Here is a 115,343-nt window from a genome sequence, read left to right on the forward strand (position 1 = left end):
CGATCCTCGCCGCGCTGGTGTGCGCCTCCTTCAGCACCGCGGCGCTGGCCAAAGACGTGACCGTGATGATCTCCGGCGGCTTCAAGGCCGCGCTGGAGAAACTGGCCCCGGAATATGAAGCCCAAAGCGGCGACAAAATCATTCTGGTGTCCGGCCCTTCCATGGGGAAAACGCCGCAGGCGATCCCCGCGCGGCTGGCGCGCGGAGAGCAAGCCGATGTGGTGATCATGGTGGGCGACGCGCTGACCCAACTGGACAAAGGCGGCTGGATCCAGCCGGGTTCGCGCGTAGAGCTGGCCGATTCGCCGATCGGCATGGTGGTGAAACAGGGCGCGCCCAAGCCGGCGATAAAAACGGATGCCGAGCTGCGTAATGCCTTGCTGCAAGCCGACTCTTTCGCCTATTCCGACAGCGCCAGCGGCCGCTACGTCAGCGGCCAACTGTTCAAAAAGCTGGGCATCGAGGAACAGGTGAAAGGAAAAGCGCATAGGATTGAGCGCATTCCGGTGGCCTCTGAAGTGGCGCAGGGGAAATACGCGTTGGGCTTCCAGCAGGTCAGCGAATTGCTGCCCGTGGCGGGCGTCACCTTTATCGGCGAACTGCCGGAAAACGTGCAGTACATCACCCGCTTCGCCGGCGCGGTAACCGCCAAGGCGGAACATCGCCGCGAAGGCAAAGCGCTGCTGGAGTTCCTCGCCTCCTCTCAGGCACAGCCGACCATTCGCGCGACCGGCATGCGAAGCGTGCCGGCGCAGCAGCCGGTCAGGCAGAGTGATACCGTTCAGTAATCAGCTTTTCCAACTCGGCGGCGACGAAAGACTGCATGCGGCCGCCGCGCCGGATCAGGCCCACGGAGCGTTTCACCACCGGCTCGACCAGCGGCACCGACGTCAACACCGAATGCTCTGAAGCGGGCATCGACATGGCGGGCACGGCGGCAATGCCGATGCCCGCCTCAACCATGCCCAGCATGGTCGTCACATGGCGAGTTTCGCACACGCTGGGGCGCTCCGGCACGAGGTGTTCCAGGCGCTGATCGAGCAGATTGCGATTGCCGGAGGTTTTATCCAGCGACACGTAATCCTGCTGATAAAATTCCCGCCAGGTGAGGCTCTTTTTAGCGGCGAGCGGATGATCGCGCCGGCAGGCGGCCACGTAAACGTCCCCCACCAACGGCACAAATTCAAGGTTAGGCTGCAGCCGCCCGGCAAAGCAGATGCCGAAGTCAGCCTGGCCGCCGGTGACCGCCTCAATCACATTGCCCGCGCTGCCGTCGATCAGCTTGACGCGCACGCGCGGATAGCGAAGCCGGAAACGGCGTATCACGTCGGGCATGAAATAGTAGGCCGCCGACGGCACCGTGGCGACGGTGACCAGCCCGGTACGTTCCTGGCTAACCTTATCGATATCGGCCAACACCGCTTCGACATTCATCAGCAGCTGATCCGAACGCTCGGCAAACGCCTGCCCGTACAGCGTCAGCGTCACGCGCCGGGTAGTACGATCGAACAGTTTGCTGCCCAGCGCGTTTTCCAGCTTCTCAATCCTGCGGCTCAGGGCCGACTGCGACAGGCAGATGGATTCTGCTGCCAGCCGAAAATTGCCGTACTCCACCAGCGCGCGGAAGGCATAAAGATCGTTGAGATCAAAATTCACGGGCATAGCGGCCGACTCTCCTTGCTGAACGCAAAACATCGATGATAACCGCTTAGAGCGCCACGGCAACCGGTCTGGCAATTGAGCCACCCAAGCCCTTATCGCCCCAGCAGCACCATTCCCCAAATAATGATAGTCATCACCACCGCCACCAGCTGCGCAGCGCCGCCCAGATCTTTAGCGCGTTTGGATAACGGATGTAATTCCAGCGAAATGCGATCGACCACGGTTTCAATCGCCGTATTAAGCAGCTCAACCACCAATAGCAGAAAACTGCAGGCGATTAATAACAGCCGTTCTATATTTGTAATATCTAAACCAAATGTAACAACCAGTAAAATGGCGTTAATAACCAATAATTGGCGAAACGCATCTTCGGTAAGCACGGCGTCAATAAATCCGGCCCAGGAATTCCTTATGCTGTAGGTTAATCGGCTTATTCCTTTTTTCTTTTCCACAGGCATGCAATCAGCTCTCGTCAATACTGCCACAATCACTCGCGAATAAATCACGCGGCGTGAATTTATCTCGAGTTTATTAATTAAAGGCCTTAACCGTTCTCTTCCCGGAGGCGATGCATGCACTCACGCGCCGTCACCCTGCCCCTGAAACGGCACCGCCCGAAAATGCCCCGGCGCGGTTATTATTCTGAGAACGTGAAAAGGCGATGCGTTATCAGCCGGTTAAAGCGTTTTCTCGTATAAGCGGTAGCGCTTATAGGGAACCGCGCCGATGCGTTCTAAAATCGTCCGCATGCCGGTATTGGTTTCCAGGATCCACGACATTTCCAGCGCGTCGATATTGCGCTTGGCGAAAGGCTCGCGCAGCGCCTCAATCAGCAGCAGCGCAATAATCGGCCCGATGCGGCTGAATTGATATTCCTGGCGCACGCCCATCAACGGCACGCGCGCGGTGCGCACGCCGCTGACTTTCAGCCGCCACAAGAGCTTCGCCCAGCCAAGCGGCAATAACCGCCCCTGCAGATCGGCAATCGCTTCGTTGATGTTCGGCAGACCGACGATAAAGGCGCAGGGGGCGCCATCCACCTCGGCGATATGGATCATATCGTCGGGTACCAGAAACTTCAGCTGATCCCCCATGGTGGCGAACTCGTGCTCGGTGAACGGAACAAACCCCCAGTTATGCTGCCATCCGGAGTTGAACACCTCGCGCAGCACCTGCATCTCCTCGCGAAAGCGCTTGCGGTTGAGGCGGCGAACGGTCACCTTTTTGCGCACCTGATCCATCATCCGGGTTAACGACGGCGAAAAATGCAGGTCGGTTCTTTTCATCCAATAGGCAAGCAAATCAATCCCTTCGCTGTAGCCCTGCTGCGCTATTTGCGCCGCATAGTAGGGCTTCGCGTGTGTCATCAGGGCGGAAGGCGGCGTATCGAACCCCTCGACCAACAGGCCGCTTTCCTGATTGATATTGAGGCTGAATGGCCCGGTGATTTTGCGCGCGCCTTTCGACCTCAGCCACTCCTCCGCCACCGTGAATAAAGTGCTGAAAACAGCGGGATCGTCAACGGCGTCAATCATGCCGAAATGGCCGGTATCCTCGCCATGCAACTCCCGGTGCAGAGCATCGATTTGCGCCGTGATGCGCCCAACGACTTTGCCCTGTTTTTTGGCCACCCATGCCTGCCATTCAATATGGTCGGTGCCGGGATTCTTCTTTGACAGGTGCTCTTCGCGCTCTACATGCAGCGGCTCAATCCAGTTCGGATCATCGCGAAACAGTTGCGAGGGGAAAGCAATAAATTCTTTAAGTTCGCGTTTACTCAGAACTTTCTCAACACGGATCATAAATAGCCTTACGTTTTAATAAAATAATTAAATAAGCGCGCGACAACGCCTTTAGCATTTTTTATGCTGTTCTCATTTATTGGATTGTGTATTGCCTCCGGTTCAATGATAAGAAAAACCGAATATTACCCCCTGTGAATCAGCGCATTATTGCGCCCGACATTCACCCTGTGATGTCCGTAATTGATAAAAAAGGAAACAGAAAGCGGCGCAGCCAGGCTACGCTAATGGTGCTATTTTATTATTTCGTGCTGTTACGGCAAAAGAAACTCGCCGCTTTTAGTGTACCGACTTTAATCAGGAGGTGTGCCGCCATCTTTACCACTTAATGCTCTTTTTAAGATTAGCCTTAAATGAATCGTTCACTTTTGGATTTCTTGCGGCATACTGTTTAGGAAGTGTTTAAGTTCCAAGATAGCCATGCATGAGGTCATAATCTATGAGCCGACAGTTATTTCCTGCCCGAAAGAGACAGGCTAAAGAACGGCGCTGCCCGGATATTACAATAGTCTCACGTATATCGCCAGGGTGCCGCTCAAGGCTGATAACACGGGCTACTCACGCTCTGACCGGTTAATAACCGGCGTGCCCTCAAGCACGGCAATATACGCTGTTCGCGGAATGAAGATGGTTGAATAACAAACTTATTCAAAACCTATTCATAGTAAAACATCAATTACCTCGCCAAGAGTGATTTTCTCTTTTGGTGATTTTTAATCTATGGCTAAGTTTGTCTATGTCTGAAACAAGTTCCGTTCATTCTCTTCCCATGCGCTATGCGGACTTCCCCACCTTAGTGGACGCGTTGGATTACGCGGCGCTGGGCAATACGGGAATGAATTTTTACGACCGTCGCAATCAACTCGTGACCGTTCTCGAATATCGCACGCTGCAGCAAAAAGCGATCTCGGGCGCGCGGCGTTTATTGTCCCTGAAACTCAAGAAAGGCGATCGCGTGGCGCTGATCGCCGAAACCAGCGCGGGATTCGTCGAAGCCTTTTTCGCTTGCCAATACGCCGGCCTGGTGGCGGTGCCGCTGGCGATCCCGATGGGCGTGGGCCAGCGCGACTCCTACACCGCCAAGCTGAAAGGGCTGATCGCCAGCTGCAACCCCGCGGCGATCGTCAGCAGCGAAGAGTGGACGCCGCTGATCGCGTCGGCCACGGAAAACACCTCGGCGCTGCACATCCTCAGCGACGCGGACTTTAACGCCTTGCCGGAGCCGGAGATCGCCTTGCCGGCGCCTTCGCCCGACGATATCGCCTATCTCCAATACACCTCGGGCAGCACCCGCTTTCCGCGCGGCGTGATCATTACCCAGCGGGCGGCGATGGCGAACCTGAACGCGATCAGTCGCGACGGGATCAAGCTGCGCGCGGGCGACCGCTGCGTTTCGTGGCTGCCCTTCTATCACGATATGGGCCTGGTCGGTTTCCTGCTGACGCCGGTGGCGACCCAGCTGTCCGTCGATTATCTGCGCACGCAAGATTTCGCCATGCGCCCGATGCAGTGGCTGAAACTGATTGCCAAGAATCGCGGTACGGTGTCCGTCGCCCCGCCGTTCGGCTACGATCTGTGCCTGCGCCGCAGCAACGCCAAAGAGCTGGCCGATCTGGATCTTTCCAGCTGGCGGGTTGCGGGCGTGGGCGCCGAGCCGATCCCGGCCGAGCTGCTCGGCCAGTTCGGCGAACACTTCAGCAGCATCAACTTCGACAGCAAAGCCTTCATGCCGTGCTACGGCCTGGCCGAGAACACCCTGGCGGTGAGTTTTTCCGATCCCTGCTCCGGCCCGCAAACCAACGCGGTCGACCGCGATATTTTGGAGTACGAGGGTAAAGCGGTCGCGCCCGGCAAGAAAACCCGCGCCGTCTCGACCTTCGTCAACTGCGGCCGAGCGCTGCCCGGCCACCGCATCGAGATCCGCAGCGAAACCGGGCAACCGCTGCCGGAACGCCAGGTCGGCCATATCACGATCTCCGGCCCCAGCCTGATGAACGGTTATTTCTGCGACGACGAGTCCCAGCAGCAAATTCAGGTGACCGGCTGGATGGATACCGGCGATCTGGGCTACCTGCTGGACGGCTATCTGTACGTCACCGGCCGCAAGAAGGATTTGATCATCATTCGCGGCCGCAATATCTGGCCGCAGGATATCGAGTACGTCGCGGAATCCGAACCGGAAATCCGTTCCGGCGATGCGATCGCCTTCGTAACCGAAGAGCACGACGAAGCGGCCAGGATCATTTTGCAAATCCAGTGCCGAGTCATCTCGGAAGAACGCCGGGAACAAATCGTGCGTTCGCTGAGCGCGCGCATTCAAAGCGAGTTCGGCATCGCGGTGGACATCGAGCTGCTGCCGCCGCACAGCATTCCCCGCACGTCGTCGGGCAAACCCGCGCGCGCGGAGGCCAAAAAACGCTGGCTGAGCGCCTCGCTCTACCCGCACATGCCGCAGCTGGCCGGTTTCGCGCAATGAGCGGCACGGTGGCAGTGACGGGCGCGACCGGTTTTATCGGCCGGCACATCGTCCAGGAACTGCTGGCGCAAGGGTTTAACGTGCGCGCCCTGACGCGGCGCGCGGGAAAAACCGCCGCCGACAACCTGCAGTGGATCCCCGGCGCGCTGGAGGATCGGCCCTCGCTCACCGAGCTGGTGCGCGGCGCGGAGTGCGTCGTGCACTGTGCGGGCCAGGTGCGCGGGCACGCGGAAGCGGTGTTCACCCGCTGCAACGTCACCGGCAGCCTGAACCTGATGCAGGCGGCCAAACAGAACGGCCGCTGCCGTCGCTTCTTGTTCATGTCGTCGCTGGCGGCCCGCCATCCGGCGCTGTCCTGGTACGCCCATTCAAAACAGGCCGCCGAGCAGCAACTCATCGCCGCCAGCGGCGAGATCGCGCTGGGGATTTTCCGCCCGACGGCGGTTTACGGGCCCGGCGATAAAGAGCTGAAACCGCTGTTCAACGGCCTGCTGCGCGGCGTGCTGCCCCGGCTGGGCGCGCCTGACGCCAGGCTCTCTTTTCTGCACGTGAGCGATTTGGCCAAGGCGGTCAGCCAATGGGTGCAGGCCGAACCTGCGCAGCCGAATATTTACGAACTGTGCGACGGCGTGGCCGAAGGCTATAACTGGCTGCGCCTGCGGGACATCGGCGCCGCCGTGCGGCACGGGCCGGTGCGCCTGGTGGGCATTCCGCTGCCGCTGCTGAAAGCCCTGGCGGATATCAGCGTGGTGTGGAACCGCCTGGTAAAACAGGAGCCGATGCTGACGCGCAGCAAAATACGCGAATTAACCCATCACGACTGGTCCGCCAGTAATCACGCGCTGTCGCAACAGATTAATTGGTTTCCACAGGTAAGTTTGGAGCGCGCGCTGCGCGAAGGGCTGTTTTAATTATTCCAAATAGAGGTGTGTCAACGTTCTTATGCTAAATCGCGATGCTGTAATGGATTATATCCTGACGTGTTTGCAAGGTATCGTCGAAGGCGGAGTGGAAATAAAACCTGATAGCGATCTCGTCAATGATCTTGGCCTGGAATCCATCAGAGTCCTGGATCTGCTGATGATGCTGGAAGATGAATTAGATATCTCCATTCCTATCAATATATTGCTTGATGTCAGAACGCCTGAGCAACTGCTTGACGCGCTGCGCCCTTATCTGGAGAAAAACCATGGGACTGTATGATAAGTTTGCGCGCCTCGCCAATGACCGCGAACAATTTCAAACGTCCGGTCTGAATCCGTTCGGCACCTGTATCGACGAAGTCTATTCCGCCACCCAGGGCCGCATCGGCGATCAAAAGATTGTCCTCGCCGGCACCAATAATTACCTTGGCCTGACGTTCGATGCGCAGGCGATCGCCGCCGGCCAGGCGGCCCTGGCCGCGCTCGGCACCGGCACCACCGGCTCGCGCATGGCGAACGGCAGCTACGGATCGCACCTGACGCTGGAACGGGAGCTGGCGGAATTCTTCGATCGCCCGAGCGCCATCGTATTCTCCACCGGCTACACCGCCAACCTGGGCGTCATCAGCACGCTGGCGGGGCCGGGCGCCGTGGTATTGATCGACGCGGACAGCCACGCAAGCATTTACGACGCCTGCGCCCTCGGCGGCGCGGAGATTATTCGCTTCCGCCACAATGACGCCGCCGATCTGGAGCGCCGCATGGTGCGCCTGGGCGAGCGTGCGCGCGAGGCGATCATTATCGTGGAAGGCATCTACAGCATGCTGGGCGACGTCGCCCCGCTGGTGGAAATCGTCGACATCAAGCGGCGGCTCGGCGGGTATCTGCTGGTCGACGAAGCGCACTCCTTCGGCGTGATGGGCGAGCACGGCCGCGGCCTGGCCGAAGCGCTGGGCGTCGAGCAAGACGTGGATATCATCCTGGGCACCTTCAGCAAAAGCCTGGCTTCGATCGGCGGTTTCGCCGTTGGCGGCAAGGGGATGGACGTGCTGCGCTACAGCAGCCGGCCGTATATCTTTACCGCGTCGCCGTCGCCGTCGAGCATCGCGTCAGTGCGCATGGCGCTGCAAAAAATCGCGCGCCATCCCGAACTGCGGGAAAAGCTGTGGAGCAACGCGCACCGCCTGTACCACGGCCTCGCCGAACTGGGGTATACCCTGGGGCCGCGCATCAGCCCGGTGGTGCCGGTGATGATCGGTTCGAAGGAAGAAGGGCTGCGTTTCTGGCGCGAGCTGATCGCCCACGGCGTGTATGTAAACCTGGTGCTGCCACCGGCCGCGCCGGCGGGCGTTACCCTGCTGCGCTGCAGCGTCAATGCCGCGCACAGCGATGAAGAGATTGACACCATCGTGCGCGCCTTTGCGGCGCTGAAAAAATAAAGCCTTCCCTCTCGGCCGCGGCGGCGGTGCCGAAAATGGCATCGCCGCCCTGCCGAACCGATGCGCGCCTCAGTGCGCAGCCGTTGATACTTCATCAGCGGAATAGCGATAACCCTGCGCCGCCATAAATTCCGCGATGGCTTTTTCCGCCGCCGAAAGCACCTCCTCGATCGGCCGATCGGCATCGAGATCCACGATGTCGGCGCCTTCGAACGTCAATAACGGCGTGACGGCGATCTTCTTCTCCAGCGCCGCTTTGCGGTGATCGGGTTTGCGCGCGCAGGCCACCGCCAGACTGACATTCAGCTTGAGCACCAGATCCGGTTTTTGCCCCGCCATCCATTGGAACGCCGCCCGCTCGCGCGCCGCCAGCCAACGGACGAAACGGCTCCCTTCAACGTCGACGGGAAAAACCGTGCCGTCGTAAGCGCCGGGGATCTGCGCCTGCGGAAAACGGTCGGTCAACACGATGAACCCTTGCCGCCGATACGCCAGCATGCGGCGAAACCGCAGCAGCCGCCGCCCCACGAAAGCGATGATCACCGCCGACGGCAGCAGGCCAATGCGGGATTTTTTCGTTTTGACTTTTTTGGTATTGCTCTCGATAGCCTTACCCACCGAGCGCCCGAGCAGCGGCAACTTCGCCGCCGCGCGGCCGACGTTGCCCGCCTGTTTGCCCAGATGCACCTGCACCGCCGGGCCATAATGTTTCATATACGCGATCAAATGTTCACAAACGGTGGACTTACCCGATCCGTCGCTGCCGATAACCGCAATCAGCGGCGGAAATTTTGCACTCATAATAAGACTCTCTTTCAATACACCAGAAACGGCGTGCCATATTTGAAGCGAACTACCGCTTATCATTGCCGTGGCGGCCGCGTGGAAAAAATTTTCCGTAACGCGACGCCAAAAAGCACAAAACATTAAGCGAAAATTGAAAAGCCCTGCTCTTTTTTCGCCGTTAGCCCGGCCGGAAATTAACATAAAAAGCGAAACCGGCCCACGCACCAACAATTAGCACAAAATAACAAGAACGAACGCCATAAATATCAATTCAAATAACGAACAGGAATAGCAATCCCATTATTTTATCGCGGCAAAGCACAATAAATATCTTGAACCCAAGGCGTATTGGAATACAATAGTTTTTTTCGCATTGGATCAATTATTGTGAGTCAGCAGATAAGACCTTCATCTGATCGCTCGCCCGTGCGCGTAATAGCGATAACCGGCTGTGACGGCTCGGGAAAATCCACGTTAGCCGCCAGCCTGGTCAACGCCTTAGCGCCACAAGAACCTGCCGAACTGCTTTATCTCGGCCAGTCTTCCGGGCGCATCGGCGAATGGATCAGTACGCTGCCGATTATTGGCGCGCCCTTCGGGCGTTATTTATTGAAGAAGTCGGAGCGCGTGCATGAGCGCCCTTCCACGCCGCCGGATAATGCCACGGCGCTGGTGATTTTTTTACTTTCCTATTGGCGCGTTTATAAATTCCGTCGCATGCTGAAGAAAAGCCGCAGCGGCGCATTGCTGATCACCGATCGTTATCCGCAGGCCGAAGTGGCGGGGTTTCGTTTCGATGGCCCGCAGCTGGCGAAAACCGCCGGCGGCAATCGCTGGATCCGCTGGCTGAGAAAGCGCGAACAAAACCTCTACCAATGGATGGCGTCTTATCAGCCCTTATTATTAATTCGGCTGGATATTGACGAACAAACGGCCTATTCACGCAAACCCGATCACTCGCTGGCGGCGTTGCGCGAAAAGATCGCCGTCATCCCGCACCTGACGTTTAACGGCGCTAACATATTGGATTTAGACGGTCGCGAGCCGGCCAATCATATTTTCGACGAGTCTCTGCGCGCCGTTAAAATATCGCTGAGGGCCGCCAATGCCTAGCCGCCAAATAACCTTTTCGTACCGAAACAGATGAAAAAAAATAAACTCACCGCCGAACAGAATACCTCTTCCGCCTGCATCACCGGGCTGATTGCCGTGGTGGGCAGCGACGGCACCGGCAAGTCCACGCTGACCGCCGATCTGGTCAAGAACCTGCAGCAACATCGCCCCACTGAGCGGCGCTATTTGGGGCTGATCTCCGGCGAAGACGGCGACAAAATCAAGAAATTGCCGTTCATCGGCGTGTGGCTGGAACGGCGCCTGGCGGCCAAATCCGATAAAACCCAGCGCATGAGCAACAGGCCGCCGGCGCTGTGGGCGGCGCTGATCATGTACGGCTTTTCGCTGTGGCGCGCATCCAACCTGCGCAAGGTGCGGCGGCTGGCGCAGAGCGGCGTGCTGGTGATCAGCGATCGCTACCCGCAGGCGGAAATTTCAGGTTTTTACTACGACGGGCCCGGCATCGGCGTGGAACGCGCAAAAGGCTGGCTATTGAGCCGCCTGGCGGCGCGCGAACGCCGTTTATATCAACGCATGGCCGTCTATCGGCCGGCGCTGATCATTCGCCTCGATATCGACGTCGATACGGCGTTTTCCCGCAAGCCCGATCACAGCTATGAAGAGCTGAAAGACAAGATTTCCGCCATGGTGCGCCTGCAGTACAACGGCGCGCGCATCATCGAGCTGGACGCCAGAGCCCCTTACGACGAGGTGCTGAGCAACGCGCTCAACGCCATTTCCGCCGTGGTGAACCCCGCGAAGCGCCCACAGAGCGACATCGGGCAACCCGGCGAAAACGCCGGCGAAGAAACTCAGGTTTATTAAACGCATACAGGGCAAGCGCATGACAGCGGAACACAAGATGCAGCAAAACAACGATAACGGCTGGTTTGGGTTATGAAACGGTGGTTTTCCGATGGCGCATTTCGCTCCATTTTACGTAATGCCGCCTACTTAGGCTCCGGCAGCGTGGCCAGCGCGCTGCTCGGCCTGCTGGCGCTCTCCTGCGCCGGTAAAGGCATGTCGCCTGAAATGTTCGGCGTGCTGGTGGTGATCCAGGCCTATACCAAAGCGGTCAGCGATTTCATCAAATTCCAGACCTGGCAGTTTGTGGTGCAATTCGGTACCCCGGCGCTGGAGCATCAAAACACCGGGCGCTTCCGCGACGTCGTCGCCTTCTCCTTCGGGCTGGATATCGCCAGCGGCGTCATCGCCGTGCTGGGCGGCATGATCATGCTGCCTTTCTTGTCTCACGCCCTGGGGCTGGACAGCGAAAGCTTCTGGCTCGCCATGCTGTACTGCACCCTGATCCCGTCGATGACCTCGTCCACGCCGACCGGCGTGCTGCGCGCCTTCAACCGCTTCGATCTCATCGCCATTCAGCAGGCGATCAAGCCGTTCCTGCAGGCGGTGGGCAGCGTCATCTCCTATTATTTCGATCTGGGATTCCCCGGCTTTATCGTCACCTGGTACGCCTCTAACCTGATCGGCGGCACGCTGTTCTGGTGGTTCACCGCACGCGAGCTGCGCCGCCGCGATATCCACGGCGCGCTGAGGCCGCGCCTGTTCAACGTCGCGCGCCGCATCGAGGGCGCCTGGAACTTCGTCTGGACCACCAACATCGCCCACACCATCTGGGCCGCGCGCAACTCCTGCACCACCGTGCTGGTGGGCGTGGTGCTCGGGCCGGCCGCCGCCGGGCTGTTCAAGATCGCCATGACCTTCTTCGATGCGACGGGCACCCCGGCCAAGCTGCTGGAGAAAAGCTTCTATCCGGAGATCATGCGCCTGGATCCGCGCACCAAGACCCCGTGGCTGCTGGGCCTGCGTTCCTCGCTGCTGGCCGGCGGCATCGGCCTGGCCGTCGCGGTGTTGATGCTGCTGGTGGGTAAACCGCTCATTTCCGCGGTGTTCGGGCAGCAATACCTGGAAGCCTATGACCTGATTCAAATCATGCTGGGCGCGATCATCGTCTCCATGATGGGCTTCCCGCAGGAATCCTTACTGTTTATGGCAGGCAAGCAGCGCGCTTTCCTGATCGCGCAGGCGACGGCCTCGGCGGCCTACATTGCGCTGCTGGTGTCGATGGCGTATGCCTTCGGCGTGCAGGGCGCCGCCTTCGCTTATTTACTGGGGCAATGTTTAGACGTTCTGTTATCCCTGATACCGACGATCGGCGCCTACCGCAATCGCTTTATGTTGGGGCTGAATGCGCCCAAAGAGAGTAATCAATGACCGCTACCGATAATTGGAAGAAGTTCTCCGCCGAAACCACCCAGGCGCTGTTTGTCGCGGTGGAAGAAGACGACCTGGTTGAGGCGAATATCAGCCTGCCACAGCAGATTGATTTGCAGTGTTCCCCCGAGAGCATCCGGGACAACTACGCGCTGTGCCTGCAGTTTTGGGAAGACGGCTTTTCCCGCCGCGAGCTGCTGCAACTGGTGAACGGTTTCCTGAAAGATCCGCAGTTGGCAGCGCCCACCCGCATGCGCTACAAATATATCCGCGCCCGCTACAAGCACCTGCGCTTCGCCCAGCAGCTGTACGGCGCGCCCCACCGCGCCAACCGCCTGTTCCACACCACCACCGTGGTGCTCGGCCATTTTCAGGACGCGTTTCGCAACGGCAACCAGAAGAACCTGACGCTGTACGGCAACCTGCTGCGGCTGCTGCTCAGCAAGCCGGTATGGTCATATGTGCGCTATGCGCTGCGCCACACCCGGCTGGAAAGCGCACAGGGCTTTATCACCTACCGCCAGGAGCAAATGCGCCAGCTGCAGACGCTGATCGCCAGCCCGGCGCTGACCGGGCACCAGTTCCACAACGTGCGCAAAATCGTCAGCCGCCAGGTGTCGTTTTACGACACGCTGAGATCGATCGATCCCGACAATCGCGAAGCCCGGCAGATCTCGCGCTTCCTGGCGGCGATTAACGGCCTGATGGGCGACCGGCACGACGTGATGGTGGCGGACAAACTGGCCGGCGGCGATATCTACGATCGGCCGGCGATCCTGGATATCGACATTCGCCAGCGCCTGGAGCTGCTGCTGGCGCGCTTTCCGCTGTCGTTTTCCCCGCCGGCCGTCGCGGCGGGCAGATAAGCGCGTTGCAAGGAGCCATGATGACGTTGCGTCGCTTGCTGATCTTCACGCTGCTGCTGTCGCCGCTGGCGGCATCCGCGCATAACTTCGTGCAGGGCCGGCCGGTGGCGCCGATCGCCATCGCCGATCGCGGCGAACTGCTGCTGCGCAACGGCGATTTCAGCTACCGGCCGTGGAACAGCGCAAAACTGGCGGGCAAGGTGCGGGTGATCCAATACATCGCCGGGCGCACCTCCGCCAAGAAGAAGAACTCGCTGCTGATCAACGCCGTCAAGGACGCGAACCTGCCGGGCGATCGCTTCCAGCCCACCACCATCGTCAACACCGACGATGCGATACCGGGCTCCGGCTTTTTCGTGCGCGGCAAAATTGAGAAAAACAAGCGGAATTACCCCTGGGCGCAGTTCATCGTCGACAGCGACGGGCTGGGGCGCATGGCCTGGCGGCTGCCGGAGGAGAGCTCCACCATCGTGGTGCTGGACCAGGCCGGGCGCGTGCAGTGGGCGAAGGACGGCGCACTCACCCCGCAGGAAGTTAATCAGGTGATCGCCCTGCTGCGCACCCTGATCGACCGGGAGACGCCATGAAGCGCACACCGCCGGGAGCCGATGACGCATGTCTTTAATTGAACGCTATATCACGGTTGAGATCCGCCGCCTGGTGATGATGATCGCCGGGTTTCTGATCTTCATGTTCGCCAGCTACTCGGCCCAGCGCTACCTGACCGACGCCGCCAACGGCACGCTGGCGCTGTGGGTAGTGGCCGACGTGGTGTTCTATAAATCGCTGATCGCGCTGGAGATGATATTGCCCGTCGCGCTGTATGTCTCGGTGGCGGTGGCGCTGAGCCAGCTGTACAGCGATGCGGAGATCACCGCCATGCTGGCCGCCGGCGCCAGCCCGCTGCGGCTGTACAAGGCGGTGCTGATACTGGCCGTGCCGCTGGCGATAGCGGTCACGCTGCTGTCGCTGTATGGCAGGCCCTGGGCGTACGCCAATATTTATCAGCTGCAGCAAGAGTCGCAGTCGGTGCTGGACGTGAGCCACCTGCAGGCCGACAAATTCAACGTCAGCGGCAACGGCCGCATGATCCTCGCCAACCACGTCGACAAAACGGCCAACCACCTGACGGACGCCCTGATTTATGTGCGCGGCGGCCATCACACCAACCTGTACCGCGCGCACTCGGTGGAAGTGCTCGACGCCTCCCCCGCCAGCCCCGCCGTGCGGCTGAAAACCGGCACCGCCTATGTGCTGGATCGCCAGGGCACCGACGACAACGGGCAGAACTACGACAACTTCGACATCGCGCTCAAACCGTTCGTACCCAGCGCCGAGAGCCGGCACAAATCGGCCTCGCCGGCGGAGCTGGCGCGCTCCGCCGATCCGGGCGACGCCGCCGAACTGCAATGGCGCGAAAGCCGCGGGCTGACCACCGTGCTGATGGTGCTGCTGGCGATCCCCTTTAGCCGCATCAAGCCGCGACAGGGGCGCTACGCCGCGCTGCTGCCCCTGACGGTGCTGTTTACCGTGATTTTCTATGGCGGCAACATTTGCCGCACGCTGGTGGCCAACGGCTCTGTGCCGACGATCCCCGGCGTTTGGCTGGTGCCGCTGGCGATGGCTGCCGGCATCGCCCTGCTGCTGACGCGCGACTTATCCCTGCTGCGGAAACCCTCCCGATGACTATTTTTAGCCGTTACCTGATCCGCAACGTGTTCATCGGCTTCGCCGCCGCGGCCGGGCTGCTCATCCCGCTGTTCACCACCTTTACGCTGATCAACGAGCTGGAGGACGTGACCCCGGGCGGCTACCGCTGGCAGCAGGCGCTGCTGGTGACCGTGCTGACCCTGCCGCGCAGCCTGGTCGATCTGGGGCCGTTTATCGCGCTGCTCGGCGGCATCGTCGGGCTGGGGCAGCTATCTAAAACCCTGGAGCTGACCGCGATCCGCTCCGCCGGGATGTCGATATTCCGCATCGCGCTGGTGATGCTCGCCGCCGGGCTGCTGATGAACCTGTCGCTCGGCGCCCTCGATGAATGGGCGGCCTCGCCGCTGCAGCAACGCGCGCTGCAGATGAAGAACAACGCCCTGGCGCAGTCGAACGATAACGACGTGACCGTGAACCCGCTGTGGGCGCGGCGCGGCAACGAGTTTGTGACGGTCAAAACCGTCGATGAGAACGACCAGCCCCACGGCATTGAGATCTTCCGTTATCAGGCCAACCGCGCGCTGGAATCTTATATCTACGCCGACAGCGCCAGCACCGCCGCCGACGGCAGCTGGCTGCTGCACAACGTGATACAGAAAAGCTGGCAAGGCGGAAAGGAGACGATAGCGCGACAAAGCAGCCTACCGTGGCGCTCGCTGTTCGCCGTGCCGAGCCTGAAAGAGCTGACCCTGCCGGCAGGCAGCTTCTCGCTGCAACAGCTGGAGCGCTATATCGATTACCTGCAGGGCTCGGGGCAGCCCAGCACCGAATACCGCCTGGCGCTGTGGAAAAAACTCGGCCAGCCCCTGCTGGTGCTGGCGATGATTTTGCTGGCCATCCCGTTTACCTTCACCGCTCCACGCGCCCCCGGCATGGGCAGCCGGTTAGCGCTTGGCGTCATCATCGGGTTGCTGACCTACATCGCTTACCAGATCGTTCTCAATCTGGGGTTGCTGTTCGCCCTCAACGCGCCCTTCACCGCCCTCGCCCCGCCGCTTTTACTTCTGGCGCTGGCGTTAGTGCTGGTTTATCGGTTTGATCGGCGGGGTTAAAAACCCGCAGCAGCCTTTGGAAAACAAGAACTTTCCGGTTAACCTTTGGCCGGCTTTACAAATTGGCCTGAGCCGTTATCATCCCTTATCTGGTGTCCTATGCGCCGTTAGCTATCGCTGACTGCCGTTCGATAACATGCCCCTCAGGGCTCCATCGAGTGCAAGGAGTGCGAGCGCCCGCCTGAACAGGCCAAGACGCAGCAAGCAAAGGAAGAGACACACTATGTTTTCCCGTTTGAAACTGCTGTATATCGCCGATGATATTATTTCACCTGATGAATTCCCCCGTATAGTCAGCCCTTCCAGCGCCTGTCACGGCCTTTCATACATGCCGGACAATGACATTCTGTCGCTTTTTTCTGGTTTTCGCGGTGGCGAACGGATCCGCCGTGAAGTCGGCGTTACGCAAAACGGAATAAGCTCTAACCTGCGCGCAAGAGTGCAGAGCGACCTGATGAGCGGCGTTGTCGTAGCGGTTGAAACCCGGCCCGGCGTGTTGGCGACGATGGGGCCATTTTACGCCGACATCGACGGCTACCTGATACCGCAGGGGAGACAAGAGCCCAACTACCCGGTGGACAAGATAGTGAAGCGGTACGAAGAGGCCGTGAAGTCTTATGGCGGCCGCCGGGCGCGCCCGTCCGTCTTCCCCGCACAAGTCACGCGGGCCAAACCGGCCCTTGGCCCGGATATCCCGGCGCAAGGTGGAAGAGCCTCACAGTCGGTCGTGTCTGGCCCCTTGACCAAAGCGCAACGCTGGCAGGAGCGAAAATACCTCATTGGCCGCGGGCAACGGAGTATCTACCCAGACGCCCGAATCGCCTCGGAACGCCTGGCGGCAAACAATGTCGCCGTCGAGAAGGCAAAGCTGGCGGAGAATATCTACAAGACCACGAATCCGCTAAAGGATACACCCGGCGTTCCCGAGGGCTGGAAAGATATCAGTAACGATAATGCGGCCCTGAGTAAAATTGGGCTAAACAGAAATATGCTCTCCGACAGAGATGAATCGCCGGATTTTTTGGCAAGGGTATATCAACCTGACAACAGTATTTTTGGTAAAGAGATGAATCCGACAGTCGTGTTCAGAGGATCAAGAGCGCCAGAGTTCCCGGAGGGAATCGGCAGCGCCGCCAAAAAGGCCCTTAGGGGCGATTTGTCAGGAATTAAAAATGTGAATGACTGGATAAATAATGGTGCTCAGGGGATGGGGACGAGCTCAGACTATTATAAACAGGCGGTTAAAATAGGATTACAAGTAAAGAACTCCTCCGGTGTCGATATTTCTGGTCATTCATTGGGCGGGGGAATGGCCTCAGCTGCATCAATGACCAGTGGAAAACCCGCCTGGACGTTTAATGCAGCCGGGCTGCATCATGGAACTGTAGGGAAATACGGAGCTGAAATGATTGGTTCAGCCAAGAACATACAGGCCTATCGAGTTGAAGGAGAACTATTAACCACGTTACAGGAGGTTAATAACGAAAGTGACTATGAGCTTATAAAAAATGCCCTACCCGATTCTTTACAAAAACCCTGGGGCGTAGCATTGCCTTTCACCTTGAAAGAGTGGTCATCACTGGCGGTGCCTGATGCCGCTGGCATACCGCACACTCTTACCGGAGGGACAGGAACCCTGCTCGATAAACACGGTATAGACCAGACAATAAAGTTGATTGAAGATCAGAAAGACGAGGATGTCGCCACTATCAGGGGGAGAATATGAGCAAGTGGATAATGGCAATGGCGTTACTGTTTACTGTTCTCATGATGCAAGGATGCAAAAAAAACATGGAATATGAACCACAGGATTTTTTTGAAGGCCGTCAATTGGAAGTCGCACAGCTGATTTATGATGGCGATGAAGTGAAACTGAATGAGAAGCTTCCTTCAATAAGCAAGGAAGAACTGAATCGACCAGTGAAAGCAGATATGACCCTGCTGTTTTGGTCGGTGTTGAACTCAATCTATGATAAAAACACGCCGGAAAGGCTGAAAATAATAACCGACCTGGTTAAAGCTGGCGCAGACCCGTTGCAGCCCAGACCAGAGGGAGGAAGCAGCCCGGCGGAATTCGTCATGAAAGCCGACAAGGGGATTTGGGTCAAAGCCATGCTCGACGGCGGTTTACCGCCAAACGCAAAAGATAAGGTATTCAATGAGCCCATTGTATTCCAAACAATCAAAGCCAAAAACCCTGAAACATTAAAGGTGATGCTGGATTATGGCGCGGATATAAACATCAGAGACTCCTTGCAACAAACCTTATTAATGGATGCTTTTTTTAGCTCAGCCTTTGAGCATATGACCTTACTGCTCAATCGGGGTGCGAATCCTAACCCGGTAAATATAAACAATCTTTCGCTGTTAACAGCAGTGAATCGGCAAATAAAAGACAGCCAAGATGGCTCAGAATACAATGAACAGTGTAGGAAAATACTCGAGCTCATGCTTTTGAAAGGAGCAAAGGAAACACAGTAATTTCATCAACGCAGATCTGACAGCTGCCGATTTTTTATACCTGGGCTGTCAGATTGCATCTGGTTTTCGATAAACACGCTATAGACCACACAATAAAACTGATTGAAGAGACGAGGATGTCACCATTCTCAGGGGAAAACATGAGCAAATCGATAATGACAATAGCGCTGCTGTTTACTGTCCTCATGGTGCAAGGATGCAACAAAAGCATGGAATATGAGCCACAGGATTTTTTTGAAGGCCTGCAGCTGGACATCGCACAGCTGATTTATGATGGCGATGAGGTGAAACTGAAAGAGAAGCTTCCTTCTATAAGCAAGGAAGAACTAAATCGACCGGTTAAGGCGGACATGACCCTGCTGTTTTGGTCGGTGCTAAACGCAATCTACGATAAAAATACGCCGAAAAGACTGAGGATTATTACTGACTTGGTTAAAGCAGGTGCAGACCCATTGCAACCCAGACCGGAAGGGGGAAGCAGTCCAGCTGAGTTTGTCCTGCAGGGCGATAAAGACGTCTGGATAAAAGCAATGTTGGATGGCGGGTTACCACCGAATTCTAGAGATAAAGTTCATAACGAGCCAATTATATTCGAAGCATTAGACGCGAAAAACCCTGAAACATTAAAGGTGATGCTGGATTATGGCGCAGACATAAATACAAGAGACTCATTGGGAAACACCTTGTTAATAAGCTCATTGGATTCTCATTCGTTTGATCATACGATTCTTTTGTTAGAGAGAGGTGCGAATAGTAAAATCAAAGGGAAGTTTGGTTGGACTATGGGCAATCAGCTTCAGCGCTTTATAGATAGAGGCGTAGGAGATGCCGAGGATAAAGAGAAAATTGACAAGATAAAAGAGTTATTAATTAAAAAGGGTGGTGACTGGCCTCCACTACCTGTAGAGAATTGAGACTCCCCTAAGGTCGACGTCGAAAACATGTAATATACCGTTCAGGGGCTGAATGGCAACCGCCATCCAGCCCCTGCTTGCCCAGCCGACGTTAACGCAATTCCTTCGCTATGGCACTAAACATCAGCGATGCCTCCAGTGGTTGCGCGCTGAAAGAAGGCTCCGCCTGCGGCCAGGTGGACCACTGGACGATCACCAGATTCTCCGCCTGATTGACCATAATCATCTGGCCGAAGATCCCCAGCGCCCACAGGGAATGTTTGAGGGAAGCCTGCGGGGCGGGTTCTACGTTGGCCGCATTGGCCGGCACTTCGTTGTTCCACCATTGGAATCCGTAAATGCCGTCAGGATGGGCCGCCGACACCGAGCCTGCCGCCCGCGTCCAGTTGGACGACTGGGCTACCCAATCAGCCGGCAAGATCTGTTTGCCGTTCGGCAACGTCCCGTTATGCAGGATAAACTCGCCGAAGCGCCCCCAGTCTTCCAGCGTGGCGTTGAAGCCGTGCGCGCCCACGTCATGCTGGCCTTTCGCGTAGGCATGCCACACGCCGTCGCTCGCCATGCCGTAGGGCTGCCAGATGCTTTGCTGCAGATAGGCCGCCAGCGGCATGCCGGTGGCGCGCTCCAGCACGTCGCCCAGCAGCCACGCGCCGCCGGAGGAGTAAGACCAGTTCTGCCCGGCCGGATGCGCACGCTGCAAACCGGCTACCAGCTTGCGTACGCAGGCGTAGGTGCCGGGCTTGGCTTCACACTCGGTCAGCTGCGCGAAGTCCGATTTCGGGTTGGTGTAATCCTCATTCCACGCCACGCCGGAGGTATGGGTGATCAGCTGCCTGAGGGTCACGCCGTCCCACGCGGTGCCTTTCAGATCGGGTTCGTATTGCGTGATGAGATCGTCGAGCGAGCGGATCTTGCCCTGTTTAATCGCCACGCCCACCAGCGTGGCGACCACGGATTTGCCCACCGAGCGCGACGTCCACAGGGTAGAGTCGGTATTACCCTGCCCCAGATATTTCCAGGCGATTTTGCCGTCTTTCAATACCAGCATGCCGCTGACGTTCTGGCGCTGCAGGTAATCCTGCAGGTTGTAGGTTTTGCCATTCACCCGATAGCTGGCGTCCGTTAGCGGTTTAGCGGCAGCCAGCAGCGGCTCGGCGTTGCCGTGGTGGAACACATCTCCCGCATAATTGCGGTAGTCGTTACGAAAACCGATCACCCGGTCGCTCTGGCTCCAGGTGAGCATCTTGTGCGTGTCCGGCAATTGCGCATCGAAAGGCGCGGGACAGGCGCTGAGTTCGGTGCCCGCACAGGCGGCCAGCGCGGCGGGCGCCAGCAGGCCGCTGCAGAGACTGATGACAACGCCCGCCAGCAGGCTGCGGTTAAACACTTTGCTTTTCATATTTTCTCTCGCTTAGCTCAGGAAGGCGTTCAGCTTAAAAAAACGCGGCCTATAATAAAAAACGCCTGATGGGGGAAAATCCCCCGCAAAATCGACGGGAGAACCGCATGCCGAGCCTGATTTATTCCTTTGCCCAACTGGAAGCCTTCACCGCCGTAGCCGAGCACGGCAGCCTGGCGAAAGCCGCGCTCAAGCTGGGCAAAGACCGCACGACGCTGCGCGATTTGATTGATTTTCTAGAGGATGGCTTGGGCTATGCGCTGTTCCTGCGCGAGGGGCGCAGCCTGCACCTGACGCCGGAGGGTGAACAGCTGCAACGCCAGGCGCACCTGCTGATGCGCCAGGTGAAAGCGTTTGAGGCGTTTGCCAAAGACGTGCCGAAGAGCGCAGTGCAGGAAATCTCACTGGTCTACGATCCCTTCACGCCCCGCGCGCTGCTGCAGGCGCTGATTGCCGCCATGGCACAGCGTAACACGCGTCTGAGCCTGATTAACGCCTCGCGCGACGAAGCGGAAAGGCTGCTGGCAAGCGGCCAGGCCGATCTGGGCATCTGCCAGGCACGCCACCGCAGCGTGGGCGACGCCATGGAGTGGCGCGCCTTAGGGGCGATAGAGATGGATTTTTACGCCGCCAAAACGCTTTTCCCCGGCGCGGAACAGCCGCTTTCGCTGCTGGAGCTCTCGCTCACGCCGCAGGTGATCATGCACCCGGATTCTGACGAACCGGTGGCGCGCCGCCTGCAAATTTCAGGGCATACCATTTTCACCAACGAACTGGAGATGCTGCGCGCCCTGCTCGAACAGGGCTGCGGCTGGGGATTCCTGCCGACGCATATGCATGCGGAACGGTGGAAAAACGTCAACACGCTGCGCACCGAAGTGGGCAGCCAGGGGATCAGCCAAACCATGGTGACCATCTGGAAGCCGGGCAATGACCGACGGGCGCTGATTGATGAGACGCTGGCGCTGTTGCCAGGGTTGTGGCGGGGGGTTAGCTTTGCCAGAATACTGTTCTAATTGACTAAATTTATTGGGTCGGTGAGAAAAAATGGGAATAAATTTGAAGTGCTATAGCTAGTAGTCTATCTTAGTGTTGCTTATTAAATCGCTATCAGGTTAGAAGTTGCCGCATTTTCCCCGATGGACACTTCACCGTCCAGTCCTTTCCTCACTGCTCTTTACGTGACGGTATTGGTGGCTGGGCGACCATGGGCGAGAAGCGGATGTTAGTAGTTGTTCTTATAAATGATAAAAATGTGACTTACATACCGCTGTCTTAATCAGTCAAGCTCCGATCAACGGACTTAAGGTAATAATAAAAAAATCTTCTTTGCAAAATGCAAATTTTCCTTTTGCATCAGAATAGATAGTTAATTAACTGACTTATAATCAAGGAATTGAATTATTTCCTTCCTACACCCCACATATAACCGAGGATTTTATGTCTTTAAATTATCTTGATTTAGATGATTCAACCAAAAAATTCATGCTCAAAGAAATTAAATTCGATCAAGAGAATAATAGTTTCTATTTAAGCAACTTTCTTACTATTCAAGGTAAAACTGTGTGGCCATCTTTGTTAGAAGAAGCATCTCAATATGATGATGCATGGCTTGAACAAGAAATTCTAAAGAGGGGTTTACTGGCCACCCATTACCCTCGGAGAAAGCCTAACAGCACTGAGATGATTCAGGCTAAAGTCCCTCACACTGCTGCTCAAACTTTAGCGGAGGGAGAATTCAATCGTTTATACGCCCGAGGCTTGAGCTCGCGAGCAAAAGCAGAAGGAATTGAATTTGTTGAAGCTTACAGAGCAAGACACTCAGAAAACCCTCGCCCAGAATCTCAAGCTATAATAGGGAAAAAGTTCCGACCTGAAGAAATCCTTGAGGATTTACGTAATAACCCAGGCGTTGATACTGCATTAGGAGTCCCTCCTGGCCCTAATTCCGGAATAACAATTAAACTTGTTAAGTAAAAAAATAATTAAAGGTACTTTCGAAATTTAAATCCCTAAGTGCTTTTATGATGTTCATATTCAAATCTCCTGCAATATGGGAGATTTGAGTATGGTTGTCCCTCTAGAGCGATCTGCGGACATTACTAACAGCATTCTGTATGAATAACGGGGGAGCAGATCATTCCTGCCCTCACGTCGACGCCTATCTATCATGCAGTCGTTCTTTGGATCAAGACGCGTTCTGAAATGATTTTTTTATGTATATGCTGAATTCTGGGGCATAGAGTAAAACTTTCAAATTGCCAGAAAAAGAAATGAGCGATTAAGTTGTCGCGTAATACCGGATATTTCAGCGATTCATCAGGAAATCATCGACCAGGCTGCTGCACATTCTCATCGGACGATTTTACTATTCCTCAGGATCGCAGTTACTGCAATGACCTTCCATCCGGAATGCACCACATTCGCAAGGTTCCATAGGAACAAAACCATCCATCTTGCTGTATTCACATTTATACCAGAGACAGACACCGGCCCTTTTTTCCGGTAAATAAATTACGGATGGGGCACTACATTCCGGACATTCCTGAAAATCCCAAATTTGCAGATTATTCAGGCTGAAACCACAACAGATACAGTGAGTCCGTGTCGGAAAGCTTTCACCTTGGTAAAGGATAAAATGTGAAAAACTCTCACAAACGGGACAAAGCGCAAGGGTGTATTCCTGGTTAACAGTTATATCAAGAAATTGTTGCTCAAGAGCGATGATGTCTTGACGTAAATCAGAGTTCCATGAATTTTCGGTCTCATCTGACTGAATGATGACGAATGCGGGACGAAAAATTTGTTGGTACAGTTCACTCAGTTGCATTGCCAGTTCTTGCGGACGAACCTCAAGGGCAAAATGCTGAAGGTTATTACGCAACTGCCCCACCGTTTTCATCATTTGTAACGCAGATTCAGAAAATTCGGCTGGGTAATATGTCTTTAACAGCTTACAAAGCTGGCTGACGTTGACAGATTTACACTGGTGTAATTCTGACTCGGTTGGATGCGCCGGATCCACACATTTTTCCTGAAGCGATGCTGGATTAAAAATCGCTCCAGACCCATTGCGCGAAACTACGGCCTTCAACAACAGCTCAGCGGCCTGAAAGAGGTTAAGCAGGCACTGTTTGTAGTCACGTCGATCATGCCCTTCTAGCGCTTTGTTAAAGTAGTCCAGCCCGGTTTCCACTGAATCCAACGCATTTTCTAGTAAGTTAAAACGGACCATAGCCCCCCCCCCCCCCGAATAGGCATCGTCGTCATGCCAGCACTTCCGCCAGTTACACAGATAGTGATTGTACCCACGAATATTGGAAGCCTATTTTAGCACGTTTAACTTTAGTAGTACTGACACAACACTCATGGAGCGAACTAATTGACTTTTGGGCGCGTGTTTTTACAAACTCACTCCAATGCTGTATAGTTCGTAAAGAGTGAATTTAGCTAGTGCATCCAATGGCTCAATTCCTATGCCTACAATTCTCATCACAGCTCTCCCAATAGTCGCATTTATCCGTTACCTCAACGTGTTACTTAACGATTACGTTAGTAAGGAGAAGCCTATGAGTAAATTATTCCGCCATGTAGTACTATATGTATCTTGTTTCATTGAAACTTTTTGGGCTGGGGTGATAAGTGTAGTAGCGGGTCTGATGTCGGGCGGTGTCCAACTTATTTTGGCACTAGCTAAACCTTCTCAATTTTTGTTTTTTTTACTTAAAGCACTCACACCCATAAATATTATTTAAATCAATAAACTAAGTCACTCCACGCATATTTTCCTTATCATAGTCTTTCTTGTTTTTTGTACTCAACATGATCGTTTCCCCTTTCTTTAATACACAGTGTGATTAGCGACGTCTTCTGCTGGAACGAAGTGGACGGGTTAATTGAGCTGAATGCCAGCTATGCGCTAGGAACGGATATTGAAGCCGCTAATATGTGCGGCTTCGTTCTAACGACAAAACAGTAATAAAAAGAGCTGCTATCGCAAATACGGTTGCTACGTTTTAGTCAAATTGAACATACTCAGATTGATTTATACTAAGGCCTTGATCTACAGCCTCCGTATCATTTTCAAATATGTCAATCTTTACAACAAATTTAGGAAGGCCAAAACTTTTCAGAAAACCAGTCGCAATATTTCTTGAAGTTTCATCAAACTCTAAATCTAATCCTTGGAAATATCGACTTGATAACATCATAGATAGAGGTAACCCATGGCGATAGAGAAGCGTGTCTTTATTACCAGTTGCCACAGCTAAGTTAAGAGGAACACAGACTGCTTTTGTCACTCCAGTAAAAGGAATGCAATAACCTCTTAGGTAACGGTAGTGTTCAATATCCTCTGAATATAATGAACTATTAAGAAAGTTTGTTATTTCTTCATAATCATAAAGTAGATATTGTGAGTGTGGTGCATTTTTAAGTATTTTCTTCGCTTGAGAAGTTTTTATTGCACTGAAAGTTGTTTTTCTCCAGTCTCTTTTTTTTGCTTCTAAGAAAGCGGCCCCATGAATTGATGTTCCATCTTTATAGCTAATATTGACTACTAATGCTACGTCTCCGAAATTATTTTCATAAGTACCTTTAAGCTTGTATGCTTGCCAGTTAATATTTCTTTTTTGGTCTTTACCTACTAGATTGATACCACGTAACTCATTTCTAAGATCGGCAAGCAATTTTCGTGTAATGAAATCCTCGTCCCATTCGTGGCCAGAATGATTGCTAACAGACGTTCTTATTATTTCTTCAATTCTACCAGTGAATTCAGTCAATTTATATTCCATCCGAGAACTCCTTTGTAAAATATATTGAATAAATAAAATTTATTGAATTCCAAAGTTAACACTTTTGGTTACATCTATCATATGGTTTAATCACACAATTTGCATAAACAACATGATAACGATAATATTTTATCAAAAATTTGCCTATAAATTTAGCCAGTGATTTCCTAAGGGCTCCTTTGACCCAAACAGAAAAAGAAGGGTCGTCTAGATATCTGCCAGTCTCTGTTCCTGGCACTAAGTCGTCAGGTTAAAAGAACATGACGTCTGCTAAGAGCGAAGAACGGATGCTAAAGAAATCCGTTCATGTCCGTAATAAGAAGATCGCGGTCAGTCTTACTATAGGGCGGTTCCATCTACAAACTTAGAAAACCTTCAATTAGTACCTAGAAACTTGCATACGCTTTTAAGACACTTTGACCGAGAATTCTAGCGGTTGCCAAATATAAAAATTGTTTAGGCTGAGTGTTTAAGAACTCACTCATAAGCCACTGCTCTTTGTCAGAGAATATTTCGTCAAACATGTATGGATGATAACGCGTTATCGAACCCAGGTAGAACATTACCATATATATTATGGACTCTTGGCTGTAACGGCCAATTGATGAATTTGATAAGTACATTGTATATCCGCTATTGCCAATAAAGTACCAAATGCCTTTTCTCTGTATTTCCTTGCTTAATTCAGCATAGTCTTTTCTTGTTGGCGTATAAGTGGGCATTATTATTTTGCAAGTGTAATAAAACACCCCCTCTTCATCTTCTACTATCGAGTACCCTTTTGCTGAGAGACTTGTCATGTCGGTATCAGAACATTGGAGTTCTGCCTTAAAGATTAGCTCTTTTCCTTTTTTGTATAATTTGTAGTTCGCTATCTTGTAAAAGACCTCGGTCTGATTATAGATTTCAGAATAGGCTCTATGGACTCCCACGCAATGATTTAGAAGTTCTTTAACATTTATGGATATATCAGTGGTAGCTATATTAGGATCAAATATCGATACGATTTCATGCGCAACTTGTACGATATTAATTTTTTGTTTTTGCTTTGTGATTGTTGACTGCGAAAATTTATTATTATGATCCTCCTTCATTCCGTGCATGTACATTTTCCTGGGCCCATGCGTACCCGAAAGATTTATTATGATTTTAGATAAATTTAGAAATGAATAGTAGTAAAGGAGAGGCTGGCTTTTCACTGGACTAGCTTCTGCTGTTATATAAAAGTGTTTTGCTTGTTCGAGAAGAGACCTTAAAAAATCCTCTCCTTTACGTTCATTGCTCGCCTTCTTTATAACATAGTCCCAGAATGCCCAGATATCTGATATTACGATCTTCTCATTTTTCCCCAGGGTTACCAATGAGGAAGGTTTTGAGAAAAGCGGAAAGCCATATTTTATTTCTACTTCAGTCAATTTCATTCTCCAGGTAAAGGTATATAATTTTTATTCGAGAGTGAAACCTGTGGTTCAGGCCAATGCAGTAAACTATCTGTACATTACACTCCTTTCGCTAATTTTCAATCAACTATGTGCTAGCAAGCCACTTAATTTAGTAGTGCCTTTTATCCAGCGACCTGTAACATGCATCTATAGATTAACACTCTGCAATGCTTGTTACTTCCGCTTTTGGCACAAAGCAGCCTTTCGTACCAGCCATCTCCTGTAGAATACTTATTAATAAACCTTCCGGTAAGAGAATATAGTCATGCAAATAATTGAATAAAACATTAATCAACAAAATTTATTATTGAATGTATTTACACTTTGTTATCTCCCTCATCCCCCAACTCCCCCCTAGCACCGCCCCCGCCCTTTCCCTACAATAAGGGATCTGTTGAGGCATAACGCAAGGAAAGACGGTGTCGAAAGCCAATCCCAATGCCACTATCGTGGATATCGCCCGCCGCGCCAGGGTGACCAATATCACCGTTTCCCGCGCCTTCAATAAGCCCGAGCTGGTCAAGCCGGAAACCCGCGAGCGCATTCACGCCATCGCCAAAGAGCTGAACTATGTGCCCAACGCCTTCGCGCAGGGGCTGAAAAGCAGCAGCAGCCAGATTATCGGCATCGTCACCAGCAGCATGTACAACCCGTTCTATTCCGGCCTGATCAAGACCGTGTCGCGCATTGCGCGTCAGCAGGGCTACCAGATCATGCTGTTCGACACCGACGGCAGCGAAGAGGCGGAAATGCGCGCCATTCAGGCGCTGTTCGGCTACAAGGCGCGCGGCATCCTGCTCTCGGCGGTGCGCGACGACAAGCGCTACCGCCCCGCCTATCTCGAGCTGGCGGAGGTGTACGGCGTGCCGCTGATCCTGATTGACCGCGATCTCTACGATCAGCAGCTGAGCGGCGTGTTCCTCGATAACCGCGAGATCGGCGTGCTGGCCGGCCGTTATCTGGCGGAGCAGCCGGAGCAGAAGCTGCTGATCATTGGCGGCCCGTCGGATTCGGAGATCACCTTAACGCGCACCGCCGGCATCGTCGCGGCGCTGCAGGGCAGCGGGCGTGAGATTCATATCATCAACGGCGACTACGATTTCACCTCGCAGGAAAGCGAGGTGCGCGCCTATCTGGCGCAGCCGGAGAACCGCCCAGATTACATCATCGGCCTGAACGGCATCATCACGCTGGGCGCCATCGCCATCTGCCACGAGATGGGGCTTTATGAGCAGGTGAAGTTCTTCTCGATAGACGAACCGCCGCGCGCCGGCGCTTACGGCCTGCATATTCCGGGGGTGTATCACGATACGCAGAAACTGGGGGAGATCGCCGCGGAGCTGCTGTTCAGCGCCATTCACAGCCCGCGCGGCGAGCTGCCGGTGCGCAGAGAGTTCTTCACCGGCTCGCTGTTGAATCGCTGACGGGCGCTATTGCCCGTAGTAGGCGTGTTTGCCGTGCTTGCGCAGGAAATGTTTGTCCAATAGTTCCGGCTGCATCGGGGCGATGGCCGGCGCCAGCTGGCGCGTCGCCATCGCCATGATCGCCACCTCTTCCAGCACCACCGCATTGTGCACCGCATCCGCCGCGTCCTTGCCCCAGGCGAACGGGCCGTGGGAGTAGACCAGCACCCCCGGCACCTGCTGCGGATCGCGCCCCGCCTGATTGAAGGTCTCGATAATCACCTTGCCGGTTTCCCCCTCGTAATCCCCGGCGATCTCCGCCTCGCTCATCGGCCGGGTACAGGGAATGTCGCCGTAAAAGTAGTCGGCGTGGGTGGTGCCCAGCGCCGGGATCGGCTGCCCGGCCTGCGCCCAGATGGTGGCGTTGCGGCTGTGGGTGTGCACCACGCCGCCGATATCGGCGAAGGCGCGGTACAGCGCCAGGTGAGTGGCGGTGTCGGATGAGGGTTTGCGGTGCCCTTCGCGCACCTTGCCCTCCAGATCCACCACCACCAAATCCTCCAGCGTCATCGCCTCGTAGGCGATGCCCGAAGGCTTGATCACCACCAGCCCGCTCTGGCGGTCGATCGCCGAGACGTTGCCCCAGGTAAAGGTCACCAGCCCGTATGCCGGCAGGCTGAGGTTGGCGGCCAGCACCTGCCGCTTGAGTTCGTTCAGCATGCGATGCCTCCATCATTCATCTGTTGTTCGATCCAGGCCTTGGCCTGGGCAATGCGTTGCTTGTCCTGCCCGTCTTCGCGCGCCCACATCTCCAGCAGGTAGGGGCCGCGATAGCCGAGCGCGTTGAGCACGGCAAAGGCGTGGGCGAAATCCACGCAGCCCTCGCCGAACGGCACGTCGCGAAACTGCCCGGCGCTGCTCGGCCCCACCGCGACGGTGTCTTTGAGGTGCACGGCGGTGATGCTGCCGATGCCCAGCGCCAGCTCGGCGGCGACGTCGTTGCCCCAGGCGCTGAGGTTGCCGAGATCGGGATACACCGTGAACCACGGGCTGTTGACGTGGCGGGCGATGTCGCGCCATTTGCTGATGCTGTTGATGAACGGCGTGTCCATCACCTCCACCGACAGCATCACCTGCGCCCTGGCGGCCTGCGCCGCCGCCCACTGCATGCCTTCGATAAAGCGTTCGCGGCTGTGGCGATCGGCGGGTTCGTAATAGACGTCGTAGCCCGCCAGCTGGATGTTGCGGATGCCGAGATCCGTCGCCAGTTCCAGCGCCTTGCTCATCAGCATCCGTGCCCGCTCACGGGTGGCGGCGTCATGGCTGCCGAACGGGTCACGCCGGTGCGCCGACAGGCAGAGGCTCGGCACCGTCACCCCGCTGTCGAGCCGCGCCTGGATAAACGCCAGCCGCTGGCGGCGATCCCAGTCCAGCCGCTGCTGGCGCGCCGGCTGTTCGTCGATCGACATCTCCACAAATTCAAAGCCCAGCTCGGCGGCGGTGGCCAGCCGCTGCGGCCAACTCAGATCGGCGGGCAGCGCCTTTTCATACAGCCCCAGACAGGCGGCGTTAGTCGTTTGCATCAGTCACCTCACTCAAAGCCTGAGCGACCGCCAGATAGCGCGCCTGCTGGGCGCGCAGGCGCCGATGGGCGGCGGTCGCGGGATAATAACGGCGCAATTTGGGCGGCGCGGCGGCGATCGCTTCGGCGAACCCGGCGTACTCCCCGGCGCCGACGGCGGCGCACAGGGCGGCGGCGCGGCAACCACTCTGGCGCGTTTCCACCACCTCAAGCGGCAGGTTGCCGGCGTCGGCGTACATCTGCATCCACACCTCGGACTGCGTCGGCCCGCCGGTCATGCGCACCCGCTCGATGCGCGGGTTCAGCTGCACCATGCGCTCCTGATGGATCAGGTGCGAGAACACGATGCCCTGGTAGATCGCCTGCACCACGTCTGCCATCTCGTGGTGGGCGCTCAGGCCAATCAGCCCGCCCGGCGTGTTGCCACCGAGGTTGGAACCGTACAGATAAGGCAGGAACAGCAGCCCGCTCGGCTGCTCGCGGCGTTCGGCCACCCAGGCATTGAACTGGGCGTAGCGCTGCCGGTCGTCGGCGCAGAACTGGCGCAGGAACCAGGCCAGGTTGCCGGCCGAGGTCGGGCTGCCTTCGTGCGCGAAATAGCGGCCGTCGATGCAGTAGCGCCCCCAGGCGTAGGGATAATCGGCGGGAATGATGCGCTCGGTCACGCAGGTGGCGATCGACCAGGTGCCCGCCACCGCGCTGAGCGTGCGGTCGTCCGCCACGCCGGAGCTGAGCGCCGCGCCCACCACGTCGAACAGGCCGCCGTACACCGCGGTGCCCGTTCGCAGGCCGCACTGCGCCGCCGCCGCGGCCGTCACCCGCCCGGCCAGCTGCGCCGAGCCGATCACCGGTGCGGTTTTCTCCTGTGCCTCTTCGATGCCGAAGGCCGCCATCAGCGCCGGATCGTAAGCGCCGCTGTGCTGATTGAACAGGTTGCTGCCGGAGATGTTGGTCACCTCGGCCGCCGCCTCGCCGGTGAGGCGAAAGCGCAGGTAGTCGTGCGCCATCAGGATGCGATCGACGGCGGCGTACTGCGCCGGTTGCTGCTGCTTCAGCCAGCGCAGCAGCAGCGCCGGGTGGCTGGGCCACAGCGGCTGCAGGCTGCGCGGGTAGGTCTGCGCGTCCACGCCGGCGCGGCGCAGCTCAGCCACCGTGGCCGCCGCGCGGTTGTCCGAAGAGAGGATGCCGTTGCCGACCGGTTTGCCGTGGCGGTCGATGGCGTACAGCCCTTTGCCGTGCGCCGAGAAGCTGACGCCGCGCACCTGCCCGGCATCCAGCCCCGCCGCGTGCAGCGTCTGGCGGATCGCCGCGCACACGTCATCCCACAGCGCGTCCATATTGCGTTCGCTGAAGCCCGGCTGGGCGGCAATCGCCGCGCCGTCGCGCTCGGCGACTGCCAGCTCTTCACCGCTTGCCCGATACAGCCCGGCCTTGATCACCGTGCCGCCGACGTCTATGCCAAGAAAGACTGACATCGCGCCTCCTATTTGCGCCGCACGGAGCTGAGGTAGATGGCGGCCAGGATGATCCCCCCCTTCACCACGTTCTGGATATATGGCGACACGTTCATCAGATTGAGGCCGTTGTTGAGCACCCCGAGCATCATCGCCCCCACCAGCGTGCCGACGATGGCTCCGCGCCCGCCGGAGATCGCCGCCCCGCCCAGCACCACCGCGGCGATGGCGTCCAGCTCGAAGCCTTCGCCGGCGTTGGGCTGCCCGCTCATCAGGCGCGAGGTCAACACCAGCCCGGCCAGCGCGGCGGTCAGGCCGCTGATCACGTACACCAGCATCTTGTAGCGCGGCACGCGGATGCCGCTCAGCCGCGCCGCCTCTTCGTTGCCGCCCATCGCATAGACGTAGCGGCCGAACGGCAGCTGGTTGAGCATCAGCCAGGCCAGCACGTACACGCCGAGCATGATCAGGATCGGCACCTGGATGCCCAGCACCGTGCCGCGGCCGAAGAAGGAGAAGACGTCGGGCAGGCCGGAGATCGGGTAGCCGCCGGTATAGAGCAGCGCCAGGCCGCGGGCGATGCCCATCGACGCCAGGGTGACGATGATCGGCGGCATGCGCAGATAGGCGATGCAGGCGCCGTTGGCCAGGCCGAACAGCGCGCCGACCGCCAGCGCCGCCACCATCGCCAGCGGGATCGGCACCGCCGCCAGCATCAGCCCGGCGGCGACCGAACCGGCCAGCGCCATCACCGGCCCCACCGAGAGATCGATGCCGCCGGTCAGGATGGCGCAGGTCATGCCCACCGCGATGATGGCGTTGATCGACACCTGGCGCGCCACGTTGGTCAGGTTGTTGACGCTGAGGAAGCTGTCGTTCAGCAGGCTCATCAATACGAACAGGACAGCGAAGCCGATAAACGGCAAGACCGCCGGGTGATGCAGCAGTTTTTCCCAGCGCTTACCGAGGCTGGGGCCGGCGGCGCGGCGCGCCACGGCGGGTTGTTCAATTCCGATCATAAGGCACTCCCGGTCGCGTGAAGCATGATGTGGTTGGATTCGATGTCGTCGCCGGTCAGCTCGGCGACGATGTGGCCGCCGCGAAACACCAGCACGCGGTCACACACGCCGATGATCTCCGGCAGTTCGGAGGAAATCATGATGATGGAGATGCCCTGCTGGGTCAGTTGCTGCATCAGTTGGTAGATCTCGGCCTTGGCGCCCACGTCGATGCCGCGCGTCGGTTCGTCGAAGATCAGGATGTTGCAGTCGTTGTTGAGCCAGCGGGCGATCACCACCTTCTGCTGGTTGCCGCCGCTCAGGGTGCTGACGGCGGTCTCGGCGTCCGGGGTTTTCACGCCCACGGCGCGGATCAGCCGCTGCACCACGTCGCGATCCTGGCGGGCGCTGACGAAGATCTTGCCGCGCCGGTGGTGCCGATTGAGGGTGATGTTCTGCGCCACCGAGAACGGCAGCACCAGGCCCTCGGTTTTGCGGCTCTCCGGCAGCAGACCGATGCCCTGCGCCAGCGCCTGCGCCGGGGAGCGCAGCGCCGCCGGTTGGCCGCCGAGGCTGACGCGTTTGCGGTGGCAGCGGCTGGCGCCGATCAGCGCCGAGACGGTCTCGGTGCGCCCGGATCCCACCAGCCCGGCGAAGCCGAGGATCTCGCCCTTGTGCAGGTGGAAGCGGTCGGTCGCGCCGTGCTTCTCGCGCTGGATCTCCGCCTCCAGCAGCACCGTCGCGGTATCGACCGGGTGCTGTTTCACCGGGAAGGCGTTCTCGATTTTGCGCCCGACCATCAGCCGCACCAGCTCTTCCACGTTGGTGTCGCCGGTAGCCAGCGTTTCGATGTAAGCACCGTCGCGCAGCACGGTGATGCGATCGCAGATGGTGAAGATCTCGTCCAGGTGGTGCGAGATAAACACCATGCCGACGCCCAGCAGCCGCAGATCGTTCATCACGCTGAACAGGTGCTCGGCCTCGCCCGGCGTCAACGTGGCGGTCGGTTCGTCCAGCACCAGCACCCGTGCCTCCAGCGACAGCGCCTTGGCGATCTCAACGAACTGCTGCTGCGCCACGCTCAGCTGCTCCACCGGGCAATCGAGATCGATAGCCACCGTCAGCCGCTTGAAGATCGCCTCGGCCTTGCGCCGCATCGCCCACCGATCCAGCAGGCCCCAGCGGTTCCTGATCTCCCGGTTGAGGAAGATGTTGTCGATGGCGCTCATGTAGGGAATCAACGAGAATTCCTGAAAAATAATGCCGACGCCGGCCTCGATCGCCTGGCGATAGTTGTTAAAGCGGCGCTGCTCGCCGTCGATAAAAATATCGCCCTCGTCCGGCTGATAGATGCCGCACATGATTTTCACCAGCGTCGATTTGCCGGCGCCGTTTTCGCCCAGCAGGGCGTGCACTTCGCCGCGTTGAATGGCCAGATCGATGCCGTCCAGCGCCTTCACGCCGGGAAAACTCTTCTTTATTCGCTTCAGTTCCAGTAAAGGTGTCACCGCATTGCCCTCCGCGCCGAACGCCCCGCCGCAGCGGGGCGAACCTGGCCGCTGTTACCAGCTAAAGCCGGCCGCATTGCTGCGGTCGATCAGCTTCACTTTGACCGGCACGGTTTTCGGCACCGTGGCGCCCCAGTAGCGGGCCAACGCAATGCCGAGCGCGATGCGCAGCTGGTCGCGCGGGAACTGCGCCGAGGTGGCGATGAACGGCGAGTTCGGCTTGAGGATCTCTTTGATGGCTTCCGGCTGGCCGTCGACGCTCACCAGCTTGACCTTGGCGCCGTTGCTTTCGATCGCCGCCAGGGCGCCGAGCGCGCCGACGTCGTTGACGCTGAAGATGCCCGCCAGATCCGGCGCCGACTGCAGCATGTTTTCGGTCACGGTCAGCGCGGTGTCGCGCTCCTGCTTGCCGTTTTGCTTGGTGACAATCTTGATGTCGGGGTATTTCTTCATCGCCGCTTCAAAGCCGCGCACGCGCTCCAGGATCGGCACCACCGGGATGCCGTCGAGGATCGCCACCTTGCCTTTGCCGCCCAGCGCTTTCGCCAGGTACTCGCCCGCCTGGAAGCCGGCGTCGTAGTTTTCCGAGCCGACGAACGAATCCAGCGGCCCTTCCGCCTGAGCGTCGATCGCCACCACCACCGCGCCGGCCTTATGGGCGGAGATCACCGCCGACTGCACCCCCACCGAATCGGTCGGGTTGATCAGCAGGATATCCACCTTCTTCTGCAACATGTCCTCCACGTCGCCGATCTGTTTGGCGACGTCATGGCGCGCATCGGCCACGTATACCTTGGCGCCGATATCCGCCGCCGCCTGATCCAGCGCCTGCTTCATAGTGACGAAGTAGTCGTTGTTCATCTCCTGGAACGACATACCGATAGTGATTTGCTTGGCCAGCGCCCCATGGCTGGCCGCCAACATTCCACCGGCGACGATAAAAGGCAGGGTCTTTTTGAATAATGAAAACATAGCCAATTCTCCTGTAGGGAAGCTTCTTGTTGTGGTTATCAGAGCAACAGCATGTCTTTACGTTTGGCCGACCGGCCGGCCCCCCATTGCGAGCGGGCCAGCGGTCGGGACTGCAACCGCGGTACAGCGGGAGGGTCAGGGAACCAGGATCACCTTGATGGAGTCGGTCGAGTCCGCCAGGGCGAAGGCTTCGTCCCAGTCGTTCAATGCATAGCTGTGGGTAACCACGCCATTGGAGGTCACCAGCCCGCGCTCGAACAGATCGATGGCGATTTCATAGCTGTAGGGCGCCAAGTGCGCGCCGCGAATGTCCAGCTCTTTGCGATCGCCGATGATGGACCAATCGACGGTGGTTTCCTTGCCGAACACGCTGAACTCCACGAAGCGGCCCAGCTTGCGGATCATCTGCAGCCCCTGGGTGACGCCGATCGGCGCGCCGGTGGCCTCGATGTAGACGTCGCAGCCGTAGCCGCCGGTCAGCGATTTGACGATCTGGTCGGCGTCTTCCTTCAGCGGGTTGATCACCACGTCGGCGCCGAACTCCTTCGCCAGCGCCAGCCGCTCGTCGATGGCGTCGATCACGATCAGTTTCTTCGGCGTCTTCAGGCGCGCTACCTGCACCATGCACAACCCCAGCGGCCCGGCACCGGCCAGCACCACCACGTCGTCCAACTGGATGTCGCCGCGCGCCACGGTGTGGATGGCGCAGGCCATCGGCTCGATCAATACCGCGTCTTCATGGCTCAGGCTTTCCGGGATCTTGTGCACGATGGCGTTCTCGGAAAAGCGCATGTACTCCGCCATGCCGCCCTCCGCCACGTCTTTTTGGAAACCGTAAATGTTATGCGTCTCACACATCCAGTAGCTGCCGGATTTGCAGTAGCGGCACTCCCAGCACGGCACGATCTGCTCGGCGATCACCCGCTCGCCGAGCCGGTATTTGCCTTCCGCGCCCTCGCCCAGCGCGGCGATGCGGCCGTAGAACTCGTGCCCCGGCACCACCGGCGGTTTGACCCACGGGTTCTCCCCCCAAAACATCTGCGCGCCGTTCTTGCACTTGCAGTCGCCGGCGCAGATGCCGCAGCCTTCCACCTTGATCACCAGCTCGCGCGCCTTCGGCAACGGCGTGGGCACCTGTTCGAAACGATAGTCCTGCGGGCCGTGGCAAACGACCGCGCGCATTTTTTCCGGCAACTGGCTCATCTCTTCCTCCAATACACTTGTTAAACGCTTGAATTTTCTTAATGTTGACGTTGTCATTTTTATCAAACAAAAAACAACAAACGCTATAAAGTGATAAATTTCAATAGATTAATCATAAAACACTCAGAAAACCAAAAATGACAACGTGAACATAGAGCAACATATAACCAAAGCTGCAAAAATAATTATTTGATCAAAATCACATATCGTTAACATTGCGGCTAAAAATGCTACAAATGCGGATCGCGATCCCATTTACGGGATCGGCGATCCGGGGGGATCCGCTAAATCAGCAGGCGCACGCGATCGTAGATCTGGCGATCTTCCGGCCGCGACGATCGCGCCTGCTGGCGCAGGGTGCGCACCAGCGTGTCGATAAACGCATGGGCGGCGGCGCTCAGAATGCTGTTGCGCCGGGTGACGATATTCAGCTGCACCGGCCGGCAGCTCTCCCGCAGCGCCAGCGGTTGCAGGCGAGAGGCGAACTGCGGCAGCGCGGCAATCGGCTGCGGACAGCAGGTACACATTTCGGCGAACTCCACCAGAGCCTGCAGCATGCCGAACGAATGCGCCTGGATAATGCGCTGGCGCGGCAGGCGCACGCCGTGGCGAAGAAACACCTCGTCGAACAGCGCATCGAAACTTTCCGGGGTATAGCTCATCACCCAATCCTGTTCCAGCAGCTGATGCAGCGAGGTACTGTGCGCCAGCGGGTGGCCGCGCCGCACCATGTACGCCGTTTCATACTCCAGCAGCGGCTCGCAGTGGAACTCCTGCGGCGCCGACGACGCCGGCAGCGGCGTGATGGCAAAGTCCATCGTGCCCTCGCGCAGCTGCGACTGGGCGTTGGCCATCAGGCTTTCCGACAGTTCCAGCCGCACCGCCGGCATCTTGCTGCGAAACGCCATCACCGCCGACGGCAGCACCGTCAGCATCAGCCAGGGGGTGATCGCCGCCTTGACCAGATCCGCCGCCCGCCCGCGCAGCGCCGCCATTTCCCCCTGCGCCTGCTCCAGCTGGTTCAGCACCAGCCGGGCGTGCGCCAGCAGGGTTTTGCCGTAGGGGGTAAAGCCCAGCCCGGTCGGCGTGCGGATCAGCAGCGGCAGCGCCTGTTCCTGCTCCAGTTCGCGCAGCGCACGGGTCACCGCCGCCTGCGACAGCCCCAGATGCCGCGCCGCCGCGCGAATGCTGCCGCTGTCGGCGCTGGCCACCAGCGCCTGCAGTTGGTGCAGTTTCATGTTCACCTCCTGACAATCATAGGTTGTCAGCATAACTGAACGGCGGCTACCCGGCAAAAACGGAGTTTGCTAGTCTCGATGCCTACCCCTCTGCCCCATTCCCCGCCCGTTGGCCGGGACCCTTTGCCGGAGACCGTGATGAGCCCTTCACTCGTACTGCCTGAGATCGCCGCCGTTCATGATGAGATGGTCGCGCTTCGCCGCCACATTCACGCCCACCCGGAGTTGGGCTTCCAGGAGTTCGCGACGTCAGATCTGGTGGCGCAGCGGCTGGAGGAGTGGGGTTACCGCGTCACGCGCGGCGTAGGACAAACCGGCGTTGTCGCTACACTGCAGCGCGGGCCGGGAAAATCGCTCGGCATCCGCGCCGACATGGACGCCCTGCCGATCGCCGAAACAACCGGCTTGCCGCACGCCAGCACCCATGCCGGGGTGATGCACGCCTGCGGCCACGACGGGCACACCGCCATGCTGCTGGCGGCGGCGCGCTGTCTGGCGCGGCAGCCGAACTTCAGCGGCACGCTGCACCTGATCTTTCAGCCGGCGGAAGAAGGCGGCGGCGGCGCCAGAGTGATGATTGAAGACGGCCTGTTTGAGCGCTTCCCCTGCGACGCGGTGTTCGCCATGCACAACGTGCCCGGCTTCCCCACCGGCCACCTGGGCTTCGCCAGCGGCCCCTTGATGTGCTCGGCCGATACGGTGCACATCACCCTGCACGGCCACGGCGGCCACGGCGCGGTGCCGCAGAGCACCGTCGATCCGGTGGTGGCCTGCGCGGCCATCGTCATGAGCCTGCAAACCATCGTGGCGCGCAATATCGATCCGCAGGAAACGGCGATCGTCACCGTGGGGGCGATGCAGGCCGGCCAGGCCGCCAACGTGATCCCGGCGACCGCCACCCTGACGCTCAGCGTGCGCGCGCTGACGGCGGCGGTGCGCGCACGGCTGGAACAGCGCATCACCGAGCTGGTCACGGCGCAGGCCGCCAGCTTCGGCGCCCGCGCGGAGATCGACTACCGGCACGGCTACCCGGTGCTGGTGAACCACCCGGCAGAAACCGAACTGGCGCGCGCGGTGGCGCTGGACTGGGCCGGAGAGAGCCAGGTTATCCCCACGCTGCGGCCGTTTACCGCCAGCGAAGATTTCGCCTTTATGCTGGAGAAGTGCCCAGGCAGCTACATCTCGATCGGCAACGGCCCCGCAACGCCGGGCAATTCCCTGCACAACCCCGGCTATGACTTCAATGACGACAACCTGTCGGTAGGCGCCACCTACTGGGTCAAATTGGTCGAGCGCTTTTTGGCTCGCCCCACTGTTTAATCGCCAACGCTGAGGAAATGACATGAAAACCATCAAAGGGCTGTTGTTGCTGCTGCCGCTGGCCGCGAGTTTTCCCGCGCTGAGCGGCGAATTCAGCGGCAAGGTGATCAAGCTGGGCATCGATCCCACCTTTCCGCCGCTGGAATATAAAAACCCGCAGGGCAAGCTGACCGGTTTCGGCGTCGACATCGCCCAGGCGCTGTGCGACCAGATGCAGGCCAAATGCGTGTGGGTGGAAAGCAGCTGGGACGGCATGATCCCCGGCCTGCAGGCGAAGAAATTTGATGCCATCGCCTCGTCGATGACCATCACGCCGCAGCGCCAGCAGCAGATCGCCTTCTCCAGCAAAGTCTCCAACGCCCCGGCGCGGCTGGTGGCGCATAAGGGCAGCAACCTGCAGCCTACCGCCGCCTCGCTGAAGGGCAAATCGGTCGGCGTGCAGCAAGGCTCCAGCCAGGAGGCCTATGCCAACGCGCTGTGGCGCCCGGCCGGCGTTAACGTGGTCGCCTACCAAAGCCAGCAGGAGGTGAACGAAGATCTGGCCAACGGTCGTCTGGATGCGTCGCTGCTGGCCAGCGTCAGCGCCAGCGAGTTCTTCAAAACGCCCGGCGGCAAAGATTTCGCCTTTATCGGCGCCGAACTGAACGACAGCAAATACTTCGGCGTCGGCGACGGCATCGGGGTGCGCAAAGAGGATACCGCGCTGCTGAACGCCTTCAACACCGCGCTGCAGGCGATCCGCGCCAACGGCACTTACAAGAAAATCAACGACAAGTATTTCGACTTCGACATGTACGGTGCGGAGCAGTAACAAGCGTTCCCCGGCGGTCACCTGCAGATCCTGCAGGATGGGGAGGCGCCTTCGGCCGCCGGGGAACGCCCCAACGGAAACGGCAGCGTCGGCAAGAACGGAAAATCAGGCGGGATAAGGATGCGGGCCAGGCAGGACGCCCGGCCCGCTAAAGCGGGTTACTTCACTTCGCCCATCGCTTTCAGCTTTTTGGACAGCTCGCGGCGTTCTTTGGACAGATCGGCATTTTTGATGATGTAGTCATCAACGCGATCTTCGTAGTCGCTGCGCATGTTGGCGATGATGCCCTGAATGTCTTCAATGCTCATGCCGGGCTTGATGTACTCACTCAGGTTGTCGAGCAGCAGCACGCGCTTCTGGTTATCACGAATTTTCTTTTCGTTGTCGACGATCTCGCGTTGCAGTTTGTTTTTGCGGCGGAACATACGCACAAACTCCAGCACGTCCTGGAAACTCGGCTTATTTGCATTATCCATCTTTATACCCTTGCTTTAGTAATACACAGATTCATTTGCTTACGGCCACATGGCACCAAGATACAGGTTTGTGGCGGTCCGGCACAACAGTGATTGCCTTATCTTACCCACTTTGCCCCGGCGGCCAAAACCCAAAGCGCCGCCTTCATGATCTGACCCCTTATTCGCGCCCGGCGGCGGTGCAGACCAGGAGCAGATCCCCCAGCTCTTCCAACTGCTGCGCCAGCTCCATGCTGAGCCAGACATAGCCGTAAATCGGCGCTTCGCCGTGCTGGCCGAGGCTGACCTCCTGCATCAGCGTTTTCAGCTCGCCGGCGATCTCCGCCAACTGCCCCGCCGCCGCCTGCCGCTGCGCCTGGGGCCCTTCGCGCATCAGCACCGCCAGCGATTCCAGCGAGCTCAGCGTCAGCAGCTGGGTGCTGCGCAGCGTGCGGGCGTTCAACATGATGAAGTGCGTTTCACGCGAGGCCCAGTAGGCGTCGGCCATCAGCTCCAGCGTGCATACCAGATTGCGGCTGAGGGTTTGCACCGCCTCGAACACCGCTTTGGGAATGCGGGTTTCCTTACTGGCGGGCACGATCAGGCTGCGCAGCTTCACCACCTGATTCAACAGATCCTTGAGCTGCGGATCCAACCGCGGCCGCTCGATAACGTTCGGCGAAAAATACGCGCCGTAGATGCGGGCGGCGGTTTGCAGGCAGTCCGCCATTTGCATGCGCCACAGAATATAGGCGCGCTGTGGGTAGATGCTGGTGAACAGCAGCGCCAGCAGCGAGCCGAAGATCACGTCGCCGCTGCGCCACAGCGCGGTGTGCATGTCGCCGGCGCCCGCGCCGCACACCACCGCCAGCGTGATCCCCACCAGCAGCGCCATATACGGCCGCTTGCCGAGCGTCAGGTAACCGCAGACGAACATCACCACGCCGCACCAGGCCAGCATCAGCGGCAGCGAATAGAGTTCCAGATACAGGGCGATCAGGCCGGAAGCGGCGCCGAACACCGTGCCGGCAATGCGTTGCAGCGCCCGCTGCAGCACGTTGCCCCAAAATGAGATCGGCCCCATCACCACCACCAGGGTGATCAGCGGCCAGGTGCCTTCAGGCACCGCCAGCAAGCGGATCAGCAGAAAGGTCAGGATAAACGCCAACCCAATGCGCACGCCGTGAACGATGCGATAGTGCCGATAGGTCAACAATTCAAGGGAAGAGATTTTTCGATCGAGGCGCACGATGCCTCCGATAAAGACCAGCCAGGCCGCTATTTTAGCGGAGGAAGCCCGGCAAGGAAAAGGCGAATGAGGCGTCCCCCATTCGCGGTCAGGCTCAGGCGGCGTACTTGTCGACCAACGCGCGCAGAGCGGCGGCGGTTTCGACATCCATCACGCCGTCATACTTCTGCTGGCGGAAGTGCAGCTGGAACGCGCGCACCAGCTGACGATAGCCTTCTGCGGTATTGGCCGCCGAGGTATCGTAGCCGTATTGGGCGAACAGTTTCAGCAGCTCGGCCTGCGCCGGCAGGCCCTGGCGGCAGTATTCCTGCTGGCGCTGCTGCTTGGTCGCCTCGTCATACCAGGCGCCGACGCCGGCCTGATACAGCTGCTGCCACGGGAACTGCGGGCCCGGATCGCTCTTGCGGCCCGGCGCAATGTCGGAGTGCGCCACCACGTTCACCGGCGAGATGTCCGGATAACGCTGCAGGATATTCTGCGCCAGCTGGGTGACCGCCTCGATCTGCTGCGGGTTGAACGGCGGGAAGGTGATGTTTCCACCGTCGCCGCTCGCCAGGTTGACGATCTCGATGCCGATCGAGGTGTCGTTGATATTGCTGCGGGTGCCCCACTGGCTGGCGCCGGCATGCCAGGCGCGCTCGTTTTCGTCCACCAGGTTGAAAATGCGCACGCCGCTGAAGCCGGCGGCCTGATAGGTGGCTTCGGTCGGATCCGGCACCAGATAGTGTGCGCTGACCGATTTTCCGGTCAACGACTTCACCGAGTCGGCGAAGTTTTGCGCCGTGTAGTGCAGCACCAGAAAACGCACGCGGTGGCCGAAGCTGGCGACCGATCGGTAGCTATTGTAATCAATCTTGTACATCGTAAAGTCCCTCTCTCGCTTGATTTCACTGAGCGGCCCCTCATCATGACAGGCCGCCCCGCACAGGTGAACCTTTGGCTCACCCTTTTTGTTTTAGCTAATTGCTAAAATATGCGCAAGCGTTTTTTAGCAAAACCGTTATTTACCTTTTTGCTAAAGAGTGCGATCATGGCACGATGGAAACTAAAGAAATCAGGCGCAACAATCTGCGCGAATTGATGGCCCGCTACGCCCGGCAAGGCGTCAACCAGAATGAGTTCGCCACGCTGGTTGAGTCTTCCGCGCCGACGCTGAGCCAAATCATCGGGGAAAAATCCTCCCGCAATCTTGGCGACAATCTGGCCAGGCGGATCGAGGCCCGGCTGAATTTGCCCAAGGGCTGGTTCGACGTGTTTCACGAAAAGCAGCTGGTGCGCCCGTTTGACAACGTGGCAGCGGAGTCGGACTTCCAGCCCGCCCGTTTGAAACCGGTGGTATGGGAAGATACCGAACAAGACAAGGAAGAGTTTGTGGAGATCCCGCTGCTGGATATCGATTTTTCCGCCGGCGACGGCTGCTACGAAATCGTCGATCGCGAGGAGTTTTCGCTGATCTTCCGCCGTTACTATCTGCACAAGATGGGGGTGGCGGTCAACGCCGCGCGCATTATCCGCATCTCCGGCTCCAGCATGGAGCCCCGTCTGCAGGACGGCGACGTGGTCGGCATCAACACCGACGATACGCGCATCCGCGAAGGCAAGACCTACGCCATTCGCCACGGCAATTTGCTGCGGGTGAAGGTGCTGATCGAGCAGCCGGACGGCGGCGTCGTCATCCGCTCCCTCAACCGGGAAGAGTACCAGGACGAGCATCTCAGCTATCAGCAGCGCAAGGAGCAACTGGTGGTGCTCGGCCGCGTCTTCTGGTCCTCTTCGTCCTGGTAGCGGAGCAACCTCGGGCGCCCAGTGCGCCCGGCGGTTATTTGAAGTCCACCACCATCTGCTGCTGGATAGACAGCCCGCGGGTCGACTGCACGCAGCCGGCGATATAGTCGGTAAAGCGCGGCGGCTTCGGCATGCCCAGCTTGAGGATCTTTTCGTTGCTGAAACGCACGTTGAGCATGGCGAACGATCCGTACAGGCGCATCGCCTTGAGCATCAGCCGCTCGTTGCACGGGCCGAAAATGTCTTTCAGCTGGCGGCGCATTTTCACCAGCGCGTCATAGGTCACCTGCGCATACTCATCGCCCACCGGCGCCTTTTCCAGCGCCGCCGCCATGGCGCGGTCGATTTCGGCAAAGCTGACGCTGCTCTCCTCACCGGCGGAGATGTGATAAACGTCGTTCTCCAGCGTTTCGCTGTTCATCAGCATCACCAGCGCATCCGCGCAGTAGTCCGCCGGGATCACATCGATATTGTCCTGCAGCGAGCACATGAATTTGCGCAGCATCAGCGCCATGCCGAACACCCAGAAAATGCTGCTGGAAGGCTGGCAGCCCAGGCGGGTGTGCCCCACCACGATCGACGGACGAGCGATGGTCAGCGGCAGTTGCGGGCAGCGCTGGCGCATCAGCTGTTCGATGGTGGATTTGGAACGGGTGTATTCCACCAAATGCTCGGCGTCTTCCTCAAACTCGCCGCTCTCCGCCACCAGCGAACCCGGCTCCGGCGAACAGGACATGGCGGTACCAACGTGCAGGAAACGTTTTAATCCCGGCACCTGCGCCATTCTTTCGGCAAAGGCCAGAGTGCCTTCTACGTTTACCTTCCAAATGAGCGGGTTATTACCAAATGAAGCAACGGCCGCGCAGTTAATAACGTGCGTGACTTTGTTAATACGTGCGTCAGTTAAAAAGTCGGCCGGCTCGGAAAGGTCGCCCAACAATATATTTTCTATCGTAATTTTAGACAGCAGGCTCGCGTCGATATTAAATTTTTCCATATTCGCGCGAATACGGGCCAGCCCTTGTTGTGCATCGTCGGCGCGCACCAGCAAAAGATAATTAACAGACTGATTTTCAATCAATAACTTCTCGAGAACCGCACCACCCAAAAAGCCGGTAGCGCCGGTCAACAGTAGCGTTTTCATAATTGTCATCCACATTGGTATTGAATGTGGGAGATTGTATCTGCGGGTATTTAAACAAATATTAAATAGAATTACGGCGCCAGAAATCACTTCTCTTAATATTATCTTAAGGAATCTTTTGATACATCCAATGTGGATTTAGTAACAAAAGAATCTCATCTATTTTATGATTAATCTCTGCCGTTTAAATACCATTGATGTAGCGCCTGATTTAATTTAGCGGTCAATGTCATTTCTCTTATCGTCCGTGGAGGACTTATGACCTATAACCAAAAAATCTGGTTGGGGGTTTTGCTGCTGTGCGCCCTGTTTTGGGGGGCGGTGATAAGCGGCGCCTGTTCGCTGTATAACCGGGCGGATCGCTTCCAGGCTCACCACACGGAGAGCGAGCTCGCCGCTCGCCACAGCCAGCCCCCTTGCACGCAACCCAGCTCACAGGCATCAAGCGCCCCCCGGAATGGGTAGGGACAAGACCCGCTAACGATCCTATTATGCCCTAAGGTTAACAGGGAGATAACGATGGCTCGAAAGCTGGATAGCTTACCGCAGGCGCAACGCGAAAAAATAGAAACCGATTTGCTGGCCATCAGCGTGATCTACAATGAGCGCTACGGCATCGCCTCGACCCAGGCGGAAACGGAACGACAGATCCCCGACCACCTGCTCCCCTACTTTCATCAACGGCTGGATTACTATCGCCGTGCGTAATTGCGCGCATTTCGCTAACCGTCGCTTGGCATCGCTCCCTACGCCGTTACAATAGGAGCATATTGTATCCGCCACTGAAGAGACGCGATTTTGAGCAGCAAGGCAACGGCCACATTTTATATTCACGATTACGAAACCTTCGGCAAAAGCCCGTCGCTGGACCGCCCGGCGCAGTTTGCCGGCGTGCGCACCGATATGGATTTCAACATTATCGAAGAGCCGCTGGTCATCTACTGCGCCCCGGCCGACGACTACCTGCCGGAACCCGAGGCGGTGATGATCACCGGCATCACGCCGCAGGTGACGCGCGCCAAAGGCGTTAACGAAGCCGAATTCACCCGCCAAATCCACCAGGCCTTCAGCGTGGCCGGCACCTGCATTCTCGGTTACAACAACATCCGTTTCGATGACGAAGTGAGCCGCAATATCTTCTATCGCAACTTCTACGATCCCTATGCCTACAGCTGGCAAAACGGCAACTCGCGCTGGGATCTGCTGGATGTGATGCGCGCCTGCTACGCCCTGCGCCCGGACGGCATCGTCTGGCCGGAAAACGAAGACGGCTTCCCCAGCTTCCGCCTGGAGCATCTCACGCGCGCCAACGGCGTCGAGCACACGCAGGCTCACGACGCAATGTCGGACGTTTACGCCACCATCGCCATGGCCAAGCTGGTCAAGCAGGCGCAGCCGCGGCTGTTCGATTTCCTGTTGCAGCACCGCAACAAGCACAAGCTGAACGCCCTGATCGACGTCGCCGAAATGACGCCGCTGGTGCACGTCTCCGGCATGTTCGGCGCGGCGCGCGGCAACACCAGCTGGGTGTCGCCGTTGGCCTGGCACCCGGACAACAAAAACGCGGTGATCATGTGCGATCTCGCCGGCGATATGACGCCGCTGCTGACGCTGAGCGCCGAGCAGCTGCGTGAACGGCTGTACACCCGCCGCGACGACCTGGCGCCGGATCAGGCGCCGGTGCCGATCAAGCTGGTGCACATCAACAAATGCCCGGTGCTGGCGCCGGCCAAAACCCTGCTGCCGGAGAACGCCGAGCGGCTGGGCATCGATCGCCAGGCCTGCCTGCAAAACCTGCAGCTGCTGAAACAGCACCCGGAAGTGCGCGAGAAAGTGGTGGCGCTGTTCGCCGAAGCCGAGCCGTTCAAAGGCTCCGACGACGTCGACGCCCGGCTGTATGACGGCTTCTTCAGCGACGCCGACAAGGCGGCGATGAGGATTATCCAGCAGACCAAGCCGCAGAACCTGCCGGCGCTGGATCTGGCCTTCAGCGACGGCCGCATGAAAGAGCTGCTGTTCCGCTTCCGCGCGCGCAACTACCCGAATACGCTGGACGATGCCGAACAGCGCCGCTGGCTGCAGCACCGCCAGGAAGCGCTGAGCGCGGAGCGCGTGCAGAGTTACCTGCTGCAGCTCGAATCGCTGTATAACCTGCACGAAGGCGACAAAGAGAAAACCGCCCTGCTGAAAGCGCTGTTCGATTACGGCAAAGAGTTGGTGGGGTAAACCCGCAGCAAGCAGAAAAGGAAAAGGCCGCGAATGCGGCCTTTTTTGTGGCTGAGGAGACGGCTCGCGCTTAGGCGGCGTCTTCGCTCGCTTGCGGCACCGGGAGACGGAAGCTGCGGGTGACGAAGGCCAGGTAGATCAGACCGATGGCCGCCCAGACCAGGCCCAGCGTCATCGAGCTGGCTTCCAGGTTGATCCACAGCGCGCCGACGGTCAATGCGCCCAGCACCGGCAGGATCAGGTAGTTGAACGTGTCTTTCACGGTGCGGTTCATCTTGTCGCGAATATAGAACTGCGAGATCACCGACAGGTTGACGAAGGTGAAGGCCACCAGCGCACCGAAGTTGATCAGCGCGGTCGCGGTCACCAGGTCAAACGACACGGCGGACAGCGCGATGGCGCCAACCAGCAGCACGTTCAGCGCCGGGGTACGCCACTTCGGATGTACATAGCCGAAGAAACGAGTCGGGAACACGCCGTCGCGGCCCATCACGTACATCAGACGCGAAACGCCCGCGTGCGCCGCCATGCCTGACGCCAATACCGTCACGCAGGAGAACACCAGGATCACCGACTGGAAGAATTTGCCCGCCACGTACAGCATGATTTCAGGCTGCGACGCATCAGGATCCTTGAAGCGCGAGATGTCCGGGAAGTACAGCTGCACGAAGTAAGACACCACGATAAAGATGATGCCGCCGATCAGCGCCGTCAGGAAGATGGCTTTCGGGATCACTTTTTCCGCGTCTTTGGTCTCTTCAGACAGCGAGCTGATGCCGTCGAAGCCCAGGAACGAGAAGCACAGGATGGTCGCGCCGGTAATCATCGGCACCACGTGCGCGTTATCGGACCAGAATGGGCGGCTGCTGACCAGCGTACCGGCGCCTTCGCCGTGGTAAACGCCGTTGATCACCAGGCCGAGGAACACGATCATGATCGCCACCTGCACCACCACGATGATGGAGTTCAGGTTAGCCACCAGCTTGATGCCGCGCAGGTTGAAAATCGTCATCAAGCCGACCAGCACCGCCACGAAAATCCAGGACGGGACGCCCGGGAAGATCGCTTCCAGGTAAATCTTGGCCAGCAAAATGTTGATCATCGGCATGAACAGGTAGTCCAGCAGCGATGACCAGCCCACCATAAAGCCGACGTGCGGGCTGATGGCTTTCTGGGCGTAAGTGTAGGCGGAACCGGCGGAAGGAAACTTCTTCACCAGTTTGCCGTAGCTCAGGGCGGTAAACAGGATCGCCAGCAGAGCGAAGGCGTACGCGGTCGCGACGTGACCATCGGTCAGGCCGGATACGATGCCGAAGGTATCGAAGATGGTCATTGGCTGCAGATAAGCCAGGCCCATCATCACTACCGGAACCAAAGTCAGGGTTTTACGCAGCTGAGTGCGCTGAGCCGGAGCGGCGTTGAGGGTGTTATCGGACATTGTTCAGCCCCCCCTTACCTTGAGCCTTGCGGATGGCGGACACGCCAAGACTTAAGGTTGCGGGGAAACTTCGCAACGAGCGACTTAATTCTAAAAGAAGGGGATTGTAAGCTGGATAACGGGTCGAGGTAACCTCGGCTGCTCCATAGTCGCTGCGGCCACAGCGGAAACCGGCGGGCACCGGTGCTAAAGTGAAAAATTGCCCCATCTTTCTAATCCTCATGAGTCACGACCATAAAGTTTTGTTTGATCGTGCACGAAACTATTTATCTATCCGGATCGGTGTCCGGCCTCGCTTGGTGTATGAAACGCTACGTTGGTAAAACTTAATGCAAAAAAAATAACCGACGCGTTAAAACGTCGGCTATCTGCATTTGAGATATTTTGCACCAGAATGCCTCCGGATGACAAGATCCGGAAGCCCTCAAATACAAATTCTTTTTGTCGATCGAACGGAAAACCGGCCCGGCAGGCGAATTAATCCACTACCGGCAGGCCGGTCGGCCGCACATACCTCTTACTTTATACGCCCATTCAGGCATTTTTCAACATCCAGTCAATCTCGGTTTCCGTCACCCGCCGCTCGAACTGCAGCAGTTCGTCGGTCTTGCAGGCGTGATAAACCTGGGTGAAACGCTCGCCCAGATAGTGGGTCAGCGCGTGCTGATGCTCAAACTCGTACAGCGCGTCGCTCTGGCGGATCGGCAGCGGCAGCCCCTCCTGCTCCAGCCCGTTGCCGGTCACCGGCTCAGGCAGCGGCAGCGCGTTGTCCAGCCCGTACAGCATGCCGGCCAAGATCGCCGCCATCACCAGATACGGATTGGCGTCGGCGCCGGCCACGCGATACTCCACCCGATGGTTCTCCGGTTCGCCGCAGGGAATGCGCAGCGCCACGGTGCGGTTGTTGTGGCCCCAGGCGGCCTGGATCGGCACATACATCCCAGGCTGGAAACGCCGGTAGGCGTTGACGTTCGGCGCCAGCAGCGCCATCGACGCCGGCATCAGGGTGATCATCCCGGCCAGCGCCTGTTTCAGCAGTGGCGAATCCTCACCTTCGTCGTCGGCGAACAGGTTGTTGCCCGCGCCGTCCTGCATGCTGACATGCACGTGCATGCCGCTGCCGGCATGATCCTCGTAGGGCTTGGCCATAAAGGTGGCGTGCATGTCGTGGTTCTCGGCCACCAGCCGCACCAGCCGTTTCAGCGCCAGCGCGTGGTCGCAGGCCAGCAAGATATCGTCGGTATGACGCAGGTTGACCTCGAACTGCCCCGGCGACGCCTCCGCCACCGCGCCGTCCGCCGGCAGCCCCTGCAGCTTCGCCAGCGCGTCGATGTCGTTCAGCACCTCGGCGAAATGGTTCAGGTTATCGACGGAGTACACCTGGCTTTGGGTGTTGCGCTCCTGGGTGCCGGGCGCGCACGGCGGCTGCAAATCGCCCTCCGCGTCGCGCTGCCGATCGATGAGATAAAACTCCAGCTCTACCGCTGCCACCGGGAACAAGCCGCGCTGTCGCAGCGCCTGCCACACGCGGTTCAACACATTGCGGGGTTCAACGTCAAAGGGAGTGCCATCTTCATCCAGCATGGTCAGCAGCACCTGGCCGATATGCTGCGGATCGGCGGCCGACGGCGTCAGCGAGCCGGGCACCGGCAGGCAAATGCGGTCCGGCTCGCCGAGCTCTTGCCCAAGGCCGGTCTCCTCCACCACGTTGCCGAGGATGTCCATGGCGAACACCGACGCGGGGAAGTAGCTGCCTTTTTCCAGTTTTTTCAACCCAGAGACGGGTATGCGTTTGCCGCGGAAGGAACCATTGAGATCGGTGAGAAGGATATCGACATACTGCGTGGCGGGATGGCGTTCCAAATAATGAGCAACCTCATTTTGGAACGCGCTACTTCGCCTCTCTTCATGATGCTGTGCAAAATGTTCAACTGCTGCGCTATTGGTTTGCATACGTCACCCGCCATTATGCTCTTAAGGCGCGTTGGCGCCCGTCCGCCGTTCGATTCAACACATGATTGGATTTCTCGCCAGGCTGCGCCGCTGCCGGGCGCTCAAAATAACATCCACACCATGAAACATAGTCTTAACAGAATAGGTTTGCAAATGTTACAATCCTGTTTGATTATTCGCCGCCGGCTGCTAAATTGATAAAATATTGACCGAAAAGGCCTTGCCGCCATTTTTACGTCAACTATTTCGTCCAACGCACCGAGAGTGAACATGGGCAATATATTTTCCAAACCTGCCCTAACTACCGATATCATGCAACATCGTTATCGCCCAGACAGGCGCCCGATAGCGATATTCATGTCTGCCTGTCGCCCCTACCAGAAGGAAGTACCGCTATGAGCGAAGCCAGCTTGGCACCGGGCAAACGCCTGTCGCAGATCCGTCAGCAATTGGGTTTGTCGCAGCGCCGGGTCGCCGAACTGTCCGGGTTAACCCACAGTGCGATCAGCACCATCGAACAGGACAAGGTCAGCCCGGCCATCAGCACGCTGCAAAAGCTGCTGAAGGTGTATGGCCTGTCGCTATCTGAATTCTTTGCCGAACCGGAAGCCGTCGACGAGCCGCGCGTGGTGATCGACGCCGAGGATCTGATTGAGATCGGCAGCCAGGGAGTGTCGATGAAGCTGGTGCACAACGGCAGCCCGACGCGTAACCTGGCGATGATGCTGGAAACCTACCAGCCCGGCACCACCACCGGTGAAAAGATCAAGCACCAGGGCGAAGAGATCGGCACCCTGCTGGAGGGCGAGATCGTGCTGACCATCAACGGCCAGAGCTACTGCCTGACCGCCGGCCAGAGTTACGCCATCAACACCGGCATTCCGCACAGCTTCAGCAATACCTCGGCGCGCATCTGCCGCATCGTCAGCGCACACACCCCCACCACCTTCTGAGCGCTTCTCGCACCGGCGCAGCCTGACGCGGGTTGCGCCCCTGTCCGCCAACGTTTATTTCATCGCCGTTATGCCATTTTGTTGGTTGCCAACGGCGCAATCTGTGTTACAACAGAGCAAAACAGCCATCTAAACATCTAAACGGCCTTAATACCCTATGTCAACCGCAACGCCTTCACGCCTCGAGATGCGCAATATCTCGATCGCCTTCGCCGGTTTCAACGCGCTGCAGGACGTGGACTTCACGCTGCAGGGCGGTTCAATCCACGCGCTGGTCGGCGCCAACGGCGCGGGCAAGTCGACGCTGATGGCAATCCTCTCCGGCGCCCACGATCATTATCGCGGCGAGATCCTGATCGACGGCCAGGCGGTGGCGATCCACTCTCCGCTGCAGGCGCGCCGCCACGGTATTCACGTGGTGCAGCAAGAGGTCGACGTCGCGCTGATCCCCACGCTGTCGGTGGCGGAAAACATCATGCTGGACTGGCTGAACGAACCGGGCCACTGGCTGAACTGGGCGGAGCTGCACCGCCGCGCCGCGCAGCTGCTGCAGCAATGGGCGTTGCCGCTCAACCCGCGCAGGCGGCTGGCGGACTGCACGCTGGCGGAAAAACAGCAGGTGCTGCTGGCGCGCGCGCTGTCGCACCGCTGCCGTTTTCTGGTGCTCGACGAACCGACCGCCCCGCTCGATCGCGCCGAGAGCGAGCGCCTGTTTAACGTGGTGCGCCGCCTGCAATCCGAAGGTATCGGCATCGTATTTATTTCCCACCGCATCCACGAACTGAGCGACATTTGCGATCGGCTGACGGTGCTGCGCGACGGCCGGCGCGTCAGCGAGGACGCCATGCGCGGGCTGAGCGGCGAACAGATCGTCGAGAAGATGCTCGGTCATCGGCTGGACGATATTTTCCCGCCGCCGCGCCCGCCGCACGCCGAACGAACGCTGCTGCAGGTGCAAGGCTTGCGCGATCGCCACAAGCTGCGCGACGTTTCGCTGCGGCTGCATGAAGGCGAAATTCTCGGCATCGCCGGGCTGGCGGGAGCCGGCAAAACCGAGCTGTGCAAAGCGCTGTTCGGCGCCAGCGCCGTGCAGCTTGAGCGCGGCGAACTGCGCGGGCAGCCCTGGGCGCCGCGTGCGCCGCATCTCTCGGTCGAACAGGGGCTGGCGCTGGTGCCGGAGGAACGCCGCAAAGAAGGCATTTTCATCGATGAGGCGATCCCGATGAACCTGAGCGTCAGCGCCGACGACAGCTTCTCGCGCTGGAGCCTGTTCAGCCGGCGACAAGAGCTGCGCTGGGCGCGCGAGATCATGCAGCGCCTGAACATTCGCGCCTCGGGCCCGCAACAGCGGCTGGCGCGCCTGTCCGGCGGCAATCAACAAAAAGTGGCGATCGGCAAATGGCTGCGCGGCGACGCCGAGGTGCTGATCTTCGATGAACCGACCAAGGGCGTGGACATCAAGGCCAAGCAGGAGCTGTTCAGCCTGATCGACGGCCTGGCGCGCGCCGGCAAGGGCGTGGTTTACGCCTCCGGCGAGTTCGCCGAACTGGTTGGCCTGTGCGATCGCATCTGCGTGCTGTGGGACGGCCGCATCGTGGCGGAGTTGAACGCCGCCGACATCGACGAAGAAACCTTATTGCTCTATTCCACCGGAGGAACCCCTGCGTGAGTAAAGAATTAGCCCTGCGGCCTGCGCTGCCCTGGCGCCAACAGCTGTTCGATTTCCTCTACAAATGGGGCATGCTGCTGACCGTGGCGGCGCTGATCGCCCTGTTCGGCCTGGCGTCGGACAACTTCCTCGATGCCAACAACATCATCAATATCCTGCGTTCGATCGCCATCGTGACGGTGATCGCCATCGGCGTCTCTATCTCGCTGTCGGTTGGCGGTTTCGATCTGTCGGTCGGCTCGACCGCCTCGCTGGCCAACGCGCTGGTGATTTCGCTGTTCGTCTGGCACGGGTTCGGCACCACCGGCGCCATCGTGGTAACGCTGCTGCTGTGCACGCTGGTCGGCCTGTTCAACGCCCTGCTGATCGTGGTGTTCAGAATTCCCGATATGCTGGCGACGCTGGCCAGCCTGTTCGTGATCCAGGGCGTGGCGATGACCTACAGCTACGGCGGATCCATCACCCAAAACATGGTGCTGCCGAATGGCGACATGGCGGAAGGCCTGATCCCGGAGGTGTTTTCCGCCCTCGGCCAGGTGCCGGTGATCGTGCTGATCATGCTGGCGGTCACCGTGGCGGTGCAGCTGTTCCTGTCGTTGACCAAGCATGGCCGCCGCATGTATGCCATCGGCGGCAACCCCGAGGCGGCGCGCCTTTCGGGCATCCGCACCGTGCGTTACAGGGTTGCCGCTTATGTCATTTCCTCTTGGCTAGCGGCGCTTGGCGGCATCTTGCTGGCGTCACGTATCGGCTCTTCGCAGGTCAACGCCGGCGGCGGCTATCTGATGGACGCGGTGGCGGCGGCCTATATCGGCTTCTCGCTGGCCGGGGCCGGCAAACCTAATGCGCTCGGCACGCTGATCGGCGCGGTGATCCTCGGCGTGCTGCAAAACGGGCTGGTGATGCTGTCGGTGCCCTACTACGCCATGGACATTATCAAAGGCCTGGTGCTGGCGCTGGCGCTGGCCATCACCTATATACAGAAACGCTGATCCTCCCCGGCGCACGCCCGCTGCGCCGCTTTTCCCTTTAATTCATCCGGTTAAACTTTCCCGCCAGCAAAACCAGCATACAAATGATATGGATTATCATTAGCGTTTACATTCAGAAAAAAATCCTTACAATAGCCTCACGCAACGTTGACGAAGCTAAGCATTTCTCAGCGAAAGACGAACAATTTCATTAGAAATTCAATTGGTTAATTACTTTCACTTCAATCCAGGAAAGGTTTACCTCATGGAAACGCCACGTTACAGCAAGCTCGCCGCTCTGGTGATCGCCTCACTCAGCGCCACCGCCGCGCTGGCCGCGCCGCAGGACGACACCCAGGACACCATGGTCGTCACCGCCTCCGGCTTCCAGCAAAAAATTCAGGACTCCGCCGCTTCCATCTCGGTGATCCCGCGCCAACAGATCGAAGACAAGGCCTATCGCGACGTGACCGACGCGCTGAAAGACGTGCCGGGCGTGGTGATCACCGGCGGCGCCAGCAGCAGTGACATCAGCATCCGCGGCATGTCCTCCAAGTACACCCTGATCCTGGTGGACGGCAAGCGTGTCGACACCCGCGGCACCCGCCCGAACAGCGACAACGCCGGCATCGAACAGGGCTGGCTGCCGCCGATGGAAGCCATCGAGCGCATCGAAGTGGTGCGCGGGCCGATGTCTTCGCTGTACGGTTCCGACGCCATGGGCGGCGTGATCAACGTCATCACTCGCAAGACCTCCCGCACCGAGTGGAAGGGCTCGCTGCACGGCGACGCCACCATTCAGGAAAACCGCGATTCCGGCGATCTGTTCCAGACCAACGCCTACGCCTCCGGCCCGCTGGTTGAAGGGCTGCTCGGCCTGCGGGTCAACGGCCTGCTGTCGCGCCGCGCGGAAGATAAAATCGTCAACGGTTACAACGAACAGCGCATGCGCAGCGGCACCGCGGTGTTCACCCTGACGCCGGACGAGAAAAACGAATTCGACTTCGAAATCGGCCGTTCTCTGCAAGATCGCAACAGCACGCCGGGCAAATCGGTGGTGGCGGAGCGCTGCAGCAGAGGCAAATGCTCGCCGACGTCCCGCAGCGAAAGCCTGTATACGCGCACCAACTACTCGCTGACCCACAACGGCTATTATGACTTCGGCAACTCCACCAGCTACGTGCAGCGCGAAGAAACCGGTAACCCGGGCCGTAACATGAAGGCCTACAACACCATCTTCAACACCCAGAACCAGTTCGAGCTGGGTTCCCACATGCTGAACCTCGGCGGCCAATACCGCTATGAAAAACTGGGCGACGGCGGCAACCAGCTTGAGTCGGCTCAAGGTCTCAGCAAGCTGACGCGCTGGAGCTGGGCATTGTTCGCTGAAGACGAATGGGCGCTGACCAACGACTTCAGCCTGACCAGCGGCATCCGCATGGATCAGGATGAAAACTTCGGCAGCCACTGGACCCCGCGCATGTACGGCGTCTGGCACCTGACCGAACAGTGGACGCTGAAAGGCGGCGTCTCCGCCGGTTACAAATCGCCGGATCTGCGCCAATCCTCCCCTAACTGGGGGCAGGTCACCGGCGGCGGCGTGCGTAAAGGCATCATCGTCGGTAACCCGGATTTGCAGCCAGAGAAAAGCCTGAGCGAAGAAATCGGCCTGATGTGGGATAGCCTGAAAGGCGTTAACGCCGGCGTGACGGTCTTCAACACCGACTTTAAAGACAAAATCACCGAAGTGCGCCGCTGCGAAGACACGCCGGATTGCACCATCGGCGGCACGTCCTACGACTTTATCAGCGATCGCGTCAACGTCGACAAAGCCAATATGCGCGGCGTAGAAGCCACCTTCGGCTGGCAGATCAACAAAGACTGGAAGTGGAACACCAACTACACCTACACCGCTTCCGAACAGAAGAGCGGCGAGTTCCAGGGCAAGGCGCTCAACCAGATGCCGAAGCACATGCTGAACACCGTGCTGGACTGGCGCGCCACGCAGGACCTCAGCCTGTGGTCGCGCGTTAACTTCCGCAGCCGCACCTCTGACTACCTGAGCCGCACCTCGATGGCCAAGAGCACGCCGTCCTACACCTTCGTCGATGCGGGCCTGAGCTACCAGGCGGCGAAAAACTTGCAGCTGACCGGCGGGGTCTACAACATCCTCGACAAGACCGTGGATTACGATCACTACAACACCACGCTGGACGGCCGCCGTTACACCGTCGGCATGACCTACAACTTCTGATGCCCCCGGGCGCGCGCTGCGCGCCCTTTTCATTCCATCACCGTGAGGAAGCCCCATGAGATTACGCCGCTCCCCCCTGATGATCGCCCTGCTGGCAGCGATGGCGCTGGCGGGTTGCCACAGCAAAACCGCTACGCCGGTAGCCGCAACCCCGGCCACCGTCAACGTCCAGCACCTGAACGGCAGCACCGAGGTGAAAAAGCACCCGCAGCGCATCGTGGTGCTGGATTACGCCTCGCTGGAAACGCTGCAGCTGTTGGGCGTCGAGCCGCTGGCGCTGCCCGGCAACCGCAAGAACTTGCCGGATAGCCTGAAGCGCTATCAGGACGACAAATATCTCAATGCCGGCACTCTGTTCAAGCCGGATATGGCCGTGCTGCGCGCCGCCAAGCCGGATCTGATCCTGATCGCCGGCCGGGCGTCCAAAGCCTATGACGAGCTGAACGCGCTGGCGCCGACGCTGAACATGTCCGTCGATCCGCAGGATCAGCTGGGCAGCCTGAAACAGCGCACGCTGCAGCTGGGCGAGCTGTTCGATAAGCAGCAACAGGCGCAGGCGGCGGTCGATAAGCTGGATGCGCAGATCGCGGCGGTCAAACCGCAGGCCGCTCAGGCCGGGCGCGGGCTGGTGGTGCTGTTCTCCGGCGGCAAGATCAGCGCCTACGCCCCCAAGAGCCGTTTCAGCTTCGTCTATGACGCCCTCGGCTTCTCGTCTGCGCTGCAGTCCGACGAAAAAGACGTGCGCGGCAACAAGCTGACGCCTGAGCAGGTGGCCAAACTGAATCCGGACTGGCTGTTCGTCATCGACAGAGACGCCGCGACCGGGCGGCCGAACGCGGTGGCGCCGCAGAAGATCCTCACCGGCACCGCGCTGAAGAAAACCACGGCGGTGAAAAAAGGCCAGGTGGTTTACCTGCCGGCGGCCGAGGTGTATCTGTCCGGCGGCATCGTCACCGCCCAGCACGTCGTCGAACGCGTGAGCGAGGCGCTGAACCACGCAGCACGATAAAGAAAGCCCGGCGATGCCGGGCTTTTTCTTGGATTAAATCGTCGGCTGGTTCACCAGACCGTCTATCAGCACCTGCGGCGTGCCCTGCGAACAGCGCTCGATACGCCCGCGCACGCCGTAGACCCGCGCCAGGCTCTGCGGCGTAATCACCTGATCCGGCGCGCCGTCGGCGATCAGATCGCCATCCTGCAGCATCAGCACGTGGTCGCCGTGGCGCAGCGCGATGTTGATGTCGTGCACCACCACCACCGTCACGATGTTGCGCTTGCGGGTTTCGCGGCGCACCAAATCCATCACGTGGAATTGATAGTTGAGATCGAGCGCGCTCAGCGGCTCATCCAGCAGCAGCAGCGAAGGCTGACGGATCAGCGACTGCGCCAACCCCACCAGCTGTTTCTGGCCGCCGGACAGCTGATCGAGATAGCTCAGCGCCAGGTGGGCGATGCCCAATTGCTCCAGCAAAGCCATCACTTCCGCTTCGCTGCCGGCGTTGCTGCGGCCGCCCGAGGCGCGCTGCGCCACGATGATCGACTCCAGCACGTGCAGGTGCACCCCGGCGGGCAGCGACTGCGGCAAATACACCACTTTCTCCGCCCGACGGGCGAACGGCATCTGCATCAGATCGCCGTCGTCCAGCCACAGCTTGCCCTGCGCCGGGTTCAGCCCGGCCAGCGAGCGCAGTAGCGTCGATTTGCCGCTGCCGTTCGGCCCCAGCAGCACGGTGATTTGCCCGCGCGGCAGCATCGGCACCGAGAGATCGTCGATCACCTGGCGCTTCGGGTAGCCCGCCGAGAAGTGTTCTATTCGCAGGCCCTGGCTCATACGTTCCCCCGGTGGCGCAGAATAATGCTCAGGAAGAACGGCACCCCGACCAGCGACGTGACGATGCCCACCGGAATGATCACGCCAGGCACCAAATTTTTCGACGCCACCGAGGCCATCGACAGCACCAGCGCGCCAATCAGCGCGCTGGCCGGCAGATAGAAACGGTGATCTTCGCCGAAGATCATGCGGGCGATGTGCGGCGCCACCAGGCCGATAAAGCCGATCGGCCCGACGAACGCCACCGCCAGCGCCGAAAGGATGCTGATGCGCAGCAGCGTGGTCAGCCGCAGACGGCGCACGTCGATGCCGAAGCTCACCGCCCGGTCTTCACCCAGGCGCAGCGCGGTCAGTTTCCACGAGCTCATCATCGACAGCGGCAGCAGCACGGCGAACACGCCGAACAGAATGCCCAGCTTGTCCCACGAGGCGCGCGCCAGGCTGCCCATGGTCCAGAACACCAGCCCCTGCAGCGTGTCCTCGCTGGCGATGAACTGCATCATCGACACCAGCGCGTTGAAGGTAAACACCAGCGCGATGCCGAACAGCACCACGCCGGAGGTGGCGACCCGCGTCCAGCGCGTGATGCCGTCGAGCATCAGCGCGGCGAACAGCGCGAAGATAAAGGCGTTGGCGGAGATGAACCACTGATCGGGAATGCCCGGAATGCCGATGCCGAGCACGATCGCCAGCGCGGCGCCAAAGGCCGCGGCGGAAGACACGCCGAGGGTAAAGGGGCTGGCCAGCGGGTTATTCAGGATGGTCTGCATTTCCGCCCCGGCCAGGCCGAGCGCAAACCCCACCACCACCGCCATCAGCGCGTAAGGCAAGCGGATGTCCCAGACGATCACCCGCGTGCCGGCATCGGCCGCCGCGGGGTCAAGCAGCGTTTGCCATAAGGACGACAGCGACAGCCCGGACGGCCCCATGGTGAAATCCAGCAGCAGCGAGCCCAGGATCGCCAGTGCCAATACGCCCATCATCAACAGGCGATGGCGAAGAATATGCTGATAACGCCCCATCACGCCGGCGTTGGGTTGCCCCTTGGCGTCAGTCATGGGATCGGTGGATACGCTCATTCGTTAAGATACCTGTTACAACCATCATGACAGCGGCGCGAAAGCATCCGCCGTAAACCGGAAAGCGCGCGGCGACAGCCTGCGCGCAGCCGTCAACAATAAAGCAAACGATAATACTTATCAATCATATCAATAGGTGAAAACGGCGTTATCGAAATGTAATAAATTGTTTTTCCACGCCATTCTTCAATCCATCGCGTTTACCCCCGCTGCGGCCAGCAGGTTCATTATTCTGAAAGTTATTCCTGATCCGACCAGACTCTGACAAATAACGAAAAAACCACATAGAATCCAAAATCACAGCACCGAGCGTGCAAAAAACTTCAGGCCGCCGCAAGAGCGGCCTTATTGACGAGGCTGTAATGAGAAGTCCATCTCCGGCGGTAACGCCCAAACGCCCGGCGCTGCTGAACTGGCTGTTGCACAGCCCGCTGCACGCCGATGACGAGCCGTTTAAACGCCAGCTGCGGCTCACGCTGACGCCCTCTCCTCTCACTCCCTGGCTGAATGCCGTGGGGCCGGCGGCGCTGTTGGTGGGGTACGCCTGGCTGAACCAGCGGCTGGTCGGTATCGTTCTGCTGCTCCTGTTGCTGCTGCTGACCGCCGGGCGCGCCTGGCTGGCGCAGAGGCGCCAACCCGCCTGGCCGGACGCCATGCTGGTGACGGTGTTGCTGTGGATGCTGCTGGTCGGCGCCAGCGCCGCGCTGGCGATGCTGTCGGGCCGCTTTGTGCTGATCCTGTTCGCCGGTCTGACGATCACCGCTCTGGCCTGCTGGCTGATGCAGCGCCATGCCGCCGCGCCGCGTTTCGCGCTGCTTGAGGTGATCGCGCTGACGCTGCCCTACCTGCTGGCGGCGCCGCTGTCGCGCGTGCAAAACCTGTTCGTCCTGGCGGATCTCACGCCGCTGTGGCTGGTGCTGGCCCATGGCATGATCGCGCGCTACCATCGCCAGCGGGTACAGCACGTCACGCTGGCGTGGGAGAAGCAGCAGGCGTCCCACCGCGATCGCCTGACCGGCTTCCTCAACCGCGCGGGCGGCGAGGCGGTAATGCGCAACATCTGCCGCCCTGGTACGACACAGCCAATCTCTCACCTGTTCATTCTTGAATTCGGCCCGCTGGCGGCGCTTTACCAAAGCCACGGCGTGCAGATCGGCGACGACGTGCTGCGCACCGTCGGCGAGCGCCTCAAGACGCTGATCCGCCCCAGCGACTACGTCTGCCGCTACACCGGCGGCCTGTTTTTGATACTGGTGCACGATCTGCCCTACGGCGCGGAAAGCGAGTTCCTGGCGCGCATTGTGCCGCCGCTGGAAGCGCCCTACGATTTTGGCGCGTTCGGCGAGGTGAACATGCAACTCAACGCCGGCATTTTGGCACTGACGCAGGATTATGCGACGGTGGAAGATTTGATGAGTTCGGCGCAGCAGGCACTGGCGGAAGCCAAAGGCGGGAAAAAGTAAAACCACACGCGGCGGGAGCTCCCGCCGCGTGTCACTCACCGAAGATTACTTCACGTCCATCTTCGGGAATTCCATTTCGCTGTACTTCACGACGCGGGTGCCGCGCGACAGCTTGTAACCGAACCAAATCAGCAGGAACAGCGGAATGCCGATGTAGGTGGCGGTCACGCCGTACCAGTCAATCTTGTCTTGCAGGAAGGCCTGGTAGTTCTGGCCCAGGGTAATGATCAGGCACAGCACGAAGGCGAAGATCGGCCCCAGCGGGAAGAACCCGGAACGGTATGGCAAGTCGTTCAGATCGCGCCCCTGCAGCATGTAACCGCGACGGAAACGGTAGTGGCTGATGGCGATGCCCAACCAGGCGATGAAACCGGTCATGCCCGAGGTATTCAGCAGCCACAGGTAAACCGACTGGTTGCCGAACATCGAAGTCAGGAAGCACAGCCCGGCCACCACGCAGGTCGCATACAGCGCGTTGCGCGGCACGCCGCCTTTCGACAGCTTGGCGAAGATGCGCGGCGCCTTGCCTTCCGATGCCAGGGTGTACAGCATGCGGGTAGAGGCGTACATGCCCGAGTTACCGGCGGACAGCACCGCCGTCAGGATCACCGCGTTCATCACCGCCGCCGCCGACAGCAGGCCGGCATGCTGGAACACCAGGGTGAACGGGCTGACGCTGATGTCTTTCACGTCATTGCGCAGCAGGCTCGGATCGGTGTACGGAATGATCAGGCTGATGATCAGAATGGCGAAGATATAGAACAGCAGAATACGCCAGAACACCTGACGCACCGCGCGCGGGATGTTTTTACCCGGGTTCTCCGATTCGCCGGCCGCGATGCCGATGAGCTCGGTGCCCTGGAACGAGAAGCCGACGATCATCGCCACGCCAATCATCGCCGAGAAGCCGCCGGCGAACGGCGCGTCCCCTATCGTCCAGTTCTGCCAGCCGGCGTGCTCGCCGCCTTTCAGAATGCCGACGATCATCAGCACGCCGACGGCGATGAAGATAATCACGGTGCTGACCTTGATCAGCGCGAACCAGTATTCCGCCTCGCCGAACCCTTTCACCGAAATGTAGTTCAGCAGGAACATCAGGCCGAGGAACAGCGCGCTCCAGATCCAGCCGGGGGTGTCCGGGAACCAGTAGCTCATCACCAATTGCGAAGCCACCAGGTCAACGGCGATGGTCACCGCCCAGTTGTACCAGTAGTTCCAGCCCAGCGCGAAGCCGAAGCCTTCTTCCACGTATTTGGCGCCGTAGGTGGAGAATGAACCGGAAACCGGCATAAAGGCCGCCAGTTCGCCCAGGCTGGTCATCAGGAAGTACACCATCAAACCGATCAGAGCGTAAGACAACAGCGCCCCGCCGGGGCCTGCCTGAGAAACCGTGGCGCCCGAGGCGACAAACAGGCCGGTGCCGATGGAGCCGCCGATGGCGATCATGGTCAAATGCCGGGCTTTCAGCTCGCGGCGCAATCCGGGTGCTTGCTGCCCCGATGTTTTTATATCCTGCTGAGCCATTCGTACCCTATCTGCTCTTTGAAAAAATGAGGGCGGATTGTAACAAATACCCGCCGGTGAACTAGCAACATTGCACTGATATAAGATAGCTTCATAATTCAGAGGCAATTATTAGCCGCGGCCCTTATGGCCTTACTTACTCTCATTAACGTGAGCGCGCGCAGGTTTTTATGCTTTTTCCGGCCTGCGCGGCAGCAGAGGGCGTGACGCGCTGTCGATTACAGCGCGCAATAGCTGAGAAAACGCTGCAAGGCGTTGGAAATGTGCTTTTGCCGATGGCGGATCAGGTACAGGGTGCGCCGCAGCGGCGGCAGCGGCACCGGCAGTTCCACCAGCGCGCCGCTGGCCAACTGTTCCGCCACCACCCGCCGCGACAGGCAACTGATGCCGATGCCGTGCCGCACCGCGTGCTTGATCGCCTCCGAGTTGCCGAGCTCCATCACCAGCTGGAAATGCGGCAGGTGCGCCAACAGCAGATGATCCAGCACCTCACGGGTGCCCGAACCGCGCTCGCGCAGGATCCAAGGGGCATTGGCCAGCGCCTCCAGCGTTGGCGGCTGACGGGTCAGCGGGTTGTCCGGCGCGGCGAACACCACCAGCTCGTCCTCCAGCCACGGCTGCGTCACCAGCTCCGGCATATGGCAAGGCCCTTCGATCAACCCCAGATCGACGCGGAAATCCGCCACCGCCACGATCACGTCCTGGCTATTGCCGACGTTCAGCTCCAGCGGCGTGGCCGGAAAATCCCGGCGGTAACGGGCGATCATCTCCGGCAGCATGTAGTTGCCGATGGTGCTGCTGGCGGCGATGCGCAGCGCCCCGCCGTCATGGCGAAACAGCTGCTCGATCTCCCCCGCCTGCTCCAGCAGCGCCAGCGCCTTGGGATACAGCAACCGGCCGTGCTCGTTGATCACCAGCCGTTTGCCGACGCGATCGAACAGCTGCACGCCCAGCTGCCCCTCCAGATCCGCCAGCGCCGCGCTGACCGCCGACTGCGACAGCGCCAGCACCACCGAGGCCTGAGTGGTCGAACCGCTTTTCAGCACTTCGGTGAAGACTTCCAGTTGACGCAACGTGATATGCATAGCCGTCCCGGTAATGAAAAAGGGTTCTGCCAGAGAACCGCAAAATGATGTCAACATGCTGTGGAGAGCCCAGCGAGGCCACCCCGTTTACGGCCAATTCGGCGCGCTACTTACCCAAGGCGACCAGCTGCGCCGCCGCAGCCAGCGCCGCCTCGCGCGGCGTGCCGGCTTCGTCCCGCTGTATCAATTGCAGCATCGCCACGAGATGGTCGCGGTCGATCGCCTTGTTTTCTTCAATCAACCGCCGCACCGCGCGGCCCACTTCCCGGTCTATCTGCTCTCTGCGTTGATCGTCGGTATCCATCGCCTGCTCCTGTTCAGTTGGAAAGTTGACGGCGGTTCGCCGCTCCTCCTCACCCTAGCCGCAATGCGGCTGTATGCCAATGCCTGACGCCATACCACTTATTCAGATAGGTTATAAATATATAATCAATTTCTCTTTTATTCAGCCCAAACGTACTCTTGGCAGCAAGAAACAGACTGAAGGACTGACTTTTATGGCGACTGATACCACTCATACTTACCCCGAGCGACGCTTTCCGCTGTTCGGCCTGCCGCGGCTGGTGCCGGGGCTGGCGCTGACCGGCGCGCTCACCGCGCTGGCCGTCTGGGCCGGCGACATTCCCTGGGTGGCGGAGCTGGGCCTGGGGGCGCTGACGCTGGCGATCCTGTTCGGCATTCTGGTGGGCAACACGCTGTATCCCCGCTGGCAAACCGTTTGTCACGGCGGCGTACAGCTGGCCAAGCAGCGCCTGCTGCGTCTGGGCATTATCCTGTACGGCTTCCGCCTGACCTTTCAGCAAATCGCCGACGTGGGCGCCAGCGGCATCATCATCGATGCGCTGACCCTGACCACCACCTTCCTGCTGGCCTGCTGGCTCGGCAAGAAAGTGTTCGGCATCGACAGCCAGACCGCGATGCTGATCGGCGCCGGCAGCAGCATTTGCGGCGCGGCGGCGGTGATGGCCACCGAGCCGGTGCTGAAGGCCGACTCCAGTAAAGTAGCGGTGGCGGTCTCGACCGTGGTGGTGTTCGGCACCCTGGCGATCTTCGCCTACCCATGGCTGTATCAGCTGAACGAACACTTCCAGTGGCTGCCGTTCAGCCAGGAAACCTTCGGCATCTACGCCGGCTCCACCATCCACGAAGTGGCTCAGGTGGTTGCGGCCGGGCACGCCATCGGGCCTGACGCCGAAAATGCGGCGGTGATCGCCAAGATGATCCGCGTGATGATGCTGGCGCCGTTCCTGCTGCTGCTGTCGGGCTACATCAGCCGCGGCGGCGCAGGCAAGGCGGAAAAATCCGCGATTACCATTCCGTGGTTTGCCGTGCTGTTTATCGCCGTCGCCGGGCTGAACTCCTTCAACCTGCTGCCGGCCACACTGGTGCAGCACCTGATCACCGCCGACACCTGGATGCTGGCGATGGCGATGGCGGCGCTGGGATTGACCACCCACATCAGCGCCGTGCGCCAGGCCGGGATGAAACCGATTCTGTTGGCCACGCTGCTGTTCGTCTGGCTGCTGGTCGGCGGCGGTGCGATAAACCAACTGGTGCAACACTGGCTCTAATCACTCCCTTCTGCCCCTTCTGCGGCTCGCTTCGGCGGGCCGCATTTATTCCGCCCGCCATCAATGCCATAATGTCACCGATAACACAGGAGAATGAAGATGAAGTTTGTCGGTGCACATGTCAGCGCGTCAGGCGGCGTGGATCAGGCGGTTATCCGCGCGCACGAATTGGAGGCGACCGCGTTCGCCCTGTTCACCAAAAATCAGCGTCAATGGAAGGCCGCGCCGCTGGCCGCTGACGTGATCGATAAGTTCAAGAGCGCCTGCGCCCAGTACGGCTTCGGGCCGGGGCAGATCCTGCCGCACGACAGCTACCTGATCAACCTGGGCCACCCGGTGGCCGACGCGTTGGAAAAATCGCGCGAGGCGTTCATCGACGAGCTGCAGCGCTGCGAACAGCTGGGGCTGACGCTGCTGAACTTCCACCCCGGCAGCCACCTGCTGCAAATCGATGAAGACAAGTGCCTGGCGCGCATCGCCGAATCGATCAACATCGCGCTGGATAAAACCGCCGGCGTGACGGCCGTGATCGAAAACACCGCCGGCCAGGGCAGCAACCTGGGCTTCAAATTCGAGCACCTGGCGGCGATCATCGACGGCGTGGAAGACAAAAGCCGCGTCGGCGTTTGCATCGACACCTGCCACGCCTTCGCCGCCGGGTACGATCTGCGTACCGAAGAAGACTGCGAACACACCTTCAAACAGCTCGGCGACATCGTCGGCTTCAACTACCTGCGCGGCATGCACCTGAACGACGCCAAGAGCGAGTTCAACAGCCGCGTCGACCGCCACCACAGCCTGGGGGAAGGCAACATCGGCAAAACGGTGTTCAGCTACATCATGCGCGATCCGCGCTTCGACAATATCCCGCTGATTCTGGAAACGGTAAACCCGGATATCTGGGCGGAAGAGATCGCCTGGCTGAAAGCGCAGCAGTAACGCGGCGCCAAAACGACAAAACCGGAGCCTGGGCTCCGGTTTTTTTATGGCTGGACGTCGTTACGCCACGCTGGCCGCCGGCACTTCAGCACGTTTCAGCAGGGCGTAAGCCACGCCCGCCAGCAGCGTACCGGCGGCGATCGCCACCAGGTACAGCAACACCGGCGAAATTGCGCCCGGGATCAGCAGCACGAACAGCCCGCCGTGCGGTGCCATCAACTTGGCGCCGAACGCCATCGACAGCGCGCCGGTCAGCGCCCCGCCGGCAATGCAGCACGGCAGCACGCGCATCGGGTCGCGGGCGGCGAACGGAATCGCCCCTTCGGTGATGAAGCACAGCCCCAGCACCAGCGCTGCCTTGCCGCCTTCCTGTTCGGATTTCGGGAACTTGCGGCGCGCCAGCAGCGTCGCCAGCCCCATCGCCAGCGGCGGCACCATACCCGCCGCCATGATCGCCGCCATCGGCGCATACACCGAGGAGCTGAGCAACGCCACGCCGAAGGCGTAGGCCGCTTTGTTCACCGGGCCGCCCATGTCGGTACACATCATGCCGCCGAGGATCGCCCCCAGGAGCACGGCGTTGGCGGTGCCCAACGATTGCAGCCAATGGGTCAGGCCTTCCATGATTTTCGCCACCGGCGTGCCGACCACGTAAATCATGATAAGACCGGTGATCAGACTGGCCACCAGCGGAATGATCAAGATGGGCTTCAGCGCTTCCATACTCTGCGGCAGGCGCAGCTTGCTGCTGATCGCCTTGGCGACGTAACCCGCCAGGAAACCGGCGATGATGCCGCCGAGGAACCCGGCGCCGGTGCTCACCGCCAGCATGCCGCCGATCAGGCCCGGCGTCAGGCCAGGGCGATCCGCGATGGAGAAGGCGATGAAACCGGCCAATACCGGCACCATCAGCGCAAAGGCGGAGCCGCCGCCGATCTGCATCAGCGCCGCCGCCAACGTGTCTTTGACTTCAAACGCCTTAATGCCGAACACGAACGACAGCGCGATGCACAGGCCACCGGCCACCACCATCGGCAGCATGTAGGACACGCCGGTCAGCAGGTGACGATACGGGCCGTTGCCCTCTTTCTTTTTACCCGCCGGCGCCGCGCTACCGCGCTGCTGCGGCTGGAACACCTCAGCCTCGGCCAGCGCCTTGCCCAGCTCCTGGGCAGTTTTCTTCAGCGCCAGGCCGGTGGAAGTGCGGTACATCGGCTTACCGGCGAATTTATCCAGGTCCACCTCAATATCCGCCGCGACGATCACCAGATCCGCCGCCGCCACCTCTTCCGGGGTGATGGCGTTGCCGGCGCCGACGGAGCCGCGCGTTTCCACCTTCACCCACCAGCCGCGTTTCTTCGCTTCGCTTTCAATGGCTTCGGCCGCCATAAAGGTGTGCGCCACGCCGGTTGGGCAAGCGGTGATCGCCACGATGCGTTTTTGCCCACCGGCTTTCACCGGCGCCGCAACCTGCGGCGCCTGATAGGTTTCAGCTTCGGCCTTGGCGCGCGCCAGAAAAGCGTCCGGCTCCCGCACCGCCTGTTCTACATCGCCCACATACACCAATTTGCCGTTCAGCCCGGCGTCAGCCGGGGCCGACTGCCCCGCCACCGCCACCAGTTCGGCGTCCTGCAGCGACTCGACCAGCGTCAGGCCGGTTTTGGCCGCGGCGGCCTCCAGCATGCGTTTCGCCAGGTGGCCACGGGCCTGCCCCAGCGAACTGTCTACCATCAGCAGCGTTTTCATTCTGCCTCCTGCTATTGATTGAAAGGTTTCAGATCGACGCGCGCCATCATCGCGGCCAACTGGGGACGATCGGTCACGCCGACGTTGCTCTGGCTGACCGCCAGCGCCGCTACCGCCGTGGCCAGACGCAAGGTGTGTTCGCTGGATTCGCGCATCAGCAGGCCGTAAATCAGGCCGCCGACCATCGAATCACCGGCGCCCACGGTGCTGACCACCTCACAGGACGGCGGTTTGGCGATCCAGGCACCGGAGGCGTTAACCCACAGCGCGCCTTCCGCGCCGAGGGAGATCACCACGTGGGCGATGCCCTGCTCGCGCAGCGCATGCGCGGCCTCGACCACGTCCGCCAGCGCCGGCAGCGGGCGGCCGGCCCAGATCTCCAGCTCGCGGCGGTTCGGCTTCACCAGCCACGGCGAGGCCTTCAACCCGGCGACCAGCGCTTCTCGGCTGCTGTCGAAAATGATGCACGGACACTTGGCGCGCAGCTGGGTCATCCAGTCGGTAAAGGCATCGGGATCGACGCCGGCCGGCAGGCTGCCGCTCACCGCCACCATGTCGAACTGGCCCAGCCAGCTCAGCGAGTCGCTGACGAAGCGATCCCAGTCCTGCGGCGTCACTTCAAAACCGGAGAAATTGAAATCGGTGACTTCGCCGTCTTTTTCCGTCAGCTTGACGTTGATGCGGGTGCGGCCCGGCACCACCTGGAAGCGGTTGGCGATCCCCAGATCGCTGAACAGCAGCTGGAAACCGTCCTGATTGTCTTTGCCCAGGAAGCCGCCGACGGTGACGTCGATGCCCAAATCCTTCAACACCTTGGCGACGTTGATGCCCTTACCGGCGGCGTGCAGGCCGGCGGTTTTTACCCGGTTGACTTCCCCGCGTTCGATCTGCGGGCAAAACCCCACCAGATCGTACGCCGGGTTCAGGGTGATCGTTGCTACTCTTCTGCTCATGCTGCGCCCTCGCCCAGTCCTTCATTAATCGCTTCGCCGATCGCCTTCAGCGCGGCTTCAGCATCTTCTCCATTGGCGGTAAAGCGCAGGTGATGCCCTTTTTTCACGCCCAGCGCCACCACCTTCATCAGGCTGCGCCCGTTGGCCGGCTTGCCGCTGCCGTCCAGGTTGGTGACGGTGATGTCACTGTTGAAACTTTTGATCACGTTGACCAGCGCCGTGCCCGGCCGTGCGTGCAGGCCGTGCTCGTTGCGGATCACGAACTCGGCGCTCAGTACGCTGCTCTCCTCGGCCACTTCGCTGGTCAGCAGCGCCAGCACCCCGGCGGCATCCGCCTTCAGCAGGCGTTCAGCTTTGTTGGCCAGCAGCAGATCGCTGAGGTAGTTGAGCACCGCCAGCGGCTGCGCGTCGGCGACCGACACCGTCAGCAGCAGCGCCACCGGCTCGCCGTCTTCCACGAAAGCCTGCGCCGGGCGGCTGACGGTGGCCGCGCTGGCCAGGTTGCCTTCAACGCTGTCGCTCAGCCAGATGCCCTGCCCCAGGTTCAGCGGCTTGCGGGTAATGGCATCGCTGACGAACTGCGCGTTGACCGCGCCGGCCTTTTGCAGCCGGCCGGCGTTCAGCGCCTGCAGCGTCATCAGGCTGTCGGCCGCGACGTCGAGCGCAATCAGCGAAACGTCGAACTGGAATTCGGCGCTCTGCTGCTCGCCCATCAGCAGGCCGCGCAGCTCTTCCGCGGAGGTGGTTTTCGCCAGCCGCTCCGCCACGCCGTCATCGCTCAGCACGTGAGTAAGCTGGCGCAGCAGCGCCAAATGCTCGTCGGAACGGGCGGCGATGCCGATCGCCACATAGGCGGTCTGGCCTTCGCCCCAGGCGATGCCCTGCGGGAACTGGAACACCTGCACGCCGGTTTTCAGCACCAGATCGCGGGTATCGGTGGTGCCGTGCGGAATGGCGATGCCGTTGCCCAGATAGGTGGACGTCTGCAGTTCGCGCTGCAGCATGCCGTCCACGTAACCGGCGCTGACGCAGCCGGCTTCGGTCAGGGCGGCGGCCACCTGGCGGATGGCCTCCTGCTTATCGGCGGCAGCGGCGCCCAGATGAATGTCTTGCGGTGACAACTGGAACATGATTCTCCTCTCCTGCTGAATTGAATCGTTTCAGCTTCATTGAGAAAAAGGAGCGTTACCCGCTCGCCACAAGCGGCCGGATAACGCTGAAACGTTTCAAGGAGTGTGTGAGCAGCGCAAGGCGAAAGCAAGCTTTCTCCCTTTTGCCATTGCAGATTTTTGAGCTTACGCACACTTTCGCCGGCGCATTGGTCAGCGCCGGGGCAAAATGACATACTGTGCTGAAACTTTGCTGACGGAGAAAAGCATGAACGTAGTGACCGGCGTCGGGGTGATCATCGTCAACCCGCAGGGCGAGATTTTGTTGGGCAAGCGCTGCGGTTCCCACGCGCCCTTTTGGTCGATCCCCGGTGGGCATCTGGAGGCCGGTGAAACCTTCGAGCAGTGCGCCCGGCGCGAAATCGCCGAAGAGACCGGGCTGCTCATCGATCCGCCGCGCTTCGTGGGCGTCAGCAACAATCTGCAAACCTGGCGCGCCGAAGGCAAACACACGGTGTCTGTCTGCCTGCAGGTGGATCACCCCGGCGGCAGCGCCGAGTTGAAAGAACCCGAAAAGTGCGCCGAGTGGCGCTGGTGCGCGCCCGACGCCCTGCCGGAACCGCATTTCGAAGCCAGCCGCACCGCCATCCGGCTATGGCTGAGCGGCCAGCCCTATTTGCCCACGGCCTGAGCCATCGCGAACGCGTCCTGCGTTCGCTTCCCCTGCCGCTCGATCCCATCGCTATATACACCAGAATATAACGCTATTTTTTGCGATATATGCCCTTTTTTTGACTACGGATAACCCTATGGGGTTAACCCTCTTCTATATTACCCCTGCAATCGACGTGGCATTCTGACCTCCGGTCGGCGGCCTTTTGGCAAGATTTTATTTTAAATTCATAATTATAAGCGGGTTTACCATGAGCAAAAAACTGACTGGCTTTGAAAAAAAGCGCCGGTGGGGATGGCTATGGCTTTTGCTGCTGGGGATTATCCTCGGCGCGGCGCTGTTGGCCGGGACCGCCACCGTATTCCATAAAACCAGCGATACCGCCTTCTGCGTTTCCTGCCACACCATGCAACAGCCGCTGGCCGAATATCAGGGCAGCGTCCACTTCCAAAACACCAAGGGCATCCGCGCCGAGTGCGCCGACTGCCACGTGCCGCACCAGCCGATCGATTACCTGTGGACCAAAATCCGCGCGGTGAAAGACATTTACGGCGAAATGGTCGGCACCATCGATACGCCGGAAAAATACGAAGCGCACAAGCTGGCGATGGCGCAGTCGGTCTGGAAAACGCTGAAAGAGAACGACTCAGCCACCTGCCGCTCCTGCCACAGCTACGACGCCATGGACATTACCGCCCAGCGCCCTGAGGCGCGCCTGCAGCACCCGGTGGCGATCAAACAGGGCGAGACCTGCATCGATTGCCATAAGGGCGTGGCTCACATCCTGCCGGACATGAGCGGCGAAACCGAGGCCGGCGCCGCCGAGCTGGCGAAGGCCGCGGCGCTGACCGCACCGGACGCCACCACCCTCTACACCATCGCCACCGAACCGTTCTTCCTCAGCGCGGACGACAGCCATAACGCCGGCAACCTGATGCCTTCCACCGAAGTGCAGGTGGTGAAACAGGATGGCGATAAGGTACTGGCCACCGTGAGCGGCTGGCAGCAGGACGGGGTCAGCGAAGTGTTCTACGCCGCGCAGGGCAAACGCATCCTCAGCGTGCTGCTGGGTGAAGACGCGCGCCAACAACTGAAGACCGCCTCCACCCAGACCGATGCGGAAACCGGCCTGGTCTGGCATCAGGTTTCTCTGCAGGTGTGGCTGCCGCGTAAACAGTTGATTGACGATCAGCAAAAAATCTGGCGCTACGCCGCGGACATGATGTCGGCCAACTGCACCGGCTGCCACGGGCTGACCGCGCTCGATCGCTTCAACGCCAACCAATGGATTGGCGTCATCAAAGGCATGGCGCCGCGCACCTCGCTGACGCAGGAACAGCTGCGCGTGCTGACGCAATACGTACAAAAACACGCCAGCGACATGCCACCTGCCGCACCGGCCAAGCTTTAAGGGAGAAGCGCAATGAGCAACCAACAACCGTTAACCATGAGCCGCCGCCGCTTCCTGACCGGAGCCGCCGCGCTGGCCGCCGCCCCGCTGCTGGCGGGCCTATGGCCCAAAGCGGCGCTGGCGCAGGCCATCAGCGAAGCGCTGCCGCAGTTCATCGCCTTGCGTCAGGCGCAGAAAGGCATTCTGACCGGCGCCCACTGGGGCGCGTTCGAGGCCATCGTGCAAGACGGCAAGATGGTGGGCGTGCAGCCGGTGCAGGACGATCCGTATCCGAATGAGCTGATCGCCATGGCGCCTTATCAGGTGCACGCCGAGAACCGCATCAAATACCCGATGGTGCGTAAAAGCTGGCTGGAGGGCGGCCCCGGCAGCCGCACCGAGCTGCGCGGCCGCGACGAGTGGGTGCGCGTCAGCTGGGACAAAGCGACCGAGCTGGTGTGCAATGAGATCACTCGCCTGCAAAGAGATCACGGGCCGCAGTCGATCTACGCCGGTTCCTACGGCTGGAAAAGCGTCGGCATGCTGCACAACAGCCGCACGCTGCTGCAACGCCTGATGAACCTGACCGGCGGTTTCCTCGGCTACGCCGGCGACTACTCCACCGGCGCGGCGCAGGTGATCATGTCGCACGTGGTCGGTTCGATGGAGGTCTACGAACAGCAGACCGCCTGGCCGAACGTAATTGAGAACAGCGAGCTGGTGATCCTGTGGGGCTGCAACCCGATGGTCACGCTGAAAAACAGCTGGAACGTGCCGGATCACGTCGGCCAGACCGGCTTCGAGGCGCTGAAGAAGAAAGGCACCCGGGTGATCAGCATCGATCCGGTGCACAGCGACAGCGCCAAGTTCGTCAATGCGCAGTGGATCGCCCCGCGCCCTTATACCGACGGCGCCATGCTGATCGGCATCGCCCACACGCTGCTGACCGAGAAGCTGCATAACCCGGACTTCCTGAAAACCTACACCGTCGGCTTCGACAAGTTCCAGGCCTACCTGCTGGGCGAGAGCGACGGCGTAGCGAAAACCGCCGAATGGGCGGCCGACATCAGCGGCGTCGATGCCGACACGCTGCGCCAACTGGCGCGCGAGATGGCGAAACACCGCACCATGATCATGGGCGGCTGGGGCATTCAGCGCCAGCACCACGGCGAACAGCAGCACTGGCTGCTGGTGACGGTGGCGGCGATGCTCGGCCAGATCGGCCTGCCGGGCGGCGGCTTCGGCTTCAGCTACCACTATTCCTCCGGCGGCAGCCCGACCGCCAAAGGCGGCATCATCGCCGGCATCTCCGCCGGCAACGCGCCGAAGAACTCGCCGGCGCCGATCCCGGTGGCACGCATCGCCGAATGCCTGAGCAACCCGGGCAAAACCATCGACTTCAACGGCGCCAAGGTCACCTACCCCGAGGTGAAAATGGTATATGTGGCGGGCGGCAACACCTTCCACCAGCATCAGGACACCAATAACCTGGTCAAAGCCTGGCAGCGGCCGGACACCATCGTGGTCAACGAGCCTTACTGGACCGCCACCGCCAAGCATGCCGACATCGTGCTGCCGGCCACCACCAGCTACGAGCGCAACGATCTGGAAATGGGCGGCGACTATTCGCAGCTCTACGTGTTCCCGATGCACCAATGCGTGCCGCCGCAGCACGAGTCGCGCAGCGACTTCGACATCTTCTCGGCGATGGCGGCCAGGCTGGGCGTGCAGGAAGCCTTTACCGAGGGCAAGGATGAAACCCAGTGGCTGAAAGGCATGTACGACGACATGAAGAACCAGGCGCGCGCCGCCCGGGTGGCGCTGCCGCCGTTCGACATGTTCTGGCAATCCAACAACTACGTGCGCTTCCCGGTGCCGGAGGCCAACAAGCAGTGGGTGCGCTTTGCCGATTATCGCGACAACCCGCTGCTGAACCCGCTGGGCACGCCGTCGGGCAAGATCGAGATCTACTCCGACGCCATCGCCAAAATGCATTACGAGGATTGCCCCGGCATCCCGACCTGGATGCCGCCGCACGAGTGGTATCGCGGGCCGGAAGCGGCCAAGTATCCGCTGTCGCTCAATACCGCGCACCCGACCAACCGGCTGCACTCTCAGCTCGACAACACGCCGCTGCGCGAGAAATACGCGGTAGCGGATCGTGAAGCGATCCTGATCCACCCGCAGGACGCGCAGCCGCGCGGCATCAGCGGCGGCGATCTGGTGCGGGCGTTCAACGATCGCGGCCAGATCCTGGTGGGGGCGGTGGTCAGCGAAGACGTGCGGCCGGGCGTGGTGCGCATCAGCGAAGGCGCCTGGTTCGATCCGGCCGATCCGGCGCAGCCCGGCTCGCTGTGCAAGAACGGCAACGTCAACTGCCTGACCTTCGACATCGGCTCTTCCAGCCTGGCGCAGGGCAACTGCGGGCAGATGGCGCAGCTGCAGATCGAGAAGTATCGGGGGCCGGTATTGAAAAATACCGCGCACGCGGTGCCGCAAGGCGCCTGATCCCGCGATAACCCGCGATAAACTGGGGCGCGCAACGCGCCCCTTTTTTCTCGTCGCCGCGCGACATATCCGCTTACCCTTCGCCGCAAGGGAGCGGTTTGCGTTTCATTTCAACGGGCGTATGATGCGCGCGACCTCCCTTTTTCGACGAATTATCAACCGCCATGCCGACTTCATCCGCAGTAACGCGACGCGCGCCCGATCTCACTTCGCTGGCCTTTTTGGCGGTGGCGTTTCTGACCGGCATCGCCGGCGCGTTGCAAACCCCGACGCTGAGCCTGTTTCTGGAAACCGAGGTCAAGGTACGGCCGGCGCTGGTCGGGCTGTTCTTTACCGGCAGCGCGGTGATCGGCATTCTGGTCAGCCAGTTTCTCGCCGGCCGTTCGGATAAACAAGGCGACCGCAAATCACTGATCTTCCTCTGCTGCATGCTGGGTGCGCTGGGGTTCACGCTGTTCGCCTGGAGCCGCAACTATTACCTGCTGCTGCTCGTCGGCGTGCTGCTCACCAGCTTCGGCTCCACCGCCAATCCGCAGATGTTTGCGCTGGCGCGCGAGCATGCCGATCGCACCGGACGCGAGGCGGTGATGTTCACCTCCATCATGCGCGCCCAGGTTTCCCTTGCCTGGGTCATTGGCCCGCCGATCGCCTTCGCGCTGGCGCTGGGCTTCGGCTTTAAGGTCATGTATCTGGCGGGCGCGGCGGCCTTTGTGCTGTGCGGCCTGCTGGTGTGGAAGCGGCTGCCTTCGATGCCGAAAACCGCGGCGACGAACGCGCCCCTGGCCGCACCACGGCAGCATCGCCGCGATTCGCTGCTGCTGTTCGTCGCCTGCACCCTGATGTGGACCGCCAACAGCATGTACCTGATCAACATGCCGCTGTATGTGGTGCACGAGCTGCGGCTGCCGGAGCGGCTGGCCGGGATACTGATGGGCGCCGCCGCCGGGCTGGAGATCCCAATCATGCTGATCGCCGGCATGGTGGCGAAACGCTGCGGCAAGCGTTGTTTGATGCGCGGGGCGGTGGTCGCCGGCGTGCTGTTCTATTGCGGCCTGCTGTTTATCACCGGCAGTTGGCCGCTGATTGCCCTGCAGCTGCTGAATGCGGCGTTTATCGGCGTGCTGGCTGGCATCGGCATGCTCTACTTTCAGGATTTGATGCCCGGTCAGGCCGGCACGGCCACCACGCTGTTCACCAACACCATTCGGGTAGGCTGGATCATCGCCGGCGCCATCGCCGGTGCAGTGACGGAAATCTGGAATTACCATGCGGTGTTTTACGCCGCGCTGGCGATGGCGGCAGGCGCGACGCTGTGTCTGTGGACGTTGAGGGAAGCTTAAGGCGCGGTGTCCGCTTCCAGCCTGGCGAGATAAATCAGCGCCTGATCGCGGTGATCGTGGCACATGTCGCGGCTCGGCTGCAGGCTGCCGCACACCTTCGGCCGCAGCGGCGAATGAAACAGGCCACAGCACAGCCGTTCATCCAGATGAATGCAGCGGGTATTGGCGGGCTTGCCGTTCGGCATGCCGGGGATCGGGCTGGATATTGACGGCGCGATACAGCAGGCGCCGCAGTCGCTGCGACAGTCCATCAGCGCTACTCCTGGTGGGCTGGGGAAAAGAAGCGCGACAATAGCAGCCGCGCGCGGCCGCCGCCAGCAGAATCCCTGCGCCCCGGCGATCTTTACACTCATCGCCCTGCGCCGGCCGGCTGCATCCTATGGCGAAAAAACGCCCAACAAACCTTGATTTAAAGACAAAAACGCGTGAAGCGTGCAATTACCACGCTTTACATGCGCCATGCGCCCATGTACCATTGAGCTAGTACAAAAGAACCCATCCCCCAGGAGCACGCATGTCTACGGACACCATCCAGAAGCTGGCCCGCCCTTCCGTCCTCGGCGGCGCGATGATCATTGCCGGAACCGCCGTTGGCGCCGGCATGTTTTCCATTCCGATCGTCACTTCCGGTGTCTGGTTCAGCGGCTCCGTCGCGCTGCTGGTGTATACCTGGGCCTGTATGTTACTTTCCGGCCTGATGATCCTCGAAGCCACGCTGCACTACCCGAGCGGCGCCAGCTTCAATACCATGGTCAAGGATCTGCTGGGCAAAGGCTGGAACGCCGTGAACGGCCTGTCGGTGGCGTTCGTGCTGTACATCCTGACCTACGCCTATATCTCCGCCGGCGGCTCGATCATCGCCCACACGCTGGAGGGCATCGTCGGCGTCGGCCAGACCACCGCCGGCCTGGTGTTCGCGCTGGTCGTGGCGTTTATCGTCTGGCTCTCCACCCGCGCGGTCGACCGCCTGAGCACCATTTTGATCGGCGGTATGGTGATCACCTTCGTGATGTCGGTGGGCGACATGTTCACCCACGTGCAGCCCGCGGTGCTGTTCAACACCGGCGATGACCAGGCCAGCTATCTGCCTTACGCCCTGGCGGCGCTGCCTTACCTGCTGACTTCGTTCGGCTACCACGGAAACATTCCCGGGCTGGTGAAGTATTACCATAAGGACAGCGGCTCCGTGGTGCGCAGCCTGGTGTACGGCACCCTGCTGGCATTGGCGATCTACATCCTTTGGCAGTACGTGATCCAGGGCAATATCGCGCGCGACGCCTTTAAGCAAGTGATCGCCGAGGGCGGCAACATCGGCAGCCTGCTCAAGCAAATGGGCAACGTCTCCAGCAGCCAAACCGTCAGCCAACTGCTGAACGCCTTCTCCTATATGGCGCTGGCCAGCTCGTTCCTCGGCGTGTCGCTAGGCCTGTTCGACTACCTGGCAGACTTCTGCAAGTTCAAGGACGACGCCGTCGGACGCAGCAAGACCGCGCTGGTGACCTTTGTGCCGCCGACCCTGGCCGCGCTGCTGTTCCCGAACGGTTTCCTGTACGCCATCGGTTTCGCCGGGCTGGCGGCCACCGTCTGGGCGGTGATCGTGCCGGCGCTGATGGCGCGCGCCAGCCGCCGCCGCCACCCGCAGGCCGGTTACCGTGCACCGGGCGGCAACGGCGTGATCCTGTTCGTTATCCTGTTCGGCCTGATCAACGCCGCCGCGCATATTCTTTCGCTGTTCGGCCTGCTGCCGGTCTTCCGCTAATCCCCGACGGGAGGGCGAGCGCCCTCCCTTTCCCGCACTGTTTTTACGCCGGGCTATTGCCTGAAATCGGCGGCGCGAGTACCTTGTCGCAACTTCTCTAATACTCTTCATTGCGGATGAATTGAAATGGCAAGAGCTAACGAAATTAAACGCGGCATGGCGATCAGCTACAACGGCAAGCTGCTGCTGGTAAAAGATATCGACGTGCAGAGCCCGAGCGCCCGCGGCGCCAGCACCCTGTACAAAATGCGCTTCTCCGACGTGCGCACCGGCCTGAAAGTGGAAGAACGCTTCAAGGGCGACGATATCCTGGACACCATTTCCCTGTCGCGCCGCAAGGTGAACTTCTCCTATATCGACGGCGAAGAATACGTGTTCATGGATGATGAGGATTACACCCCGTACATCTTCAAGAAAGACCAGATCGAAGACGAGCTGCTGTTCATTCCGGAAGGCGGCCTGCCGGGCATGCAGGTGCTGACGCTGGAAGGCCAGGTGCTGGCGCTGGAGCTGCCGCAGACCGTGGATATGGAAATCGTCGAGACCGCGCCGGGCATCAAAGGCGCTTCCGCCAGCGCCCGCAACAAACCGGCCACCATGGCGACCGGCCTGGTGATCCACGTGCCGGAATACCTCAGCGCCGGCGACAAAATTCGCATTCATATCGCCGAACGCCGCTACATGAGCCGCGCCGACTAGTCGCGCCAGCGGGGCCGGAACGCGGCCCCGTTTCATTTTCCGCTAAGGCAACTCCGGGAAAAAACGCCGCTTGAGCGCCAGCTCGACGCCGCGCAGCTCCGCCAGCCCTTTCAACCGCCCGATGGCCGAATAGCCCGGATTGGTTTTCTTTTTCAAGTCGTCCAGCATCTGATGCCCATGATCGGGGCGCATCGGGATCGGCCGCCGATCGCCCGCCCGCTGCCGACGCAGCTCTTCGGTCAGGATCGCTTCGATCACCGCCACCATGTCCACATCGCCCTGCAGGTGCGCCCCTTCGTGGAAGCTTTTCGGGTTCTCCTCGCGGCAGGTGGCGCGCAGGTGGGTAAAGTGAATGCGATCGCCAAAGGTTTCAATCATCCGCACCAGATCGTTGTCGGCGCGCACGCCGTAGGAACCGGTGCATAGGGTGAAGCCGTTATAGATGCTGTCGACGGTCTGCTTCAGCCACTGCATGTCTTCAATCGTGGAGACGATGCGCGGCAGGCCGAGGATCGGCCGCGGCGGATCGTCGGGGTGCACCGCCAGCCGGATGCCGACCTCTTCCGCCACCGGCACGATGGCGCGCAGAAAGACCGCCATGTTCTCGCGCAGCCGCGCCTTGTCGATGCCGTCGTACTCCGCCAACCGGCGGCGGAACTGTTCCAGCGTGTAGCCCTCCTCCGCCCCCGGCAGCCCGGCGATGATGTTGCCGGTCAGCCGGTTTTTTTCCTCCTCGCTCATGGCGGCGAAATAGGCCGCCGCCTGACTGCGCTCTTGCGGCGTATAGTCGGCCTCGGCGCCGGCGCGCTGCAGGATATGCAGCTCGAACGCGGCGAAGGCGATCTGATCGAAGCGCAGCGCTTTGGAACCGTCCGGCAGCGGATAGGCCAGATCGGTGCGCGTCCAGTCGAGGATCGGCATGAAGTTGTAGCAGACGGTGTCGATGCCGCAGGCCGCCAGGTTGCGCAGCGACTGTTGATAATTGGCGATGTACCGCCGCCAGTCGCCGCTGTGGGTTTTGATCTCCTCATGCACCGGCACGCTCTCCACCACCGACCACACCAGCCCCTTTTCCGCCAACAGCGCCTGTCGCGCGCGGATCTCATCGATCGGCCAGACGTCGCCGTTCGCGATATGATGCAGCGCCGTCACCACCCCGGTCGCCCCGGCCTGACGCACGTCATCCAAAGAGACCGGATCGTTCGGGCCATACCAACGCCATGTTTGTTCCATGTTTTGTCCTTATGCCTGTCTCGCACCGCGATGCTGTTATACCAGTTTAATTTAGATGTCAGCTACCTTTAACTTACTCTTTCGCCCTGCGCTGTCAAAACCGAACCCCTCATTGGTTGATCCACTTCACGATTCTGGCTTATTTTGGACTGACCAATTCCTTTGGCTGGCCGACATCCTTACACTGGTCGCAGTTTTTTATCGCCGGCGCCACCCTGCCGATGTGGCAGAAAACTGGTCTGCTAACTTGGCGCAACTGGCCCGCCAGCTGTCTTACATGCTTTGGAGATGAGATGAAAACGATCGCCAACACCCCATTGCCGGGCGCCGTCAGGCAGCCGGGCTATGACCGCCGGGCTCTGCGCAGCCGCATCGTGCACCTTGGCTTCGGCGCGTTCCACCGCGCGCATCAGGCGCTGCTGACCGATCGGGTGCTGAACGCCCACGGCGGCGACTGGGGCATCTGCGAGATCAGCCTGTCCGGCGGCGTGCCGCTGTTTGAGGCGCTGCGGCAACAGGATCATCTGTACAGCGTGCTGGAGAAAGGCGCGGACGGCCATCAGGCCATCGTGATCGGCGCGGTGCATGAGAGCCTGCACCGCAAGCTGGAAGGCATCGCCGCAGTGCTGGAGAAACTGGCCGAGCCGCAGGTGGCGATCGTCTCGATGACCATCACCGAAAAAGGCTACTGCATCGAGCCCGGCAGCGGGCGATTGGATCGGCAGCATCCGGGGATCGTCGCCGATCTGGCGACGCCGCATCAGCCGCAGACCGTGCCCGGCATTTTGGTGGAGGTGCTGCGGCTGCGGCGCGAACGCGGCCTGCCCGCCTTCTCCCTGCTCTCCTGTGACAATATTCCGGAGAACGGCCACGTGCTGCGCCGGGCGGTGCTCGATCTGGCGCAGGCGCGGGATCCGTCGCTCGCCGATTGGATCGCCACCGCCGCCACCTTCCCCTGCACCATGGTGGATCGCATCGTGCCGGCCGCCACGCCGGCCACGCTGGATGAGATTGCCGCCGCGCTGGGCGGCGTGCGCGACGACTGCGCCATCGCCTGCGAGCCCTTTATTCAATGGGTGGTGGAAGACAACTTCGCCGCCGGACGCCCGGCGTGGGAGCTGGCCGGCGCCCAGCTGGTCAGCGATGTGCTGCCGTTTGAGCACATGAAACTGCGCATGCTGAACGGCAGCCACTCGTTCCTGGCTTACCTCGGCTACCTGGGCGGCTACCGCTATATCAACGAGTGCATGGCGGATGAACACTACCGTCGCGCCGCCCTGCGGTTGATGCTGGACGAACAGGCGCCCACCCTGAGCGTTACCGGCATCAGTCTGACCGACTACGCCGCACAGCTTATCGCGCGCTTCAGCAACCCGGCGCTGCAACACCTCACCTGGCAGATCGCCATGGACGGTTCGCAGAAGCTGCCGCAGCGCCTGCTGGACGCGGTGCGCTGGCATCTGCGGCACGGCGGCGACTATAGCGGGCTGGCGCTGGGCGTGGCGGGCTGGATGCGTTACGTCGGCGGCGTCGATGACGCCGGTCAGCCGATCGACATTCGCGATCCGCTGGCAGACGCGCTGCACCAGACTATTGCCGCTACGCCGGACGATCGGCGGCGCGTAACGGCGCTGCTGGCGCTGAAATCGGTGTTCGGCGAATCGCTGGCAACGCATGCGGCGTTTGCCGACGCGGTGACGCAAGCCTATTTGTCGCTGCGCGATCGCGGTGCGCGTGAAACGGTGAAGGAGTGGGTGCTGCGGTGAGAAGCCTGCAGGGCCGAGAATAACCATGCCGGCGTAACGTTACGCCGGCATGGCGGAACGACTTAACGATAAACGACCGTCATAACAGCGAGTTTCTTCTGTTGGTCTACCCACTTCATTTCGGTTGTGCCTAGATTTAGCGGAAGTTCTTTGCGTGTAGTATCAAAACCTGACAACGCTTGCTGGGCCTGATAACGCTGGCCGTTGCGGTAACATTGCGTATTCGCCTTAGAATCTGCAATATTGACCGTGCAAGGACTTTCAACGATAGAACCGACGAAGCGAATTACCCCGCCGGCCACTCCTGCATGACTCACTGCCGTCCATGAAAACAACATTCCTACGATCAAAAATAACCGAAAGGTATTCATGGCAACCTCATTTTTAGTTAAGCCAATTTAACCATAGAGGATCTTGTTAGGAATAATCGCAAGGAAAGGGACGAGATTTGATCGTTAATCGCGTCATTAACAATGTAAAAACAAGCTACTAACAAAAGTTAACCGCATCTAATACAGGGTTTTATCTAAGAATTTTCTTGTTATGAACGGTGGATTTTGTCGGTTGAAAAGCGCATGGTGACGTGCAAAATTTGCGAGATAGAGCACAAATTAAATCGCGGCGGTTTCACCGATAAGGCTGCGTAACTCATTTATTAAGCAGGTTAATTTTTGCTCCAGGAATTATTAATGACCAAAACCAATTTGATTACCGGTTTCCTCGGCAGCGGTAAAACCACCACTATCCGCCATTTGCTGGCTCATAAACCCGAACATGAGCGCTGGGCGGTATTGGTCAATGAATTCGGCGAGATCGGCATTGACGGCGCGCTGCTGGCAGACAGCGGCGCGGTGCTCAAAGAGATCCCCGGTGGCTGCATGTGCTGCGTCAACGGCCTGCCGATGCAGGTGGGCTTGAATATGCTGTTGCAGCAGGCCAAACCGGATCGGCTGCTGATCGAGCCGACCGGGCTCGGGCATCCGAAACAAATCCTGTCGCTGCTGACCCAGGAGAGCTATGCCGGCTGGATCGATCTGCAGGCCACCCTGTGCCTGCTGGATGCCCGCCAGCTCAGCCAGCCGCGCTACCGCGACAACGAAAACTTCCGCGATCAGCTGGCCGCGGCCGACATTATTTTGGCCAGCAAAAGCGATACCTACCGGCCGGAAGACAGGCTGGCGCTGGAGGCCTGGAAGGCGCAAGACCCGCTGCAGCGGCCCTGCTACGCCATCGCGCAAGGCGAAGCGGATGTCGCGCTGTTGTCACTTCCTCGCACGAATCGTACAGAATTGCCGGACGCGCAGCATCATCATGGTCAGGCGAAAAAGCAGGGGCTGGCGGCGCTGCGGCTGCCGGAGCACGCCCGCTGGCGGCGAGCGTTGAATGAAGGGCAAGGCTTCACCAGCTGCGGCTGGATTTTTGACGGCGATACCCGGTTCGACACCGTCGGCTTCATGGAATGGGTGCGACTCGCGCCGGTCGAACGCGTCAAAGGCGTGGTACGCATCCCCGAAGGCACATTGCTGATCAATCGTCAGGGGCAGGATCTCAACATCGAAACCCGCCCGGTCGCGCCGCTCGACAGCCGAATTGAGCTTATCCACAGCGAAAATGCCGATTGGAATGCCCTGCAATCCGCCTTGTTTAAGATTCGTTTAAGTTAGACCCCGTACCGTTGCCCCCCGGTTGCCGCAGGGCTGCCGGGTTTTATTTCGTTTTCATTTTTCCAACAGGTTATGTCATGACACGCCGCAATTTACCCCTCATTCTCTTCTTCAACTTACTGGGCGTTGCGCTGTTTCTGTCCTGGTTCCTGCCGGCCAATCACGGCGGCTGGTTTACCCTGGATTCGGCGATTTTCTTCTTCTTTAACCGCCATCTGGCCACCGACCCGGCGTTTTTACACCTGGTCGCCATCACCAACAACCGCGCGTTCGATGTGATTTCGCTGCTCGCCATGGGGCTGCTGTATCTGTACTTTTATCTGAAGCAGGACGCCGCCGGCCGCCGCCGTCTGGTGATCACCGGCGTGGTGATGCTGCTGACCGCCGTGGTGCTGAACCAGCTTGGCCACCTGCTGCCGGTGAAACATCCAAGCCCCACCCTGACCTTTGACAATATCCATCGCGTCAGCGAGCTGACCGGCATCCCCACCAAGGACGCTTCCGGCGACAGCTTCCCCGGCGACCACGGCATGATGCTGATTATTTTTTCCTGCTTTATGCTGCGCTATTTCGGCCGCGGCGCCTTCGCCGTCGCCCTGCTGATTACGTTGGTCTTCTCATTGCCGCGCGTGATGATTGGTGCCCACTGGTTTACCGATATCGCCGTCGGCTCATTGTCCGTGGTGCTGGTTGGCGCCAGCTGGGTGCTGATGACGCCTTGCAGCGACTGGATCGTCGATCGGTTGAATCGCCTGTTGCCCGGTAAGCACCGCCCCGGCCAACCATAATTTGTGTCTATGACTCATGCCGGGAGGCTTACGCCTCCCGGCCTCTTCCCCTCGCCGCGCGCAAAAATTTCCCCACCGTTCGTTAACGCTTTTGCAACCTGATTTCACGCCAGATTCATACATCGGACAATTGGCGTTTTTTATATGAAGATTTACATTATGTTACATCACAAATTCATATAAAAAAGACGGGAAAAAGGCTCGCAATCCCCTATTGGTTCCGGTAATCTCAGATGCGTTTGTGCCTGGTTTAAGTCGAATCAGTATGAAATCCGATAAAAATGTGCGTTCTCGCACGTTTTCAACGGTAACTGGTTGTCGATGCAACAGGTGCGGACTAGGCTCGTTTCGTTTGGCATTTTTCAGGTAGCGACTTTCGTCGTTAAGGACTTCAAGGGAAAACAACAACAATGGTCAAATCTCAACCGTTTCTGAGATATTTTTTGCGGGTAGTCCCTGCAATTGCCGCTGCGGTTATGCTGTCAGCGTGCAGCTCGACTCACACTTCGAACTTGAATAACGCACAAACTGAGATGCGTGCAGTTAATGACAAAGACGGTCTTTTACTGCAAGCCTCTCAGGATGAATTCGAAGCGATGGTCCGCAACGTTGACGTCAAGTCAAAGATTATGGATCAGTATGCGGATTGGAAAGGCGTTCGCTACCGCTTAGGCGGTGACACCAAGCGCGGCATCGATTGCTCGGCGTTTGTACAGCGCACCTTCCGCGAACAGTTCGGCATGGATTTACCGCGTTCGACCTATGAACAGGAAGATCTCGGCAAGAAAATTCAGCGCACCAAGCTGCGCGCCGGCGATTTGGTGCTGTTCCGCGCCGGTTCTACCGGGCGCCATGTCGGCATCTATTTAGGCAACGATCAGTTCGTTCACGCCTCCACCAGCAGTGGGGTCATGATTTCCAAGCTGACCGATAACTATTGGAATAAACGTTATCGAGAAGCGCGCCGGGTGCTGACCAACGGTTAACGGCGCAACGCCCTGAAGATCCTGAATACCAAACGAGCGATAAGCGCCGCCCACGGGCGGCGTTTTTTTTGGTTGTCGAACAGGTATCATCAAAATTGATCCCTGCCTTATCGTCACCTTTCCCTGCTTAACGCCGCCGCACGCCATTATTTTGATAAACTGTTGGCGGGAAATCGCCCCGTCGAGGAAAAACTCGCCTATTATCGTCAGATGACGGCAACGGCGCCCCGGCGTTATTTAAAACGTTTCCGCTGATATTATGCGCATGATATTTCTGTCGGCGACGCCGCATATTTAAATGGCGCCGCCGGTTGGTACGGGATAAAAAGGCAAAAATGAAAAAAAAGCCGTTGGCACAATCCATTAACTGGCTGCGCGACACGCCTGACGCCCGGTTGCAGAGGACTCGGTTATGGGCTTGAAAAGAGCTTTCGCCCGCAGCGTGTCTCACCGACAACGCAGCCTGGCTAAAAGCGGTGTCGCCGCCCTGGTATTTTTTACGCTATTCACCGCGGTCACGCTTTCTTTGATCAACCACCAGCGCACGCAATATCAACATAAGGTCGAAGCGCGCACGCAAAAGTTCACGCTGGGTTATATCTCGCATCTGACGGCGGTGATGCGGCAAATGATGCCGCTGCTGGACAAGCCTTGCCTCTCCAGCCAGTCGGATATTACCTACCAGGCGGCCTTTACCAGCGGCGTGCGCACCTTCCTGTTGGTGAAGGACGGCTACGCCTATTGCTCCTCCGCCACGGGCGACATGATGTTGCCAATGAAAAATATCTACCAGGATATCGACTGGGATCTGCCTTTGGATCTCAAGCTGCAGCAGGGTACGCCGATGGTGCCAAATAAACCGGCGGTTGCGGTTTGGCTGCGACATCCCGGCGAAAAGGCCACCGGCATCCTCGCTACGCTGGACATCGATCTGATGCCCTACCTGCTGTTCACCTCGCACGACGAACAGGCGCCGGGCATCGCCATCGTGATGGGCAACCGCGCGCTGACCACTTTCAGCCCGAACCTGATGCCGGTCAATCAGCTACCGAAGGGCAAGGCGGATACCCTGACGCTGCCCAATCTGCCGCTGACCATCCTGTTCTACAACGAGAAACTGACCCCCAACGACATTCGCCTGACGCTGCTGGGCAGCCTGGTGCTGTCATTGATGACCGGCGTACTCTGCTACTACATGCTGCTGCTGCGGCAAAGCCCGGAACGCGCGCTGCTGCGCGGCATCAAGCGCAACGAGTTCTTTATCGAATACCAGCCGGTGTTCCATACCGATAGCAACAGCATTGGCGGGCTGGAAGCGCTGATCCGCTGGCAGCATCCGATCGAGGGCCGCATCCCGCCCGATGTCTTTATCCCCTACGCCGAAAGCAACGGGCTGATCGTGCCGCTTACCCGCCACCTGTTCAGGCTGATCGCCGAAGATGCGCCACAGCTCGCCAAAGCGCTGCCACGGGGAGGTAAAGTCGGCCTCAACATTTCCCCCGCCCACCTTAGCGCACCGTCGTTTCACCAGGACGTGTATGAACTGTTGACGCAGCTGCCGGGCGATTACTTTACGCTGGTGTTTGAAATCACCGAACGCGGCATGGTGGAAGAAGAGAGTGCGCTGGCGGAGTTTGACTGGCTGCACAAACAGGGCATCGAGATCGCGGTGGACGATTTTGGCACCGGGCACAGCGCGTTGATCTATCTTGAGCGCTTCACCATGGATTACCTGAAGATCGACCGTGGCTTCGTCAACACCATCGGCCAGGACACGGTCACCGCGCCGGTGCTGGATGCGGTGATCTCGCTAGCGAAAAAGCTGAAAATGCTGACGGTGGCCGAGGGCGTGGAAACCGCCGAGCAGATGCAGTTCCTGCAAGAACACGGCGTTAACTTCATGCAGGGCTACTACTTCAGCAAGCCGCTGAGCATCGACAATTTCGTCGCTTACTGCAATGCTCATCAGGTCTTTGATTATCAGGCAAATAAATAGTTAGTCTTTAAGCATCTTTACCCTGCGCCCGCCCGAAGAATGTTATGCTGGGCGCAGGTTGTACTTTATTCCACAGCAGGAGCTTACCGTCTGATGTCCGTGCGCATTTTCGCTGCTCTGGTGCTCTCGGCACTGAGTTTCGGTCTGCGGGCCGAAGCCCTCAACGAAAGCTACGCTTTCGCCCTTCTCGGTGAACCGAAATACGCCACCGACTTCAGCCATTTCGACTACGTCAACCCGGCGGCACCCAAAGGCGGCGACGTGCGGCTGGCGGCCATCGGCACCTACGACAACTTCAACCGCTTCGCTACCCGTGGCGTGCCCGGCGAACGTACGATGGAGCTGTACGATACGCTGTTCACCAACTCCGACGACGAACCCGGCAGCTATTATCCGCTGATTGCCGAATCGGCCCGTTTCCCGGCCGACATGCGCTGGATGGAGTTGGATATCAACGCCCGCGCCCGCTTCCAGGACGGCAGCCCGATCACCGCCGCCGACGTGGCCTTCACCTTCAATAAATTCATGACCGAAGGCGTACCGCAGTTTCGTTCCTATTACAAAGGCGTTACGGTCAAGGCCATTTCCCGGCTGACGGTACGCATCGAGCTGCCTAAAGCCAACCGTGAGCAAATCCTCAGCCTGCTCAGCCTGCGCGTATTGCCGGAAAGCTTCTGGAAAAACCATAAGCTCAACGAACCGCTCAGCACCCCGCCGCTCGCCAGCGGCCCGTATAAAATCGCCGATTACCGCCTCGGCCAGTACATCACCTACCAGCGAGTGCGCGACTACTGGGCCGCCAACCTGCCGGTGAACCGCGGCCGCTACAACTTCGACAGCATTCGCTACGATTATTACCTGGACGATAAAGTATCGCTGGAAGCTTTCAAGGCCGGCGCTTACGATTTCCGCATCGAGCCGTCACCCAAAAGCTGGGCCACCCAGTATCAGGGCGGCAACTTCGCGCGCAACTACATCATCAAGCAGGATGAGACCAATCAGGCGGCGCAGAATACCCGCTGGCTGGCGTTCAACCTGCAAAAACCGCTGTTCGCCGATCGTCGGGTACGGGAAGCGATCGGCCTGGCTTTCGACTTCAACTGGATGAACAAGGCGCTGTATTACAACGCCTATCAGCGCGCCGACAGCTATTTCCAAAACACCGCCTACGCCGCCCGCGGCTACCCGGACGCCGCCGAACTGGCCTTGCTGGCGCCGCTCAAAGGCCAGATACCGCCGGAGGTGTTTACCAGCATCTACCAGCCACCCTCCTCCGACGGCAGCGGCAACGATCGGCAAAACCTGCTGAAGGCGACCCAATTGCTGAAAGAAGCCGGTTGGGTGGTCAAAAATCAAAAGCTGGTCAACGCCAAAACCGGCCAGCCGTTCACCTTCGAACTGATGCTGCTGAGCGGCAGCAACTTCCAGTACGTATTGCCCTTCCGCCACAACCTGCAGCGGCTGGGCATCGAGATGCAAATTCGCGAAATTGACGCCTCGCAGTACACCCGTCGCATGCGTGAACGCGATTTCGACATGATGTCGACCGTATATATGGCGATGCCGTTCCCCAGCGCCGATCTGCAAATCCTGTGGGATTCGCAGTACATCGATTCCAGCTACAACACGGCCGGCGTCAAAGATCCGGCGGTCGACAGCCTGGTGAGGCAAATCGCCGCCCATCAGGGCGACGAAAAGGCCCTGTTGCCGCTCGGCCGCGCGCTGGATCGGGTGCTGACCTGGAACAACTACATGCTGCCGATGTGGTACTCCAACCACGATCGCTACGCCTATTGGGACAAGTTCTCCACGCCGTCGATCCGCCCGGCCTATGCGATCGGCTTCGATAACTGGTGGTACGACGTCAACAAGGCGGCGCGTTTACCGGCTCAACGGCAATAAGGAGTCGGAATGGCGGCCTATCTGATACGCAGACTGTTACTGGTGATCCCCACGCTGTGGGCGATCATCACCATCAACTTTTTTATCGTGCAAATTGCGCCCGGCGGCCCGGTCGATCAGGCCATTGCCGCCATTGAGCTGGGGCACGGCAGCGGTTTCGGCAGCGGCGGGGTCGGCGAAGGCCTGGGCCACGCCCGGACGGGCATCGCGGCTGGCGACGGCCAATATCGCGGTTCGCGCGGCCTGGATCCGGAGGTGATCGCCGAGATCACTAAGCGTTACGGCTTCGACAAACCGCTGCACGAGCGCTACTTCACCATGCTGTGGAACTATGTGCGCTTCGACTTCGGCGACAGCCTGTTTCGCGGCGCTTCGGTGATGCAGCTGATCGGCCAGAGCCTGCCGGTCTCCATCACGCTGGGCCTCTGGAGCACGCTGATCATCTATCTGGTGTCGATCCCGCTCGGCATCCGCAAGGCCGTCCACAACGGCAGCGCGTTCGATACCTGGAGCAGCACGCTGATTATCGTCGGCTACGCCATTCCGGCTTTTCTGTTCGCCATTCTGATGATCGTGCTGTTCGCCGGCGGCAGCTACCTGGACTGGTTCCCGCTGCGCGGCCTGGTATCGAGCAACTTCGACACCCTCTCATGGCCGGCGAAGATCGCCGACTACCTGTGGCACATCACCCTGCCGGTGCTGGCGACGGTGATCGGCGGTTTCGCCACCCTGACCATGCTGACCAAGAACTCATTCCTCGACGAGATCCGCAAACAGTACGTCACCACCGCCCGCGCCAAGGGGCTGGACGAGAAAAAAATCCTCTACCGCCACGTGTTCCGCAACGCCATGCTGCTGGTGATTGCCGGTTTTCCGGCCACCTTTATCAGCATGTTCTTCACCGGCTCGCTGCTGATTGAAGTGATGTTCTCGCTCAACGGCCTGGGGCTGCTGGGCTACGACGCCACGCTGCAGCGCGACTACCCGGTGATGTTCGGCACGCTGTATATCTTCACCCTGATCGGCCTGCTGTTGAATATCCTCAGCGATATCACCTACACCCTGGTCGATCCGCGCATTGACTTCGAGGCCCGCCAATGAGCCGCCTTAGCCCGATCAACCAGGCGCGCTGGGCGCGTTTTCGCCGCAACCGCCGCGGCTACTGGTCGCTGTGGATCTTTTTGGTGCTGTTCACCCTGAGCCTGGCCGCCGATCTGATCGCCAACGACAAACCGCTGTTGGTGCGTTATGAAGGCCGGTTGTACCTGCCGTTTATGATTAGCTACAGCGAAACCGCCTTCGGCGGCGAACTGAATACCGAAGCCGACTATCAGGATCCGTTCGTGCAGCGGCAGATCGAACGGCACGGCTGGGCGGTCTGGGCACCGATCCGCTTCAGTTACGACACCATCAACTTCGCCACCGAGGTGCCCTTCCCTTCGCCGCCTTCGCGGCACAACCTGCTGGGCACCGACAGCAACGGCGGCGACGTGCTGGCCCGGGTGCTGTACGGTTTTCGCATTTCGATGTTGTTCGGTCTGGCGCTGACGCTGTTTTCCAGCCTGATCGGCGTGTGCGTCGGCGCGACGCAGGGGTATTACGGCGGGCGTTTCGATCTGTGGGGGCAGCGCTTTATCGAAGTGTGGTCGGGCATGCCGACGCTGTTTCTGATCATTCTGCTGTCGAGCATCGTCCAGCCCAATTTCTGGTGGCTGCTCGGCATCACCATCCTGTTCGGCTGGATGAGCCTGGTGGGCGTGGTGCGCGCCGAATTCCTGCGCACCCGCAATTTTGACTATATCCGCGCCGCGCGCGCCATGGGCGTGCCGGATCGGGTCATCATGTCCCGCCATATGCTGCCCAACGCCATGGTGGCGACGCTGACCTTCCTGCCGTTTATCCTCTGCGGCTCGATCACCACCCTGACGTCGCTCGATTTCCTCGGTTTCGGTCTGCCGATAGGCTCGCCGTCGCTCGGCGAATTGCTGCTGCAAGGCAAAAACAATCTGCAGGCGCCGTGGCTCGGCATCACCGCCTTCCTGGTATTGGCAGTGCTGCTGTCGTTATTAATCTTTATCGGCGAAGCGGTGCGCGACGCCTTTGACCCCAGCAAGGCGCATTGATATGGCCACTCCTTTGCTCGCTATTCAGGATCTCAGCATCGCCTTCCGTCAGGGCGACACCGTCACGCCGGTGGTCAACGAACTCTCGCTGCAAATAGCGCCGGCGGAAACGCTGGCGCTGGTGGGAGAATCCGGCTCCGGCAAAAGCGTCACCGCCCTGTCGATACTGCGTCTGCTGCCCGCGCCGCCGGTGGTTTACCCTGCCGGCGATATTCTGTTCAACGGCGAGTCGTTGCTGCATGCGCCGGAGACTGACCTGCGCAAGGTGCGCGGCAATCAGATCGCGATGATCTTTCAGGAACCGATGGTGTCGCTTAACCCACTGCACACCATCGAGAAACAGCTGGCGGAAGTGCTGATGCTGCACCGCGGCCTGCGGCGCGATGCCGCGCGCGCGGAGATCGTCGAGTGCCTGGAGCGCGTCGGCATCCGCCAGGCCAAAAGCCGGCTGCAGGACTATCCGCATCAGCTGTCCGGCGGCGAACGCCAGCGGGTGATGATCGCCATGGCGGTGTTGACCCGACCGAAACTGCTGATCGCCGACGAACCCACCACCGCGCTCGACGTCACTATCCAGGCGCAGATCCTGACGCTGCTGCAAGAATTGAAACAAGAAATGGGCATGGGGTTACTGTTCATCACCCATAACCTGAATATCGTGCGCCGCCTGGCGGACAACGTGGCGGTGATGCGCCAGGGGCGCTGCGTAGAGCAAAACGGCCGCGCGCAGCTGTTCAGCCGGCCGCAGCATCCCTACACGCAGCAGCTGCTGGCCGCCGAAGACGTCGGTGAGCCGCTGCCGTTGCCTGCCGCGGCCAACGCGCGCTCCGGTGACGAGCGGCCGCTGCTCAAGGTGGAAGATCTGCAGGTGCGCTTCCCCATTCGGCGCGGCCTGCTGCGCCGCACGGTGGATTATCACTATGCATTGAAATCATTGAGTTTCGAGCTGCGCGCCGGGGAAAGCGTGGGGCTGGTGGGCGAATCCGGCTCGGGTAAAAGCACCACCGGGCTTGCGCTATTGCGTCTGCTGGCCTCGCAGGGCGCCATCTGGTTCGACGGCGAACCACTGCACCCGCTCACGATGAAGCAGATGCTGCCCTACCGCAGCCGAATGCAAATCGTCTTCCAGGATCCTTATTCCGCCCTGAATCCGCGCCTGAACGTGCAGCAGATCATCGCCGAGGGGCTGGAAGTGCACCAGCGGCTTAGCGCCGAGCAGCGGGAACAACGCGTGATCGAGGTGTTGCGGGAAGTTGGCCTGGATCCGCAGCTTCGCCACCGCTATCCCACCGAGTTTTCCGGCGGCCAGCGCCAGCGTATCGCCATCGCGCGCGCGCTGATCCTGCAACCGCAGCTGCTGATCCTCGACGAGCCGACCTCTTCACTGGATAAATCGGTGCAGGCGCAGATCCTGACGCTGCTGAAATCGCTGCAGCAACGCCACCGGTTGGCTTATCTGTTCATCAGCCATGACCTGCAGGTGGTGCGTTCGCTATGTCACCAGGTCATCGTACTGCGACAGGGGGAAGTGGTTGAACAGGGAGACTGCCGGGCGATTTTCGCGGCGCCCGCAGCCGACTATACCCGTCAACTGCTGCAGTTGGCGGATTAGCGGCGAATTCAGAAGGGGTATTGCGCGCTGAGTGGTTCGGCGATCGCGGCACCGACGTTTTTCAGGCGGCACATGGTGGCGCTCTCGTCGCTGCGCTGCACGAACAGGCAAGGTTCCCCTTCCCATTCGACGATCGCACAGTCGACCTGAATCTCCTGCAGCGACAGATTGAGCTGTTGCATGACCTGCCAGGCCTCGGCCCCTTCATGGCTGAGCAGCTTCAGCCCAATCAGGTTGTTATCTTCGTCTATTCCGTTAAACGGAATCGGTTCGACCTTCACGCCGGTGAAACCGGATAGCCAACGATAACTTTGCGGCAAGCGATGCACTACCGAAAGTTGGATACTCTCCACATGAAATCCCTAGTTTGAAAAGGTGAAACACTTTTACCTGACAGGGTTACTAAGTTATAGCCGTTGACTCCCGACTCTGCCGCGCACAAATGTTATTTAAATGTAAATTTTGCCGCAAACCATTAACCTGACCCCGTGCTTGCCGATGCCACGCCATTTTTTGGCGCGCCGTGCGGTGTTATTTCACGGCATTTTGCGACTCAGCTCGCATTTTTGCGTTATATGTAACCCTTTCCCGCAGCGATCTCAACTCTTTTTTCTTGCAATGCGACTACTTTTCCGTCGCCATATTTTTACATTGAAGAAACATTTCACCCGCCACGTTAGCGCAGCCTCTCCTGCTAATGCCTTGATTTACATCAATCCTAATACAAACCACTCGCGCGGCGCAGCCGACAGAACGCCGCGCCTCCCGGGGAATATCGGGCGGCACGATGGCGGAGTTTTTTAACAAAAAGCACACAGATGGGAAAATGACCGATTAATTAGCAGGCATATATTTAGCAACAAATTATTCATTGCCGGTTGCACCCTGAAATGGCAGGGCGCAACCCCATGACGCTGCGGGGCGAAACGCCCCAAGTCGGGAGAACGTCAGGCTGCGCGATCGCGCGGCCGGCTGGCGTAAACGTAGAACAGCACCGCCACGATGCTGCACAGCGCCATCGAGGTGACCATTGGCCAGGCGCTTTTGCCCGGCGCCATCGACAGCACCGCCCCCACCAGCGCGCCGATGCTGAAGCGCAACGTGCCGGCCAGGGAAGACGCGGTGCCCGCCATATGCGGAAAATCATCCAGGATCACCGCCATGGCGTTGGAGGAAATCATCGCGATGCACCCCAGGTAGACCGCTACGCCGATCACCAGCGCCCAGAAGCCCAGGCCGACGGCGCTTACCGCCAGCAGCCACAGCCCCATCGCCAGCTGCACCAGCAGCCCCAGCTTGAACATCTTGACCGCGCCGAACCGCCGCACGTTGCGGCTGTTGATCAGCGTCGTCAGGAACAGGAAGACGATGTTCAGCGCAAAATAGTAGCCGAAGTGCTGCGGCGAAACGTGGTTCAGTTCGATGTAGACGAACGGCCCGGCGCTGAGGAACGAGAACATGCCAGCAAACGAGAAGGCGCTGGCCAACATGTAGCTCAGCACCCGCTTGTGACGGAACAGCGAACCGAAGTTGCCCAGCGTGGTGCGCAGGTGGAACCGCTGACGCCGCTCTTTCGGCAGCGTCTCCTTGATGAACAAGGCCACCAGCAGTGAACCGATCAGCGCCGCGGCACCCATGGTCCAGAAGATGGCGTGCCAGCTGAACCACAACAGCAGCGCACCGCCGATCATCGGCGCCAGCAGCGGCGCGATGGTCATCACCAGAATGACGAACGACATCATGCGCGAGAACTCATCCTTGGTGAACATGTCGCGCATCAGGGCGTTAATCACCACGCTGGCGGCGGCGGCGGCCAGACCGTGCAGGAAACGCAGCCCGATCAGCTGATCGATAGACTGCGCCATGGCGCAGGCGCAGCCGGCGATGGCAAAGATCAGCGTTCCCCACAGGATCACCGGCTTGCGGCCGATGCTGTCCGACATGGGCCCATAGAACAGCTGCCCGAAGGCAAAGCCGAGCATATAGGCGCTGAGCGTCATCTGCACGCTGCCGGACTCGACGCCAAACTGGGCGGCGATCACCGGCATACTGGGCAGGTACATGTCGATCGCCAACGGCATCAACATGGACAACAGGCCCAGAATGAAAATCAAACCGAGATGAGAGGTTCGGTTCTGTTGCACGTTCCACGACTCCTTAATCGGCCGCAATCAATGATCGGTTATCAGTCCTGCAGGTGCGGCGCGCCCACGCTGGCGATCTCTTCTTCGGTCAGTGGGCGGTATTCGCCCGGCGCCAGATCGTCATCCAGCACGATGGCGCCGATGCGCTCACGGTGCAACTCGATCACCCGGTTGCCGACGGCGGCGAACATCCGCTTCACCTGGTGGTAGCGCCCTTCGCTGATGGTCAGGCGCACCACGCGCTCGTCGACCTGCTCCAACGTCGCCGGCCGCGTCAGATCTTTCTCGTTGTGCAGTTGCACCCCTTCGGCGAAACGCTGCGCGGTGTCTTCCGCCAACGGGTGCTCCAGCGTGACCAAATAGGTTTTCTCGCAGTGGTGGCGCGGCGACGTGACGCGGTGCGACCACTGGCCGTCGTCGGTCATCAGCACCAGCCCGGTGGTGTCGATATCCAACCGCCCGGCGGCGTGCAGCTTGTACGCGACCGGCTCATCGAGGAAATACAGCACCGTCGGATGATCGGGATCGTCGGTGGAGCAGACGTAGCCCTGCGGTTTGTTGAGCATGAAATAGCGCGGGCCGTTCTGCTGCTGCAGCGGATTGCCGTCGAACGCCACTTCTTGCTCCGGGGTCAGTTTGATCGCCCCGCTCTTCACCACCTCACCGTCAACGGTGACGCGTTTAGCCCGAAGTTCGCGCGCGACCAGCGCACGGCTGATGCCTAACTGCTGAGATAAAAACTTGTCCAATCGCATGGGATCTGCTTTGCCTGTCGTTGTTATGATCGCATTGATCGTATTGCCAAAATATGACGCCCGCCGTTGCACCGGGTGCAAATGGCAGGTTCAGGGGGGAAATCGCGTGGGGGAACAGCGATTGCTGTCACACGAGTATAGCGGCACAACGCGTTGCCCGACAGGGGTAATTTTCACGCTTCTCGCACCGCGCGCGCGCAGAAGGCATAATAATGGAAATTTTTCGGCCGCCCGGGCGTAAAATGTCACGCTTTCTGTGGGAACAGAGGTGACAAAACCGCTTCCCGGCGGCCCATTCCAACCTACGGCGTTCATTTATGGCCTTTACCCTACGCCCCTACCAACTGGAAGCGGTCGAAGCCACCATCAATCATTTCCGGCGGCACCCCGAACCGGCGCTGATCGTGCTGCCGACCGGCGCCGGCAAAAGCCTGGTGATCGCCGAACTGGCGAAGCGCGCCCGCGGGCGGGTGCTGGTGCTGGCGCACGTCAAGGAACTGGTGGCGCAAAACCACGCCAAATACTGCGCCTACGGCCTGGAAGCGGACATCTTCGCCGCCGGCCTGCAACAAAAAGAGAGCGCCGGCAAGGTGGTGTTCGGCAGCGTGCAGTCGGTGGCGCGCAACCTGCCGCTGTTCGACGGCGCCTTTTCGCTGCTGATCGTCGATGAATGCCACCGCATCAGCGACGACGACGACAGCCAGTACCAGCAAATCATCCAGCATTTGCAGAAAACCAACCCGCAGCTGCGGCTGCTGGGGCTGACCGCCACGCCCTATCGCCTGGGCAAGGGCTGGATTTACCAGTATCACTACCACGGCTTCACCCGCGGCGACGGCGCCAGCCTGTTTCGCGACTGCATCTACGAGCTGCCGCTGCGCTACATGATTAAGAACGGCTTCCTGGTGCCGCCTGAGCGGCTGGACATGCCGATCGTGCAGTACGATTTCAGCCGGCTGGAGGCCAGAAGCAACGGCCTGTTCAGCGAAGCGGATCTGAACCGCGAGCTGAAGCGGCAAAACCGCGTCACCCCGCATATCATCAGCCAGATTGTAGAGTACGCCCAAGATCGTAAAGGGGTGATGATCTTCGCCGCCACCGTCGAGCACGCCCGCGAGATCCACGGCCTGCTGCCGAACGGCGAGGCCGCGCTGGTCAGCGCCGAAACGCCGCCCGCCGAGCGCGATGCGCTGATCGAGGCGTTCAAACAGCAGCAGCTGCGCTATCTGGTCAACGTAGCGGTATTGACCACCGGCTTCGACGCGCCGCACGTCGATCTGATCGCTATTCTGCGCCCGACCGAGTCCGTCAGCCTGTATCAGCAGATCGTCGGCCGCGGACTGCGGCTGGCGCCCGGCAAGGAGGATTGCCTGATCCTCGACTACGCCGGCAACCCGCACGATCTGTTCACCCCGGAGGTCGGCGTCAGCAAGCCGCACGGCGACAGCCAGCCGGTGCAGGTGTTCTGCCCGGCCTGCGGCTTCGCCAACCTGTTCTGGGGCAAGTGCACCGAGAATGGCGACATCATCGAGCACTACGGCCGCCGCTGTCAGGGCTGGCTGGAAGACGACGACGGCCACCGCGAACAGTGCGATTACCGCTTCCGGTTCAAGAGCTGCCCGCACTGCGGCGCGGAAAACGACATCGCCGCGCGTCGCTGCCATCAGTGCCAGGAGGTGCTGGTCGATCCCGATGACATGCTGAAGGCGGCGCTGAAGCTGAAAGACGCGCTGGTGCTGCGCTGCGGCGGCATGGAATTGCAGAGCGGCCGCGACGACAAGGGCGAATGGCTGAAGGCCACCTATTACGACGAGGACGGCACCAGCACCAGCGAGCGTTTCCGCCTGCAGACGCCGGCGCAGCGCAAAGCGTTCGAAATGCTGTTCCTGCGCCCGCACCAGCGCGCGCCGGGCGTGCCGTTCGCCTGGCACACCGCCGCCGACGTGCTGGCGCAACAGCAGGCGCTGCGCCATCCGGATTTCGTGGTGGCGCGCAAACGCGGGCAGTTTTGGCAGGTGCGCGAGAAAGTGTTCGATTATCAAGGCCGTTTCCGCCGCGCCAATCAGTTGGCCTGAGCGAACGACCCTCAATCTGGGCAGGTTTTCGTTGCCCTGCAGGCGGCTTTCCGTTAAAATGCCGCGCGCTTTACCTGGGCCTGCCCAGCGTTAAAGCGGAATTCCGAACTTGCTACTTGGGTCGCCTGTAGCAGGGTAAATTTTCTTTTAAGAGAAAAAACAATGTTCACTATCAATGCAGAAGTACGTAAAGACCAGGGTAAAGGTGCGAGCCGCCGCCTGCGTGCAGCAAACAAATTCCCAGCTATCGTTTACGGTGGCAAAGAAGCTGCAGTTTCCATCGAATTGGACCATGATTCTGTCAAGAACATGGAAGCTAAACCAGAATTCTACAGCGAAGCAGTAACTCTGGTTATCGACGGTAAAGAAACCAAAGTTAAGGTTCAGGCTGTACAGCGTCACCCGTTCAAGCCAAAACTGGCTCACATCGACTTCGTTCGCGTTTAATCGCTACGTTTTCGAACCTTTCGGGACGCCGAAATAAAGAACGCCGCAATTGCGGCGTTTTTTATTGTCTGCGATTCGGCGCGCTTACTTGCCGCTGCCGGTCCGGCGCTGCAGCTGATCGCGCAGATTCGGCGGCGTGCCTCTGATGGTCAGCGTGTCGGTGGCCGCATCCCAGAAAATGCGCTCGCCCAGCAGCATGGCGTCGAAGTTCAGGCTGATACCGCCGCCGCTGCCGGCGAATTTGGTTAGTTGGCGCAGCGTGCCGCGATCCGCCGGGAAGCTCTCTTCCAGCTCATACCCTTGCTCGCTGGAGAACTGCATGAAGTCTTTCTCGCCGACCGGCGACAGCTCCTGCGACAGCGCCTGCAGCTCAATCTCTTCGCCCGCCTGCAGCTGTTCGTTGCAGTAGCTGTACACCTGCTGACGCACCGACTGGCGCTCGTTCTTGTCCAGCTGCGCATCAGCGCAGTAGTCGTCCACCGCCTGCAGCAGCCCGCGGTTTTGCGCCTTGGTGTCCAACCCTTCGGATGCCGCCAGGAAATCCATGAAGAAGTCGGCGACCTTGCGGCCCACGCGCCCGCGCAGGAAGGTCAGGTAGCGGGTCGATTCCGGGTTGGTTTCCCATTCGGTCAGATCGATGCGCGCGACGATATCGGCGTTGTTGATGTCCAGATAGTGCGTGGTGTTGATATCCAGCTCTTCGTTGACGCGCATGCTGTTACGGCTGTTCAACACCGCGATCAGCAGATACTCCACCGCCAGATAACGGTATTGGCCAAACAGCACCACGCCGCCTTCGGCGAACGGATACTTCGCCAGTTCGTCGCGCAGGCGGCCAGTCGCCGCGCGGCTGAAGGCCAGAAAGTCCTTATCGTCCTTGCGGCAGGTGCGCAGCGCTTCCGCCAGCTCGCTGCCTTCGTTGAACAGGCCCAAGGCCTTGCTCTTGGCGCTATAGACGCGATGCAGTTCCGTCATCATTTCTTCCACCGCCGCGTTGGTGGGAAGCAAGGAATCGCGCAGCACCACGTCCAGCGTTTGCTCGTCGCGTTTCACCAACTGGTGCAGAGCGATCTGGTCGATATCCAGACTCATGGTAAATCCTCCTGTTCTTTAGGCGCGTATTCAAACACTGAAGGCCCCGCCCTGCAATACTAAAAACCGCGGCAAAACGGAAAGGCGCTGCGAGGGGCAGCCCCGGCGCGGGCGAACAATTTCCCGAATGACAGGAAGTGATAAAAGAGCGGAAAATCACTGCCCTATACGGTAAGATAGGGCACTTTGCAGATTACTAAGCGCAATTTTATGCCACAATCATCCCGTTACAGTGACGAACACGTTGAACAACTGCTCTCAGAGCTGGTCAATGTTCTGGAAAAACACCATACCCCCACCGATCTTTCCCTGATGGTGCTGGGCAATATGGTCACTAATTTGATCAACACCAGCGTTGCCCCCGCGCAGCGGAAAACCCTGGCGAGATCGTTCGCGGAAGCCCTGCAGGCTTCTGTCCGTGAAGATAAAGCACATTAATATTGACTTATGGTGACAAACCGTCAGCGTTATCGTGAAAAAGTCTCCCAGATGATCAGCTGGGGGCACTGGTTCGCCTTATTCAACATTTTGCTCGCCCTTGGGCTGGGCAGCCGTTACCTGTTTGTCACCGACTGGCCCGCATCCCTGCTGGGCCGGGTTTATGCCTTTGTCAGCCTGCTGGGGCATTTCAGCTTTATCGTGTTCGCCGGCTATTTGCTGGTGATCTTCCCGCTCACCTTCGTGGTGATGTCGCAGCGGCTGCTGCGATTTATTTCCGCCGCGCTGGCCACCATCGGGCTCACGCTGTTGCTGGTCGACAGCGAAGTGTTCTCCCATTTCCACCTGCACCTCAATCCGGTGGTGTGGGATCTGGTGGTCAACCCGGACCAAAGCGAGCTTTCGCGCGACTGGCAACTGATGTTCATCTGCGTGCCGGCGATCTTCCTGGTGGAGATGCTGTTCGCCACCTGGAGCTGGCAGAAGCTGCGCAGCCTGAACCGCCGCCGCTTCGGTAAACCGCTGGCGGCGCTGTTTATCAGCGCCTTTTTTGCTTCGCACCTGATTTACATCTGGGCCGACGCCAACTTCTATCGCCCGATCACCATGCAGCGAGCCAACCTGCCGCTCTCGTACCCGATGACCGCGCGCAAGTTCCTCGAAAAACACGGCCTGCTCGACCAGCAAGAGTATGAGCGCCGCCTGATGCAACAGGGCAATCCGGAAGCGGTGGCGGTAGAGTATCCGCTCAGCGATCTCAGCTACGGCGATAAAGGCAGCGGCTATAACCTGCTGATGATCGTGGTGGACGGCATTCGCGCCAAAGACGTGGCGCAGGACATGCCGGCGCTGACGCGCTTCGCCCAGGAAAACGTGCGTTTCAGCGATCATTACAGTTCAGGCAACCATGCCGATACCGGGCTGTTCGGCCTGTTCTACGGCATTTCCCCGACCTATCTGGACAGCGTGCTCGCCGGCCGCAAGCCGTCGGCGCTGATCGCTGCGCTCGGCGATCGGGGCTACCAGCTGGGGCTGTTCTCCTCCGATGGCTTCAACGCCAGCCTGTACCGTCAGGCGCTGCTGACCGACTTCTCGCTGCCGACGCCGGCGCCGCAAAGCGACGCGCAAACCACGCAGCAATGGCAGCGTTGGCTGGCGGATCAGGGTAGCAAAGAGCCGTGGTTCTCCTATATCAGCTTCAGCGGCGCCGAGGCTGTCGAAGGCGACAAAACCCCGGCTCCGGCCGACTTTATTCGGCGCTATCGCACCGGCGCGCAAGACGTGGACGCCCAGATAGCCCAGGTGCTGGACACCCTGAAACAGCGCGGCCTGCTGGATAAAACCGTGGTGGTGATCACCGCCGAGCACGGCGTCGAGTTCAACGACAGCGGCAAAGGCCAATGGGGCGCCGGCACCGGTTTCAACCAGGCGCAGCTGCAGGTGCCGTTGGTGATCCACTGGCCGGGCACCCCGGCGCAGACCATCAGCAAGCTGACCGGCCATAACGACGTGATGCGCACCCTGATGCAACGATTGCTGCACGTGAAGACCGCGCCGAAAGACTATTCGCAGGGCGAAGATCTGTTCACCGCCCAGCGCCGCAACGACTGGATCGCTACCGGCGATGGCAATCAGCTGGTGATCATCACGCCGACGCAGACGCTGATGCTGGACAACAGCGGCAACTATCGCGTCTACGATCAGAACGGCGATGAAATAAAAGACGAGAAACCGCAGCTTGCTCTGCTGTTGCAGGTGCTGACCGATGTAAAACGCTTTATCGCCAACTAACTGCTTAAAACTAAAGCAATCAAGTGGCGAGGCGCTTGCATTAACATCGGGAATCGGTAGTATGATTTTTCATAGCGTCGGCATGTAGCGCAGCCTGGTAGCGCACCGTCATGGGGTGTCGGGGGTCGGAGGTTCGAATCCTCTCATGCCGACCAAATTCAAAAAAACCTGCTGTTACAGCAGGTTTTTTTTCGTCTGCACACTGAGAGGATGAGAATCTCCGAAGGAGGTTTGAGCCGAACGTAGTGAGACCACGTTGCTTTAGCAACGGCCCGCAGGGCAAGCATCGAAGATGCGCATAATCCTCTCATGCCGACCAAACTCAAGAAAACCTGCTGTTACAGCAGGTTTTTTTTCGTCTGCCGTTTACGCGGAAAGTTTGACGATCGCCGCTGGAATCCCCTGGCGCACCGCCGCACCGGTCACCCAGTCCAGCCAGGTGTTCGGCACTTCACGCGTCGGATCGGCAAACCCCAGATCGTTGAGATTGATGCCGGCGGCAATGCGCTTATCCATCGCCAGCGGCTCGCCGTCCAGGTAGTGCTGGCTGGCGCCCATCTCCCGGTGGCCGTAGCCGTGTTCCACCGCGATCACGCCGGGCATCACCCCCGCCAGCAGACTGATCTGCGCCTCCCGGCTGCCGCCCGGGGTGCTGATGCTCACCCAATCACCGTGTTGAATGCCGAAACGCGCCCCGTCCGCCGGGTTCAGCGCCACCAGGTTCACCGGCTTCACGTCATGCAGGCGCCGGATCACCGCGGTGGAACTGCTCATCACATTGGATTTGAAGGACATCAGCCGCAGCGGCCACTGCCGCTCAGGGTAGAGTTCTTCCACCGCGCGGCCGTCCGACAAACGCGCCGGGTAGCAGGTTGGGCAGCCGCTGAAACGCTCGCCGGTAATCGCATGCCGGTGCTTCGCCACTTCCGCATTCCAGATCTGCAGCGGCTTCTCCCAGCGGTTGCCCACGCTGCCGTCGCGGCGGCCGCTGTCATGACCGGCGAAGCGGCCGCCGCGGCTGTAGATAAACGCCACGCGGCCGATCTCATCGGCGCGCAGCGTCTGCGCAAGCTGCGGCAACAAGCGATCGACGCCGCTCAACGCCAGCTCTTCCTCCCTCACGGCCGGCACCGGCGCCTTGCCGGCAAACGCCACGTTGGCGGCGGCGCGCAGATAATAATCCTCGGCGCGGTTGAGCGGCAGCAGCCCGCCCCGGCCGTCGCCGATAGCGCGATCGCCGAACCCCGGCAGCGCCAGGCGTTTGGCGACGGCGATGCAAAACGCCTCCATGGAGATCGGCTGCCCTTGCGCCGTTTTCGCGGTCGCCGGCGTCACTATCGGCCAGCGCGCAGTGGTGGCCTTGCTGGCGACGCCGCCCCAGGGGGCGCTGAATCCCCAGCTCTCAAAGTTATGGGTGTCCGGGACGATATAGTCGGCCAATGCCGTCGTTTCGTTGATAAACGCATCGATGGCGATAAACAGCGGCAAACGCGCCGGATCTTTCAGCCGCTCTTCCGCCACGCCGCGCAACCCGGCGATACCGTACAGGGGGTTGGTCATGTTCGAGATCCAGGCTTTCAGCCCGTACGGATATCCCGCCAGCGCCGACGTCAGCAGCTCGGTCAACTGCCCGGCGACGAACGGATACCAGGGCGCCCTGGCCGGCCAGGGCGAAACGCCCGCCGCCACTTTTTCGCGGTATTCGTCGGAGGTTTCATAGGCGGCCTTGCTGCGCGCGATATTCAACCCCTTCGGTTTTACCAGGCCGGGAAACTCGACCAGGTTATAGCGCGGCCCCTCGGCGAAACCGTTGAATTTGCCGCCGCCGACGAACACCCCGCCCGCCAGGCTCAGGTTACCGATCAACACATTGAGCATCATCACCGACCAGGTATTGTAAAACCCGTTCGCCGCCATCATCCCGCCATGGGCGATCACCGCCGCCTTGCGCCCGTGGGCGGTAAAGGCCTCGGCCAGCGCCGCGATGCGCGCCACCGGTACGCCGCATTCCCGGCTGTAGGCTTCCGGCGACAGCTTGTCGGCCGCCTCTTTCAGACACTGAAAGCCGCTCTTCACCGCCACCTGCGCGCCGTCGTGCAGCGTCACCGTGCGGGTTACCCACAGCTCGGCGCTGTCGCACGTCTCGGCCGCCACCAGTTCCCCCGCGCCGTTGACCACCAGCGGCGACGCCGACTCGGCGCCGTTCAGATGGGCCAGCGTCAGATGCTGCCCCGCCAACGGGTGCTCGCTCTCGGCGATCACCAGATGCGTGGCGTTGGTCCAGCTCTTCTCGCCGGCGCGTTGCATGGCGGCCTCCGACGGGATGGCGAGATAACCGGCCTGATAACGCCGATTGTCGAGGATCCAACGGATCATCGCCATCGCCAGCGCCGAGTCAGTGCCCGGCAGTATCGGGATCCAATGGCCATGATCGTCCGCCAGCGTGGTGGTCAACGGCAGCGCCGGCGCCACTACCGCGTAGCGGAATTCGCTGCGCAATCTGGCGCTGGCCAACTGCCGGGCCTGACGCTTGAACGGGTTGCCGGACTGCGCCGGCGAGGTGCCCATAAACAGCGCGAATTCGACCTGTTCCCAGTCCGGTTTCACGTGCGGATTCTTGTCCAGATCGTTCATCAACGCGCCGGAACCGGCGCGGTAGGCCAGCCCGCAGTAAGCGCCGTGCGCGCCGAAATTTTTGCTGCCGAAGCTGTTCTGGGCGAAGCGTCGCAGGAAGCTGTCGCGCCCGTCATCACCGGCGTTGGTCACCAGCAGCTGGTTGGCTTTCGGCCCCAGCCCCGGCTGCCGGGCATCGATCGGCGTTTCCAGATCGCGGATCGCCCGCAGGCCGTCCACATGCCCCTCGCCGAACAGATCGCCGCCCTCCACCACTTCGGCGATCATCTGCTCGAAGCTGATGCGCTGCCACTTGCCCTCGCCGCGCTTGCCGACGCGCTTCATCGGCTCCAGCACGCGCAGCGGGCTGTAAAGCCCCTCCAGCAGCGTAGCGCCCCGCGCGCAGGCGGTGGAACGGGCGTCGAGGCCGCTCTCCCCGCCCAGCTGCGCCAACGCGTCCTGCAGCGGCAACGCAGAATCGAGGTGCCGCTCCTGAGACAGCGGATGATATGGGTTGCCGGCGATACGCAGTACCCGGTCGGTCTGCCTGTCCACCCGCACCCGCACGCCGCATTGCGTCCAGCAACCGAAGCACTGGGTCATCGAGATGGCCTGCTGCGGATTGCCTTGCCATTCCGGCATAGCCCGCCCTTCGGGCTGCAGAGAGTTGCCGTTGATGCGATCCAGAGTCACGCGCCCTGAGGTGCCGTGAATCAAGCCGTCGATCGCCCGTTTGGCGACCTCGCGATAGCTCAGGCCGAAAGCGGACAGCCCGCCGAAGGCCAGGCCCACTTTCAACCACTGACGCCGGGTGAGTTTAGCCATGTTGTTTTCTCCGCAGTAAAAACGCCTGTGCTTCACGCACCATGATCATTAACGCCAGCCACAGCCCGAAGGTGCCGACGATCGCCAGCAAGCCATCGGTACCAAGCGGCAGGCTATAGGGGGAATAAGACGCGTTGTATTTCGGGATGGTCTGCACCTCAATCAACAGCGTCCAGCGCATCAGCCAGCTCAGCCCCAGCGCGCAGGCCACCAGCAGCGGCGCGCCGCCGCGCGGCAAACGTCGATAGGCCGCCCAGGCGGCCCACGCCAGCGCCAGCCCCCACAGCGCGATCCAGCCGGCAGCATACTGGCGCGCCGTCGCCTGCGTCTGCAGCCAGTGGCGTACCGCCGCGCCGGATAGCGTATCGCCGCACACCCACAGCAGGATCGCCCCGCCGAGCGGCAGCAGCGTCAGCAGCATCCCGCGCGCCAGCGGCGCCTGCAGGCCGGGCCGTTTGCGCATTGCCAACAGCAACAGAGCCAAGAGCGCCTGCAGCGCGCTGAGGAACATCACGATCGGAAATGCGTAGCTGAACCAGATTGGGCGGGCGCGCACGACGGAAACCTCGCGCCCGGTGTACAACAGCAGGCCGATAGCCACCAGCGCGCAGGCGGGCGCGATCCCACGCAACAGCGCAACCGGTCTGCCCGTCAGCCGTGTAAATTCAATCGCGATAAACCACAGGCCGATCAGCAAGGTAAACAACGGCAAGAACAGCGCGCCCCACGGCATCCACGACCAGGGCGTCGGGTAGGCGTAAAAATGCCAGAAACGGGCGGTTTGATGCAGATCGGCGGTCAACGCCAGCGGCGCGGTGATGGCGCACGTCAGCCCGATAAACAGCGCCGCGCGCTCCAAATGTGCGGCGTTGTCTCCACCGCGCCAGCGCCACACGCAGGCCAGCAGCGCGGCGCAGGCGGCAATGCCGATAAAGAAGAAATATTGCACGGCCCACGGCAGCCAGCTCACCGCCTGCGGCTGGCTCAAAACCTCTGCGATCATCAGTTGGCGGCTCATCGTCCCTCTCCCCATAAGGCGACCTGCGCCCGCCCCGGCAGCGGCGTGACGAAGGCATCATCCAGCCCCAGATAAAACACGTGGGGCGCGGTTTGGTTCTCCGGCTTGAGGACTTTGATCTCGGCCTCGTGACGCCGCAGCAGCTTGCTCAGCGTGCTGTGCGGATCGCGCATATCGCCGATGATCCGCGCCCCGCCCACGCACGACTCCACGCATGCCGGCAGCAATCCCGCCTCCAGCCGGTGTACGCAGAAGGTGCATTTGTCCGCCGTTTGGGTGGCGTGATTGATAAAACGGGCATCGTACGGGCAGGCCTGCACGCAATAGGCGCAACCCACGCAGCGTTTGTTGTCGACCACCACGATCCCGTCCTCGCGCTGGAAGGTGGCCTGCACCGGGCACACCGGTACGCAGGGCGGGTTGTCGCAGTGGTTGCACAGCCTGGGCAGCAGCACGTTGGTCGCCACCGCTTCGCCTTCGAGACTGACCTGGTACTGGTTTACCGTGGTGCGGAACTCGCCGTGCGGCGTCTGGTTTTCAATGGCACAACTGACGGTACAGGCCTGGCACCCAACGCAGCGCCGCAGATCGATCAGCATCGCGTAGCGGCGGCTGGCATCCCCCTCGCGCCGCGTCGGCGCTAACGTCAGCCCGGCCTCCGCCACGGGGATCAGCGAAGCCCCCGCCGTCAACACGCCCAGCCGCTGCAAAAACTGCCGTTTACCGAAATCCATGCGCCTCTCCCACGCCCTGGGCATCACCCCGATCACGCTATTGATGCCCGTTAGATGAATAAACAATGTCGATGATTTACAGTGTAAAAATGACATTGGGCTCAGCTCTATTGTGGTTAACCACATACCGAACCCAACGTTGATCTAAAACAAGTGGCGGCAGGAAAATTGCCCATCAGGAGGGGCCGTGAGGGTCGTGTTATTACTGTTGTTCAGTCTCGGCTGGGGGATGGCGGCACAGGCGGGCGAGTGGTCGGTCGGCGTGCTGGCGATGCGCGGCGATGCGGCGACCGCGCGTGACTGGCAGCCGCTGATCGACAGGCTCAACGACAGCGTCGGCGGTGAGCGCTTCCGCCTGCGGCCGCTCGATCTGGCGCAGATGCGCGAAGCGGTCAATCGGGGCCGCGTGCAGTTCGTGGTCACTAATCCGGCGCAGTTTGTGCAGCTGAACAGCCACTATCATCTGCGCTGGCTGGCGTCGTTGCACGCCGCCAACGGCGATCGGGCAACGGGCAACATCATCGGCAGCGTGATTCTGGTGCGGCGCGACAGCGGCATTACGACGCCGCAGGCGCTGATGGGAAAAACGGTGGGCGCCATCGATCCGCAGGCCTTCGGCGGCTATCTGACCGGCTATAAGGCGCTCAGCGACGCCGGCATACGGCCCGAGCGCGATTTTCACCTGCGCTTTACCGGTTTCCCTGCCGACGCCCTGCTCTATCTGTTGCGCGAGCGCGCCATTCAGGCCGCCATCGTCCCGGTCTGCCTGCTGGAGAAAATGGGCAAGGAAGGCCTGATCAACCCGGCGGATTTTCGCCCGCTGCTGCAACAGGCCACGTCGGCTCCCTGCGTCACCAGCACGCCGCTTTATCCCAACTGGTCGTTCGCCGCCCTGCCCGGCCTGGATAACTCACTGGTGGATGCGGTGGCGAGAGCCTTGCTGACCGCACCGCCCCAGTCTCCCTTCCTGTGGGGCGCACCGGCCTCGACCAGCGAGGTGGAAGCGCTGCTGCGCGCCGTCAATCAGCACCCGGAACAGCGGCGGCTATGGCTGGATATCAAGAGCTGGCTGATCCAGCATCAGACGGCCGTCGGCCTGTCGCTGGCGCTGCTGGCGCTGTTGATCGTCAACCATATCTGGATCGCGCTGCTGGTGCGCCGACGCGGGCGACAGCTGCTCCGCGCCGACGAGCAACTGCGGCGGCAAGAACGGGCGCTGGAAAACGCCAGGCAGCTGAACGTGCTGGGGGAGATGGCCTCCGGCTTCGCGCACGAGCTCAACCAGCCGCTGGCGGCCATTCGCCACTATGCGCAGGGGTGCCTGATCCAACTGCGCAACACGGACGCCGGGCATCCGCTGCTGGGGCCGCTGGAAAATATCGACCGGCAGGCGCAGCGCGGCGGCGAGACGATTCATAACCTGCGCCATTGGGTGCAGCCCACCGCGGAGGCGATAGACCAAACGCGCTGGCGCCCCACCGCGGTAAGCGAAACCGCCGAGCGGGTGTGGACGCTACTGCGCCTGACGCAGCGCTATCCCGACCTGACGTTGTTCAATAACGTGGCGCCTTCGCTGACGCTAACCCTGCCGCCGGCGCTGCTGGAACAGTTGCTGGCGAACCTGCTGCTGAATGCGGCGCAGGCCGGGGCCAATGCCGTCTGGCTTTCCGCCGCCAAGAGCGAACGGGCGATGGAGTTGCATCTGCAGGACAACGCGGGCGGCATGACAACGGCCGGGCTGGAACAGGCTTTTCGCCCCTTCAACACCACCAAGGCCGGCGGCATGGGGCTGGGGTTAGCCATTTGCCGGCGCCTGGCCCGCTATGGCGGCGGCGAAATCCGCCTGGCTAACCGCCCGGCTCCCGACAGCCGCAACGGGCTGTGCGTAACGCTGCATTTCATATTGGATAACGAGGAAAACCATGTCGCTAATTTATCTGGTGGATGATGACGTCGCCGTCACCGACGCCTGCCATTTTTTGCTGACCAGCCTCGGCCACGGCGTGCAATGCTGGAATGACAGCGCCGATTTTCTGGCGCAGGCCGACCTGTTTCAGACCGGGATCGTCTTGCTGGACATGCGGATGCCGAAGCTCGATGGTCACCAGGTTTACGGGGAGCTGCGCCGCCGCGGCAGCACGCTGGCGGTGGTGTTCCTGTCCGGCCATGGCGACGTGCCGATGGCGGTGGAGCAGATGAAGTACGGCGCGGTGGACTTCCTGCAAAAACCGATCGCCGCTGAACCGCTGATCGCCGCCCTCGAACGGGCGCAGCAGGTCTCCGCCGAGGCCTGGCAACGCCATGAAACTTGCGGCCGCTACCGCACGCTCACGCCGAAAGAACGCGACATTGCGCAGCTGGTGGTGCGGGGCATGATGAACAGGGAAATGGCTGAACGGTTGAATATCGCCCTGCGCACCGTGGAGGTTCACCGGGCAAAAGTGATGGAGAAAATGCAGGCCACCAGCCTGGCGGAATTGGTGATTCAGCTGCAGGATTTACCGCACGCCGCGCAAGAATGAACGCATCATGCAAAATTCCGCGCCCCCTCTTGCCAACCGGCCTTCCTCAGGCCAGAATACTGTACATTAAATCAGTACTTACAGGTGAGTCATGTTTGTAGAATTGGTGTACGACAAACGCAACGTCGCTGGGTTACCCAACGCCGCCGAGATTATTCGCAACGAGCTGGAAAAACGCGTGCATGCACTGTTCCCGGAAGCTGACGTGCGCGTGAAGCCGATGCAGGCCAACGGCCTGAACTCCGACGCCAGCAAAAGCGATCGTGAGAAGCTGAACCGAATGTTGGAAGAGATGTTCGAAGAAGCGGATCAGTGGCTGGTCACTGAAAATTGACGGGCAGTAACGGTACTGACTCCCACTCAGCGGGAACCTTGCCTGGCGGAACGGGCCGCGTGTCTGCCCGAGCCTATCGGTGATAGTGCCGGCGCCGATGCAATAGACGGCCAATAACCTACTGCACCGGCATTTTACCTGGCATCCACTTTATTTATGAAACCGCGTTGGTTTCCGATGACGTTTCATCGTTTGATACCAGCGCCTCCGGCGGCAGCACTTCCACCTCTTCACGCGCTGGCATGGCGAGGCGCAGATCGATCCAGCGCCCTTCGGGGATATCCATCGCTTCGCCGGCCACGACCGTTGCGGTATCGATGTCGAAACGGCGTTTGCTGATTTTCACCGTGATGCCACCGTCGCTATCGGTAGCGGTTTCCACAAAGCACAGGCGGTTACCGTTGATATCCTGCGGTACCTCAATGGTCCAGCCCTCCTTTGCCAACCCCAGTGAGCCATTCAGCTGATAAACGCCGACGGAGATTCGCTCTGCGCTCACCCCGTCCGCCTCACCGTTAACCGCTGCGCACCCGGCCAGAGCAAAGCCGCCTTCCAGATAGTCAGCCTGCATATACTCAGGCGCAGCGGACAATCTGGCGATCGGTGAGGCTTTCTTGATAAAGCCGTTGCCGTCAACCGTGGTGTTGGCTTCCGACCATATCCAAACCCAGGGGGTAAACGCGGTGCCATTCCAGCTGCGCACGGCAATTTTCCCCGTCTGCGCAGCACTCACGCCATAGCCGTAACAGGTTTGTACCGTTCGATAGCTGTCGTCGGTTCCCGCCTGCGTCACCGCCCATGAGCGCGTATCGAGGAAATATGTGCCAACGTCTTTGAAGGGGTTACCAATGGGATCCGTGCTCACATAACCGCGCCGGCTTTGCATTTGCGCATTGAAATTGCCTTTATTCGCCGCAGTCACGCCTTTACTCAACCCCCAGTCCTTCAGGTTTGGAATGTCTGCGACGGTGGGTTGATCGGATGAACTGAACAACCGTGACCAAGTGATGGTCGAAGGCAATGCGGTAGATGAACTCCCCACCCAGGCCTGCCGCGAAACCGATGTGGCAAAATACGCGCACGAAGGTCCGCCATCCACCGGCAGCGTTAATAGCCCGCCGGACACATTGCCCGGCCGATTGGCCGTCGCCACCGTGTAGCGCTGAATGGAAGATTTATTATCCTTCGCGAATGCATCCTCAGTATGAACCGGCCCGATCCCAAAACCGGCGATAGCAGATTGGGCGACCGTGGCATATTCGGGCAACGCCTGGGATTGCGAGAACGAAACGCCCGTACGCATGTCAATTTTCATCACCCCAACCGGTTCCACCGATTGTTTTACCGCCTTATGCTCCCAGCGTAGGCCGGCGGCGTTCGCGTAGGTGATTTGCTCAACCGTATACCAGCAGTTGAGGGTAAACGCATTCACTTTCAAATAGATATCATAATTATCACGACTGGATTCAATAACCTGAATATCCAGGATCGCCGTTCCGGTATCGTTAATAAAAGTGCCGCCGATTCGGTTGACCTTATTGGTCGAATCGCTGGCGCCAAGATTGCCCGTTCTCAACATCAGACGCGACATGCCCGCGTTATAAGTAAAACCGTTAAAACCATTTGAACCATAAAAATTGAGGGCGATTCCTACGCCATTTTGCCCCGCATTTTTAAACTGCCCCAGCAGGAACCAGGCTGAGGTATTGGTGTTGTTCTCCGGCAACTTAAACCGCACATTATCAAAGGCGGTCACCACCTGAGCGGCGCTCTTTGCCGCATTCTGCTCGCTAACTTTTGCCGCAGCAGCAGAGGAAGAAGCCTTGCCGGCGGACGCTGCCGCTTCGGCACGCAGACGATCGACAGTTTGCACAATCTCCGGCGTGATATCGCTTTCCCCTGGCCGTCTAAGGAAATCATTGAGCGTACCAGGCAAGGAATCGTTATAAACCTCGATAGCCCCCACTCGCTCCGGCTGCGCGCCATACACAGAGATGATGACCTCGTAAGCGCCCGGCTCCACGGCCAAAGCGTATTTACCGCCGTCATCCGTCACCGACTGGGATTTAGCCAGGCTCAAGACCGTTGACGAGGTTTTGACTGCGCGCATGGTAATGGTTACGCCGGAGCGAGGATCGCCATAAGGGCCCTTTAATACGCCGCTGATTAGTGTCATTGTACTTTCTCCATGAGTTCTTTGATTAATTCATCTTGGCGATCGATTCTATCCAGAGCCTGATTCAGTGCAGCCAGAGCCACATATCCCAGCGTTGAATAATCGACGGATTTTACTCGTTCAACCATTTCACCGTTTTGCAACTCTAAAGAACCGCCTTCAGCAACGACCTGAGGAAGGTTCTTTTCAATTTCTTGTGCGATACCACCGATAAAGGGCTTGCCATCGCGCTTGCCGGTATAGAGTTTTAGGCCGCGAATGAGTGTTATAGGGTCTTCAATTTCTTTTACTTCAGTTTTAATTCTAAGGTCTGAGCCAGTCACCCAATTTCCTGTTAAGTTATTAAAGTCTCCATTATTCTGTAGGCGCACCTCATGCCAGACATTGGCGTAATCCTTAAATGAAATCGCGCCATAATCAGTTATGCCAATTTCGCGACGACAAAACATTTGCATGGCAGTGACAACGCCACCTGCAGTTGTCATGACAGAGAGTAATGTCGGGCCATCTACAGTTCCGGTAGATTTGGTAAAAGTCTTTTCAGCACGGACATTAGACGACCCCGTATCACCAGAGTTCAAATGAATGCCATTTCGCCCCATCATGGTATCATCAAATGTCGTTGACTTACGGAAGCGTGAATATCCCCCCACATCAAGATTTGCCGTTTGCCCTGTCACCACAGAGCCCTGTAAAGACAGTGAACCTTTAATTTCCTGATTAGCGCTAATCGTCTTGTCTAACTTATTATTGAGTGAAGCTGAAATATTATTCCAGGCCGGGCCGCTAAAGGTACCACCATCCGGCAACTTAACGGTCATATTTCCGGTATTACTGAAGACCTGCTGCCAGTTATCTTTATCGAGGTTCAGCCCACGCAGGGCTTTGGCCGTTTCGGCGGCCAGTTGGGCGGTGATGGCGTTCATCGCGTCGCGCGGGACGGCATACCATGCTGCGCCCGCCTGCGTTGGGCCGTCATAGGCTTTAATCAGGGTCGCCTGCGTGGCGCTATCAACGGTTTTTACCGGCAACGTATAGGTTACGCCACCAACAACGCTCACGATGAAATCACCGGCTTTCAACTCGGTATTAAAGGCCGTACCGGTTCCTTTTACTACGGCGGAATTGTTCGTTAGAGTAAGAGTGCCTGTTGGCATGGTGTTCTCCTGAATTTTGGCAACAAAAAAACCGGTACGATGACCGGAATTTTCATTATTAAATGATAATCACCTTACATCGAAAGATATAAAATAATATTATCAATTTAAATTTAACCCTGTGATATTAATAAAAGTAAAACATCCAATAAATTTTTAGCAATAGATCCCACCAATGAATATGAAAACCTCTTCATCAGCGAAAGCCAACTCTGTAAATGGAATTCATTATTCACTAAGAATATGTCTAAGATGGGTTAAGCGGTAAACCCTGGTACTATTTTGGCATCATAATAATTTGTCGGAAATCCATCAACATCAATAATCATGACTTGAGATCTAGTGTTTGGGTTTGCCCAACCGGCATTTGGCGGTGTCCATAAGTACTCACCACGAGGTACAAGTGAGATCGTAATTTTGTTATCCCAGTCAGAGAAGTGGAAACATTCATACATCATCCAACCTTCTCCTCTCCAGTTTGTGGTAACCCAGCCCCTCGGATTCGGCATCGCCATTGCCAGATTACCCGGGCCAGCAGCGCCTATCATAGTCCAGTTTTGTTCATTTTCTGGGTTTCCTCCATTAGGATCTCCGTGTCCGTGGTTAGGATATCCTGGATCAAGCCACATCACATTTCGGATCTTCATGAAGTTCCAACCACTATCAAAAATGATATTTCCAGAACTATCAAAAAGCTGCATTCCATGTGAAGACCTCTCTGGCGGAACCCATCTGTCAAAGATGTAATATTGAATACTACCAATATCCTTATTCCCCCACTTCATGACCTTGAACATCTTTTTTGTTGGCCCTAACTGAGATGCGTGCCAATCCCTTTCGTCGCCCGTCATGCATCCTATACGCTGATCGTTCCACATTGGCTTAAAGAACATGAGCGGAGAGTTGTACGGTGATAAGTCGACACCGCAAAACGCTGCAACACTGAGAACATTAGGCGGGTTGAACTGCCAATTATGAATCTGACCAGCGCTCCTTAAGGTATAATTTACGTCGTTGGCATTAGCGACAACGTAATTCCTATTATTAAAAAGCTCTACCCCATAACTATTAGGCATTATAAACTCCCCAATGAACTGTAAGCATGCCCAACAAAAGACCTATACCTAGGTCATCAGGGTAACTCCTTATGGTGTCATTATAAGAGAGATCGATATAGTTAGGGCCACAATAAATATCAGGAGGAGCATAAGCTGTTCCCCAACCTTCTGGCATTACGATGCCAGGTCTTGGTACAGTGTAACTGTATGGTGTCCCACCATTGAATGGTATATTTTCTATTCTGTGGCTCCAGTAATGTGGAGGGTTCCCCCACCATTGAATCATTCCAATATCATAAGAGCCAAGCCAACGTGACATAATAACAGTGTGATCGGCCACCATATTTCCTCTGGAGTCTGATATCTGCCATCCATACTGTTCGCTCATTAATAAAGCCTCCCCATACGTACGCGAACGACATTATTTTCATCCGTAAATATCATATTATTGTCAGGCTTGCTTATTCGCCACCCACCGTTTACCCCAAAGTTGTTAGATTGTATATAGTTACCAATCTTGGCATTACTGATTGTTCCATCCTGAATAAAGGCATTATTCATAAACACCTGCCCATCCACCACGGCAAACGGCGAATACTGATTGCTGTTGTTGCCGCTCATCAACACGAACTGGTTGGCGTTAAAGCCTACGCGGGTGGTGACCGGCCTGCCGTTTTCCGCCAATACTGCAATCGACATGCCGGCGTTGTAGAAGGTGCCGTTCACCCGCACGCCCGCTTTCAACGTATGGATGGCCGTGGCGCCGTCGGCGTCTACCGTTGCCGTCAGTTTGTCTTCCAGCACCGCCGCGACGTCGTCAATCTGCGCCTGCACCTGGGTTTTCATCTCGGCCAGCCCGCGATCGACCTCCGCGATGGTGGTTTTCACCACCATAATATCGGCGCGCACCGTGCCGTACTGCGCCCACTGGTGATCCACCGTCGCGTTGTTGGCCAGCGCATTCTGCAAGATGGCGTCGATGTTGGTGTCGATATCGCCCACCAGCCGCTCGCCGTCTTTCGCGGTCAAGAGATCGTCGCCGATGTTCTCGAGATAATCGCCGGCGTCCGCGTTCGCCTGCCCGGCGGCCCAGCCAGTCCAGTCCCCCTGATTGCCGGTGCGGTCTTGCAACCGCGCACGGAACCAGAAGGCCTGGCCCGCCTTCAACCCGGTCATGGCGTGGGTATGCTGCGGATACGGGATATCGGCCAACAGCATCGCGTTATTCCCGGCAGCGTTGTCCGCATACTGAATTTCGGTTTTCAGCGTATCTTCAGCGCCGATAGGGAACGCCCAGTCAAGCTGGATGCCCCACAGCAAAGGCGATGCCTTGAAGCCGACCGGCATCGGCGGTTTACCCTCTTTGCCCTTGAGGTAGATTTCCATCGAGGTCGCCCAGATAGACGATACGTCACTGGCGTTGATGGCCCGCACCCGCACCCGATAACGGCCGGCGTATATACCCGGCACTTCAAAGCCGAGCGCCGAAGTGCGCAGCACCGACACCCAGTTGCCGTTATCTTTGCGCCATTCCGCCTCATAGGCGATGGCATTTTCAACCGCGCCCCAGGCAGCGCGCAGGGTGGTAATGGCGATGCCCTGGCTCACCGAGGAGTAGCTGTCGATAGTGATGTTTTTCGGCGGCGCCTGCACGCCGGGCGGAATGATGGAGATCGGACGATCGTCGATACGCGCGCCGGTATCGATGCGGGCGTACTTGTTCGGATCGTGTTCCGCGGCGTTGACGGTATAGGTGTTATCACCGTTGTCGGCGATGCCCACCACGCGGTAAAGCTGCACCGCCAGATCGTCCGCATCGATGGACCAGGCCGCTTCCGGCGCCGGCGTCTCGCTGTAGGCCGTAGTGACGGTCACTACGCGATCATTCACCGCCTGCACGGTGCGCGCCTGCGCTTTACCTGAAGGCAGGTTAACGATCAGGCGATCGCCGGCTTTAGCGCCCGGCTTCCTGTCCAACGTCAGTTTACGTCCGTCCACGCCGCTGAGGCGCCCACCAATCACTCGTCCGGCCAGCATCTGGTCCGCCACGCCGACGATATGCCCCGGCATGGGGATCATACCGTCCAACCCCACGGAGAAGCTGACCGTACGATCCTTGCTGTTGGTCAACAGCGCCCAGCGGCCGCGGCGGTTCGCTTCGCTCGGCGTGGTGCAGCCGATGGCCGTCAGTTCGGTCTGGTTCACGTCGTAGCGGCGCACCAGATCGCTGTCGAATACCGCCTCTATCGCATCGGCGTAATGGTTGCCCGGATCGGACCAGCTGACCATCGCGGTGCTGTAGCGGGTGCGCTCGCTGGCGGACGAGTAGGTAAACTTGCCGTCGATGACGTTGGCGCGGGTGTAGGTGAAGTCCATATCGCGCGGCATGTCCGCCAGGGCGACCATTTGGTTTTGCCCCCAATAGGTCATGCCGCGGAAAATGCCGGCCAAATCGCTCAGCACCGTCCAGGCCTCTTCCCGCGACTGCAGATAAACGTTGCAGGTAAAACGCGGCTCCATGCCCTCGCCGCCGCGCCCGTCCGGCACCGGCTGATCGCAATACTGCGCGATGCGATACAGCTCGGACTCGGAGACCTGGGAGGCGTCGATGCGATCGCCCAGGCCAAAGCGCTCGGCCAAAATAATGTCGTAAAACACCCATGCCGGGTTATCGCTGTAGGCCCACTTAAAGCCGCCGCTCCAGATGCCGGTATAGCTGCGCGTTTGCGGATCGTAGTTGTCC

100 protein-coding genes, 1 tRNA gene and 1 other RNA gene (1 of these 102 running past the window's edge) are annotated in these 115,343 nt (G+C 59.4%); 57 read left to right on the plus strand and 45 right to left on the minus strand.

Going from position 1 to position 115,343, the window contains the following annotated elements; genetic code table 11:
• Positions 1-2 precede the first annotated feature (2 nt).
• Positions 3-788, plus strand: coding sequence for a substrate-binding domain-containing protein (locus tag ACJ8MK_RS09545; RefSeq protein WP_442517691.1), 786 nt, complete (start codon positions 3-5; stop codon positions 786-788).
• On the opposite strand, the gene ACJ8MK_RS09550 is transcribed toward ACJ8MK_RS09545, so the two are convergent.
• The 3 genes from ACJ8MK_RS09550 to ACJ8MK_RS09560 all read right to left on the minus strand — a co-directional run bounded on the left by ACJ8MK_RS09550 (position 763) and on the right by ACJ8MK_RS09560 (position 3,464).
• Positions 763-1,662: a LysR family transcriptional regulator gene (locus tag ACJ8MK_RS09550; protein WP_101427136.1), complete on the minus strand. Its 900-nt coding sequence runs from the start codon at positions 1,660-1,662 to the stop codon at positions 763-765. The genes ACJ8MK_RS09545 and ACJ8MK_RS09550 overlap by 26 nt on opposite strands.
• 92 nt (positions 1,663-1,754) lie before the next feature.
• Complete coding sequence (locus ACJ8MK_RS09555; protein WP_033635218.1) at positions 1,755-2,120, minus strand: diacylglycerol kinase; 366 nt, start codon at positions 2,118-2,120, stop codon at positions 1,755-1,757.
• Between the two features lie 219 nt (positions 2,121-2,339).
• The gene (locus ACJ8MK_RS09560; protein ID WP_039565146.1) at positions 2,340-3,464 is read right to left on the minus strand and encodes a hypothetical protein; all 1,125 of its coding nucleotides are present in this window, start codon (positions 3,462-3,464) and stop codon (positions 2,340-2,342) included.
• A 736-nt stretch (positions 3,465-4,200) separates the two neighbouring features.
• On the opposite strand from ACJ8MK_RS09560, the gene ACJ8MK_RS09565 reads away from it, so the two are divergent.
• The 4 genes from ACJ8MK_RS09565 to spt are packed head-to-tail and all read left to right on the plus strand — an operon-like array spanning position 4,201 to position 8,302.
• Positions 4,201-5,940: a fatty acyl-AMP ligase gene (locus ACJ8MK_RS09565; protein WP_442517692.1), complete on the plus strand. Its 1,740-nt coding sequence runs from the start codon at positions 4,201-4,203 to the stop codon at positions 5,938-5,940.
• Positions 5,937-6,851 (plus strand): NAD-dependent epimerase/dehydratase family protein, encoded by a 915-nt coding sequence (locus ACJ8MK_RS09570; RefSeq protein ID WP_197796314.1) that lies wholly within the window; start codon positions 5,937-5,939, stop codon positions 6,849-6,851. Before ACJ8MK_RS09565 ends, ACJ8MK_RS09570 begins: the two co-directional genes overlap by 4 nt.
• A 31-nt stretch (positions 6,852-6,882) precedes the next feature.
• A complete protein-coding gene (locus ACJ8MK_RS09575; RefSeq protein ID WP_015378483.1) occupies positions 6,883-7,143 on the plus strand; it encodes an acyl carrier protein in 261 nt (86 codons plus the stop codon).
• A complete protein-coding gene (gene spt, locus ACJ8MK_RS09580; protein ID WP_442517693.1) occupies positions 7,130-8,302 on the plus strand; it encodes a serine palmitoyltransferase in 1,173 nt (390 codons plus the stop codon). The genes ACJ8MK_RS09575 and spt overlap by 14 nt, the downstream gene beginning before the upstream one ends.
• A 69-nt stretch (positions 8,303-8,371) precedes the next feature.
• Here spt and ACJ8MK_RS09585 read toward each other — a convergent pair whose 3' ends face one another.
• Positions 8,372-9,103: an ATP-binding protein gene (locus ACJ8MK_RS09585; protein ID WP_041035915.1), complete on the minus strand. Its 732-nt coding sequence runs from the start codon at positions 9,101-9,103 to the stop codon at positions 8,372-8,374.
• Between the two features lie 372 nt (positions 9,104-9,475).
• Here ACJ8MK_RS09585 and ACJ8MK_RS09590 point away from each other — a divergent pair, with 372 nt between their 5' ends.
• The 10 genes from ACJ8MK_RS09590 (at position 9,476) to ACJ8MK_RS09635 (ending at position 19,459) form a co-directional block, all read left to right on the plus strand.
• Positions 9,476-10,201 carry a hypothetical protein gene (locus ACJ8MK_RS09590; RefSeq protein ID WP_442517752.1) on the plus strand — a complete coding sequence of 242 codons (726 nt, stop codon included), beginning with the start codon at positions 9,476-9,478 and terminating at the stop codon, positions 10,199-10,201.
• Positions 10,202-10,231: 30 nt separating this feature from the next.
• Entirely contained in the window at positions 10,232-11,026 is a 795-nt protein-coding gene (locus tag ACJ8MK_RS09595) for a hypothetical protein (protein ID WP_033647965.1), read from the plus strand.
• Between the two features lie 72 nt (positions 11,027-11,098).
• The gene (locus tag ACJ8MK_RS09600; protein ID WP_033655209.1) at positions 11,099-12,436 is read left to right on the plus strand and encodes a lipopolysaccharide biosynthesis protein; all 1,338 of its coding nucleotides are present in this window, start codon (positions 11,099-11,101) and stop codon (positions 12,434-12,436) included.
• Positions 12,433-13,302 (plus strand): hypothetical protein, encoded by an 870-nt coding sequence (locus ACJ8MK_RS09605; RefSeq protein ID WP_047571323.1) that lies wholly within the window; start codon positions 12,433-12,435, stop codon positions 13,300-13,302. Before ACJ8MK_RS09600 ends, ACJ8MK_RS09605 begins: the two co-directional genes overlap by 4 nt.
• Before the next feature lie 20 nt (positions 13,303-13,322).
• Complete coding sequence (locus ACJ8MK_RS09610; RefSeq protein ID WP_442517694.1) at positions 13,323-13,889, plus strand: YtfJ family protein; 567 nt, start codon at positions 13,323-13,325, stop codon at positions 13,887-13,889.
• Between the two features lie 28 nt (positions 13,890-13,917).
• Positions 13,918-14,988, plus strand: a complete 1,071-nt coding sequence (gene lptF / locus ACJ8MK_RS09615; RefSeq protein ID WP_442517695.1) for an LPS export ABC transporter permease LptF — start codon at positions 13,918-13,920, stop codon at positions 14,986-14,988.
• Positions 14,985-16,064 carry an LPS export ABC transporter permease LptG gene (gene lptG, locus ACJ8MK_RS09620; protein ID WP_442517696.1) on the plus strand — a complete coding sequence of 360 codons (1,080 nt, stop codon included), beginning with the start codon at positions 14,985-14,987 and terminating at the stop codon, positions 16,062-16,064. The genes lptF and lptG overlap by 4 nt, the downstream gene beginning before the upstream one ends.
• A gap of 223 nt (positions 16,065-16,287) precedes the next feature.
• The gene (locus tag ACJ8MK_RS09625) at positions 16,288-17,790 is read left to right on the plus strand and encodes a phospholipase (RefSeq protein ID WP_442517697.1); all 1,503 of its coding nucleotides are present in this window, start codon (positions 16,288-16,290) and stop codon (positions 17,788-17,790) included.
• A complete protein-coding gene (locus ACJ8MK_RS09630) occupies positions 17,787-18,545 on the plus strand; it encodes an ankyrin repeat domain-containing protein (protein WP_172448255.1) in 759 nt (252 codons plus the stop codon). The genes ACJ8MK_RS09625 and ACJ8MK_RS09630 overlap by 4 nt, the downstream gene beginning before the upstream one ends.
• 140 nt (positions 18,546-18,685) lie before the next feature.
• Complete coding sequence (locus ACJ8MK_RS09635) at positions 18,686-19,459, plus strand: ankyrin repeat domain-containing protein (RefSeq protein ID WP_442517698.1); 774 nt, start codon at positions 18,686-18,688, stop codon at positions 19,457-19,459.
• A 91-nt stretch (positions 19,460-19,550) separates the two neighbouring features.
• On the opposite strand, the gene ACJ8MK_RS09640 is transcribed toward ACJ8MK_RS09635, so the two are convergent.
• The gene (locus ACJ8MK_RS09640) at positions 19,551-20,858 is read right to left on the minus strand and encodes a serine hydrolase domain-containing protein (RefSeq protein ID WP_442517699.1); all 1,308 of its coding nucleotides are present in this window, start codon (positions 20,856-20,858) and stop codon (positions 19,551-19,553) included.
• A gap of 107 nt (positions 20,859-20,965) precedes the next feature.
• Here ACJ8MK_RS09640 and ACJ8MK_RS09645 point away from each other — a divergent pair, with 107 nt between their 5' ends.
• Positions 20,966-21,874, plus strand: a complete 909-nt coding sequence (locus ACJ8MK_RS09645; protein WP_442517700.1) for a LysR family transcriptional regulator — start codon at positions 20,966-20,968, stop codon at positions 21,872-21,874.
• A 424-nt stretch (positions 21,875-22,298) separates the two neighbouring features.
• Complete coding sequence (locus ACJ8MK_RS09650) at positions 22,299-22,835, plus strand: hypothetical protein (RefSeq protein ID WP_442517701.1); 537 nt, start codon at positions 22,299-22,301, stop codon at positions 22,833-22,835.
• A gap of 391 nt (positions 22,836-23,226) precedes the next feature.
• On the opposite strand, the gene ACJ8MK_RS09655 is transcribed toward ACJ8MK_RS09650, so the two are convergent.
• Positions 23,227-24,093: a hypothetical protein gene (locus tag ACJ8MK_RS09655; RefSeq protein WP_442517702.1), complete on the minus strand. Its 867-nt coding sequence runs from the start codon at positions 24,091-24,093 to the stop codon at positions 23,227-23,229.
• Positions 24,094-24,427: 334 nt separating this feature from the next.
• On the opposite strand from ACJ8MK_RS09655, the gene ACJ8MK_RS09660 reads away from it, so the two are divergent.
• A complete protein-coding gene (locus ACJ8MK_RS09660) occupies positions 24,428-24,613 on the plus strand; it encodes a hypothetical protein (protein ID WP_442517703.1) in 186 nt (61 codons plus the stop codon).
• 261 nt (positions 24,614-24,874) lie between these two features.
• Here ACJ8MK_RS09660 and ACJ8MK_RS09665 read toward each other — a convergent pair whose 3' ends face one another.
• Positions 24,875-25,654, minus strand: a complete 780-nt coding sequence (locus tag ACJ8MK_RS09665) for a hypothetical protein (protein ID WP_442517704.1) — start codon at positions 25,652-25,654, stop codon at positions 24,875-24,877.
• 386 nt (positions 25,655-26,040) lie between these two features.
• Positions 26,041-27,069, minus strand: a complete 1,029-nt coding sequence (locus ACJ8MK_RS09670) for a YaaC family protein (protein ID WP_442517705.1) — start codon at positions 27,067-27,069, stop codon at positions 26,041-26,043.
• Between the two features lie 446 nt (positions 27,070-27,515).
• On the opposite strand from ACJ8MK_RS09670, the gene ACJ8MK_RS09675 reads away from it, so the two are divergent.
• On the plus strand, positions 27,516-28,520 hold the full coding sequence (locus ACJ8MK_RS09675) for a LacI family DNA-binding transcriptional regulator (RefSeq protein WP_101427150.1): 1,005 nt from the start codon (positions 27,516-27,518) through the stop codon (positions 28,518-28,520).
• A 6-nt stretch (positions 28,521-28,526) separates the two neighbouring features.
• Here the strand turns inward: ACJ8MK_RS09675 and araD are convergent, their stop codons facing one another.
• The 8 genes from araD to ACJ8MK_RS09715 all read right to left on the minus strand — a co-directional run bounded on the left by araD (position 28,527) and on the right by ACJ8MK_RS09715 (position 37,454).
• Positions 28,527-29,219, minus strand: a complete 693-nt coding sequence (araD, locus tag ACJ8MK_RS09680) for an L-ribulose-5-phosphate 4-epimerase (RefSeq protein ID WP_033632583.1) — start codon at positions 29,217-29,219, stop codon at positions 28,527-28,529.
• A complete protein-coding gene (locus ACJ8MK_RS09685; protein ID WP_172905192.1) occupies positions 29,213-30,082 on the minus strand; it encodes an L-ribulose-5-phosphate 3-epimerase in 870 nt (289 codons plus the stop codon). The genes araD and ACJ8MK_RS09685 overlap by 7 nt, the downstream gene beginning before the upstream one ends.
• Positions 30,069-31,556: an FGGY-family carbohydrate kinase gene (locus ACJ8MK_RS09690; RefSeq protein ID WP_442517706.1), complete on the minus strand. Its 1,488-nt coding sequence runs from the start codon at positions 31,554-31,556 to the stop codon at positions 30,069-30,071. Before ACJ8MK_RS09690 ends, ACJ8MK_RS09685 begins: the two co-directional genes overlap by 14 nt.
• An 8-nt stretch (positions 31,557-31,564) precedes the next feature.
• Positions 31,565-32,554: an ABC transporter permease gene (locus ACJ8MK_RS09695; RefSeq protein ID WP_038877882.1), complete on the minus strand. Its 990-nt coding sequence runs from the start codon at positions 32,552-32,554 to the stop codon at positions 31,565-31,567.
• Positions 32,551-34,041: a sugar ABC transporter ATP-binding protein gene (locus ACJ8MK_RS09700; RefSeq protein WP_442517707.1), complete on the minus strand. Its 1,491-nt coding sequence runs from the start codon at positions 34,039-34,041 to the stop codon at positions 32,551-32,553. Before ACJ8MK_RS09700 ends, ACJ8MK_RS09695 begins: the two co-directional genes overlap by 4 nt.
• A 54-nt stretch (positions 34,042-34,095) precedes the next feature.
• Positions 34,096-35,013 carry an ABC transporter substrate-binding protein gene (locus ACJ8MK_RS09705; protein ID WP_015378502.1) on the minus strand — a complete coding sequence of 306 codons (918 nt, stop codon included), beginning with the start codon at positions 35,011-35,013 and terminating at the stop codon, positions 34,096-34,098.
• A 135-nt stretch (positions 35,014-35,148) separates the two neighbouring features.
• Positions 35,149-36,216, minus strand: a complete 1,068-nt coding sequence (locus ACJ8MK_RS09710) for a zinc-binding dehydrogenase (protein WP_103772886.1) — start codon at positions 36,214-36,216, stop codon at positions 35,149-35,151.
• Between the two features lie 284 nt (positions 36,217-36,500).
• Entirely contained in the window at positions 36,501-37,454 is a 954-nt protein-coding gene (locus tag ACJ8MK_RS09715; protein WP_442517708.1) for a LysR family transcriptional regulator, read from the minus strand.
• 138 nt (positions 37,455-37,592) lie between these two features.
• On the opposite strand from ACJ8MK_RS09715, the gene ACJ8MK_RS09720 reads away from it, so the two are divergent.
• Positions 37,593-38,774 carry a M20 aminoacylase family protein gene (locus ACJ8MK_RS09720; protein ID WP_060388049.1) on the plus strand — a complete coding sequence of 394 codons (1,182 nt, stop codon included), beginning with the start codon at positions 37,593-37,595 and terminating at the stop codon, positions 38,772-38,774.
• Between the two features lie 22 nt (positions 38,775-38,796).
• Entirely contained in the window at positions 38,797-39,585 is a 789-nt protein-coding gene (locus ACJ8MK_RS09725; protein ID WP_033655109.1) for an ABC transporter substrate-binding protein, read from the plus strand.
• Positions 39,586-39,743: 158 nt separating this feature from the next.
• Here ACJ8MK_RS09725 and tmaR read toward each other — a convergent pair whose 3' ends face one another.
• The 3 genes from tmaR to ACJ8MK_RS09740 all read right to left on the minus strand — a co-directional run bounded on the left by tmaR (position 39,744) and on the right by ACJ8MK_RS09740 (position 42,151).
• Positions 39,744-40,061, minus strand: coding sequence for a PTS system regulator TmaR (tmaR, locus tag ACJ8MK_RS09730; RefSeq protein ID WP_004935612.1), 318 nt, complete (start codon positions 40,059-40,061; stop codon positions 39,744-39,746).
• Positions 40,062-40,221: 160 nt separating this feature from the next.
• The gene (locus ACJ8MK_RS09735) at positions 40,222-41,289 is read right to left on the minus strand and encodes an FUSC family protein (RefSeq protein ID WP_060443042.1); all 1,068 of its coding nucleotides are present in this window, start codon (positions 41,287-41,289) and stop codon (positions 40,222-40,224) included.
• A 94-nt stretch (positions 41,290-41,383) separates the two neighbouring features.
• On the minus strand, positions 41,384-42,151 hold the full coding sequence (locus ACJ8MK_RS09740) for an N-acetylmuramoyl-L-alanine amidase (RefSeq protein ID WP_033647986.1): 768 nt from the start codon (positions 42,149-42,151) through the stop codon (positions 41,384-41,386).
• 176 nt (positions 42,152-42,327) lie between these two features.
• On the opposite strand from ACJ8MK_RS09740, the gene ACJ8MK_RS09745 reads away from it, so the two are divergent.
• Positions 42,328-43,074 (plus strand): S24 family peptidase, encoded by a 747-nt coding sequence (locus tag ACJ8MK_RS09745; RefSeq protein ID WP_004935623.1) that lies wholly within the window; start codon positions 42,328-42,330, stop codon positions 43,072-43,074.
• Between the two features lie 34 nt (positions 43,075-43,108).
• Here the strand turns inward: ACJ8MK_RS09745 and ACJ8MK_RS09750 are convergent, their stop codons facing one another.
• Entirely contained in the window at positions 43,109-44,218 is a 1,110-nt protein-coding gene (locus ACJ8MK_RS09750; RefSeq protein ID WP_033647987.1) for an SDR family oxidoreductase, read from the minus strand.
• Between the two features lie 519 nt (positions 44,219-44,737).
• On the opposite strand from ACJ8MK_RS09750, the gene ACJ8MK_RS09755 reads away from it, so the two are divergent.
• Positions 44,738-44,926 (plus strand): DNA polymerase III subunit theta, encoded by a 189-nt coding sequence (locus tag ACJ8MK_RS09755; RefSeq protein WP_033635247.1) that lies wholly within the window; start codon positions 44,738-44,740, stop codon positions 44,924-44,926.
• Positions 44,927-45,016: 90 nt separating this feature from the next.
• Positions 45,017-46,444 carry an exodeoxyribonuclease I gene (sbcB, locus tag ACJ8MK_RS09760; protein WP_442517709.1) on the plus strand — a complete coding sequence of 476 codons (1,428 nt, stop codon included), beginning with the start codon at positions 45,017-45,019 and terminating at the stop codon, positions 46,442-46,444.
• A gap of 70 nt (positions 46,445-46,514) precedes the next feature.
• Here the strand turns inward: sbcB and ACJ8MK_RS09765 are convergent, their stop codons facing one another.
• Complete coding sequence (locus ACJ8MK_RS09765; protein WP_033647989.1) at positions 46,515-47,882, minus strand: APC family permease; 1,368 nt, start codon at positions 47,880-47,882, stop codon at positions 46,515-46,517.
• Between the two features lie 534 nt (positions 47,883-48,416).
• Complete coding sequence (locus tag ACJ8MK_RS09770; protein WP_060421866.1) at positions 48,417-49,835, minus strand: glutamine synthetase family protein; 1,419 nt, start codon at positions 49,833-49,835, stop codon at positions 48,417-48,419.
• Here ACJ8MK_RS09770 and ACJ8MK_RS09775 point away from each other — a divergent pair.
• From ACJ8MK_RS09775 to ACJ8MK_RS09800, 6 genes are all read left to right on the plus strand, one after another.
• Positions 49,749-50,033, plus strand: a complete 285-nt coding sequence (locus tag ACJ8MK_RS09775) for a hypothetical protein (protein ID WP_162057002.1) — start codon at positions 49,749-49,751, stop codon at positions 50,031-50,033. The two genes, ACJ8MK_RS09770 and ACJ8MK_RS09775, sit on opposite strands and share 87 nt — an antisense overlap.
• Positions 50,034-50,230: 197 nt before the next feature.
• Complete coding sequence (gene puuR / locus ACJ8MK_RS09780; RefSeq protein ID WP_016927000.1) at positions 50,231-50,788, plus strand: HTH-type transcriptional regulator PuuR; 558 nt, start codon at positions 50,231-50,233, stop codon at positions 50,786-50,788.
• A gap of 157 nt (positions 50,789-50,945) precedes the next feature.
• Positions 50,946-52,457 carry a sugar ABC transporter ATP-binding protein gene (locus tag ACJ8MK_RS09785; RefSeq protein ID WP_033647991.1) on the plus strand — a complete coding sequence of 504 codons (1,512 nt, stop codon included), beginning with the start codon at positions 50,946-50,948 and terminating at the stop codon, positions 52,455-52,457.
• Positions 52,454-53,449, plus strand: coding sequence for an ABC transporter permease (locus ACJ8MK_RS09790; RefSeq protein WP_033648150.1), 996 nt, complete (start codon positions 52,454-52,456; stop codon positions 53,447-53,449). Before ACJ8MK_RS09785 ends, ACJ8MK_RS09790 begins: the two co-directional genes overlap by 4 nt.
• Before the next feature lie 244 nt (positions 53,450-53,693).
• The gene (locus ACJ8MK_RS09795; protein ID WP_033653805.1) at positions 53,694-55,682 is read left to right on the plus strand and encodes a ligand-gated channel protein; all 1,989 of its coding nucleotides are present in this window, start codon (positions 53,694-53,696) and stop codon (positions 55,680-55,682) included.
• A gap of 55 nt (positions 55,683-55,737) precedes the next feature.
• Positions 55,738-56,691 carry a siderophore ABC transporter substrate-binding protein gene (locus tag ACJ8MK_RS09800; protein ID WP_048321812.1) on the plus strand — a complete coding sequence of 318 codons (954 nt, stop codon included), beginning with the start codon at positions 55,738-55,740 and terminating at the stop codon, positions 56,689-56,691.
• 33 nt (positions 56,692-56,724) lie between these two features.
• Here ACJ8MK_RS09800 and ACJ8MK_RS09805 read toward each other — a convergent pair whose 3' ends face one another.
• Positions 56,725-57,513, minus strand: coding sequence for an ABC transporter ATP-binding protein (locus tag ACJ8MK_RS09805; RefSeq protein WP_033647994.1), 789 nt, complete (start codon positions 57,511-57,513; stop codon positions 56,725-56,727).
• On the minus strand, positions 57,510-58,592 hold the full coding sequence (locus ACJ8MK_RS09810) for a FecCD family ABC transporter permease (RefSeq protein WP_031300718.1): 1,083 nt from the start codon (positions 58,590-58,592) through the stop codon (positions 57,510-57,512). Before ACJ8MK_RS09810 ends, ACJ8MK_RS09805 begins: the two co-directional genes overlap by 4 nt.
• A gap of 362 nt (positions 58,593-58,954) precedes the next feature.
• On the opposite strand from ACJ8MK_RS09810, the gene ACJ8MK_RS09815 reads away from it, so the two are divergent.
• Entirely contained in the window at positions 58,955-60,055 is a 1,101-nt protein-coding gene (locus ACJ8MK_RS09815; RefSeq protein ID WP_039565091.1) for a GGDEF domain-containing protein, read from the plus strand.
• Between the two features lie 45 nt (positions 60,056-60,100).
• Here ACJ8MK_RS09815 and ACJ8MK_RS09820 read toward each other — a convergent pair whose 3' ends face one another.
• The 3 genes from ACJ8MK_RS09820 to ACJ8MK_RS09830 form a co-directional block, all read right to left on the minus strand.
• A complete protein-coding gene (locus ACJ8MK_RS09820; RefSeq protein ID WP_033635259.1) occupies positions 60,101-61,579 on the minus strand; it encodes an amino acid permease in 1,479 nt (492 codons plus the stop codon).
• A gap of 218 nt (positions 61,580-61,797) precedes the next feature.
• Positions 61,798-62,664: a DNA-binding transcriptional regulator YeiE gene (yieE, locus tag ACJ8MK_RS09825; RefSeq protein ID WP_016926991.1), complete on the minus strand. Its 867-nt coding sequence runs from the start codon at positions 62,662-62,664 to the stop codon at positions 61,798-61,800.
• A gap of 106 nt (positions 62,665-62,770) precedes the next feature.
• The gene (locus tag ACJ8MK_RS09830; RefSeq protein ID WP_033647996.1) at positions 62,771-62,968 is read right to left on the minus strand and encodes a hypothetical protein; all 198 of its coding nucleotides are present in this window, start codon (positions 62,966-62,968) and stop codon (positions 62,771-62,773) included.
• Positions 62,969-63,161: 193 nt separating this feature from the next.
• Between ACJ8MK_RS09830 and ACJ8MK_RS09835 the strand changes: the two genes are divergently transcribed.
• Together ACJ8MK_RS09835 and nfo are read left to right on the plus strand one after the other, a co-directional pair.
• Positions 63,162-64,235, plus strand: coding sequence for a YeiH family putative sulfate export transporter (locus ACJ8MK_RS09835; protein ID WP_033653801.1), 1,074 nt, complete (start codon positions 63,162-63,164; stop codon positions 64,233-64,235).
• Between the two features lie 99 nt (positions 64,236-64,334).
• Positions 64,335-65,174, plus strand: a complete 840-nt coding sequence (nfo, locus tag ACJ8MK_RS09840) for a deoxyribonuclease IV (protein WP_033635262.1) — start codon at positions 64,335-64,337, stop codon at positions 65,172-65,174.
• A 60-nt stretch (positions 65,175-65,234) separates the two neighbouring features.
• Here nfo and fruA read toward each other — a convergent pair whose 3' ends face one another.
• From fruA to fruB, 3 genes are read right to left on the minus strand one after another with little or no spacing between them, the layout of a single operon-like run.
• Positions 65,235-66,920, minus strand: coding sequence for a PTS fructose transporter subunit IIBC (gene fruA, locus ACJ8MK_RS09845; RefSeq protein ID WP_442517710.1), 1,686 nt, complete (start codon positions 66,918-66,920; stop codon positions 65,235-65,237).
• Between the two features lie 11 nt (positions 66,921-66,931).
• On the minus strand, positions 66,932-67,873 hold the full coding sequence (fruK, locus tag ACJ8MK_RS09850; protein WP_004935702.1) for a 1-phosphofructokinase: 942 nt from the start codon (positions 67,871-67,873) through the stop codon (positions 66,932-66,934).
• Positions 67,870-69,003: a fused PTS fructose transporter subunit IIA/HPr protein gene (gene fruB / locus ACJ8MK_RS09855; protein ID WP_033635264.1), complete on the minus strand. Its 1,134-nt coding sequence runs from the start codon at positions 69,001-69,003 to the stop codon at positions 67,870-67,872. Before fruB ends, fruK begins: the two co-directional genes overlap by 4 nt.
• A gap of 247 nt (positions 69,004-69,250) precedes the next feature.
• Here fruB and ACJ8MK_RS09860 point away from each other — a divergent pair, with 247 nt between their 5' ends.
• From ACJ8MK_RS09860 to ACJ8MK_RS09875, 4 genes are all read left to right on the plus strand, one after another.
• Positions 69,251-69,673: a nucleotide triphosphate diphosphatase NUDT15 gene (locus ACJ8MK_RS09860; RefSeq protein WP_033635266.1), complete on the plus strand. Its 423-nt coding sequence runs from the start codon at positions 69,251-69,253 to the stop codon at positions 69,671-69,673.
• Between the two features lie 232 nt (positions 69,674-69,905).
• Complete coding sequence (locus ACJ8MK_RS09865; protein ID WP_342133810.1) at positions 69,906-71,066, plus strand: NapC/NirT family cytochrome c; 1,161 nt, start codon at positions 69,906-69,908, stop codon at positions 71,064-71,066.
• Between the two features lie 12 nt (positions 71,067-71,078).
• Positions 71,079-73,553 (plus strand): trimethylamine-N-oxide reductase TorA, encoded by a 2,475-nt coding sequence (gene torA, locus ACJ8MK_RS09870; protein WP_049195144.1) that lies wholly within the window; start codon positions 71,079-71,081, stop codon positions 73,551-73,553.
• A gap of 164 nt (positions 73,554-73,717) precedes the next feature.
• On the plus strand, positions 73,718-74,893 hold the full coding sequence (locus tag ACJ8MK_RS09875; protein ID WP_442517711.1) for a sugar efflux transporter: 1,176 nt from the start codon (positions 73,718-73,720) through the stop codon (positions 74,891-74,893).
• Here ACJ8MK_RS09875 and ACJ8MK_RS09880 read toward each other — a convergent pair.
• Positions 74,890-75,144 carry a YkgJ family cysteine cluster protein gene (locus tag ACJ8MK_RS09880; protein WP_110158175.1) on the minus strand — a complete coding sequence of 85 codons (255 nt, stop codon included), beginning with the start codon at positions 75,142-75,144 and terminating at the stop codon, positions 74,890-74,892. The genes ACJ8MK_RS09875 and ACJ8MK_RS09880 overlap by 4 nt on opposite strands.
• Before the next feature lie 263 nt (positions 75,145-75,407).
• On the opposite strand from ACJ8MK_RS09880, the gene mtr reads away from it, so the two are divergent.
• Together mtr and yeiP are read left to right on the plus strand one after the other, a co-directional pair.
• Positions 75,408-76,652 carry a tryptophan permease gene (mtr, locus tag ACJ8MK_RS09885; RefSeq protein WP_033648004.1) on the plus strand — a complete coding sequence of 415 codons (1,245 nt, stop codon included), beginning with the start codon at positions 75,408-75,410 and terminating at the stop codon, positions 76,650-76,652.
• A gap of 126 nt (positions 76,653-76,778) precedes the next feature.
• On the plus strand, positions 76,779-77,351 hold the full coding sequence (gene yeiP, locus ACJ8MK_RS09890) for an elongation factor P-like protein YeiP (RefSeq protein WP_033635271.1): 573 nt from the start codon (positions 76,779-76,781) through the stop codon (positions 77,349-77,351).
• Positions 77,352-77,393: 42 nt separating this feature from the next.
• Here yeiP and uxuA read toward each other — a convergent pair whose 3' ends face one another.
• Positions 77,394-78,584 carry a mannonate dehydratase gene (uxuA, locus tag ACJ8MK_RS09895; RefSeq protein ID WP_033635272.1) on the minus strand — a complete coding sequence of 397 codons (1,191 nt, stop codon included), beginning with the start codon at positions 78,582-78,584 and terminating at the stop codon, positions 77,394-77,396.
• A gap of 293 nt (positions 78,585-78,877) precedes the next feature.
• On the opposite strand from uxuA, the gene ACJ8MK_RS09900 reads away from it, so the two are divergent.
• Positions 78,878-80,350: a mannitol dehydrogenase family protein gene (locus ACJ8MK_RS09900; RefSeq protein WP_442517712.1), complete on the plus strand. Its 1,473-nt coding sequence runs from the start codon at positions 78,878-78,880 to the stop codon at positions 80,348-80,350.
• Between the two features lie 62 nt (positions 80,351-80,412).
• Here the strand turns inward: ACJ8MK_RS09900 and ACJ8MK_RS09905 are convergent, their stop codons facing one another.
• Entirely contained in the window at positions 80,413-80,721 is a 309-nt protein-coding gene (locus tag ACJ8MK_RS09905; RefSeq protein WP_033635274.1) for a type 1 fimbrial protein, read from the minus strand.
• A 318-nt stretch (positions 80,722-81,039) separates the two neighbouring features.
• On the opposite strand from ACJ8MK_RS09905, the gene ACJ8MK_RS09910 reads away from it, so the two are divergent.
• From ACJ8MK_RS09910 to yejF, 8 genes are all read left to right on the plus strand, one after another.
• The gene (locus ACJ8MK_RS09910) at positions 81,040-82,014 is read left to right on the plus strand and encodes a CobW family GTP-binding protein (RefSeq protein WP_442517713.1); all 975 of its coding nucleotides are present in this window, start codon (positions 81,040-81,042) and stop codon (positions 82,012-82,014) included.
• 77 nt (positions 82,015-82,091) lie between these two features.
• Positions 82,092-82,802 (plus strand): phosphatase PAP2 family protein, encoded by a 711-nt coding sequence (locus ACJ8MK_RS09915; protein ID WP_004935741.1) that lies wholly within the window; start codon positions 82,092-82,094, stop codon positions 82,800-82,802.
• Between the two features lie 410 nt (positions 82,803-83,212).
• On the plus strand, positions 83,213-83,788 hold the full coding sequence (gene mepS / locus ACJ8MK_RS09920; RefSeq protein WP_025303553.1) for a bifunctional murein DD-endopeptidase/murein LD-carboxypeptidase: 576 nt from the start codon (positions 83,213-83,215) through the stop codon (positions 83,786-83,788).
• 412 nt (positions 83,789-84,200) lie between these two features.
• On the plus strand, positions 84,201-85,784 hold the full coding sequence (locus ACJ8MK_RS09925; RefSeq protein WP_442517714.1) for a cyclic di-GMP phosphodiesterase: 1,584 nt from the start codon (positions 84,201-84,203) through the stop codon (positions 85,782-85,784).
• Between the two features lie 93 nt (positions 85,785-85,877).
• On the plus strand, positions 85,878-87,686 hold the full coding sequence (locus ACJ8MK_RS09930) for an extracellular solute-binding protein (protein WP_039565061.1): 1,809 nt from the start codon (positions 85,878-85,880) through the stop codon (positions 87,684-87,686).
• Between the two features lie 9 nt (positions 87,687-87,695).
• Positions 87,696-88,787: a microcin C ABC transporter permease YejB gene (locus ACJ8MK_RS09935; protein WP_442517715.1), complete on the plus strand. Its 1,092-nt coding sequence runs from the start codon at positions 87,696-87,698 to the stop codon at positions 88,785-88,787.
• Positions 88,784-89,809, plus strand: a complete 1,026-nt coding sequence (locus ACJ8MK_RS09940; RefSeq protein ID WP_015378535.1) for an ABC transporter permease — start codon at positions 88,784-88,786, stop codon at positions 89,807-89,809. Before ACJ8MK_RS09935 ends, ACJ8MK_RS09940 begins: the two co-directional genes overlap by 4 nt.
• Position 89,810: 1 nt before the next feature.
• Positions 89,811-91,421, plus strand: coding sequence for a microcin C ABC transporter ATP-binding protein YejF (yejF, locus tag ACJ8MK_RS09945; RefSeq protein ID WP_442517716.1), 1,611 nt, complete (start codon positions 89,811-89,813; stop codon positions 91,419-91,421).
• An 8-nt stretch (positions 91,422-91,429) separates the two neighbouring features.
• Here yejF and ACJ8MK_RS09950 read toward each other — a convergent pair whose 3' ends face one another.
• The 3 genes from ACJ8MK_RS09950 to rsuA all read right to left on the minus strand — a co-directional run bounded on the left by ACJ8MK_RS09950 (position 91,430) and on the right by rsuA (position 94,320).
• Positions 91,430-91,774 carry a YejG family protein gene (locus ACJ8MK_RS09950; RefSeq protein WP_004935763.1) on the minus strand — a complete coding sequence of 115 codons (345 nt, stop codon included), beginning with the start codon at positions 91,772-91,774 and terminating at the stop codon, positions 91,430-91,432.
• Positions 91,775-92,368: 594 nt separating this feature from the next.
• Positions 92,369-93,565, minus strand: coding sequence for a Bcr/CflA family multidrug efflux MFS transporter (locus ACJ8MK_RS09955; RefSeq protein WP_025303559.1), 1,197 nt, complete (start codon positions 93,563-93,565; stop codon positions 92,369-92,371).
• Between the two features lie 41 nt (positions 93,566-93,606).
• Positions 93,607-94,320, minus strand: coding sequence for a 16S rRNA pseudouridine(516) synthase RsuA (gene rsuA, locus ACJ8MK_RS09960; RefSeq protein WP_033648013.1), 714 nt, complete (start codon positions 94,318-94,320; stop codon positions 93,607-93,609).
• Positions 94,321-94,637: 317 nt separating this feature from the next.
• Between rsuA and ACJ8MK_RS09965 the strand changes: the two genes are divergently transcribed.
• Together ACJ8MK_RS09965 and rplY are read left to right on the plus strand one after the other, a co-directional pair.
• A complete protein-coding gene (locus tag ACJ8MK_RS09965; RefSeq protein ID WP_033635283.1) occupies positions 94,638-96,395 on the plus strand; it encodes a DEAD/DEAH box helicase in 1,758 nt (585 codons plus the stop codon).
• Between the two features lie 162 nt (positions 96,396-96,557).
• Positions 96,558-96,842 (plus strand): 50S ribosomal protein L25, encoded by a 285-nt coding sequence (gene rplY, locus ACJ8MK_RS09970; RefSeq protein WP_004935776.1) that lies wholly within the window; start codon positions 96,558-96,560, stop codon positions 96,840-96,842.
• 84 nt (positions 96,843-96,926) lie between these two features.
• Here rplY and yejK read toward each other — a convergent pair whose 3' ends face one another.
• Entirely contained in the window at positions 96,927-97,934 is a 1,008-nt protein-coding gene (yejK, locus tag ACJ8MK_RS09975) for a nucleoid-associated protein YejK (RefSeq protein WP_039565050.1), read from the minus strand.
• 210 nt (positions 97,935-98,144) lie between these two features.
• Here yejK and ACJ8MK_RS09980 point away from each other — a divergent pair, with 210 nt between their 5' ends.
• The 4 genes from ACJ8MK_RS09980 (at position 98,145) to ACJ8MK_RS09995 (ending at position 100,482) form a co-directional block, all read left to right on the plus strand.
• Positions 98,145-98,372: a YejL family protein gene (locus ACJ8MK_RS09980; protein ID WP_004935782.1), complete on the plus strand. Its 228-nt coding sequence runs from the start codon at positions 98,145-98,147 to the stop codon at positions 98,370-98,372.
• A 9-nt stretch (positions 98,373-98,381) separates the two neighbouring features.
• Positions 98,382-100,163, plus strand: coding sequence for an LPS biosynthesis-modulating metalloenzyme YejM (yejM, locus tag ACJ8MK_RS09985; protein ID WP_033635286.1), 1,782 nt, complete (start codon positions 98,382-98,384; stop codon positions 100,161-100,163).
• A 78-nt stretch (positions 100,164-100,241) separates the two neighbouring features.
• Positions 100,242-100,318: transfer RNA gene (locus ACJ8MK_RS09990), tRNA-Pro, on the plus strand.
• 34 nt (positions 100,319-100,352) lie between these two features.
• Positions 100,353-100,482: non-coding RNA, RtT sRNA (locus ACJ8MK_RS09995), on the plus strand.
• 47 nt (positions 100,483-100,529) lie between these two features.
• On the opposite strand, the gene ttrA is transcribed toward ACJ8MK_RS09995, so the two are convergent.
• The 3 genes from ttrA to ttrB are packed head-to-tail and all read right to left on the minus strand — an operon-like array spanning position 100,530 to position 105,353.
• Positions 100,530-103,601, minus strand: coding sequence for a tetrathionate reductase subunit TtrA (gene ttrA, locus ACJ8MK_RS10000; RefSeq protein WP_103774200.1), 3,072 nt, complete (start codon positions 103,599-103,601; stop codon positions 100,530-100,532).
• The gene (ttrC, locus tag ACJ8MK_RS10005) at positions 103,594-104,619 is read right to left on the minus strand and encodes a tetrathionate reductase subunit TtrC (protein WP_033648020.1); all 1,026 of its coding nucleotides are present in this window, start codon (positions 104,617-104,619) and stop codon (positions 103,594-103,596) included. Before ttrC ends, ttrA begins: the two co-directional genes overlap by 8 nt.
• Positions 104,616-105,353, minus strand: a complete 738-nt coding sequence (ttrB, locus tag ACJ8MK_RS10010; protein ID WP_033635289.1) for a tetrathionate reductase subunit TtrB — start codon at positions 105,351-105,353, stop codon at positions 104,616-104,618. The genes ttrC and ttrB overlap by 4 nt, the downstream gene beginning before the upstream one ends.
• A 229-nt stretch (positions 105,354-105,582) precedes the next feature.
• Between ttrB and ttrS the strand changes: the two genes are divergently transcribed.
• The 3 genes from ttrS (at position 105,583) to ACJ8MK_RS10025 (ending at position 108,209) form a co-directional block, all read left to right on the plus strand.
• The gene (gene ttrS, locus ACJ8MK_RS10015) at positions 105,583-107,301 is read left to right on the plus strand and encodes a tetrathionate respiration histidine kinase TtrS (protein ID WP_442517753.1); all 1,719 of its coding nucleotides are present in this window, start codon (positions 105,583-105,585) and stop codon (positions 107,299-107,301) included.
• Positions 107,276-107,875 carry a tetrathionate respiration response regulator TtrR gene (gene ttrR, locus ACJ8MK_RS10020; RefSeq protein WP_041035997.1) on the plus strand — a complete coding sequence of 200 codons (600 nt, stop codon included), beginning with the start codon at positions 107,276-107,278 and terminating at the stop codon, positions 107,873-107,875. The genes ttrS and ttrR overlap by 26 nt, the downstream gene beginning before the upstream one ends.
• Before the next feature lie 91 nt (positions 107,876-107,966).
• The gene (locus tag ACJ8MK_RS10025) at positions 107,967-108,209 is read left to right on the plus strand and encodes a DinI family protein (protein ID WP_041035999.1); all 243 of its coding nucleotides are present in this window, start codon (positions 107,967-107,969) and stop codon (positions 108,207-108,209) included.
• Between the two features lie 154 nt (positions 108,210-108,363).
• On the opposite strand, the gene ACJ8MK_RS10030 is transcribed toward ACJ8MK_RS10025, so the two are convergent.
• The 5 genes from ACJ8MK_RS10030 to ACJ8MK_RS10050 form a co-directional block, all read right to left on the minus strand.
• On the minus strand, positions 108,364-110,385 hold the full coding sequence (locus ACJ8MK_RS10030) for a phage tail fiber protein (RefSeq protein WP_197801647.1): 2,022 nt from the start codon (positions 110,383-110,385) through the stop codon (positions 108,364-108,366).
• Positions 110,382-111,542 carry a tail fiber domain-containing protein gene (locus tag ACJ8MK_RS10035; protein ID WP_103829994.1) on the minus strand — a complete coding sequence of 387 codons (1,161 nt, stop codon included), beginning with the start codon at positions 111,540-111,542 and terminating at the stop codon, positions 110,382-110,384. Before ACJ8MK_RS10035 ends, ACJ8MK_RS10030 begins: the two co-directional genes overlap by 4 nt.
• Positions 111,543-111,799: 257 nt before the next feature.
• Positions 111,800-112,618 (minus strand): hypothetical protein, encoded by an 819-nt coding sequence (locus ACJ8MK_RS10040; protein WP_133160398.1) that lies wholly within the window; start codon positions 112,616-112,618, stop codon positions 111,800-111,802.
• Positions 112,611-112,988, minus strand: a complete 378-nt coding sequence (locus ACJ8MK_RS10045) for a hypothetical protein (protein WP_133160397.1) — start codon at positions 112,986-112,988, stop codon at positions 112,611-112,613. The genes ACJ8MK_RS10040 and ACJ8MK_RS10045 overlap by 8 nt, the downstream gene beginning before the upstream one ends.
• Positions 112,988-115,343, minus strand: partial view of a host specificity protein J gene (locus tag ACJ8MK_RS10050; protein ID WP_442517717.1) — the 3' portion only. The gene runs 761 nt beyond the window's last position; only the last 2,356 of its 3,117 coding nucleotides appear in the window; the start codon falls outside the window, past its right edge; its stop codon occupies positions 112,988-112,990. The genes ACJ8MK_RS10045 and ACJ8MK_RS10050 overlap by 1 nt, the downstream gene beginning before the upstream one ends.

It is taken from the genome of Serratia sp. CY38905 (assembly GCF_052168875.1).
GTDB lineage: Bacteria > Pseudomonadota > Gammaproteobacteria > Enterobacterales > Enterobacteriaceae > Serratia > Serratia sarumanii.

Excerpts from the sequence above, each read along its gene's own strand:
- ACJ8MK_RS09550 (WP_101427136.1), bottom strand. The coding sequence starts at position 1,662 with ATGCCCGTGAATTTTGATCTCAACGATCTTTATGCCTTCCGCGCGCTG.
- ACJ8MK_RS09555 (WP_033635218.1), bottom strand. The coding sequence starts at position 2,120 with ATGCCTGTGGAAAAGAAAAAAGGAATAAGCCGATTAACCTACAGCATA.
- ACJ8MK_RS09560 (WP_039565146.1), bottom strand. The coding sequence starts at position 3,464 with ATGATCCGTGTTGAGAAAGTTCTGAGTAAACGCGAACTTAAAGAATTT.
- ACJ8MK_RS09565 (WP_442517692.1), top strand. The coding sequence starts at position 4,201 with ATGTCTGAAACAAGTTCCGTTCATTCTCTTCCCATGCGCTATGCGGAC.
- ACJ8MK_RS09570 (WP_197796314.1), top strand. The coding sequence starts at position 5,937 with ATGAGCGGCACGGTGGCAGTGACGGGCGCGACCGGTTTTATCGGCCGG.
- ACJ8MK_RS09575 (WP_015378483.1), top strand. The coding sequence starts at position 6,883 with ATGCTAAATCGCGATGCTGTAATGGATTATATCCTGACGTGTTTGCAA.
- spt (WP_442517693.1), top strand. The coding sequence starts at position 7,130 with ATGGGACTGTATGATAAGTTTGCGCGCCTCGCCAATGACCGCGAACAA.
- ACJ8MK_RS09585 (WP_041035915.1), bottom strand. The coding sequence starts at position 9,103 with ATGAGTGCAAAATTTCCGCCGCTGATTGCGGTTATCGGCAGCGACGGA.
- ACJ8MK_RS09595 (WP_033647965.1), top strand. The coding sequence starts at position 10,232 with ATGAAAAAAAATAAACTCACCGCCGAACAGAATACCTCTTCCGCCTGC.
- ACJ8MK_RS09600 (WP_033655209.1), top strand. The coding sequence starts at position 11,099 with ATGAAACGGTGGTTTTCCGATGGCGCATTTCGCTCCATTTTACGTAAT.
- ACJ8MK_RS09605 (WP_047571323.1), top strand. The coding sequence starts at position 12,433 with ATGACCGCTACCGATAATTGGAAGAAGTTCTCCGCCGAAACCACCCAG.
- ACJ8MK_RS09610 (WP_442517694.1), top strand. The coding sequence starts at position 13,323 with ATGACGTTGCGTCGCTTGCTGATCTTCACGCTGCTGCTGTCGCCGCTG.
- lptF (WP_442517695.1), top strand. The coding sequence starts at position 13,918 with ATGTCTTTAATTGAACGCTATATCACGGTTGAGATCCGCCGCCTGGTG.
- lptG (WP_442517696.1), top strand. The coding sequence starts at position 14,985 with ATGACTATTTTTAGCCGTTACCTGATCCGCAACGTGTTCATCGGCTTC.
- ACJ8MK_RS09625 (WP_442517697.1), top strand. The coding sequence starts at position 16,288 with ATGTTTTCCCGTTTGAAACTGCTGTATATCGCCGATGATATTATTTCA.
- ACJ8MK_RS09630 (WP_172448255.1), top strand. The coding sequence starts at position 17,787 with ATGAGCAAGTGGATAATGGCAATGGCGTTACTGTTTACTGTTCTCATG.
- ACJ8MK_RS09635 (WP_442517698.1), top strand. The coding sequence starts at position 18,686 with ATGAGCAAATCGATAATGACAATAGCGCTGCTGTTTACTGTCCTCATG.
- ACJ8MK_RS09640 (WP_442517699.1), bottom strand. The coding sequence starts at position 20,858 with ATGAAAAGCAAAGTGTTTAACCGCAGCCTGCTGGCGGGCGTTGTCATC.
- ACJ8MK_RS09645 (WP_442517700.1), top strand. The coding sequence starts at position 20,966 with ATGCCGAGCCTGATTTATTCCTTTGCCCAACTGGAAGCCTTCACCGCC.
- ACJ8MK_RS09650 (WP_442517701.1), top strand. The coding sequence starts at position 22,299 with ATGTCTTTAAATTATCTTGATTTAGATGATTCAACCAAAAAATTCATG.
- ACJ8MK_RS09655 (WP_442517702.1), bottom strand. The coding sequence starts at position 24,093 with ATGGTCCGTTTTAACTTACTAGAAAATGCGTTGGATTCAGTGGAAACC.
- ACJ8MK_RS09660 (WP_442517703.1), top strand. The coding sequence starts at position 24,428 with ATGAGTAAATTATTCCGCCATGTAGTACTATATGTATCTTGTTTCATT.
- ACJ8MK_RS09665 (WP_442517704.1), bottom strand. The coding sequence starts at position 25,654 with ATGGAATATAAATTGACTGAATTCACTGGTAGAATTGAAGAAATAATA.
- araD (WP_033632583.1), bottom strand. The coding sequence starts at position 29,219 with ATGCTGAACGAACTCAAGCGGCAGGTGCTGGCCGCCAACCTCAGCCTG.
- ACJ8MK_RS09685 (WP_172905192.1), bottom strand. The coding sequence starts at position 30,082 with ATGCAAACGACTAACGCCGCCTGTCTGGGGCTGTATGAAAAGGCGCTG.
- ACJ8MK_RS09690 (WP_442517706.1), bottom strand. The coding sequence starts at position 31,556 with ATGTCAGTCTTTCTTGGCATAGACGTCGGCGGCACGGTGATCAAGGCC.
- ACJ8MK_RS09695 (WP_038877882.1), bottom strand. The coding sequence starts at position 32,554 with ATGATCGGAATTGAACAACCCGCCGTGGCGCGCCGCGCCGCCGGCCCC.
- ACJ8MK_RS09705 (WP_015378502.1), bottom strand. The coding sequence starts at position 35,013 with ATGTTTTCATTATTCAAAAAGACCCTGCCTTTTATCGTCGCCGGTGGA.
- ACJ8MK_RS09710 (WP_103772886.1), bottom strand. The coding sequence starts at position 36,216 with ATGAGCCAGTTGCCGGAAAAAATGCGCGCGGTCGTTTGCCACGGCCCG.
- ACJ8MK_RS09715 (WP_442517708.1), bottom strand. The coding sequence starts at position 37,454 with ATGAAACTGCACCAACTGCAGGCGCTGGTGGCCAGCGCCGACAGCGGC.
- ACJ8MK_RS09720 (WP_060388049.1), top strand. The coding sequence starts at position 37,593 with ATGAGCCCTTCACTCGTACTGCCTGAGATCGCCGCCGTTCATGATGAG.
- ACJ8MK_RS09725 (WP_033655109.1), top strand. The coding sequence starts at position 38,797 with ATGAAAACCATCAAAGGGCTGTTGTTGCTGCTGCCGCTGGCCGCGAGT.
- tmaR (WP_004935612.1), bottom strand. The coding sequence starts at position 40,061 with ATGGATAATGCAAATAAGCCGAGTTTCCAGGACGTGCTGGAGTTTGTG.
- ACJ8MK_RS09740 (WP_033647986.1), bottom strand. The coding sequence starts at position 42,151 with ATGTACAAGATTGATTACAATAGCTACCGATCGGTCGCCAGCTTCGGC.
- ACJ8MK_RS09745 (WP_004935623.1), top strand. The coding sequence starts at position 42,328 with ATGGAAACTAAAGAAATCAGGCGCAACAATCTGCGCGAATTGATGGCC.
- ACJ8MK_RS09750 (WP_033647987.1), bottom strand. The coding sequence starts at position 44,218 with ATGAAAACGCTACTGTTGACCGGCGCTACCGGCTTTTTGGGTGGTGCG.
- ACJ8MK_RS09755 (WP_033635247.1), top strand. The coding sequence starts at position 44,738 with ATGGCTCGAAAGCTGGATAGCTTACCGCAGGCGCAACGCGAAAAAATA.
- ACJ8MK_RS09765 (WP_033647989.1), bottom strand. The coding sequence starts at position 47,882 with ATGTCCGATAACACCCTCAACGCCGCTCCGGCTCAGCGCACTCAGCTG.
- ACJ8MK_RS09775 (WP_162057002.1), top strand. The coding sequence starts at position 49,749 with ATGAGCAACCTCATTTTGGAACGCGCTACTTCGCCTCTCTTCATGATG.
- ACJ8MK_RS09770 (WP_060421866.1), bottom strand. The coding sequence starts at position 49,835 with ATGCAAACCAATAGCGCAGCAGTTGAACATTTTGCACAGCATCATGAA.
- puuR (WP_016927000.1), top strand. The coding sequence starts at position 50,231 with ATGAGCGAAGCCAGCTTGGCACCGGGCAAACGCCTGTCGCAGATCCGT.
- ACJ8MK_RS09785 (WP_033647991.1), top strand. The coding sequence starts at position 50,946 with ATGTCAACCGCAACGCCTTCACGCCTCGAGATGCGCAATATCTCGATC.
- ACJ8MK_RS09795 (WP_033653805.1), top strand. The coding sequence starts at position 53,694 with ATGGAAACGCCACGTTACAGCAAGCTCGCCGCTCTGGTGATCGCCTCA.
- ACJ8MK_RS09800 (WP_048321812.1), top strand. The coding sequence starts at position 55,738 with ATGAGATTACGCCGCTCCCCCCTGATGATCGCCCTGCTGGCAGCGATG.
- ACJ8MK_RS09805 (WP_033647994.1), bottom strand. The coding sequence starts at position 57,513 with ATGAGCCAGGGCCTGCGAATAGAACACTTCTCGGCGGGCTACCCGAAG.
- ACJ8MK_RS09810 (WP_031300718.1), bottom strand. The coding sequence starts at position 58,592 with ATGAGCGTATCCACCGATCCCATGACTGACGCCAAGGGGCAACCCAAC.
- ACJ8MK_RS09815 (WP_039565091.1), top strand. The coding sequence starts at position 58,955 with ATGAGAAGTCCATCTCCGGCGGTAACGCCCAAACGCCCGGCGCTGCTG.
- ACJ8MK_RS09820 (WP_033635259.1), bottom strand. The coding sequence starts at position 61,579 with ATGGCTCAGCAGGATATAAAAACATCGGGGCAGCAAGCACCCGGATTG.
- yieE (WP_016926991.1), bottom strand. The coding sequence starts at position 62,664 with ATGCATATCACGTTGCGTCAACTGGAAGTCTTCACCGAAGTGCTGAAA.
- ACJ8MK_RS09830 (WP_033647996.1), bottom strand. The coding sequence starts at position 62,968 with ATGGATACCGACGATCAACGCAGAGAGCAGATAGACCGGGAAGTGGGC.
- ACJ8MK_RS09835 (WP_033653801.1), top strand. The coding sequence starts at position 63,162 with ATGGCGACTGATACCACTCATACTTACCCCGAGCGACGCTTTCCGCTG.
- nfo (WP_033635262.1), top strand. The coding sequence starts at position 64,335 with ATGAAGTTTGTCGGTGCACATGTCAGCGCGTCAGGCGGCGTGGATCAG.
- fruA (WP_442517710.1), bottom strand. The coding sequence starts at position 66,920 with ATGAAAACGCTGCTGATGGTAGACAGTTCGCTGGGGCAGGCCCGTGGC.
- fruK (WP_004935702.1), bottom strand. The coding sequence starts at position 67,873 with ATGAGCAGAAGAGTAGCAACGATCACCCTGAACCCGGCGTACGATCTG.
- fruB (WP_033635264.1), bottom strand. The coding sequence starts at position 69,003 with ATGTTCCAGTTGTCACCGCAAGACATTCATCTGGGCGCCGCTGCCGCC.
- ACJ8MK_RS09860 (WP_033635266.1), top strand. The coding sequence starts at position 69,251 with ATGAACGTAGTGACCGGCGTCGGGGTGATCATCGTCAACCCGCAGGGC.
- ACJ8MK_RS09865 (WP_342133810.1), top strand. The coding sequence starts at position 69,906 with ATGAGCAAAAAACTGACTGGCTTTGAAAAAAAGCGCCGGTGGGGATGG.
- torA (WP_049195144.1), top strand. The coding sequence starts at position 71,079 with ATGAGCAACCAACAACCGTTAACCATGAGCCGCCGCCGCTTCCTGACC.
- ACJ8MK_RS09875 (WP_442517711.1), top strand. The coding sequence starts at position 73,718 with ATGCCGACTTCATCCGCAGTAACGCGACGCGCGCCCGATCTCACTTCG.
- ACJ8MK_RS09880 (WP_110158175.1), bottom strand. The coding sequence starts at position 75,144 with ATGGACTGTCGCAGCGACTGCGGCGCCTGCTGTATCGCGCCGTCAATA.
- mtr (WP_033648004.1), top strand. The coding sequence starts at position 75,408 with ATGTCTACGGACACCATCCAGAAGCTGGCCCGCCCTTCCGTCCTCGGC.
- yeiP (WP_033635271.1), top strand. The coding sequence starts at position 76,779 with ATGGCAAGAGCTAACGAAATTAAACGCGGCATGGCGATCAGCTACAAC.
- uxuA (WP_033635272.1), bottom strand. The coding sequence starts at position 78,584 with ATGGAACAAACATGGCGTTGGTATGGCCCGAACGATCCGGTCTCTTTG.
- ACJ8MK_RS09900 (WP_442517712.1), top strand. The coding sequence starts at position 78,878 with ATGAAAACGATCGCCAACACCCCATTGCCGGGCGCCGTCAGGCAGCCG.
- ACJ8MK_RS09905 (WP_033635274.1), bottom strand. The coding sequence starts at position 80,721 with ATGAATACCTTTCGGTTATTTTTGATCGTAGGAATGTTGTTTTCATGG.
- ACJ8MK_RS09910 (WP_442517713.1), top strand. The coding sequence starts at position 81,040 with ATGACCAAAACCAATTTGATTACCGGTTTCCTCGGCAGCGGTAAAACC.
- ACJ8MK_RS09915 (WP_004935741.1), top strand. The coding sequence starts at position 82,092 with ATGACACGCCGCAATTTACCCCTCATTCTCTTCTTCAACTTACTGGGC.
- mepS (WP_025303553.1), top strand. The coding sequence starts at position 83,213 with ATGGTCAAATCTCAACCGTTTCTGAGATATTTTTTGCGGGTAGTCCCT.
- ACJ8MK_RS09925 (WP_442517714.1), top strand. The coding sequence starts at position 84,201 with ATGGGCTTGAAAAGAGCTTTCGCCCGCAGCGTGTCTCACCGACAACGC.
- ACJ8MK_RS09930 (WP_039565061.1), top strand. The coding sequence starts at position 85,878 with ATGTCCGTGCGCATTTTCGCTGCTCTGGTGCTCTCGGCACTGAGTTTC.
- ACJ8MK_RS09935 (WP_442517715.1), top strand. The coding sequence starts at position 87,696 with ATGGCGGCCTATCTGATACGCAGACTGTTACTGGTGATCCCCACGCTG.
- ACJ8MK_RS09940 (WP_015378535.1), top strand. The coding sequence starts at position 88,784 with ATGAGCCGCCTTAGCCCGATCAACCAGGCGCGCTGGGCGCGTTTTCGC.
- yejF (WP_442517716.1), top strand. The coding sequence starts at position 89,811 with ATGGCCACTCCTTTGCTCGCTATTCAGGATCTCAGCATCGCCTTCCGT.
- rsuA (WP_033648013.1), bottom strand. The coding sequence starts at position 94,320 with ATGCGATTGGACAAGTTTTTATCTCAGCAGTTAGGCATCAGCCGTGCG.
- ACJ8MK_RS09965 (WP_033635283.1), top strand. The coding sequence starts at position 94,638 with ATGGCCTTTACCCTACGCCCCTACCAACTGGAAGCGGTCGAAGCCACC.
- rplY (WP_004935776.1), top strand. The coding sequence starts at position 96,558 with ATGTTCACTATCAATGCAGAAGTACGTAAAGACCAGGGTAAAGGTGCG.
- yejK (WP_039565050.1), bottom strand. The coding sequence starts at position 97,934 with ATGAGTCTGGATATCGACCAGATCGCTCTGCACCAGTTGGTGAAACGC.
- ACJ8MK_RS09980 (WP_004935782.1), top strand. The coding sequence starts at position 98,145 with ATGCCACAATCATCCCGTTACAGTGACGAACACGTTGAACAACTGCTC.
- yejM (WP_033635286.1), top strand. The coding sequence starts at position 98,382 with ATGGTGACAAACCGTCAGCGTTATCGTGAAAAAGTCTCCCAGATGATC.
- ttrA (WP_103774200.1), bottom strand. The coding sequence starts at position 103,601 with ATGGCTAAACTCACCCGGCGTCAGTGGTTGAAAGTGGGCCTGGCCTTC.
- ttrC (WP_033648020.1), bottom strand. The coding sequence starts at position 104,619 with ATGAGCCGCCAACTGATGATCGCAGAGGTTTTGAGCCAGCCGCAGGCG.
- ttrB (WP_033635289.1), bottom strand. The coding sequence starts at position 105,353 with ATGGATTTCGGTAAACGGCAGTTTTTGCAGCGGCTGGGCGTGTTGACG.
- ttrS (WP_442517753.1), top strand. The coding sequence starts at position 105,583 with ATGGCGGCACAGGCGGGCGAGTGGTCGGTCGGCGTGCTGGCGATGCGC.
- ttrR (WP_041035997.1), top strand. The coding sequence starts at position 107,276 with ATGTCGCTAATTTATCTGGTGGATGATGACGTCGCCGTCACCGACGCC.
- ACJ8MK_RS10025 (WP_041035999.1), top strand. The coding sequence starts at position 107,967 with ATGTTTGTAGAATTGGTGTACGACAAACGCAACGTCGCTGGGTTACCC.
- ACJ8MK_RS10030 (WP_197801647.1), bottom strand. The coding sequence starts at position 110,385 with ATGACACTAATCAGCGGCGTATTAAAGGGCCCTTATGGCGATCCTCGC.
- ACJ8MK_RS10035 (WP_103829994.1), bottom strand. The coding sequence starts at position 111,542 with ATGCCAACAGGCACTCTTACTCTAACGAACAATTCCGCCGTAGTAAAA.
- ACJ8MK_RS10040 (WP_133160398.1), bottom strand. The coding sequence starts at position 112,618 with ATGCCTAATAGTTATGGGGTAGAGCTTTTTAATAATAGGAATTACGTT.
- ACJ8MK_RS10045 (WP_133160397.1), bottom strand. The coding sequence starts at position 112,988 with ATGAGCGAACAGTATGGATGGCAGATATCAGACTCCAGAGGAAATATG.